Here is a 115,343-nt window from a genome sequence, read left to right on the forward strand (position 1 = left end):
CCCTTGAGGAGGCGGCCCGTCACGGGCTCGGCCATCTGACGCGGGTGTTCGGCAGCGCTCCGCTGACCGCGGCGGAGGGCGCCGCGGAGGTGGTACGGCTGCAGTCCGAGGTGGTGAAGCTCTCCCGGCTCGGCATCCCGGCGCTGGTCCACGAGGAGTGCCTGACCGGTTTCACCACCTTCGGCGCGACCGTCTATCCGGCGGCCATCGCCTGGGGTGCGACGTTCGACCCGGATCTGGTGGAGCGGATGGCCGCGGCCATCGGGCGGGACATGCGCGCGGTGGGCGTCCACCAGGGCCTGTCGCCGGTGCTGGACGTGGTGCGCGACTACCGCTGGGGCCGGGTCGAGGAGACCATGGGCGAAGATCCGTACCTCGTCGCGATGCTCGGCGCGGCCTACGTGCGCGGCCTTGAGCGCACGGGGATCATCGCCACGCTCAAGCACCTCGCCGGCTACTCCGCCTCCCGGGCGGCCCGCAACCACGGCCCGGTGTCGATGGGCCGGCGCGAGCTGATGGACATGATCCTGCCGACCTTCGAGACCGCCCTCGTCGAGGGCGGCGCGCGTTCGGTCATGAACTCGTACTCCGACCTGGACGGGGTTCCCGCCGCGGCCGACCCGTGGCTGCTGACCGACCTGCTGCGCGACGAGTGGGGGTTCACCGGGACGGTGGTGTCGGACTACTGGGCGATCCCGTTCCTCGCGACGATGCACCAGGTCGCCGCGGACACCGACGAGGCCGGGGTGCAGGCGCTGACCGCGGGCGTCGACGTCGAGCTGCCCGACACGGTCGGCTTCGGCCGGCACCTCGTCGAGCGGGTACGGCGGGGCGAGCTGCCGGAGTCCCTGGTCGACCGGGCCGCCCGGCGCCTGCTCACGCAGAAGGTGCAGCTCGGGCTGCTGGACCCGGACTGGACGCCGGAGAAGTCGGTGGCCGGGGCGGAAGCCGTGGACCTGGACTCGCCGTCCAACCGGGCACTGGCCCGTGAGCTGGCCGAGCGGTCGATCGTGCTGCTCGACGCGGGCACCGCGCTGCCGTTGCTCGGCGAGGGGCGTCCGGAGCCGCGCCGGGTGGCCGTGGTCGGCCCTTGCGCCGACGACCCGCACACGTTCATGGGCTGCTACGCCTTCCCCAACCACGTGCTGCCCCGTCATCCGGGGCTCGGGCTCGGAGTGGCCGCGCCCAGCCTGCTCGACGCGCTGCGGGCCGAGCTGCCCGACGCCGAGCTGATCCACGAGCCGGGCTGCGACGTGCGCGGCGACGACCGCTCCGGCTTCGCCGCCGCGCTCCAGGCGGCCCGCGAGTCCGACCTGTGCGTGGTCGTCGTCGGCGACCTGGCGGGGATGTTCGGGCTGGGCACGTCGGGCGAGGGCTGCGACGCCGAGGACCTGAGGCTGCCCGGCGTGCAGGAGGACCTGCTGGTCGAGCTGGCCGCCACCGGCACGCCGGTCGTGGTGGTCGTCGTCTCGGGCCGCCCGTACGCGCTGGGAGCCGTGTCCGGAACGGCCGCCGCGCTCGTCCAGGCGTTCATGCCCGGCGAGGAGGGCGGGGCGGCCATCGCCGGGGTCCTGTCCGGCAGGGTGCAGCCCAGCGGGAAGCTGCCGGTGCAGATCCCGCGCGGCCCGGGCGGGCAGCCGGGCACCTACCTGCAGCCGCCGCTGGGCTCCAACAGCCACGGCATCAGCAACCTCGACCCGACCCCGCTGTTCCCGTTCGGGCACGGTTCCTCGTACACCACCTTCGCGATCGACTCCTTGAGGATCAGCGACGCCGAGGTGCCCACCGACGGCGAGTTCACCGTGTCGGTGCGCGTGCGCAACACCGGGGGCCGGGCGGGCGAGGAGGTCGTCCAGCTCTTCCTGCACGATGTGGTCGCCCAGGTCACCCGGCCGGTGCGGCAGCTCACCGGGTTCGCCCGGGTGCGGCTGGAGCCCGGCGCGAGCGCCCTGGCGACCTTCACGGTGCCCGCCGACCGGACCTCGTTCACCGGGCGCGACCTGAGGCGCGTCGTCGAGCCGGGCGACCTCGAGGTGCTCGTGGGCACGTCGGCGTCCGCTCTGCCCTGCCAGGGCCACATACGATTGACCGGCCCGCTGCGTCACGTCGGTCCGGGCCGACGACTGGTCACCCGCGTGAATGTGGAACCGGCACCGGGCTCTTACCGAACACATCAGGGAGGAACAGATGCCGGCCAGTCCTAGACGGGCCACGCTGGCCACGGTCGCGGCCTCGGCGGGCGTGTCGGTCGCGACCGTGTCGAAGGTGCTCAACGGCCGAGGCGACGTCTCCCCGGTGACGCGCTCCCGCGTGGAGTCGTTGCTGGAGCAGCACGACTACGTCGCGCTGCCGCAGCGCCGGCGGGGCGACGCGGCCGTGCTGGACACGATCGAGGTGGAGCTCGACGACGATCTCAACGCGTACTCGACCGAGATCATCCAGGGCGCCGTACGAGCCGGGGCCGAGGTCGACGCGGCGATCGTGGTGAGCATCCGGACCGACGCCGACCGCGCCGGAGCCTGGGCGCGCGGCCTGGCCACCGCCGGACGGCGGGCCCTGGTCGCCGTCACCAGCGAGTTGACCGCCGAGCAGCTCACCGCCCTGTCCCGCGTACGGTTGCCCCTGGTCGTGATCGACCCGCTGAACCTGCCGCAGACCAGGGGGGTCACCAGCGTCGGCTCGACGAACTTCGCCGGGGGCCTGGCCGCGACGCAGCACCTGCTCGCGCTCGGGCACCGGCGCATCGCCTATCTCGGCGGCCCGGCCACGGCCGCCTGCAACCAGGCCCGGCTACACGGTTACCGCGCCGCCATGGAGGCCGCGGGCGCCGCGGTTCTCCCGGGTTACGTACGGGCGGGGCATTTCCACTACCAGGACGGGGTGACGGGCGGCGCGGTCCTGTTCGACCTGCCCGAGGCTCCCACGGCCATCTTCGCCGGCTGCGACGACATCGCGTTCGGCGTGCTGGAGGCGGCCAGGGCGCGAGGGTTGCGCGTGCCCGAGGACCTCAGCATCGTCGGCTTCGACGACACCCAGGTCGCCCGCATGGCCTCGCCCCCGCTGACCACCGTACGCCAGCCGCTGCGAGAGATGGGCGGCGTCGCCGTGCGCACGGCGCTGCGCCTGGCGGCAGGCGAGCGGGTCGACTCCCACCACGTCGAACTCGCCACCGAACTGGTGGTGCGCGGCTCCACCGCCCCCGCCCCGCCCGAGGGCTCCCCCCGGCCGCCGCTGACCCGCCACGCGGTCGGCTGACCCGCACCACGAGCACCCCCGCGGCGGCCGGCGCCACCCGGGTGCGAGGTCGTTCGGCGTGAGGCCCCCGGCCGGTCGCCCGGCCGGGGGCCCCGCGCGTCCCGGCGGGAAGCCGGTCAGCGGTCGCGGGCCGCGGTGATGGGGCGTGCCGATTGCCTCACCCGGCTTCCAGGTGAGGCAGTACCTCGGCGGCGATCAGCTCCAGGTGGTCGAGGTCGGCCATGTCGATCAGGCGCAGGTGCACCCGGGTGGCGCCGATCTCCGCGAACTCGCCGATCCGCTCGACGAGCTGCGCGGGCGAACCGATCACCGGGTCCTCCGGAGGCAGCGCGCTCGGCACGTGCAGCGGAGCGGCCCGGCGCCGGGCTTCGGCGTCGTCGCGCCCGATCGCGACGACGATGCCCGCGGAGAGCACCAGCGGGGCGCGGCCGGTGCCGGCCCGGCCCGTCCGCTCGCCGGCCTCCGCGACGCGCTCGTACGCCTCGGCCGTCTCCGCCACGCTCTTGAACGGCATGTTGAACTCGTCCGCGTAGCGGGCGGCCAGTTCGGGGGTGCGCTTCGGCCCGCGGCCGCCGACGATGATCGGCGGACCGGGCACCTGGACCGGTTTGGGCAGGGCGGGTGCGTCGACCAGCCGGTAGTGGTCGCCGTGGTAGCTGAACCGGTCTCCCGCCGGGGTCGACCAGAGCCCGCTGACGATGGCGAGCTGCTCCTCCAGCCGGTCGAAGCGCTCACCGAGCCGGGGGAACGGGATGCCGTACGAGATGTGCTCCCGCTCGTACCAGCCCGCGCCGATGCCCAGCTCGATCCGGCCGCCGCTCATCTGGTCCACCTGCGCGACGATCATCGCCAGCGGGCCGGGCAGCCGGAAGGTCGCGGAGGTGACCAGCGTGCCGAGCCGGATCCGGGAGGTGTCCCTGGCCAGGCCGGCCAGGGTCACCCAGGCGTCCGTCGGGCCGGGCTCGCCGCCGTCGGCCCCCATCGACTGGTAGTGGTCCGCGCGGAGGAATCCCTCGAACCCGCCGTCCTCGGCCAGCCGGGCCATCCGCAGTTGGTCGTCGTAGGTGGCGCCGCGATGGGGCTCGGTGAAGACACACACTCGCACGCTCATCGTCCTCTCTCTCCGGCCTCCGCCGGGGTGTCGCGCTCCATCAGCAGTTCGTGCAGGTCCGCACTGCACCGGGCGACCTGTTCCAGGTGCGCGTTACGGCCCAGGCTGCGCGGTCGCGGGATGTCGATGTCGACCACCTTGCGGATCCGGCCCGGTCGTGGACTGAGCACCACCACCCGGTCGGCCAGCAGCACCGCCTCGTCGATGGAGTGGGTGACGAAGACGATGGTGGCCGAGTTCTCCATGTGCAGGCGCTGGAGTTCCACCGACAGCTCCTCGCGGGTGAGTGCGTCGAGGGCGGAGAAGGGCTCGTCCATCAGCATCACGCGGGGATCGCCGATCAGTGATCGGCAGAGCGAGACCCGCTGCTGCATGCCGCCGGAGAGCTCATGCGGCAGGCGCTTCTCGAAGCCGCCCAGCCCGACCATGTCCAGCAGTTCCTGGGCGCGGCCGCGATGTTCGGCCCGCCGCCAGCCGAAGATCTCCACCGGCAGCAGCACGTTGTCGAGCACCGACCGCCAGGGCAGCAGCGCGGGCCGCTGGAACAGCATCGCGATGTCGCGGCGGGCCTTGGTGACCCGCTCCCCCGCGACCGTGATCTCTCCTTCGGTGACGGGCAACAAACCAGCGATAAGTCGCAGAAGGGTGGATTTACCGCACCCAGAACGGCCGACGACCGCGACGAACTCCCCCTCCGCCACATTCAGGTCGATGCCGCGCAACGCCTCCACCGCACCGGATCGCCCGGCGAAGGTACGGGAAACACCGGCTAGTCGGATCATCGGTCAGGCTTCTCCTCAGCGATGGTTACTTCGCATCTCGCGAAGATTATCTGGATTGACCGTTAAAGGGCAGATGCGGATCCATAATTCTGGTTTTCTCCTGCCTCGCACGCGACCCAGCCGCTCCACCAATGATGATTCTTACGTACGCTGTCCGCGAGGTTCCCCACCATGACCTCACCCCTGGATCACCCCGTTCGAACCCCCGCCGGCAGGTCGAGAACCCCGGCCGAAAGAAAACGGTGCCCATGAGAAGGTTCACCCGCTCCGTTGCCGTCGCGATTGCGGCCGGCCTGCTCGCCGCCGTGACCGGTTGCGGAAATTCTGGCAATTCGGGCAATTCTCCCGAAGCCGACAGTAGCGCCACCAAGGCCTTGGAGAAAGTTACCTATTTAACGTCATTTGGGAACTTTGGCCGAGACGCTTATGCCTGGGTCGCGAAAGAGAAGGGTTTCTTCGCGGAGGCCGGTTTCGAGGTGGACATCAAGCCCGGAGGCGGCACCGGCGACAACCTCTCGAAGATCGAGGCCGGCGCGGCGATGTTCACACCGCTCGACCTCACCGGTCTGCTGCTGGCCCGCGGCAACGGCGGCGCCAAGGACATCACGGTGGTGGCCGGCATCCAGCAGAACACCATGGCCGCGATCATCAGCCTTGAGGGCAACCAGATCGCCACTCCGAAGGACCTGGAGGGCAAGACGCTCGCCGACAGCCCCAGCTCGGTGGTGCGCAACCTCTTCCCCACCTACGCGAAGCTGGCCGGCGTCGACGCGTCGAAGGTCAAGTGGGTCAACGGCCAGCCGGCCAACCTGATCGGCCTGCTGGCGGGCGGGACGGTGGCCGGCATCGGCCAGTTCGTCGTGGGGAAGCCGACCGTCGAATCGGTCGCCAAGGACAAGAAGGCGGTGGTGCTGCCGTACAGCGACGTGATGGACGACCTCTACGGCAACGTGCTGGTCACCTCGGCGAAGATCGCCAAGGAGAACCCGGACACGGTCAAGCGCTTCACCGCGGCGCTGATCAAGGGACTCGTGTACAGCGTCGACAACCCCAAGGAGGCGGGCGAGCTCCTGCAGAAGAACGTCCCGGCCGCCGCGGCCGCGCCGGCCGCCGCCGAGTGCGAGCTGATGGCCGCGTTCGTCCGGCCGGACGGTTCGAGTGCCCCGGTCGGCTCGATCGACACGGAGCGGGTCGCCCGCAGCATTGAGACCCTGCAGGGCGCCGGCGCGATCCCGGCCGGTCTGACCCCGGACCAGCTCATCGACTCCAGCCTGACGCCGGCGTCCTGACCGCCGCCGTCATCGAACCGGCGCCCCCGGCGCCACCCCGGTGGACAGACCGGACGAGGAGAGTGAGAAGCGTGACATGGCCGAGGTGAGCGAGATTCGACCCCCGGTGCGCGCCGACGCGCCCCGGGCGTACCGGCTCGGCGGCGAGATGGCGACCGCGGTGATGTGGCCGGTCCTCGGGCTGCTGGTGGCGATCACCGGCTGGTGGCTCGTCACCTCGGCGTTCCGCCTCGTCCATCCCGCGGTGCTGCCCCCGCCGCAGGACGTACTGGCCGCGTTCGACGCGAGGTCGGCGGAACTGCTGAACGGGCTGGCCGCGACCACGCTGGAGACCGTGATCGGCTTCCTGCTCTCCTCGGTCGCGGGGATCCTGATCGGGATCTCGCTGGCCGGCTCGCGGGCGATCGAGCGCATGTTCTCGCCGCTGCTGGTGGCGGTCAACGCGGTGCCGAAGATCGCGCTCGGGCCGCTGCTGGTCGTCTCCCTCGGCTGGGGACAGCGGCCGATCCTGACCATGGTGTTCCTGCTCAGCTTCTTCCCGATCGTGCTCTCCACCTCGACCGGGCTGACCACCACTCCCGCCGACCTCGCCGAGCTGGCCAGATCCCTGGACGCCTCCCGCTGGCAGGCCTTCCGCAAGGTACGGCTGCCGGCCGCGCTGCCGCAGATCTTCGTCGGCCTGAAGGTCGCCATGCCGCTGGCCGCGATCGGCGCGGTGATCGGCGAGTTCCAGGCCGGCGAGGGCGGCCTGGGCTACCAGATCGTGCAGTACAGCGGGGTCGCCGACAGCGCCACCGCGTGGGCGGCGATCATCCTGGTGGGAATGATGAGCATCGTCCTCTACTTCGCCCTGGTGCTGGCGGAGCGGCTGGCGCTGCCGTGGGTACGGGCCACCACCTCAGCCCGTTGAGAGCCGCCCGAACCGGCTGAGACGCCCCGGGACCAGGACGCGGAACGGATTTTCGGACAGACCTTGTAAAGGGTTTTTACGATCCAAAAATCCGGGCCGCGTATGGCGGAGATCATGCCCTGGTGTAACAATCGTGCTGTTATCTCATCCCCCGGACTGTCACGTGATCGGCTCATCCGATCGCCACCGAAGGAGAGCCGTGCGCTGATGGAGATCCTGGAATTCACCCCGCGGCCCGAGCAGTACGCGTGGACGTTCGGCGGGACCGCCCCCACGCACCGGATCAAGCCGGGAACCGTGCTGCGGCTGTGGAGCGACGACGCGTTCGCCGGCCGGCTCCGCGACATCACCGATCTGCCCAGCGCCGCGCTGGACGCGCGCTACCTCAACCCGCAGACGGGCCCGTTCCACGTGGAGGGCGCCGAACCGGGGGACACGCTGGCGCTGCACTTCGTGGACATGACTCCCGCCCGCTCGTGGGGCGCCTCGGCGACCATCCCGTTCTTCGGAGGGCTGACCGGCACCGACCGGACGGCGACGCTGCAGGAGCCGCTGGCCGAGCGCACCTGGATCTACCAGGTGGACTCCACCCGCAACACCGTCACGTTCGAGGCGCGAAGCAGCGAGCTGAGCCTTGAGCTGCCGATGGCGCCGATGCTCGGCACGGTCGGCGTCGCACCGGCCCTGGGTGAGGTCCGGACCTCCCTCGTGCCGGACGAGTTCGGGGGGAACATGGACACTCCCGAGATGCGCCCCGGCTCGACCTGCTACCTCGGCGTGAACGTGGAGGGCGCGCTGTTCTCCCTCGGCGACGGCCACTACCGCCAGGGCGAGGGCGAATCCTGCGGCACCGCGGTGGAAGGCGCCATGAACACCACCCTGGTGGTGGAGTTGATCAAGGGCGGAGCCCCGACGTGGCCGCGCATCGAGGACGACGACCACCTGATGGTGATCGGGTCGAGCCGTCCGCTCGAGGACGCCTGGCGGGCCGGCCAGGTGGACATGGTGCTGTGGTTCAGTGAGCTGTTCGGGCTGGACAGGCTCGACAGCTACCAGTTGCTGAGCCAGACCAGCCAGGCTCCCATCGCCAACGTCGTGGACACGAACTACAGCGTGGTGACGAAGGTCGCCAAATCCCTGCTTCCGCAGACCCAGGTGTACGGCGGCATGCACCGCCACCTGCGAGAGACGGCCAGGCTCATCGCCCCGCGTTGATCCCCGCGCCGACGCTTTTCCCCGGCGACGACACCCCCCGTGTTCGCCGTACGGCCCAGGACGTGCGGCATGTGACAAGCAGCAAAAGAGGTTGAGAATCGTGGATCTTCAGCTGGCCGGGCTGCGTGCCCTGGTAACCGGTGGCACCAAGGGAATCGGCCGGGCGATCGTGGAGGTACTGGCCGAGGAGGGCGCCTCGGTGGCGTTGTGCGCCCGGACCGACTCCGACGTCGCCGCGACGGTGGAGCGGCTACGCGGGCAGGGCGCCAAGGTCACCGGCGGCGCGGTCGACGTCGCCGACGGCCCGGCCCTGAGCCGGTGGGTCGACGACAGCGCCGCCGAACTCGGCGGGCTGGACATCGTGGTGGCCAACGTGAGCGCCCTTGCCATACCCGACGTGGAGGAGAACTGGCACCGGAGCTTCGACGTGGACATGATGGGCACCGTCCGGCTGGTCAACGCCGCGCTCCCGCTGCTGGAGCGGAGTTCGGCGCCGTCCATCGTGACCGTGTCCAGCGTGTCCGGCCGGGAGATCGACTTCGCCGCCGGCCCCTACGGCACGTTCAAGGCCGCGATCGTCCACTACACCCAGGGCCTGGCCTACCATCTGGCCGGCAAGGGGATCCGGGCCAACACCGTTTCTCCCGGCAACACCCACTTCCCCGGCGGGGTGTGGGACGACATGGAGCGGAACAACCCCGAGTTGTTCGGCCAGGCCCTGGCGCTGAACCCGACGGGACGGATGGCCCGGCCCGAGGAGATCGCCCGCGCGGCGGTGTTCCTGGCCAGCCCGGCGGCCAGCTTCGTCACCGGCACGAACCTCGTCGTCGACGGCGCGCTGACCCGCGGCGTGCAGCTCTGAGGCTCACCGCGCCTCGAAGGGTGACCCGCACCGCCCGCTGACGTCCCCGTACGCGCACGACGGCCCGGTCGGCCCGGTCGGCCCGCGCCCGCCGGGGCGCCCGGACACGAACGGCTCCGCTACAAGGAGCCGCCGGCCGGTTCCCGGCCGTCGTCACGCGAGGTGGCCAAGGGGAGGCGAAGGGTGAAACGGGCGCCACCGGCGGCGGAGGATCCGACCTCGATCGTTCCGTTGTGCGCCTGGGCGACAGCGCGGGCGATGGCCAGGCCGAGGCCCGTGCCCCCGCGGTCGCGGCTGCGGGCCGCGTCCAGCCGGGTGAACCGCTCGAAGATCATTTCTCGGTGGACCTCGGCGACGCCTTCCCCGTCGTCGTCGACGACGAGCTCGGCCTGATCGCCGTTCGCCCACACCTCGACGGTTATCGACTGCCTGGCGTGCCGCTCGGCGTTGTCCAGCAGGTTGGTGATGACGCGGCCGATCTGGCCGTGGCTGACGTCGACGGGCACGTCCGAACGGACGACGAGCCGCACCCTGTCCGGATTCCCTCGCCGGGCGAGCTCCATCCGTACCAGCGCCGCCAGATCGGCTCTTTCCCTGAGCTCGGGCGCCGCGTGCCCGAGCCGGGCCAGCAGGAGCAGATCGGTGATGATCGCCTGGAGCCGATCGACGTCGGACAGCGACTGTTCGATCAGTTCGTTCAGGTCGGTCTCGCCGGGATGCAGCCGGGCCTCCTCCAGCTGGGCGCGGAGCCCCGCGATGGGGGTGCGCAGCTCGTGGGAGGCGTCGGCGGCGAACTGCCGTTGCTGCTCCATCGAGGCCTGCAGCCGGGTCAACGTGAAGTTGACGCTGTCGGCCAGCTCATGGATCTCGTCGTTGCTGGGTGGTACGGGCACCCGGTTCTCGGGGTAGGTCGCGTTGATCTCGTCGAGTTTCGCCCGGATGGTGCTCACCGGCCTGAGGGACGCGGTGACGATCCGGCTGCCGAAGTAGGTGATGATCACGGCGAGGATCAGCGCGCCTCCGCCTATCGCCGCGGCCAGCCGCGGATCGACCCACGGGGGGACCACGGGAGAGGCGCTGTAGACGATCCAGCTCTGACCCGCCCGGTGGGCCCGCTGCGCGATCACGATGTTGCATTCGCCGGCGGGAAAGACCCCGCCGCACACGACGGAGTCGGCGATGTTCGTGCCGTCGGTGGTGAACGTCGCCATGGCCGGTTTGCCCTGCAGCTCCGGGGTCGAGGCGACGACCCGGCCCTGCGAGTCGACGACCTGGAGATTTCGGCCCGGGCGCTGCGCGAGGGGGTATTCCAGCTGGCCCCGCTCCACCTCGACCGCCACGCGGCCACCGGCGGCGATGATCTCCCCGGTGAGGGACCCCGTGACGAAACGCTCGATGGCGATCATGAGCAATACGGCCACCAGCGAGCACAGCAGGGCGGCCACCGCGCCGGCGAACAGCGTGATGCGGGTTCTGATCGAGATTCGGTGTCTCGAGCTCATCCTCCCAAGCCTCCCCTTGGCCAGTGCACCACACGAACCCCAGGGCCCGGCGGAGGGGGGCAGCTGTTGATCTTAAACGGGAGCCCGTCCCCCCATCCGAACGGCGTGCCCTCCCCCGCGCCGGTACCGCACGCCGGACAGGGCGGCACCGGCGCGGCCGGGACCGGCCGTACGCCCCCTCCCGCGACCGTCCGGGTTGCACCGGGGACGGCGGGCATGAGGCCAGGATGGGAGGATGCGTGCCTCACGGCTTATTTCCCTGGTGTTGTTACTCCAATCGCGCGAGACCATGACCGCCGGCGAGCTGGCGCGCGAGCTGGAGGTGTCGGAGCGGACGATCTACCGGGATGTGCTGGAGCTTTCGGCGGCGGGGATTCCGGTGTACGCCGAGCAGGGCCGTACCGGCGGCTACCGGCTGGTCGGTGGGTACCGGACACGGCTGACCGGATTGAGCCGGGCCGAGGCGGAGGCGCTCTTCCTGTCCGGGCTGCCCGGCCCGGCGGAGGAAATGGGGCTGGCCGACGCCGTGGCCGCCGCCCGGTTGAAGGTCCTGGCCGCGCTGCCCCCCGCGCTGCGGGATGCCCCGGCACAAGCCGGCCGGCGGTTTCACCTCGACGTCCCCGGCTGGTTCGCCAACGCCGACCCACCCCCTCGGCTGGCCGAGCTGGCGGACGCCGTCTGGCAGGACCGGATCGTCGAACTCCGCTATCGCCGGGGCGAGGAGGTGACCCGGACGACGCACCCGTACGGGCTCGTGCTCAAGGGGGGCGTCTGGTACCTGGTGGGCCGGGTCGCCGACGACTACCGGATCTACCGGGTGGACCGGATCGTCGCCGTCGAACCGGCCGGGGCGTCGTTCGTCCGGGACGAGCTGTTCGACCTGCCCGGGTTCTGGGCCGACAAGGCCGCGCGGTTCGTCACGTCCATGCTGACCGAGCACGTCACCGTCCGGCTGAGCCCCGAGGGGATGCGCGCGCTGCCCTTCGCCGTCGAGCCGCCGGCGGCCCGGCAGGCCCACGCGGCGGCGGGCGAACCCGACGAGCGGGGCTGGGTGCTCACTCGCCTGCCCGTCGAGTCGCCGGCGGTGGCGTACACCGTACTGCTGCGTCTCGGCCCGGAGGTGGAGGTCGTCGGCCCTCCGGAACTACGCGCCCGGATGGCCGACGCCGCCGACCGGCTCGCCGGGCTCTACAGAACTCAGCGGTAGCCCGTCACGTCGGCGGGCTTACCCGCGTCCTGCACCTCCGTCATGTACCGCCACGCGTCGGGCCTGCTGCCGTCGACGTCGGTGAAGCCGTAGACCTGAGCGAGCCGCCCGCTGGACGACGACTGCCCGTTCCACCGCCCCACCTCGGGATCGGAGGCCAGTGCCACGACCGCCCGCCCCACGAAGGCGGGTGTCTCGGAGATGGCGAAGTGCGGTTGCCCCTCCAGCGCGTCACGCCAGTTCGCCTCCGTCACGCCGAACAACTCCAGCATGATCTCCGAACGCAGCCAGCCCGGGGTCAGCGACAGCGCCGTCGCGCCGTACGGGGCGAGCTCCTTGGCCTGGGCGAACGCCATCCGGTTCACCGACGTCTTGGCCAGGTCGTAGAAGAAGGAGACGCGGTAGTGGTCCGCGTTGTACTCGGCGGTGCCGTCGGTCACCTCGACGACCAGGCCGCCCGGCTTCCTGATCAGCAGGGGAAGGGCGTAGTGGCTGGTAATGATGTGGGTGTCGATCGCCAGCCGCAGGATGCGCATGCCCTTGTCCAGCGAGTGCTCCCACAGCCTCTCGTCCCAGCTGAACAGCAGCTCCCCGCCCCAGATGTCGTTGACCAGCACGTCGAGCCCGCCCTGCTCCCGGTCGATGCGCTCCACCAGCGCGCGGACCTGCTCGGGCACCAGATGGTCCACCCGCACCGCGATGCCCCTGCCTCCGGCGGCGGTGACCAGCTCGGCGGTCTCCTCGATCGTCTCCGCCCTGTCCATCTCCGAACGCCGCTCCCGGGTGCTGCGGCCTGTCACGTAGACCGTCGCCCCCGCCGCGCCCAGCTCCACCGCGATGCCACGGCCCGCACCACGCGTCGCCCCCGCGACCAGCGCGATCTTCCCTGTCAGTGATTGCGTCATGAGGTCGATGCTGGCGGTTATATCTGACAGAGAACGTCAGGCTTTCCAGCCCGCCGGGATTTTCATGGCGGATTCCCTGCCCCGTGGGCCGGGAGGAAGCGCTTCTCGTCGCGCGGGTCCGGCCCGGCGGGAGCCGGGATGTTCCGCGACGACCACGCGGGGCATGGTCTCCCTGAACGATGCGGGGCGTGCCGTACGGCCGAGGAACGGCGAGCCACCGGCCCCCGGATGGAGGGCCGCGTGCCGCGATCCCCGGTTTTCACAGCCGGGGAGGGTGTCGGCGCGTCCTGACGTTCGGCGGCGCCGAACCTCTCGACATCGTGGGATCGAACGAGGGAACGGCATCGCCGGTCGCCCACCGCGTAGGGAGATCGAAGATGGAAATCATCACCCATGACTCGGCCGGCTCCGTCGCCGAGACGCTGGAACGGCTCAAAGGCCTGATCACGGCCAAGGGGCTGAATCTCTTCACCGTCATCGAACACGACGTGGCCGCCGCCGCCGCCGGGCTGAGCATGCGGCCCACCAAAGTCGTGATCTTCGGGAGTCCGGCGGCGGGCACCCCGCTCATGATCGCCGTACCGCTGCTCGCCCTCGACCTGCCCCTGAAGATCCTCATCTGGCAGGACGCGTCCGGCCGGACGCGGGTCAGCCACGACGACGTCGACGCCCTCCAGAAGCGGCACGGTCTCACCGACGAGCAGGCGGCGCCGTTGCGGGGGGTCGGGATTCTCGCCGCCGCGGCCGCCGGCGCCTGACCCTCGACGGTGCGCCCGTTCCCGGCGAGGGGCGGATCCGCGCCGTCGGTGGCCCGTGCCGGCGAGAAAACCAGCGGATCGGCCCCACGACGTGGGCTCCCCCTTCGGGATCCCGTCGATCGGCTACGCCGATCGGCTGCCCTCCGAGGGGAAACTGCCGAGCAGACGCTGGGCGTAGAAGGACTCCCAGGGTTCCCCCTGCGCTTTCGCGGTGTACTCCTTGTCCAGTCCCACCAGTTCGTAGACGAGTTCGCTGCGCACCGGTGTGGTCTCCAGCAGGTACGGCAGGTTCGAAAGGTTGATCAGCCAGTCGGCGTACCAGGACGCCCAGTCGGCATCGGCTCCGTCGACGATCCGGTAGACCCGGTGATGCGTCTCGGACGCTTCGCGCAGGACGTCGCCGACCTGTTCCACACGCTTGTCCATGTGCACCCCTTCCCTTGGTGTTCCACCGCGATACACGCGACGAACGGGTGCCTTGCAGATGTCCCCCAGTGTATTGAAATCACCTGACCTGGCACTATGCCGGCCCCAGCGGCATGGTGGCGCCCCGGCGAAGGGCTCCTCCCCGGTGAGGCCGCCGCGGGCGGCTCACCGCCGGGAAACGAATTCGTGAAAAATCCTGACACTCTCTTTCGCCTTCCCCGACGACGTCGAGGGCCCGGCGTCGTCCGGGACGCTCCACCCGCCGACAGGCCGCCTGCCGTCTCTCTGGTAGAACGGAATGATCACGGGCGGGCAGGTGACGAATCCGAAAGGCGGATCAAGGCCCGTCATCGTCCGGGGTGGTCTGGTCGAGCGGGTGTGGGCGACCGCCGTCGGACATCCCCGGTCAGGACGAGAGACAGGCCCACCGGCGCGATCCCGTATCTCGCATTCGCCCACAGGACGACGAATCAGAAGGTGTCATCATGGAACAGCGTGTTCTGGGCGGCAACGGCCCGAAACTGTCAGTGGTCGGGCTCGGCTGCAACAACTTCGGCAGGCGGATCGACGCCGCGGCGTCGGCGGCGGTCGTGCACGCGGCGCTGGACGCCGGGATCACCCACTTCGACACCGCCGAGATGTACGGCGACGGCAAGTCGGAGGAGTTTCTCGGCGCCGCGCTCGGCTCGCGTCGCGACGAGGTGGTGATCGCCACCAAGTTCCTGCCCCGCCCCAAGGAGCAGCCGTACACCCCCGGGGTGCTCGCCGCCCGCATCCGCGAGGCGGCCGAGGGCAGCCTGCGCCGCCTCGGCACCGACCGTATCGACCTCTACTACCAGCACTACCCCGATGCGGAGGCGCCGACCGAGGAGGCGCTGGAGGCGCTGGACGAGCTGGTGCGGGCGGGCAAGGTCCTGCACATCGCCAGCTCGAACGTGTCCGCGGAACAGATCGAGCGCTCCGCCGTGGTGTCCGGCGACAAGGGGTGGCCGAGGTTCACCGGCACGCAGATCGAGTGGAGCCTGCTGTCCCGCGCCGTGGAGGAGTCGGTCGTGCCCGCGGCCACGGCCGCCGGCATGGGCGTGATCCCGTACTTCCCGCTCGCTTCGGGACTGCTGACCGGCAAATACCGCAGGGACGAGGCGTTCCCGCCCGGCAGCCGCCTCGCGACGTCCGGTGAGCAGTTCGCCGCCAGGTTCGCCAACGAGGCGAACTTCGCCAAGGTCGAGGCGTATGAGGCGTTCGCGGCCGAGCACGGTCACACCGTGACCGAGCTGGCGATCGGCTGGCTGCTGGCGCAGCCGTCGGTGGCGTCGGTGATCGCCGGTGCCACCAGGCCCGAGCAGATCGGAGCCAACGCCGGCTCCGTCTGGACGTTGTCCCCCGCGGAGTCGGCCGCCGTCGCCGAGTTCTGACCTCTCCGCCACGACACCGGCCGTCGCGAGTTTTCCTCGCGACGGCCGGAGGCACCCCCGGCAGCGGACTTTCCGCGGTGAACGACGCGTCACCGGGCCCGCGGGGCGCCTCGGCGAACGTTCCCGGTCAGAGCACTAATCGGGGGTGGGAAGGTCGACGACCCCGACGACGTTGGACACCGGGACGGTGGCGCCCTCGACGCCCTCTCCCAGATGACTGCGCGAGTCCAGAGAAACGTGGCGATTGTCCCCTTGGACCCAGACGCGCCCCTGGGGAACGACCACGGGACCGAAATCCTGATGCGAAGCGGGAGGCTCCTTGATGTAGGGCTCCTCCAGAGGACGCTCGTTCAGGGTTATCCGCTCCCCGTTGTCGCAGCATTTCACGGCGACCCCTGGGACTCCGATGACTCGCGCGACCCGGGCCCCCGCGCTCCACGACTCGGGCGCCTCGAAAACGATGACGTCACCCAGCTTGGGAACGTATTCGCCCCTGGCCATATCGACCGTGACACGGCTGCCCTTTTTAATCGTGGGCTCCATCACCTCACTGGGGACGTCGTACTTCTTACGCCCGGAGACTCGATCAACAATGCCACACCCCGCGAGCAGGGGCAGAATCATCACCATAGATAGAATATGCAGTCCAAAACGATTCACCACGGCATTGTCCAGGCCGAAACACGACCCGGTGGTTCGTGCCCCGTCACGATCCCGTCACGGGCGACACCGTGATCCCTCAGGCGGACCCGACCTGCGACCTCCCGTCGTGTGAGACCGCGGGCATCTCGGATCTCCGCCGGCCGAAGGATTTCGTCAAAAGCTCCTCCCCGCCGGCTTCCACGACCTCCTGGCGGCCCGTTCGGCATGCTCGGCCCGAGTTCCTCGCCCTCATGGGTCGGCCTTCCTCTTCCCGCGCTCATTTTTCACGAAATCCCGTATCGCCGTTCGTTCACGGGAATGGCTTCGAGATACCCGCGCCTGGTTTTGTCGGCGATGACAAGAAGGACGGTGAATCGTCGCGGTCGGAACGGCACCGCTCCGGGCCGGGGTCCCTTCGGATCGCGCGTCTTCCAGCCGGCGACGGGCTCCCCCGGCCTGCGGGAAACGCCACGGAAGGAGAACTCGAGATGCCGTACGAAGAGTCGAGGGAAGGTCAGGGGGCGGTGAGCGCGGTGCCCTGGGCGAGGAGGAGGAGCACGTCGACCGCGGCCACGGCGATGGCCGCCGCGAAGGGCGCCCGGGGCGAGCGGCGGCCCAGGAGCAAGCCCGCGACGGTGAACGCCCCCGCCGCCGCGAGGGCGGCCCAGCTCCCCGCGCCCGGGGGCTCGGGCGGGCCGAGGACGAGGAGCCCCGTCGCCAGAAGCAGCGGCAGGGGGATCAGGGCGCGGACCCGGGCGGTCCCGAGCCGTTGCGGCCAGCCCCGGACCCCGGTGGCGAGATCCGCGGGGATGTCGGGCAGGACGTTGGCCAGGTGCGCCCCGCAGCCGAGCAGCGCGGCCGCGAGGACGGCCCACCAGGCGGGCCACGGGTTTCCCGGCAGCCCCAGGGTCACGAAGCCCGGCAGCGAGCCGAACCCCACCGCATAGGGCAGCCACGACAGCACGGTGGCCTTCAACCGGAGGTCGTAGACCCAGGCCGCGGCGACGCCGGTGAGATGGACGGCCCCGGCCGCCGGACCGGAGGCGAGGGACAACGGCACGCAGAGCGCCAGGGCGGTGCCCGCGGCGATCCACACCGTCCGGACGCTCACCGCGCCGTCCACGACCGGCTTGCCGGTACGGCCCGCGGCGGTGTCCCGTCCGGCGTCCACCGCGTCGTTGCACCAGCCGATCGAGAGCTGACCGCTCAGCACCGCGGCGGCCACGAGGGCGCAACCGGCCGCGTCGCGCCCGCTCGCCCAGGCCAGCGCGGTCACCAGGGCGGTGACCGCCACGGTCGGCCCCGGGTGGCAGGCGCGCGTCAACCCCAGGGCGGCCCGGAGCCCGGCCCGGAGCGCTGCCCTGCGGCCCAGGCGCGGATGCCGGCTCGTCGTCACCCGATGATCGTAGGCCGCGGGCACCGGGAACGGGAGGATGCCGGGACGCCGCGAGAGACGTCCGCGTCCCTGGGGTTCCTCATATCGTTCTCCCGGTTCGCGAGGCATGCCGTACACGTAGATGGGCAAGATCTAGACGTCCGCCGTCCGCGACTCCCGGGAGCAGTCAAACAGTTGACATCCTCTCCTCCCTTCAGGGAGGGGACTCCCACGGTCACCCGTGAGCCTTCCTGCTTCACCGCCAGTCGCCCGCCAGGAGAACTCCCTTGAGGTCTTACACCGACTCCACAGGCGTTTCACCTCTCCGCCAGCCCGGCGGCGAGGATGTTCTTCGCGGCGTTCACATCCCGATCATGAACGGCACCACAGGCACACACCCAGTCACGAACGTGCAACGGCATCGACGCAGTGATCGCGCCGCACGCCGAGCACAGCTTGGAGGAGGGAAACCAGCGGTCCGCGACCACGAGCTCCCGCCCGTACCACCGGGTCTTGTACTCCAGCATGGTGCGTATCTGACGCCAGGAGGCATCGGAGATGGCGCGGGCCAGGCTGTGGTTCTTCACCATGGTGCGCACGGTGAGGTCCTCGATGGCGACCACTTGGTTCTCGCGGACGATCGAGGTGGTGAGCTTGTGCAGGTGATCGCGGCGGCGGTCGGCGATCCGGGCATACACCCGGGCCACCCGGAGCTTCGCCTTGCGCCGGTTGGCCGAGCCCTTCTGTTTGCGGGCCAGGTTACGCTGCGCCTTGGCGAGCCTGGTGCGGTCGGCCCGCTCGTGGCGGGGGTTGACGACCTTGCCGTCGGCGTCGGTCACACCCTGGATCGGCCGCGACAGGGTGAGCAGAGCCGTGATCCCCGCATCCACACCGACCATGCCCGTGCTCGCATCCAGCGGGCGGATCGCATCCTCGCACAGGATCGACACGTGCCAGCGGCCCGCCGCGTCTTTGGACACGGTGACCGTGGAGGGGTCCGCACCCTCGGGCAGCGGGCGCGACCACACGATGTCCAGCGGGCCGTCCATCTTCGCCAGGCTGAGCCGCCCGTCCTTCCAGCGGAACGCGGAGCGGGTGTATTCGGCGCTGAGCCTGGACTTCTTGCGGGACTTGAAGGAGGGGTATCCGGCCCGCTTGGCGAAGAAGTTCGTGAACGCCGTTTGCAGGTGGCGCAGCGCCTGTTGCAGCGGGACCGAGGACACCTCGGCCAGGAAGCCGAGTTCTTCGGTGCGTTTCCATTCGGTCAGCGCGGCCGAGGAATGCACGTAGGAGATTGTCCGGCCTTCTGTGGTGTAGGCGCGGGTGCGTTCTTCGAGGGCTTTGTTGTAGACCAGGCGGGCGCAACCGAAGGTCCGGGAAAGCTCTTCGGCCTGTTCGGGGGTGGGGTGGAAGCGGAACGTGAAGGCCCGCTTCACGAGCTGCGCCATGCCTCGCACAATGCCACAAGATCAGTTAAGTACGGGCTTGATTCGTGCGGCACGGTGCCGCGTTTCCTTCTCGGCCTGAAGGCCGGGGTCTCCACGCTGGAGGAATTGATGACGCGAATCGCCGCTGTGCACGGCGCTCTTCCGCCCAACCGCTACTCCCAGGCAGAGATCACCGACACGTTCGCCCAGGTGTGCCTGCCCTCGGGCGCCGGCCGGCGGCTGCTTGAACGGTTTCACACCGGAGCCCGGGTCGGCTCACGTCATCTGGTGCTGCCGCTCGACCAGTACGCCAAGCTTGAGGGCTTCGGGATGGCCAACGACGTCTTCGTCGACGCCGCCGTGTCGCTGGGCGCCGAGGCGGTGGATGGGGCGCTGGAGGCGGCCGGGCTCGCGCCGGGCGATGTGGACATGATCCTTTTCACCTCGGTGACCGGTATCGCCGCGCCCTCCGTGGACGCCAGGCTGGCCGGAGTGATCGGGCTGCGCCCCGACGTCAAGCGGGTGCCGGTGTTCGGTCTCGGCTGCGTGGCGGGGGCCGCCGGGATCTCCCGCCTCCACGACTACCTGCTCGGCTGGCCGGGCCACGTGGCCGTACTGCTCTCGGTCGAGCTCTGCTCCCTCACCCTGCAACGGGGTGACGCCTCCGTCGCCAACCTGGTCGCGAGCGCGCTGTTCGGCGACGGAGCGGCGGCCGTGGTGGCCTGCGGCGACGATCGGCCGCTCCGGGCGGACGGCCCGGGGGGCCCGGCCGTGGTGGCCACCCGCAGCCACCTGTACCCCGGTTCCGAGCGCGTGATGGGCTGGAACGTCGGCGACACCGGCTTCCAGGTGGTGCTCGACGCGAGCGTCCCCGACGTGGTGCGCACCTACCTGGCCGACGACGTGCACGGCTTCCTCGCCGATCACGGCCTGACCACCCGGGACGTGACGGCCTGGGTGTGCCATCCGGGCGGTCCCAAGGTCCTGGAGGCCGTGGCCGAGACCCTCCGGCTGCCGGACGGCGCGCTCGACCTGACCTGGCGTTCGCTGGCCGAGGTGGGGAACCTGTCCTCCTCCTCCGTGCTGCACGTTCTCCGGGATACCCTCGCCCTGCGGCCGCCGCCGCCGGGCACGCCCGGTCTGCTCATCGCGATGGGTCCGGGCTTCTGTTCCGAACTCGTACTGCTGCGCTGGTAGGAGCCCGATGTCCTGGCATCTGTCGTCCTGGTATCTCCTTCTCCTGCTGCTCGTGGGAGCGGAGCGCGTCGCCGAGCTGGTCGTCGCCCGCCGCAACGCGCGGTGGAGCATGGAACGCGGCGGGGTGCTGTCGGGCGCCGGCCACTATCCGTGGATGGTCGCCCTGCACACCGGGCTGCTGGCCGGTTGCCTGCTGGAGGCGGGCCTGGCCGACCGGCCCTTCGTCCCGGCGCTCGGCTGGCCCATGCTCGTCCTGGTGGTCGCCGCGCAGGGACTGCGCTGGTGGTGCATCACCGCCCTGGGTCCGCAGTGGAACACCCAGGTGATCGTGGTGCCCGGCCTGTCCCCGGTGACCCGCGGCCCCTACCGCCTGCGCTGGCTGCGCCACCCCAACTACGTGGCCGTGGCCGTGGAGGGCGCGGCGCTGCCGCTGGTGCACGGCGCGTGGATCACCGCGCTGGTGTTCACCGTGCTCAACGCGGCGCTGATGGTGGTGCGGATCCGCTGCGAGGAGGCCGCCCTGGCCTCGCTCGTCCCCCCGGCGCCTTCCGGGCGGGCCCGGGCGTGATCGACGTCCTCATCGCGGGGGGAGGACCGGCGGGTCTGGCCACCGCCATCCACGCGGCACAGGCCGGGATGGAGGCGGTGGTGGTCGAGCCCCGGCCCATGCCGGTGGACAAGGCGTGCGGCGAGGGGCTGATGCCCAGCGGTGCCGCCGCCCTGCGGTCGCTGGGCGTGCGGGTCGAGGGCCGGACGCTGCGCGGGATCCGCTACCTGGACGGGCGGCACGAGGCTCAGGCCGCGTTCCGCGACGGCCCCGGGCTGGGCGTGCGCCGTACCGCGCTGCACACCGCACTGTCCCTCCGGGCGGCCGAGCTGGGGATCGAGGTCGTCCGCGGCAAGGTGGGCGAGCTGCGGCAGGACCGCGACGGGGTCGAGGCTGCGGGGCTGCGGGCTCGCTGGCTGGTGGCCGCGGACGGCCTGCACTCCCCGCTCCGCGCCCGGCTGGGGCTGGAACTGCCCGACCGCCGAGCGCGCCGGTACGGCCTGCGCAGGCACTACCCCGTCGCGCCCTGGACGGACTTCGTCGAGGTCCACTGGGCGGCGGACGGCGAGGCGTACGTGACGCCGGTCGGCGACGACCTGGTCGGCGTGGCCGTGCTGAGCTCGCGTCGCCGCGGTTACCCGGAGCACCTGGCGGACTTCCCCGCACTCGTGGCCCGGTTGCAGGGACCGGCCACGACCCCGGTTCGCGGCGCGGGGCCGCTGCGCCAGCGGGTGCGCGCCCGGGTCGCCGGGCGGGTGCTGCTGGTCGGGGACGCGGCCGGATACGTCGACGCGCTCACCGGCGAGGGGGTCTCCCTGGCGCTGCTGTCCGCGCAGGCGCTGGTGGGGTGCCTGCGGGCGGGCACCCCCCAAGCGTACGAGGGTGCCTGGCTGCGGCTATCGCGGCGTCACCGGCTGCTCACCGGGGCGCTCGTGGGGACCCGCCGGTACCGGGCGGCGGCGAGGCTGATCGTCCCGGCGGCCCAGCGGATGCCCCTGCTGTTCGGCGCGGCGGTGCACGCCCTGGCCTGAGTCCTGCGGCCGGACGACCCGGAGCTCGTTTCCTAGTTCTGGTGAGGAAGGCCCCGGTCGTGTCCGCGCCGACGGCCTGTTCCGCCAGGCCGACGGTCGAGGGTCAGTAGTCGAGGCTCGGGAACCAGTCGCCCCGGCCGTGAGGGGTGAGGTCGAGGAGGTGCCAGACGGGGGCGAGGAGATCGATGCCGCGCTCGTCGAGGTCGTCGGCCACGCGAGGGTGGGCGGAGTAGAAGTGGCGGATCGCGCCGTCGCCGTCGCGGGTGAAAACGGAGACGGTGGAGTCCTGTCCGCCGTCCTGGTCCTCGCTGCCGAGGTCGTACTTGAAGGTGCTGTCGCCGCAGCTCAGCAGCCGCAGCCGGTGCCAGCCCCGGTCGCGGGCGTGCTGCCGCAGGACGGGCGGATCGGCGGCCGCGGCGATGACGAAGTCGGCGTTCTGGGCGATGTGGTGGGAGATGCCGTTGAAGCCGTCGATCCACAAGGTGCACATGGGGCACGGGTCGGTCTGCAGCTTGCCGTACATGAGGTGGTAGACGATCAGCGGGCGGTCCGGCGCGGTGAAGAGCCCGCTGAGGGCAACCTCGCGGACCGGTGTGTCGCCCGCGCCGAGGTCGGCGGGACCCTCGATGAAGACGTAGTCGTCGACGGGCGGCCCCGGTGGGAGCGCCCGCCGCTGGGCCGCGACCTTCTCGCGGTGGCGCATGAGGTCGATCTCGGCCAGGCGCAGTTCCTGGCGGGCGGCGAGGTACTCCGCCGATTCGCCGGCCGGTTTCGTCTGCCGCATGGCGTCCTCCTGGGGTAGCGATTCCCCCGGTCCCCGGTCCGATCCCCGGATCCCCCAGCTCTCCAAGTCTATGCGGGAGGGCGGGCCCCAGCCAGGCGGTGAGGCGTTGGCGGGCCGGCGCGGCACGTACGGATCGACCCGGCCGCCTCGAAGCCCACGAACGACCAGCCCACGTAGGCGGCGGCCGCGAGCATCGGCCCGGCGGCCCACAGACCGCCCTGGGCCGTGCCGATCCCGTCGAACAGGACGCTGAACGGGTTCACCCGATAGAAGATCAGCAGCACCGTGCCGAGTCCGATCGAGGCGAGCACCTCGCAGACCAGGCTCGCCGTGACGAGGATCTTCAGCGTCCGGCGTCCGACGATGTTGGCGAGGCTGCCGAGCACGAGGATCGCCAGCGCCGTGAGCACGGTCACCCATTTGCCGGGTTCGGCCACTCCCAGCGCCTCCAGCAGGAAGCCCGCCGCGCCGTACGCCAGGGTGGACAGGGCGATGGTGAGGCCCCACATGTACGCCCAGGCCGCGAACCAGCCGCTGCCGGTCCCGCTCACGTGCCGGGCCCACTGGTAGACGCTGCCCTCGTACGGCCAGCGTGAGGCGAGCTCGCCGAAGACGCAGGCGACGAGAAGCTGTCCGGCGAGCACGATCGGGAACGCCCACCAGAAGGCGGGCCCCGCGGCGACGACGCCCAGCGTGAAGATCGCATACAGCGCGACGATCGGAGAGACGTCGGCGAACGCCAGCGCCCAGGCCGAGCGCAGGGTGAAGCCTTTGTGGAGGGTCTGCCCGTCGGCCGCGGGCGCGGCGGGACGGGCGTCGGTAGGAGACGTCACGGGGGGCTGCCTCTCAGTTCGGGTTTCGGGATGGCGCGCGGCTTCAGGGCGAGGCCGCGCACGTGCCGGGCGATGTCGCCCAGGGGCGCCAGCCACACGTCCGTGCAGCCGGCGACGTGCTCGATCAGTCCTTCGAGGGCGGCGGCCCGCGCCGGGCGTCCCGAGAGGAAGGGATGGTTGGTGAGCACGAAGCAGCCGCCCTCCCGGCGGAGCGCCTCGAACTCGCCCCGCCACATCGAGACGGCCTTGGCGGGGTCCTCGATGAGCCCGCTCCCCGAGATGTCCGGCAGGTAGCAGTACTGCTCCCAGTCGTCGAGTCCCCAGTGGACGGGGATCTCGACGATCGACGTCGCGCCGCCGGCGTCGAGCTCGTACGGCACGTCGGCGTCCATCAGGCTGGAGTCGTAGAGGAAGCCGCGCTCGGCCAGCAGGCGGGGCGAGTCGTAGGTCAGCTCCCACATCGGCGCGCGGTAGCCCACCGGCCGCACTCCGGCCACCTCGGCCAGCGCCGCCAGTCCCCGGTCCAGGATCTCCGCCTCGGCGGCCTCGTCCACCTCGGCGAGCGACTCGTGCAGGTAGCCGTGGTGCGCGATCTCGTGGCCCCCGTCGGCGATCGCGCGCACGGCGCCGGGGTGGCGGTGCGCCGTGTACCCGGGGACGAAGAAGGTGGCCCGCACCCGGTGCTCGGCGAGGATCCGCAGCAGGCGGGGCAGGCCGGTCAGCGGCCCGTAGGCCTGGTGGCTCATCACGCTCAGCCGGGACGCCGCCGCCGCCGGGTTGCCGAAGAGCACCGCCGACTCGGCGTCGACGTCGAAGGTGAACGAGGCCGCCGCGCTCTTGCCGTGCGGCCAGGCGACCGGCTCGGCGGGCCGCATCGCGGGCACCTCGTGACCGGCGGGCTCGGCGGGCCGCGTCATGAGCGCTTCCCGGCCAGCAGGCTCACCAGTTCGTAGGCGACGGTGGCCGCCGCCACGGAGGTGATCTCCGCGTGGTCGTAGGCGGGGGCGACCTCCACCACGTCGGCGCCGACGATGTTCAGTCCCGCCAGTCCTCGCAGCACCGACAGCAGCTCCCGGCTGCTCATCCCGCCGCTCTCCGGCGTCCCGGTGCCCGGGGCGAAGGCGGGGTCCAGCACGTCGATGTCGATGGACAGGTACACCTGGGCGTCCCGCACCCTGTCCAGGACGCGTTCCGCGACGCCGCGCGGGCCGATGAGGTCCATCTCGGCGCAGTGCACGATCGTGAAGCCGAAGCGGGCGTCGTCGTCGAGGTCGCGGGGGTCGTACAGGGAGCCGCGGATGCCGACGTGGGCGCTCGCGTCCCGCATCAGCAGGCCCTCCTCGGCGGCCCGCCGGAACGGCGTGCCATGCGTGTACGGCTCGCCGAAGTAGGTGTCCCAGGTGTCGAGGTGGGCGTCGAAGTGGACCAGCGCGACGGGCCCGTGCGCGGCGGTGGCCGCGCGGAGCGCGGGCAGGGCGATGGTGTGGTCGCCCCCGATGATCACGGCTCGCCCGCCGTCGGCCGTCAGCTCGCGGAGCCCCGCCTCCACCTGGACCACCGCCGCCCCGATGTCGAAGGGGTTGCAGGCGATGTCGCCCGCGTCCACGACCTGCTGCGCGGCGAACGGCATCACGTCCTGCGCGGGGTTGTACGGCTTCAGCAGCCGGGAGCCCTGCCGCACCGCGGCGGGCCCGAAGCGCGCTCCTGGCCGGTAGGTGACGCCGCTGTCGAAGGGCACGTCCACCACGGCGACGTCGAAGCGCTCGACGTCCTCGCGGCGTGGCAGGCGCGCGAACGTCGCGGGCCCCGCGTAGCGGGGGATCTTCAGCGCGTCGAGCTGGCCGATGTGCGTGTGGTCGCGCCCCATACCGTTCCTTCTCTTCTCTAGGCTCTCTAGGCGCGGGCCCGGGTGGTCCCGCCGTTGACATGGATGACCTGGCCGACCAGGGAGGACATACGCGGGTCCGCGAGGTGGGCGACGGCCGCCGCGATCTCCTCCGGGGTCGCGATCCGGCCGAGCGGCACCCGCTCGGCGTACCGCCTGCGGATCTCCTCGGGGCTCACCCCAGCGGCGCGGGCGTCGACCTCCAGTTGCGGGGTGTCGACGACGCTGGGCGCGATGGCGTTGACCGCGATGCCCTCGGGGGCGAGTTCGCGGCCGAGCGTCTTGGCCAGCGAGATCAGCCCGGCCTTGGACGCCGCGTAGGCGCTCGCCCCGGGCCATCCGATGACCCCCCACTCGGAGGCGACGAACACCACGCGCCCGCCGGCCCGTTCCTCGACCGCGGCCGCCATCCGCCGTACCGCCTCGGGATCCGCCACGTCGGCGGGTACGGCGAAGCCGCCGATCTCCTCCGCGAGCAGGTCGAGCTCCGGTCCGGGCGAGCGGTCGGAGACCGCGACGAGGGCGCCGTCGGCGGCCAGGCGGCGCGCGACGGCCCGGCCGAGCCCGCCGGCGGCCCCGGTGACGAGGGCGACGCGCATCAGATCACCGCCCCGGCGTTGGGCGAGATGACCTCGCCGCAGCAGAAGGTGCCCTCTTCGATCAGGAACGCCGCGGTCACGGCGACCTCCTCCGGGGTGACGAGCCGGCCCGCGGGGAGCGAGGCGAGATAGGCCGGGTCCCGCCAGGGGGAGGCGGCTTCGAGCAGCGGGGTGTCCGTCGGCCCCGGCGCGACGGCGTTCACGCGGATGCCCGCGGGGGCGAGTTCGACGGCCAGGGACCGGACGAGGCCGATGATCGCCCCCTTGGCCGCGGCGTAGTGCGCGTCGCCGTCGCCGCCGCCGATGGCGAGCTCCGAGGTGACGGCGACGATGGCGCCCCGGCCGCGTCCGATCATGCCGGGGACGACCGCGCGGCAGACGTTGAGCAGCCCCCCGAGGTGGACGTGCAACATGCGCAGCCACTGCTCCCGTGTGATGTCGGCGACCGGGACCATGGCGTAGTGACCGGCGGCGGACACGACCGCTCCGATCGGCCCGAGTTCCCGTTCGACCCGCTGTATCGCCGCGTCCACCTGGGCGGGGTCCGCGACGTCGACGCCGATCGCGTGATCGGCCCCGGCCGCGGGCCGCAGGTCGAGGCCCGCGGTCACCCAGCCCCGGCGGGACAGCTCGGCGACGACCTCGGCCCCGATGCCGCTCGCCGCGCCGGTGACCAGCGCCACCCGTTCCCTCATCCGGCCTCCTCGACGGGGTTCTGGCGTCCATGGAAACGACGTGACGACGCGATCGACAAGGGTTTTGGGAGAGGCTTGGGGTAATGCACCGTTACGGGGCGGGCCGACCGTGCAGTTCTCCAATGCGGGGTCACGCGTCGGTCACAGGGCGCGTTTAGTCTGAAATAGTTATGTCCGTGACCAGGGAGTCTCCACCGGGTCTTTCCCGCCTGCGGCTGACCGTGGCAGAACTTCTCGCGGAGCCGCGGTTCCACCTGCGCCTGGTCGCGGGCCACACGGGGCTCGACCGTCCGATCCGCTGGGCGCATTCGACCGAGCTGCTGAATCCCGGCCCCTACCTGCGCGGTCACGAGATCGTGCTGACCGTGGGGGCGTCGCTCCGCGAGCCCGCCCTGGCCGTCGCCTTCGTGGAATCCGTGTACGCCAGCACGGCGAGCGCGATCGGATACGGGATCGGCGACGTCACGCCCGAGGTTCCCGGCGCGCTGCGGGAAACCTGTGAACGGCTGGGGCTGCCGCTGTTCGAGGTGCCCCCCGACGTGCCCTTCGTCAGCTTCACCGAGTGGCTGGCCGAGCGGCTCGCCACCGCCCACGACGTGGAGCACGACCTCGGGGAGGTCGGGCGGCTGCTGGGTCTGGTCGGCTCCGGGCTCGCCTCGGCGGAGGCCGTCCGCGGCCACGTCGAGCGGGCGGGGCTGCCTGACCGCCCGCTCGTGGTGGCCTCGCTGCCCGTGCCGGAGATCCCCACGGAGACCGGGACGCCGGCGGGGGTCGTCATGGGCGTCGCCGACGGCGTCGCCGTGCTCCTGGCGGCCGACGAGCTGCCCGCGCGCGAGCTCGCCGCCTCCTGGCCGGCGCCGTGCGGCATCGGCGGGCCCGTGCCCCTCGCGCAGCTGTCGCGCGGCCTGTCGGAGAGCCGCGCCGCGCTCGACCTGGCCAGGCGGCGCGGCGGGATCGTCCGTTCCGGGGACCTGGCCACGTTCACCGCGCTGCTCGGCGGGATCGGGCCGCGCAGGCTCGAACCCTTCATCGAGCAGATCGCCCGGCCGCTCGCCACCTACGACGCCGCCCACGGGACCCGGCTGATCGACACGCTTCAGGCGTTCCTCGAAAGCGACGGCTCGGTCGGCGCCGCCTCACGCGCCCTCTTCCTGCACGTCAACTCCCTGCGGCACCGGCTGGCCCGGATCGAGGCGGTGACCGGGCGCAACCCGCTGCGGTTCGAGGACCGGATCGCCCTCGCGGTGGCGATGTGGGCCTGGAACGCCCGGAGCTGACGCGGCCCGGAGCCGCCCCGGCCGACGGTTCAGCCCGTGCCCTGGGAGGTCGGGTGGATCTTGCCCAGCCGGGCGGCGTAGTGGCCCGTCCCCTCGAAGCGGATCCGCCACTCCCCCGCCTGATGATCCTGCACGATCCGGCTGAACCTCCCCTCGGCGTCGCTCGTGGCCGTGCCCACCGGCCTCCAGTCCGCCTGCGCCGTCTCCCGGTGCAGGATCTCGACGGGCTGGCCGGCGAACGGGACGTAGTCGGCGACCCCCCGCGGATCGACCCGCTTCAGCACGCCGCCGACCTCCACCTCCGCCCCCTTCCTGACCGCCTGGACCGCGCCGAACCTGGTCTCGCGCTTCAACCAGAACGGCGCGTACCCGGTGACCGTCGTGCCGCCGGCTCCCCTGGCCGTCGCGGTGACGGTCCAGCGCCCCGCGGGATACCAGCGGCTCAGGCTCTTGTCGGGGGCGAACCGCCAGGTCTCCCAGTCCTGTCCGGCACGCGCGGCGACCGCCCGCGTCCCGATCGCGCTCCCCCCGCCGCCGGCGAGGACGTGCGTGACCGGGGCGGCGTCCCCCGCCCCGGAGACCTGGCCGGACAGGCGAGCCGGGCGCGGTCCGGAGGCGGGGCCGGACACCGAGACGGAACCGGACGCGGAGACGGGGAGGGTCACGCCCCGGGACTCGGGAGGTGCGCCCGGCTCGACCTGGATCGTCACCCCCTCCGGGCCGATGACCCCGCGGGCGACCACCTCGACCACCAGGCGCACCGCGCCGACAGGCCCGACCACCGGGGAGGCGGGATTCAGGGTCACCGAGCGGATCGTCAGGTCGGGGGTCGTGGCGGCGGCCGGGGCCTCGACCGGCGCGGGCAGCGCCACGACCCCCGCCGCCAGGGATGCGAGGAGAACTTTCGTCGTCATGACCAGGACGCTAGGAAACACGCGGTAAGGGCGGGGTAGACGACACACACCCGATCAGGCAAAGGCCACCCGCACGCACGGCGCCGAGAGGCGGAAGGCCCCGCGGGGCGCCCGCTCCCCCGGCCGGGAGGATCGGGCGCCCCGACGCTCAGCTCTCGTACATGTCGTCGATGATCGCGGCGTACTTGGCGTGGATGACGCGGCGCTTGAGCTTCAGGCTCGGCGTGAGCTCCGAGGTCTCGGCCGTCCACTCCTCCGGCAGCAGGCGCCAGCGCTTGACCTGCTGGACGCGGGCCAGCTTCTCGTTGGCGGCGGCGATCGCCGCCTCGATCTCCTTGAGGACCTCGGGGTGCTCGGCGAACTCGGCCAGGGTGGTGAACTCGAAGCCGTGCCCCTGGGCCCAGCCGGGGGCCACCTCGCCGTCGAGGGTGAGGATCGCCACCGGGTACGGCCTGCTGTCGCCGTAGGCGAGCGCCTGTCCGATGAGGGGGTGTTCCTTGAGGTGGTTCTCGATGTTGGCCGGGGAGATGTTCTCGCCGCCGGCGGTGATGATGAGCTCCTTCTTGCGGTCGACGATGCTGACGAAGCCGTCGGCGTCGATGGAGCCCACGTCGCCGGTGCGCAGCCAGCCGTCCGCGTCCAGGAGCTCGGCGGTCGCCTCCGGCCTGCCCAGGTAGCCCCTGGTGTTGGCGGGGCTGCGGGTGATGATCTCGCCGTCCTCGGCGATGCGGATCTCGACACCCGGACCCGCCTGGCCGACCGTGCCGAGCTTGAAGCGTTCGGGGGAGTTGGCGGTGAACGCGCCGGTCGTCTCGGTCATGCCGTACACGTCGAGCACGCGCAGGCCGAGACCGGCGAAGAAGCGCTGGACCTCCCCCGGCATCGGCGCGGCGGCGGTGATCAGGAAGACGGCGTTCTCGAAGCCGACCATCGCGCGGATGATCGACAGCAGGGCGGCGTCGGCCTGCTCGTAGGCGGCCTGGACCTCGGGCGAGGGCGTCCGCCCGTACTGGCTGGCCTCGACGTGGGCGAGCCCGGCGGCCATGGCCCTGCGGACGTCCTCCTGCTGCTCCTGCGGCTGGGTGGACAGCAGCGCCTGCAGGCGGGCCATCATCTTCTCCCAGACGCGCGGGACGCCGAAGAACAGCACCGGCTTGACCTGGCCGAGAGCGGCGCCGAGCTGGGCGAGGTCGGTGCAGAAGTGCGTGTGGGAGATCTTGAACAGCGGCAGGTAGAGGCTGAGCACGCGCTCGGCGATGTGCGCGTAGGTGAGGTAGGAGATCTGGGTGCCCTTCTCGGGCAGCGACGCCATCCGGTCGGTGGCCACGACCTCGAAGAACACGTTGGTGTGGGTCAGCGGCACGCCCTTGGGATTGCCGGTGGTGCCCGAGGTGTAGAGGACGGTCAGGGTGTCGTCGGCGGCCACGGCCTGCCAGCGGGCGTCGATCCCGTCGGGGTCCCGGGCGAGCCGTTCCCTGCCCAGGGCCAGGAAGTCGTCCCAGCCGACGAACCGGTCCCCCTGCGGGGTGTCCTCCAGCACAATGATCTTCCGGAGCTCCGGGAGATCGTCGAGCACCGGCTCCCATCTGGCCAGGTCGGCCGGGCCGCCCAGCACCGCGATCTTCGCCTTGACGTCGCCGGCCACGAAGGCCACCTGTTCGGGGGCGAAGGTGGAGTAGACGGAGCACGACACCGCGCCCGCGTGCACCGCGCCGAGGTCCGCCAGCACGTGCTCGCTGCGGTTGACCATCATCAGCGCGACCGCCTCGCCCGGCTCCAGTCCCAGGGCGACGAACCCGGCGGCGATCTCCAGGACCCGCTGCCGGGCCTCGGCGTAGGTGAGGGTGCACCAGCCCCCCTCGACCGGGTCCGAGTAGGCCGGAGCATCGGGGTCGCTCTCCGCCGCCTCCTTCAGCTGCCCGCAGACGGTACGACCCGCGATCTGGAGTTCGATCGCCGCACGCTCCTCAAGGACCCCGGTCATGACGCGCCTCCTGAAAGTGCCCACTTGCACGAGTGGGATGCATCGCACCACATGACGATCACTGAGAACAAGACCCCCGCAGGGAGAAGAATCATCACCGTGCGCAGTCTTCTCGCACACCCTCCGGCATATCTCCATAGAGTTAGATGTCGATCACACAGTGACGTCGGGGGGCGGCATGACATCCGGGACGAGCGCTCACGAGAAGACCTTCTTCGGACATCCGCGCGGCCTGGCCACCCTGTTCGGCACCGAGCTGTGGGAGCGCTTCAGCTGGTACGGCCTGCGCGCCATTCTGGCCACCTTCATGGTCACCTCCCCGGCCACGGGCGGCCTCGGCCTGACGGAGGCGACCGCCCAGGCGATCGTCGGCATCTACGGCGCCCTCATCTATCTCGTCGCCCTGCCCGGCGGCTGGGTCGCCGACCGGGTCCTGGGCGCCCGCAAGGCGGTGCTGTGGGGCGGCGTCGTCATCATGTGCGGCCACATCAGCATGGCCGTCCCGGTCCGGACGGGCGCCTTCGTCGCGCTCGGCCTGTTCCTCATCATCGTCGGAACCGGGCTGCTGAAGCCGAACATCTCCACCATGGTCGGCAGGCTCTACCCGCAGAACGACGACGCGCGCAGGGACGCGGGATTCTCCATCTTCTACATGGGGATCAACATCGGCGCCTTCGTCGCCCCCATCGTCGTCGGCTGGCTCGCCTCGGGCGACCGGTGGCACCTGGGCTTCGGCGCGGCGGCGGTCGGCATGGCCCTGGGCCTGATCCAGTACGTGCGGGGCCGCCGCCACCTGCGGGGCGTGGGCGACGAGCCCGGACATCGGCTGACCCCCGCCGAGCGCAGGCACTTCGGCCTGACCGCCCTCGCCGTCGTCGTCGTGATCGCCGTGGCCCTGGCCGCCTGGACGGCCTCGGGAACCTTCAGCCTCGACGCCTTCGCGCTCGCGATGACGCTGATCATCCTGGCCGTTCCGGTGCTCTATTTCGGCTACATCCTGCTCGGCAGCCACAACCTGACCGACGACGAGCGCTCGCGGGTGAAGGCCTACATCTGGCTGTTCATCGCCGCCGCCATCTTCTGGATGATCTACGATCTGGCTCCGACCGTGCTGCTGTTCTTCGCCGAGAACAAGACCGACCTGTCGCTGTTCGGCATCCCGATCACCGCCGCGACCACGCAGGCGTTCAACCCGTTGTTCATCATGATCTTCGTGCCGGTCTTCGCCGTGCTCTGGGTCAGGCTGGGCAACCGGGTGACCGCTCCCCAGAAGTTCGCGGCCGGACTGTTCGTCAACGGCCTGAGCTTCATGCTCATGGCGCTGGCCGCCAAGCTGGCCGAGAGCGGCAGGATCTCGGTGTGGTGGCTGGTGCTGGTCTACCTCGTCCAGGTCTTCGGGGAGCTCGCGCTGAGCCCGGTCGGGCTCTCGATCACCAGCAAGCTCGCCCCCCAGGCCTTCAGGAGCCAGATGCTGGGACTGTGGTTCATGTCCTTCGCCGTGGGCGACTCCGTGGGAGGGCAGACCGGCCGGCTGAAGAACCACATGTCGGAGCCCGCGTACTTCCTCACCCTCGCGGTGATCTCCGTCGTGGCGTCCCTCGTGCTCCTCGCGTTCGCGGGCAGGCTCCACGCGATGATGCGCGAGCACCGGGAGCCGAGCGCTCCGCCGTCCCCCTGACACTCTGCAGAAAAACCCGTAAATCAGTCATGTGATGATTTATCGGTGCATCAAGTGCTTGATCTGGTCGGAATCTTTGTGTTCGCGCTCTCCGGCGCGCTCGTCGGCGTCCGCAGGAAACTGGATGTGGTGGGCATGGCCGTACTGGCGGAGATGACGGCCCTGGGCGGTGGGATCCTGCGCGACCTGATCCTGAACGTACGGCCCGCGGCCTTCTCCAGCGTCGGCTACGTGCTCGTCCCGGTCGTCGCCACCGCGATCGTCTTCTTCTGGCATCCGCACGTGCAGCGGTTGATGCCGGCGGTGGACGTGCTCGACGCGGCGGGCCTCGGCCTGTTCTGCGCGGTCGGCACGGAGAAGGCGATGAGCTACGGCCTCAGCCCGCTGCACGCGGCCCTGCTCGGAATCACCTCCGCGGTCGGCGGCGGCATCCTGCGCGACGTCCTCGCCGGGCAGGTCCCCACCCTGCTGTACGACCGCCAGCTCTACGCGGTGCCCGCCATGCTCGGCTCGGCGCTCATGGCCCTGCTCTACACCCTCGACCTGCACGGGTGGCCGGCCACGCTGGCCGCCGCCGTGCTCGCCTTCGGCTTGCGCATCGCGGCCATGAGGCTGCGGTGGCGCGCACCGCTCGCCAGGGGCGTGACGCCGGAGTAGGCGCGCACACCGCTCGCCAGGGGCATGACGCCCGAGTAGGCGCGCGCCCCGTCGCAGGCCGGGTCGGAGGGCAGGGTCAGAGGGCAGGGTCAGAGGGCAGGGGTGAGCGGCTGGGCGGGACGGGCCCCGTACGCCCCCCTGACCCTCGCCTCGGCGATGCGGTCCACCGCCTCGGCGAGGACCTGCGGCGACTGGGTGAAGGGCAGGCGGAGCCGGCCCTCCAGCGTGCCGTCCGCGCCGAACCAGGGGCCGGGGGCGAGCCGCACGCCGTGGCAGCTCGCCGCGTCGGTGAGCGCGGTGGCGGACGGGCTCTCCAGCCGCACCCAGAGCGAGCCTCCGCCCTTCGGCACGGCGAACCCCCAGTCGGGCATGCGCGCCCTCAGGGCGGCCACCAGGGCGTCCCTGGAGGCGCCGTGGGTCCTGCGGCGCTCGGCCCTGGCGTCCTCGATGTCCTCGAACAGCCTGGTCACGACCAGTTGCTCGAAGAGCGGGCTGGCGATGTCCACGGCCGCGCGGAGCACGGCCAGGCGGCGGACCATGGCGGCGGTGGTGCGGATCCAGCCGATGCGCAGCCCGCCCCACCACAGCTTGGACGCCGACCCGATGCTGATCACCCGCCCGTCGGTGTCGAACGCGGCCAGCGGCGCGGTGTCGGGCACCTCGTCGATCGCGAGCTCTCTCCAGGTCTCGTCCACCAGCAGGGTGGTGCCGTACCGCCTGGCCGCGCCGACCACGCCCGCGCGCGTGGCGTCGTCCATCAGGTGCCCGGTGGGGTTCTGGAAGTCGGGGATCAGGTAGGCGAGGCGGGCGGCCGACTGGCGCATCGCGGAGGTGAGCAGTTCGAGGTCCCAGCCGCCGTCGGGGATGCCGACCGGGATGATCCTGGCCCCGCGCAACCTGGCCAGGTCGACCGCGTGCGGGTAGGTGGGCGACTCCAGCACGATCGGGTCGCCCCGGGAGAGCAGCTCCGTGGTCACCAGGTGGATCGCCTGCTGGGCGCCCGTGGTGACCAGGATCTGCGCGGGCCGGGTGGCCAGGCCCTGCGCGGTGTAGCGGGCCGCGATCGCCTGGCGTAGCGGCGCGATCCCGAGCGGGTCGTAGCCCATGCCGAGCGTGTAGCGGGGATACTGCTCGCCCGCGAAGGCGATCGCGGAGGGCAGCGTCGAGATCGCGAGCGGGGCGGCGGCGTGCAGGGGCAGCATCCCGTCGTCCCCGGAGGTGATCCACGGGTTGTTCGCACCCATCGAGGCGGCGTCGGGCAGCACGGTCCAGCTCCCGGCGCCCTGCCGGCTCTCCAGATATCCTTGCTCGCGGAGCAGGTCGTAGGCGGCGGTCACGGTGGTACGGCTGACGCCCAGCGCGTCGGCGAGGTGCCGCTCCGCCGGGACGCGCATCCGCGGGGACAGCCGCCCGTCGAGGAGCAGCGACCGCACCGCCTGGGCCAGGACCCTGTAGTACGGCCTGGCACCGGGGGCGATCGCCACGAGACGCGCGAGCTGAGGTCCGCTCAGATGCCGATCCATGCGGACCACTATAAAGCCACTTCTCCTGATTGGCCCTTTTTCTTGGCAGCGGTGGCCTGGAGAATCAGGGCCACTATGAGTGAACTTTCCCTTCCGCTCCCCGACTCCCTCCCCAACCGGCTCCTACGCCTGTACTCGGGCCTGGCGCTCTACGGCGTCGGTGTCGGCCTGCAGATCGAGTCGCATCTCGGCGGCAGCCCCTGGGACGTGTTCCACCAGGGCCTCTCCATCCACCTGGGCCTGTCGATCGGCACCTGGATCATCCTGGTGGGCGCCCTGGTCATGCTGCTGTGGATCCCGCTGAGGCAGAGGCCGGGCGTGGGCACCATCAGCAACGTCGTCTTCCTCGGACTGTTCGCCGACGCGGCCATCTGGCTGATCCCGACCCCCGATCCCCTGGTCGCCCGCTGGGCCTACCTGCTGCTCGGCGTCACCGCCACCGGCGCGGCGACCGGCCTCTACATCGGCGCGGGCCTCGGCCCCGGCCCGCGCGACGGGCTGATGACCGGCCTCAACCGCCTCGGCCTGTCCATCCGCTCGGCCCGCACCGTCATCGAGGTCACGGTTCTGGCCGCCGGCTGGCTGCTCGGCGGCACCGTCGGCGCCGGCACCCTGGTCTTCGCCCTCGCCATCGGGTACCTGACCCAGTTCTTCATGCCGAGGATGCGCCCCAAGGGCTGACTTCCGGCCGCCGGCAGGGCTGTGAAGGCGTTAGCGTCGAGCACATGTGGATTGAGGATTACGCTCTCATCGGCGACATGCAGTCGGCCGCCCTTGTCGGGCGCAACGGCTCCATCGACTGGCTCTGCCTGCCGCGGTTCGACTCGCCGTCGTGTTTCGGGGCTCTGCTGGGCGACAAGAACAACGGGCAGTGGTGGCTCGGTCCCGCCGACGCCGAGCGGCCCAAGGCCACCCGGCGGCACTACAAGGGCGAATCCCTGATCCTCACGAGCGAGTGGGACACCCCGGGCGGCACGGTCCGCGTGACCGACTTCATGCCCACCCGGCACGACAACCCCGACCTGGTCAGGATCGTGGAGGGCGTGTCGGGAGAGGTGGAGATGGCCACCGAGATCCGCATCCGCTTCGACTACGGCCGCATCGTGCCGTGGGTGCGCCGCACCGACGGCCTGCTGCAGGCCGTCGGCGGCCCCGACTCGGTGTGGCTGCACTCCCCCGTCCCGTTGCGCGGCGGCGACTACGCCCACAAGGCGAGGTTCAAGGTCTCCGCCGGCGACCGGCTGGCGTTCATCTTCACCTGGCACCCCTCGCACGAGTCCAAGCCGGTCGAGATCGACCCGTACGACCAGCTGGCCGAGACCGAGTCGCTGTGGGCCGAATGGGTCGCGCAGTGCACCTACCAGGGGCCGTGGCGTGAGGCCGTGGTCCGCTCCCTCATCACGCTCAAGGCGCTCACCTACAAGCCCACCGGCGGCATCGTCGCCGCCCCCACGACGTCGCTGCCCGAGGACATCGGCGGGGTCCGCAACTGGGACTACCGCTTCTGCTGGCTGCGCGACGCCACCATGACGCTGGAGGCCCTCATCGGGGCCGGATACCTGGACGAGGCCCGCTCCTGGCGCGCGTGGCTGCTCCGGGCGATCGCGGGCCGCGCCCAGGACCTGCAGATCATGTACAGCGTGTCCGGGGAGCGCCGGCTGCCGGAGCTGGAGCTCGACTGGCTGCCCGGCTACGAGGGCTCCCGGCCGGTCCGCGTCGGCAACGCCGCGGTCGACCAGCTCCAGCTGGACGTCTACGGCGAGGTGATGAACTCCCTCCATCTGTCGCGCGCCTCCGGCCTGGAGCCCGACGCCCGCGCCTGGACCATCCAGCGGGAGCTGATGGACTTCGTGGAGGCGCACTGGGACGAGCCCGACGAGGGCCTGTGGGAGGTCCGCGGCCCCCGCCGCCACTTCACCCACTCCAAGGTGATGTGCTGGGTCGCCCTCGACCGGGCCATCAGGCAGGTGGAGGAGTTCGGCCGGAGCGGCCCCATCGGGCGCTGGAAGGCGCTGCGCGACCACATCCACGCCGAGGTCTGCCACAAGGGCTTCGACCTGGCGCGCGGGACCTTCACCCAGTCGTACGGCTCGCACGAGCTGGACGCGGCCCTGCTGCTGATCCCGATCGTCGGCTTCCTGCCGCCGGAGGACCCGCGCGTGATCGGCACGATCGAGGCGATCCAGCGCGAGCTGATGGCCGACGGTTTCGTGCTGCGCTACCCGGTGGCCGACGACAACGACGTGGACGGCCTGCCGGGCGGCGAGGGCGCGTTCCTCGCGTGCAGTTTCTGGCTGGCCGAGGCCCTGGCCATGATCGGCCGCAAGGAGGAGGCCGTCGCGCTGTTCGAGCGCCTGCTGTCCCTGCGCAACGACGTCGGCCTGCTCGCCGAGGAGTACGACGTCCGCTACGGCCGCATGGTCGGCAACTTCCCCCAGGCCTTCAGCCACGTCCCGCTGATCCACGCGGCCCGCGCGCTCAGCTGAGCCGGCGCCCCTCCCGGAGCTCCCCGGCGGCGAAGGCCACGGCCGCGGCGGCGGTCACGGGACCCGGATCGGCCACAGGGTCTCCGGCCTCGCCGTCAGTCGTCGGCGCTCTCTCCGTCGGGACGGGTCGCCAGGGCCGCGAGGACCCGGGCGAACTCCGGCGGCGGGGCCACCACCAACCGGGTCTGGCCGTCCTGGTTGACCAGGTCGGACCGAATCAGCCTGAGCCGCCCGTCATGCCACCAGTAGACCTGGGAGCTGAGCGCCCCGGCGCCCACGCCCAGGTCGAACTCCCGCTGGGCGAACAGCCGCAGCCGCTCGATCGCGCGGACCACGCCGATGCTCTCGACCGGGTGGACGATCAGCGTCGCGGGGTCGGGCAGCGCGACGAGCACCCCGTCGGAGGGAACGGGCAGGTAGTCGCCCAGATGACGCAGGTGGGCCGCGGCGCTGGCGGTGGGGCCGCTCAGCCGCCGGATCGCCACCCCGCCGAGGTCGCCCTCGGTGACCGAGAGCCGCTCGTCCTGGCGGACGTTCTCCAGGGCCAGGTCCAGCGCCTGGGCCGCGGTGATCGGCCAGCAGCCGGCCTCCTCGGGACGGACCGGGCGCCCGGTCTCCCCGTACTTGATGATGAGCACCTCGACCAGGTCGGCGGTGAGGTGACGGCCGACCACGTGGGCCGAGCCCAGATCCTCGTCGAGCTGGATCCGGGTTCGCAGCAGGGAGTGGACCTGACTCAGGTCGCACGCGTCGAGTGGTTCGTCGGCCGCGTCCAGCGTGTGGGACAGGTGCTCGGAGACGAGCATCGGCCAGTCCTCCCGCGAGCGCCGTCGCGCCTCGGCCCGGAGTCCGGCCAGCCGCACGACGACGGTGCGGGGCCCGGAGAGTGTCAGCGTGCCATCGTTGTCAGGCGCGAAGGAGCAGGTGTAGCCGAGGTTGTCGGCGACCAGCGCGAGCAGGGAATCGAGATCCACTTCTTCGACCGGACGCGGGGGCGTCTCGGCCCGCCGGTTACGATGCCGCCGGAACAGCCTCACTCGTGCGTCCCTTCTGCCGGATTCCTCCTATATTCGCAACCAGCCTGCCGTGGAGGAGCCGCGGATGGAGTAGGCTAAAGAGCACGATTTCGTATCAATAGCACCAAGTGCACCTAGAAACACACTGGACTGTGGTGAGCCGTGCCCTACGGGAAGCCCCGCGATCACGGGCACCCCGAGCGGCGCGAGCAGTTCCTCCAGCACGGGGTAGGGATCGCCGCAGTCGACCCAGGAGCCCAGGACGAATCCCGCGGCCCCGTCCAGTGACCCCGTCCGGAGCAGCTGGGTGAGCATCCGGTCGATCCGGTACGGCTCCTCGCCGACGTCCTCCAGCAGCACGATCCGCCCCCGCGCGACCATCGCGTACGGCGTGCCGCAGAGCGCGGCCAGCAGGCTGAGGTTGCCGCCGGTGACCGGGGCGGCGACCTCGCCCGGAACGATCACCCGGTCGCCGGTGATCGGCGACGGGTCTCCGGTCAGGGCGGCCGTGAAGTGCTCGAAGGTGCGGGGCTCGGGACCGGTGGGGTCGCCGAGCGTGGCACTGGCCGGCATCGGGCCGAACAGGGAGACGAGGCCCAGCTCGACGGCGAACGCCCGGTGCAGGGCGGTGACGTCGCTGGAACCGACCAGCGTCTTGGGCCCGGCCGCCCGCAGCGCGTCCCAGTCGAGCAGGTCCAGGATCCGGGTGGCACCGTAACCGCCCCGGGCGCAGAACACCGCGGTCACCTCGGGGTCGCACCAGGCGTCGCTCAGGTCGGCGGCCCTGACCGCGTCGGATCCGGCCAGGTAGCGGTCCCTGTCGAAGATGTGGGCGCCGGTGAGGACCTTCAGGCCCAGGCCCTCCAGGGCGCGGACTCCGCGCGCCAGCCGCTCGGGGTCGACGGGCCCGCAGGGGGCCACCACCGCCACCGTGTCGCCGGGGCGCAACGGAGGCGGGACAATGGCACCGTCTGCCGGGCCCGGGATGGACACGGGCGGTTCGTTCACTCCCCAAACGGTGCCACACTGAGCTCACATATGCGACCTGCGCCTCACATCCTGGTGGTCAACGGCATCAAAGTCCGCCAGCCGGTGTTCGTTCTCGCCGCCCCCCAATCAGGCGCGGACCTGCTGGGCCGCGCCCTGAAGCGCTCCCCCGGCTTCCACGTCACGATGGGGCGCTCGGCGGTGGCCCACGTCGTCTACGCCTTCGCCCGGCGCCCCTCCATCGCCGGCAGGGGCATGGGCGCCACCCGGGTGCTCCGCGACGCCATGGCCGAGGCGTGGCAGATCGTGCCCGGCGCGTGCCGGGAATGCTCGCAGTCCTGCCGCGAGGCGGGGGGCGTGACCGGAGCGGGGCCCTGCGTGGCCTCGAACACGGTGGCCCGGTTCGGCGACGCCAGCCCCGACCTGCTCTACAGCGCCTCGGTGCTGCTGCAGGCCTTCCCCGACGCCCGTTTCGTCCAGCTCATCAGGGACGGCCGCGACGTGGTCGCCGACATGCTGGCCGACCCCGCCTCCCTGGCGTGGTTCAAGCCGGTCATGCTGAGCGACGAGACCGAGTTCCCCAACCCGTTCCTGGGCCTCAACTCCGGCGAGCACAGCGACCGCTGGAAGGCGATGCCCACGGCGGGCAAGTGCGCGCTGCGCTGGCGCAGCGCGGTCCGGCTGTCGGCCACGCTCCACCACGAGCTGCCCCGCGAGCAACTGCTGACCCTGCGCTACGAGGACCTGGTCTCCTCCCCCGCCGACGCCGCCGAGGGACTCTCCACCTTCCTGGGAACACGCGTCTCCAAGGTCGCCCTGTACGGCCGGAGCGTGCCGAAGGCCGGCGCCTGGCGCACCCGGCTGCGCGGCGAGGACGCCGAGCTGGTGGGGAAGGTCGCCCGCGAGGAGCTCCTGCGCCTCGGATACGTCTCGGCCTCCTGACCGCGCCCGCCCCGCCGCCCCGGCGAGGACCCCGGGGTCCTCGCCGGGGCGCGAACGGAACGCGGTGCTAGGCGGCCTCGCTGAACTGGGTGCGGTAGAGCTCGGCGTAGACCGCGCCCTGGGCCAGCAGCTCCTCGTGACGGCCCCTCTCCACGATGCGGCCGTCCTGGACCACCAGGATCTGGTCGGCGTCGCGGATCGTGGACAGCCGGTGGGCGATGACCAGCGAGGTCCGCCCGGCCAGCGCGATCTTCAGTGCCTGCTGCACCGCGACCTCGGACTCGGAGTCCAGATGCGCGGTGGCCTCGTCGAGGACGACCACGCGGGGAGCCTTGAGCAGCAGCCTCGCCAGGGCCAGCCGCTGCTTCTCGCCGCCGGACAACCGGTAGCCGCGGTCGCCCACCACCGTCTCCAGGCCCTCGGGCAGCCCCCTGACCAGGTCGGCGATCTGCGCGGCGCCCAGGGCGTCCCAGATCTCCTCCTCGGTCGCGTCCGGCCTGGCGTAGCCGATGTTGGCCCCGATGGTGTCGTGGAACAGGTGGGCGTCCTGCATGACCACGCCCACGGTGTCGCGCAGGGACTCCAGGGTCGCGTCGCGCACGTCCAGGCCGTTGATCCGGACCGCGCCCTCGTTGACGTCGTAGAGGCGGGAGACCAGGCTCGTGATGGTCGTCTTGCCCGCGCCGGAGGGGCCGACCAGCGCGATCATCTCGCCGGGGCGCGCGGTGAAGCCGACGCCGCGCAGCACGTCCTGGCCGCCCCCGGCGTCGGGGCGGGCCACCGCCTCCAGCGAGGCCAGCGACACCTCGGAGGCGGCCGGGTATCCGAACCGGACGTCGTCGAACTCGATGGAGGCCGGTCCGTCGGGGATGGGCTCGGCGCCCGGCCTCTCGGCGACCATCGGCTTGAGGTCGAGCACCTCGAAGACCCGGTCGAAGCTCACCAGCGCGGTCATCACGTCCACGTGCACGTTGGACAGGCTCGTCAGCGGGCCGTACAGGCGCAGCAGGAGGGTCGTGAGCGCGACCAGGGTGCCGAACTCGAAGACGTCGCCGATGGCCAGCACGCCGCCCATGCCGTACACCAGCGCGGTGGCCAGCGCCGCGACCAGGCCGAGCGCGACCCTGAACACCGTCCCGTACATGCCGACGGTGACACCGACGTCCCGTACCCGCCCGGCTCTGCCGCCGAAGACGGCGGCCTCCTCCTCCGGCCGGCCGTACAGCTTCGCGACCATCGCGCCGGCGACGTTGAACCGCTCGGTCATCATGGAGCTCATCTCGGCGTCGAGCTCCATCTGCTCGCGGGTGAGCCCCGACATCTTCCTGCCGACCCACTTGGCCGGGAAGACGAAGACGGGCAGCATCACCAGGGCGACGACGGTGATCTGCCAGGACAGCACCAGCATGGCGCCGAGCACCAGCACCAGCATGACCACGTTGGCGACGACCGAGGACAGCGTGCTGGTCAGCGCCCGCTGGGCGCCGATCACATCGCTGTTGAGCCGGGAGACCAGGGCGCCGGTCTGCGTGCGCATGAAGAAGGCGACGGGCATGCGCTGCACGTGGTCGAAGACCTCGGTACGCAGGTTGTAGATCAGGCCCTCGCCGATCCGCGAGGAGAACCAGCGCTGGAGCAGGGTGAGCGCCGCGTCGGCGATCGCCAGGCCCGCGATGACCAGCGCGAGGGCGACGACGACCCCCGTCTTCTTCGGGATGATCCCGTCGTCGATGATCGCCTTCATCAGCAGCGGGTTGGCGACCACGATGACCGCGCCGACCACGACCAGCCCCAGGAAGGCCACGATGTGCCGTGAGAAGGGCCTGGCGTACCGGACGATGCGCCGGACGGTTCCCGGGGTGAGACGCTCCCTGGTCACCGCGCTGTCCCGCCGGAGCGAACGCATCATCTGGGGTCCGAAACCCCCGCCCATCATCGCCATGTACGGCCTCCTCTCCCGATGCGAGCACCGGGAGAGGAGATCCCATTCCCCCATCAGCTTGAGGCGAACAACGGTCCGCCTGAGTCGAACCCCGAGTCGAACTACGTGAACAACGCCCTGAGCCGCACGGCCTGCTCACGCCCCTCGGCCACGCACTGCTCCTCCAGGGTGCGCCCCGAAGCGCCCTGAAGGAGCCGCTTGGTGGCCGTCGCGGCATCCCGGTCGACCGCCAGCAGGGCAGCGGTCAGATCTTCCACGGCCTGCCCCAGCTCCCCGGGAGCGACGACCAGTTCGGCCAGGCCGATCCTGGCAGCCTCCTCCGCTCCCACGGTGCGGGCCGTGAGGCAGATCTCGATCGCCCTGGACAGGCCCACGAGGTCGACCAGCGGCTTGGTGCCGGTCAGGTCGGGAACCAGCCCGAGAGCGGGCTCCTTCATGCACAGCTTGGCGTCGTCCGCCAGGACCCTCAGGTCACAGGCGAGCGCAAGCTGGAACCCGGCACCGATCGCGTGGCCCTGAACGGCCGCGACGGAGACGATGTCGGGACGCCGCAGCCACAGGAACCCCTGCTGGGCCCGCGCTAGCCGCTGCTCGAAGGTCGCGCCGTCGAGCAGCGCCGAGGCCGCGAACGAGCCCTGGCCGGGCACTCCCTCGGGAGTGAACATCCGCAGGTCGATTCCTGCCGAGAAGGACGGCCCCTCACCTCTGATCACGACAACCCTCACCTGCTGCGGCAGGCTGTCACCGATACGAGCCAGAGCCGACCAGGTAGCGAACGTCTGTGCGTTCCGCTTCTCCGGTCGATCCAGCGTGATCGTCGCGATCTTGCCGTCCACCTCGTAGCGCAGACCGACCTCCTCGAGGGAGACCTCCTCCGCACTCCCCCCGAACGTCACTTCCGCCATCGTCCGCTCTCCCAGCCTTGATTTCGTCTCGTCCGAGCCTATCGATTCTCCAGAATGAGGTTCTACAGACCCGGACGGGACGGTTCGGCGTGGGACGAGCGGCTGCGGTCGCGCGTTCCGAGGCGGGGTCAGCGCTTGGACTTGCCCCGGGTGGCGCCCCCTCGCCCGCGCAGAGTCACACCGGACTCGCTCAGGATGCGGTGGATGAACCCGTACGACCTGCCGGTCGAAGCGGCCAGCGCGCGGATGCTCTCACCCGCGCTGTAGCGCTTCTTTAGATCGGCGGCCAGTTTTTCACGGTCGGCCCCGGTAACCCGGGTGCCCTTCTTAAGAGTCTCGGCCACGAGTACCTCCTGTAGTGCCAGACTTCCGCAGCGTTACACACGCCATGATCAGTCATTTCGGCGAGATCGGCTACCTACTCCATGGGAAAAGATCCGTACCCGCTCAAATTAAGATCAGGCAAGTGCCACAAGATCGGAAAATTCGTCGCTCCATGCGTCTTCAACTCCGTCAGGCAGCAAGATCACCCTATCGGGTCGTAGAGCCTCGACAGCACCCTCATCGTGCGTGACGAGCACAATCGCCCCAGAATAGGACCTTAGGGCAGAAAGTACCTGCTCTCGGCTCACCGGATCAAGGTTGTTCGTGGGCTCGTCGAGGAGCAGGACGTTGGCCGCCGACAGGACCAGCGTGGCCAGCGCCAGCCGCGTCTTCTCCCCGCCGGAGAGCACTTTCGCGGGTTTGTCCACGTCGTCGCCGGTGAACAGGAACGAGCCGAGGACCTTGCGAAGCTCCACGTCGGCGAGCTCCCCCCCGGCCGAGCGCATGTTCTCCAGCACGGTCCGGTCGGGGTCGATCGTCTCGTGCTCCTGCGCGTAGTAGCCCAGTTTGAGCCCGTGGCCGGGCTTGACCGCACCGGTGTCGGGTTGCTCGATACCCCCCAGAATGCGCAGCAGAGTGGTCTTCCCTGCGCCGTTCAGGCCCAGGATGACGACCCTGGTCCCCTTGTCCACGGCGGCGTCCACGTCGGTGAACACCTCCAGCGAGCCGTAGGACTTCGACAGTCCCTCCGCCATGATCGGAGTGCGTCCGCAGGGCGCGGGCTCGGGGAAGCGCAGCTTGGCGACCTTGTCGCTGCGCCGTTCCACCTCCAGCCCCGAGAGCAGGCGCTCGGCCCGGCGCTGCATGTCCTGCGCCGCCTTGGCCTTGGTGGCCTTGGCCCGCATCTTGTCGGCCTGCGACATCAGCACCGAGGCCTGCTTCTCGGCGTTGGCCCGCTCGCGCTTCCTGCGCTTCTCGTCGGTCTCCCGCTGGGCCAGATAGGTTTTCCAGCCGACGTTGTAGGTATCGATCGCCGCGCGGTTGGCGTCCAGGTGCAGAACCCGGTTTACCGTTACTTCAAGAAGCGTCACATCGTGGCTAATAATGATCAAGCCGCCCTGGTGAGATCGTAAAAAATCACGAAGCCACCCGATTGAGTCCGCATCTAGGTGGTTTGTCGGCTCGTCAAGAAGGAGAGTCTCCGCTCCGCTGAAGAGAATCCGGGCCAGTTCCACCCGCCGGCGCTGACCTCCCGACAGCGTCTCCAGCGGCTGTCCGAGCACCCGGTCGGGCAGACCGAGGCTGGAGGCGATCGAGGCGGCCTCGGACTCGGCGGCGTATCCGCCCAGGACGTGCAGCCGGTCCTCCAGGCGCCCGTAGGCCCGCACCGCGCGATCCCTCTTGCGATCGTCGTCGGAGGACATGCCGAGCTCGGCCGCGCGCAGCTCGCGCAGCACGTCGTCCAGCCCTCGCGCGGACAGGATGCGGTCGCGGGCGAGCACCTGCAGGTCGCCGGTGCGCGGGTCCTGCGGCAGGTATCCCACCTCACCGGTGATGGAGACCGTGCCCGCCGCGGGCGCGCCCTCACCCGCGAGAACCCTCGTCAGGGTGGTCTTGCCGGCGCCGTTGCGGCCGACGAGCCCGATCTTGTCACCGGGGTTCACCCGGAACGAGGCGTTCTCTATGAGCAACCGCGCCCCGGCGCGCAGTTCGATGTCAGAAGCTACGATCATGATTGGAGAACACTCCCAGACTGGAAATACACAGGCTCACTTCACTGTGGCCGAACCCGCCGCGCCCTGTGTCTCCCGGCTCTCGGCTCGGCCGTCTCGCCTCCATCCAGGCGACGGTCAATCGGGAGTGCGCATACCGATCAGTGTACGGCGCGCCACCGGCTCGCTTCCCCGATTAATCAGGGCCGATCATCCGAGCCCGGGATATCGGGGTCGGTGACCCTGATCCGGATCGCGCGAAACTGGCCCGGGGTCTCCCTGAGCACGACCAGACGCGGATCGGGGACCGTCAGGAAGGGCTCGGCCTCCAGCGCGAAGACGGGGGCGAGCCTGCGGTCGGGCCGCAGCGCGTCCACCGCGCGCCGGTCGCCGCCCAGGACCACCGCCTCCAGCTCGCTCAGGTGCGGGCCGAGAATCCGCAGCGCCACCTCGGCCGCCGCCTCGTGCGCCTCGTTCGCCTGCTTCTCCCTGCGCCGGGCGAACCGCTGCTGGGACCAGCCCCCCGCCGCGCTGCGGCCGTGGACCAGCCGCGACCCGACCTTGGAGGAGACGAGCTCGTCGCCGTGGAAGATCCCGGCCGCGTGGCCGCCGAGCCGTACCAGCAGCACGCCGACCCGGCGTTCCCTGCGCACGTGGGTGGTCAGGCGCGCCAGGGGACCGCCCCCGGAGGGGGTCAGGGGAGGAAACGGCACCTGGCACTCGGCCACGGCGCCGTCCGCGGCCTCAAGCCGGACGATCTCGGCGGAGGCCGTCACACTCGGCGGGCCGTGCCGCTCCACGAAGCCGTCGATCCAGCGGTTCAGGCGCTCGGGCCCCACCAGGACCCAGCGACCTCCACCCTTGGCCGGTCGCGATGTCATGGCACGGGACACTACCCGGTGGCTCCTCGCGACACGCGATCACCGCCCCGGCCCCCCGGACGGACGACCTCGCGAGGGCCTCCGACAATCGTCTTCAATGACCGGTTTCAACCAAAACCACAACAAACGACGAAATATCAGTGAACACAGTCGTGCGTGGCTTCTGTAGCCCCGCGACCGGGTTCATCCTCAAGAGGTGTCGAGTAGCGCGCAAGTCCTTCCTCAGGCCCCCATGGCGGCCGACCTGGGCATCACCCCGATCGTCGACCTCGACACCGGAGGCGTCATCGCCCTCCAGGCGGCGGGAAACAGCCACGGGAACATCTCCTCCGTCATCCAGACGATCCACAGCGTCACCGGGAGTGACGCGCTGCTCCCGCTCGTGCTGCCCGTGCCGTCCATCGTGGTGATCGGCGGCTCGGCCGCGCTGGCCCCGCTCCACGAGGCCCTGCGCGCGTCCAGGCGGCGGCCCGGCGAGATCATCGTCATGGTGCGGGGCGACTTCACCCAGTACGACCGGCGCGCCCTGCTCGTCGGGCTGGAGGGGCTGCGCGCCATCGGCTACCTGATCGCGGTGGGCGATCTGGGCACCGGCCACGTTCCGCTGGACCTGCTCGTCGACGCGGCCCCGTACCTGGCGGTGATCTCCCCCGAACTGATCTCCAGGACCCCTCGCGACCCGCGCCGCGCCGCGCTCGCCGAGTCGCTGGCGGCGCTCGGCCGGAGCGTGGGCGCCCACGTGCTGGCCCCGGGGGTGTCCGAGGAGGCGCAGCTCACCGCGGTGCGCGGCTGGGGGATACGGCTGGCGCAGGGCCCGCTCCTGGTCCCCGGACCGTCGGGACGGGTCCACGTGCCGATCCCCGTCATCGAGCAGGAGCCGGTACAGGCCCTGCTCGGCCCCCGCGTCCAGGAGTTCCTGCTGCCCGCGGTGACCCTCCCCTACGCCGCCACCGCCGAGGACGCGGCCGAGGCCTTCGGCAGCGAGCCGTCCATCAACAGCGTGATCCTGGTGGACGAGTACCAGCGCCCCAGGGGCAGCCTCGACCGCAGCCGCTTCCTGCTGTCGATAGCCACCCGCTTCGGTCACGCCCTGCACGGCAAGAAGCCCGCGGCGCGGCTCGCCGACACCGCCCGTACGGTCCCCAAGACCACCCCGGCCATCGCCGCCATGCAACTCGCGGGCCGCGACTCCGCACGCGTCTACGACGACCTGGTCGTCACGGACGAGGTCGGCCGCTGCATGGGGATCGTCCGGGTGTCCGACCTGATCCGCCAGGTCTCGTCCGTACAACACTGAGGCGGCTCCCGCCGCGGGGGCTGGAACGCGCCAATGCCCGTCTGGCCACGCGACGGGGAAGCGCCCTTCGTTTTGGCCGAATCGCCAAAACCCGCCCGTACCTCAATGACATACCCTAGGAGTTAGGCTTACCTAACTTACTGTAATCAGGAGTGGCCCATGGCGAACGACAGGCCCGCACGTCCCGTACGTAAGGCGACCCGCGGCGAGGTGCGGCGGGTGGAGCGGCTCACCCCGCACATGATCAGGGTGGTGCTCGGCGGCGAGGGTCTCGCGGGTTTCGACGCCGGCGAGTTCACCGACCACTATGTGAAACTCCTTTTCGCCCCCGCGGGGGTGACCTATCCGACGCCGTTCGACCTGGAGGCGATCCAGCGCGACCTGCCCCGTGACCAGTGGCCCACCACCCGGACCTACACCGTCCGCGCGTGGGATCCCGAGGCCGCCGAGCTGACGCTCGACTTCGTCTACCACGGCGACAGCGGCCTGGCCGGGCCGTGGGCGGATCGGGTCCGGCCCGGCGAGGAGATCTACTTCTTCGGTCCCGGCGGCGCCTACGCCCCCGATCCGGACGCCTCCTGGCATCTCCTCGTGGGAGACGAGAGCGCGCTGCCCGCCATCGCCACCGCGCTGGAGCGCCTGCCCTCGGGTGCGCGGGCCCGGGCTTTCATCGAGGTGGAGGGGGCGGAGGAGGAACAGCCACTGGACTCCCCCGCCGACGCGGAGATCGTCTGGCTGCACCGCGGCGGCGCGCCGTTCGGCGAGGCGCTCGTCAAGGCCGTGCACGAGCTCGACTTCCCGCCCGGCGACGTGCACGCCTTCGTCCACGGCGAGGCCGCCTTCGTCAGGGAGCTCCGGCGCCACCTGCGCACCGAGCGGGGCATCCCGCTGTCGCAGCTGTCCATCTCCGGATACTGGCGCCTCGGCCGCGACGACGAGACCTGGCGTTCCTCCAAGCGCGAGTGGAACGAGCAGATCGAGCGGGAGGAGGCCGCCGCGCTCTCCTCCTGAGCCGGAGCCGGAGCCGGATCCCGGCCGGGACCCTCCCGGGTCAGAGCCGGCCGGGACTCCGAGCTCGCCGGACGGCCTCGACGCGGTCGCGCGCACGGGTCTTCCGGACGGCCGGGGAAAGGTCGTCGCGGACCGCCCCCTCCGACAGGTGAAGGCGCCCGGCGACGTCGGTGATGCCGTCGCCTCCGGGCGTCTCCACGTCGAGCGGCACGATGTCCGGCCGGGCCCTGAGCGCCACGGTGAGCGCCTCGGGACCCGTGTCGGCCACCCACCACCTAATTGTCGGGTTCCAGGCCGAGCGGCGAGGTCAGAGCTCCCGGGCCATCGCCTGGCCCTTCACCGGGAGCACCCGGATCACGCCGTACCTCCGCGGCCGCCGGGACCGTGCCCCTGAGGGCGAAGCCGTTCTCGCCCAGCCCGCGCGAAGGCGCGGGACCACGAGGGCCCCGCGCCGGTTCGCGCTCAGCGGAAGTCAGCCGGAAAAGGTGCCGTCAGCCTATTCCGCCAAGCCCGGTGTCGAACAGATCGATGACGTTGTCCATGATCTTCTGGCTCCGGGCGCCCAGTTCCGCGGCTGCTCCTCTCCTGGTGTACTGCTCGACCGGTTCCTCCCTGAAGCCCTGCCTCTCACCCTGGCCGGAGCCGTTGGGCCGCGTGAGATTCGACGGTGGCCGCCCCTGCGGGTACATCCGGCCGTTGCCGTAGATCGTGTAGGACTGGGTCGGCTGGGCGGTGCCGTCGTTGCGGTAGACCTGGCTCGGCCGCGCCTGCGCCGGCTGCCGGTTCGCCTTGGGCGGCGCCTGCCGGTGCGTCGCCCTGTGACTGGTCGGGCGCCGCGCCGGGGTCGAGCGCGCGTCCCGGACCCCCCTGGGGAGTACGCCGGCCCGCTGGTTGCGCCGCTGGGACGCCATCGACATCCGCCTCAGGGCCGCCCCCTCACGAGCCGCCTTACGCAACTGCCTGCGGAGCGCCGGCGCGGCCCGTCGCCTCGCCGCGGCCTCCCGCGCCTTCCTGATCTTCTCGTCCGCCTTCTTCCTGGCCGCCACCAGCCGCTTCCTCTTCTCCGCGGCCTTTCGCCGCTTCGCCGCCGCCTCCAGCGCCTTCCTCCTGGCCTCCTCCTGCTTCTTCTTGAGCTCCGCCTGCGCCTTCTTCCTGGCCGCCTCCCTGGCCCGGCGGAGCGCTTTCTGCCTGATGGCGCGCTGGGCCGCCTTCTTGGCGAGGTAGCGGCTTCCGACCCGGACGCCGACGATGACCACGACCCAGACCCACTGCCCGTCGGGGTCGCTCATGCTGACGGGACTGTTGTTGGCGTAGGCGTAGGCGTTGAGCTGCTGCGGGTCCACGTCGTCGATGATCGGGTCCGCCGACAGGAAGCGGCCGTTTCTGGGGTCGTACTCGCGGGCGCCGAGGTGGACGAGCCCGGTCGTCGCGTCCTTCGTGCCGCCGACGAATCCGCGTTGCCCCGGCCACCACGACGGCGGTGAGCCCCGGTCCTCACCGAAGGGGGTCATCCTCCGTACGGCCAGCTGGCCGTTCCCGGCGTTCACCGCGGCCTGCGCGGTGCCCTGGTGGTCGCCGGCCAGGAAGTAGACCTGGTTGTCCGGCGTGCGTACCGCGATGGCCTGGTCGTTGACGGTGTAGTAGCGGGTCTGCTCGACGGCGTCCTTGGCGTAGTCGAAGCGCAGCTCCATGTCGTCGATGTAGAGCGTGGCGTCGGCCGGAGTCTTGCGGATCAGCCGGTCACCCTCCGCGTCGTACACGAACGACGTCGTCTTGCCCGCCTCCGTGACCGACTCCAGGTTGCCCTCGGAGTCCCAGACCAGGGCCTGGTCCGCGGCGGCGACCTTGCGTCTGGTGGTGTTGCCCGAGGCGTCGTACTCGAAGAGGTCCGCGCCGACGCTCTGCAGCGCGTGCGGCTGCTTGCCGCCCGGTTGCGGGTAGGTGTAGGAACGGACCGTCTCGCTCGCACCGCCCCAGGCGTGCTTGGTCTCCTTGGTCCGGTTGCCGGTGGAGTCGTAGGCGTAGCTGACCGCGTACGGGGCCACGCCGCCGATCTTGCCGGACTGCGGGGTGCCGCCGGCGCAGTCGTCGGTGGCCGTCCACGCCGAGGTCAGGCGGCGCAGATGGTCGTAGTCGAAGCACTGCGTGTCCTGGCCGCCGGCCCTGTCGGCGATCTTGGTGATGTTGCCGACGGCGTCGTAGGTGTAGTTGAGGTCGAGGTCGGTCGCGGTCGCGCCCTCCCTGTCCAGCCGCGTGCTGCTCAGCCTGCGGGTGGCCTCGTCGTGGGTGTAGGTGAGCCAGGTCTTCTTGCCTCCCGTGCCCAGCTCGTACTGCAGGGTCTCGCCCAGCTTGGAGTAGCGGGCCGCGGTCACGTACGACGACAGGCCGGTGACCTTCGTCGGCTGGTTCAGCTCGTCGTAGCTGTAGACGACCGACTCCTCCTCCAGCCCTCCGGCGGCCGGGAAGCTGACGGACTGGACCTGGTCGTCGATCGTGTAGCGGGTGTTGAGCACGTACGAGCCGGCCAGCCTGCCCTCCCGCGCGGGGATGGTGACGGTCTCGCGCAGCGGGCGATAGTCGGCGTCGATGGCGTTCATCTCGGCCTTGTACGCCTGCCCGCCCACATACCGGATGCTGGCGTTCATATGACCCTTGGCCAGGGCGTCGTACTTCCACTCGGCGAGCAGCGGGCCGGTCGCGGAGTTCTCGCGCATCTCCTTCTTACGGCCCAGCTCGTCGTAGACGTACCACAGGGTCCTGCCGCGGGCGTCGGTGGTGCTGACGATCTCGTCGGCGTCGTTGTACGTCATCGTCGTGACGCCCTTGTCGGGATCCTCGGTTCTGATCTCCCGGCCGCGCATGTCGTAGTGGTGGCGCCACACGTTGCCCGCCGAGTCGGTCACCGTGGACAGCCGTCCCGCTTGGTCGTAGGCGTACTTCGTCGACTCGTACTCGCCGGTCGGGGTCGCCCCCCTGTACTGGCGCAGCTCGATCAGGCGGTCCTCGGCGTCACCGATGCGGGTGGTCGCCGTCTCGCCGGCCGGCGGCGTCAGGTGGACCCTGTCGCCCTCCTGCCTGCTCGTGACCCGGTACTTCTCCACGCCCTTCGCCTTGAGGACCTGGGCGTTGACGTCGCCCACGCCGTCGAAGAGGGACACGACCTGCGTGGGCACGTCGGTGTCGGCCACCGCCAGGAGGTCGGTGGAGGGCGCCCCGGTGGCGAAGTAGCCGGGGTTGGCCTTGGACGGCTCGCCCTGGGAGTTGTAGAAGGTGTCGGTGATCGTCCGGCCGTCACGCAGCGCGGGATCCTGCGTCTGCTCGTCCCTGGGCGCGGGTTCCTGGGTCTGGCGCTCGCGCATCAGGCCGTCGTACAGCTCGTGGCTGCTGGTGTAGGCGCCGTCCGCGCGCAGCGTCTTCGTGGTGACGATGCTGGGGCCGTCGCCGCGCATCACGTAGGAGAACTCGGTGCTGGGCGACTGTCCGGCCGCCTTGCTGCGGGTGGGCTGCCAGACCTTGATCAGGCGGCCGAGCGCGTCGTACTCCATGTCGACGCGGCGGTTGTTCGCGTCGATCTCGACGACGGGTTCGTCCCAGGCCGGTTCGAGCAGGATGCGTTCGACGTGGCCGAGCTGGTTGACCTCCTTGATCTCGGTCGCGGGGGCGCCCGCGGCCGGGGTGTAGGTGGTGGTGGACGTGGTGCCGACGGAGTCGGTCTCGGTGAGCTCGCGGCCGTAGGCGTCGTAGGTGTAGGCGCTGTCGGTGATCGTCGTGCCGTCCCCGGAGACGAGCTGCTGGACAGCGGTCACGTCGCCCTTGCTCGGGGCCTGGCCGTACGCCTTGCCGTCGTAGTGGACCTTCTCGTCGGAGAGCACCTCACCCGCGGCCAGCGTGGACACGCCGGTGCCGCAGCTCGCGGCGACCTTCTGGATCCTGCTCGTGTAGTCGAGCATCCAGCTCGTGTCGTTGCGGGCGTAGGTGTAGCGGGTGCACCGGTCGTCGTCGGCCGTGGCCAGGTCGCCCTTCTCCTCCACCTGGGTGAGCAGGCCCTGGGCGTCGTACACGCGCTCCTCGCCGGTCCGCCGCCACTTGTCGCCGGGCAGCGCGCTGCGGGTGACCATGGACTTGGCCTCGACGATGTGCGCGGCCTTGGTGACGCCGCCCTGCGTGGACTCCGCGGTCTTCAGCGACCACGGCTGCTCGACGGTCGCCTTCAACACGGCCCCGCCGTCGCCGTCGTACAGGATCTCCTCGCGCTCCAGGCCGGAGTACTGGTCGAGGTCGTCCAGCTTGACGCCCTCGGAGTCGGTGACCTGCGCGGTGCGCTTGGAGCCGTCGGCCTGCCTGTCGCCGTGCATACCGCGGAAGTACCGGAACTCCGTGAGCGTGCGCTTGGTGTCCTGGCCGTCGCCCTCGCGCACCCGCACCCGGCCGAACCCGCGGAAGTCCGCCCACGTGCGGTGCTCGGGCTTGACGAGGATGTTGTCGGCGTAGTGCCAGGCGGCGCCGTCGAGGTACTCGTAGTCGGTGACGACGTTCGGCGAGCCCGCGACCCGGTCCACCTCGGACGTCTGCGCGACCACGTACTTGTGGAACCAGTCGACGACCTCCGCCTCGTTCGGCGGCGACCAGCGCTGCGGGAAGCAGCGCTTGGTGTTCTTGTCGGCGGCCGGGAGCTCGCCCGGCCTGCACTCGGCGGGCGCGTAGTTGACGCGCAGCTCGCCCCCGGTCTCGTTGTTCACGGCCTGCACGCGCCACTTGACCAGAGGCGCGCGGCCCTCGTTCGCGTCCACCCGGTTGGGGAGTTGCACACCGGCGAACGTGATCTTAGGAAGGGTGATCGTGCCGCCCACGTGACCGGTCTGCTGGATCGAGGCCAGCCACAGCGACGGGCTCAGGCCGTCACCCGTGGCGGGGAACTGGTGCGTCAGCGTCCAGGAGTCCACCGCGCAGTACTGCGCGCCCGCGCACTTGGCGGTGTCGGTGTTGAGGATCTGCGTGCTGACCTTGGTCAGCCTCTTGCGGCTGAAGAACGTCGGCGACAGGCGGTCGACGCACTTCACGCCGGCGTTGCAGATCTGGTCGAACGGGACGTCCGGCCAGCTGCCGGCGGTCTCCTTCTTGAGCTGGTCGACGGCGCAGGTGATCGTGCCGCTGGGCAGGCAGCGCTCGGCCACGTCGAAGACGACGCGGGCGGCGGGGGCCTTGGTGAACAGCTCGCCCTTGAGGTAACCGTAGTCGATGCGGGTCAGGTAACCGCCGCGGTCGTACACGGTGCCCAGCTCGGGCTTGCCGCGGCCGTAGTAGTTCTTCTCCTGGGCGTACCAGTACGTGGTGGCGTTGCCGTGGGTGTCCACCGCGTAGTCGAGGTTCCACCGGTAGGCCTGCTGGCACCAGGCGTTGGCCGGGGTGCCGCTGTAGCAGGGCTCGCCGCTGTTGTTGCCGAACACCGGCACGGTAAGCACCGACTTCGTCTCCGGCTTGCCGGTGACCCAGCCGGGCAGGCGGTTCAGGCCGAAGGTGTGCTGGGAGCCGTCGGCGGTGGTGACGCGCCAGTACTCGCCGTTGTTGTCGCCGTTCGTCGCCCCGGTCAGGTACTCGATCCGGGTGCCGTCGTCGCGCTTGGGCCGCCACTGCTTGGAGGTGGCGTCCTTGATCAGCTCGACGGCGGAGTCGCCGAGCGACAGGGTGACGTTCTCCCCGTCCCAGCACAGGTCGCCGGTCTTCTTGCCGTCGATCATGCAGGACTTGTAGCGGCGCTCGATGTAGCCGCTGGGGTTCAGCTCGAAGCCCTCACCGGCCCAGGACGGCTGGTTGTTGGTGGAGGCGGTGCGGCCGTCCACGCTCTGGGAGGAGTAGCCGAGCGACAGCTCCGGTTCCTCCCCGCCCAGCGCGGGGGGCGTGCGCAGGCCGTAGCCCCAGTTGAAGTCCCCCGACTGGGTGCCGATGCTCCAGTCGGCCGAGGGAGCCAGGGAGGTGGCGCCGTGGTCGCCGGTCGAGCCCGACGCGGCGGCGGTCACGGCGTACAGGCCGATCGTCGCGACCTCGGCGGTCAGCGTGCCCGTCTTCGTGTCGTTCTCGCTCTTGACGGGCCGGGGCTGGGCGCAGTCGGCCGCCTTGGCGTCGAGCGCGCACTCTTCCAGCTCGACGACCTGGAGCCGGGCTCCGTAGTCGCCGCCGTAGGCGTGGCGGAAACCGGAGTAGTCGATCGCCAGCCGGGTCTTCGCGGCCGATTTGGCCGCGGCGACGCCCTGGCCAGGGGAGACGCGCATCGTCAGACCGAGCCGGCCGGTCGAGGCGCTGTCGAGGAGTTCGACCTTCACCGGGTCGGCTGCGGCATCGGCGGCCTTGGCGGCCTTGGAGGACGTCTTCTCCGGAGGGGCGAGCTTCACCGGGAAGCCGGCCGCCAGGGTCCTGGCCGCGGTGCCGCCCAGCTCGGCCGTCCGGGGTGCGGGCCAGGTGACCGCCGGTGGCGCCTTCCACGCCTGTTTCTGCACCGGATCGGTCATCGGCGGCAGGACCGGGACCCTCACCCCCTTGACCGGCGTCTCCTTCTGCACCGACGGGGCGGTGCGGGGCTCGGCCTGGGCGGGCATGGCGTACGCCAGGGGCATGACGAGGACGATCGAGAAGACGGTCGCCAGCCGGCGGGGCCAGGGAGACTCGGGCCTGGGCGTCTGGAAACGATTCCAGGAGGGGTCCGGAACGTCAAGTTCGGGACGTTCGTGGCGTTGCTGTAAACGATTCCAGCGGGATTCGGGCAGGTCCAACTCATCCGGCAGATCCATGAACTCTCCCAGTCGGGGGGTGCTGGTCAGAGGGGACTTACTGGGTGGCCAGGGGTTACTGGGCGGCCAGCTGAGCGATCTGCTCGGCCTTCAGCACGCCGTCATAGACACGGATGTCATCCACGGTCCCCGGCCAGTAACCGGTGAAGACACCCGCGGTCTTGCTCCGGCCCACCTGCAGCGGGCCGGTGGCGTTCCACGTGCTCGTATGGTTGGTGACGGTGGTGGTGGACAGCTGGCCGTTGACGTACACGCGGAGCTGGCCGGCCAGCGGGTCGTACACGCCCGCCACGTGTGTCCACTCCAGCGGGGCGGGAATGGCGTCGGAGCGGGTGCGGACGAGGGCGGCGGTGTCGGTGTCGGCGGCGGCCATGCCGAGGGCCCACCGCCCCTTTTCCTTGTCGTAGCCGAGCTGGAAGCCGGCGGCGCGGCTGCCCGTCTGGGCCACGGCGGCGGTGTCGCCGGTGGGCAGGTAGTCGAGCTGGGTCCAGGCGGAGACGGTGAAGCCCGACCTGGTGTTGACGGCCGGCACGGCGGTCTGGGCGTGACCACCGGCCCCGTCGAGCGCGAGCGCGCCGTCCAGCCAGCCCGAGGTCCACGAGGCGCCGCCGGCCAGCGTCGCCGCCGTCGCCCTGCCCGAGGAGTCGGCGGCGGACACTCCGGACTCCTCGTCCAGCCGCCAGTGCCCGACCAGCGTGGCCGCGCTGTTCACCAGGTCGGCGACCTCGTCGGCGAACATGGCCCGCCCGTAGGCACGAACCTCGTCGATGTCGCCGGGGAAGAACTCCGTGGCGGCCCCGTTGACCTTTCCTCGTCCGATCGTGAGGGGGCCGGTGGCGTTCCACGGCTGGGTGGTGAAGGCGACCGACGACTCCAGCTTGCCGTTGACGTACAGCGAGAGCTGACGGGCCGCCGCGTCGTAGACGCCGGCCAGGTGGGTCCACTCGTTCAGCCTCGGCGCGGCGGAGGAGAGCGCGCGCACGGTCGTCGCGGCGTCGGCGTCGGAGCCGGTGCGGGTCAGCGCCCAGCGGTCGTCGGCCTTGGAGTACTGCAGGGCGAAGGCCCCGGTCCTGCCGCCCTCCTGGGTGACGGCGGTGGCGGTGGCGCCCGTACCCGTCAGGCGGGCCCAGGCGGTGACGGTGAAGTTGTCTCCCGTGTCGACGACCGGGCCCGAGGTCTGCGCGTAGGCGTTCGCCAGGCGCAGGCCCGAGCCGGTCTTGCCGCTCGTCCACGTGGCCCCGTACAGGGTGGCGGGGAGGGTTCCGGCGGCGTCGGCGCCTGCCGTGCCCTGGCCCTCGTCCAGCGGCCAGTGGCCCCTGGGGGCGCTCCCGGCGTTGACGTTGAAGACGTAGGTGCGGATCGGGCCGAGCTGGCCCGCCCGGTCCTTGCTGCGTACGGACAGTACGTTGGGGCCGTCGTGGCGCGGGGTGAGCCGGATCGTGGCCGTGCCGTCCGCGCCGGGGACGACCTCCGTCTTGGGCGAGATGTCGAGCCCGTAGACGTACGCGGCGACGTCGGAGATCCCGTTGGGGTCAAACGTGAACGAGCCGGCCAGGCCGACCCCGTCACTCCAGCCGTTCTCGGCGAACTCGGGGGAGGTCACGACCGGTTCGCTGCCGGGGGCCGTGGCGTCCACGGTGGCCTCGCACCAGGGGCTCCAGGCGCTGTTGGCCTTGCCGTCCTCGGCGCGGACGCGCCAGCGGATCAGCGCGCCGTCGGAATACAGGCTCTGCGGGATCGTCGCGGAGAAGGCCGTGCCGGTCGAGCCCAGCGCGGTGAGGTACTCGCCCGTCTTGGTCCCGGCCTCGTTGTACCACTCGAACCGGCCCCTGACCGAGTTGTCGACGTCCTTCAGCTTGGCCCACAGCTTGGGGGTGGCGGCGCTGATGATCGGCCGGCCGGTGCCCGAGACGCAGGGGCCGCCCGGGTCCGACCACGCGTCGGCGGCCACCGGGTCCGCGGGCAGCGAGTTGTACTCGATGACCAGGCTCGGGTTGTTCTTGAACTTCTTCCAGGCGTACACGTCGGTCTCGCTCGTGGCCCGGAGGCCGATGGTGACGTTGGGCCACTTCTTGGCGGCGGCCTCCACGACCTGCGAGGTGACGTCGAACTCGACGCCGCCGGGCAGGCAGGACGGGCCCCAGCCCTTGGCCACGTTCACCGTGGAGAGCAGCCTGACCCACGTGGGCTGCTTGTTCCAGGTGGTGCTCTTGCTGATGCCGTTGGTCGCCCAGGCCTCGACCTTGCGGGCGCTGCACGAGTACGACCACGTCTCGTACGTGCGCAGCGTCGCCTTGACGATCTGCTTGCCGTGGATGGTCGCGCCGGTGTTCATCTGGAAGAACGAGCGGTTCTTCTGCGACTCGACGTGGCCCACCCTGGCGACGTCGCTGGAGTTGAGGTAGTTGGAGTTGGGCCAGTTGCTCCAGACGGCGGTCCACGCGCCCCGGGCGGCCGAGAAGTACGGGTCCAGATAGATGGGGAACCGGGTCTTCGGGTCCGTCATCAGCTTCCGGTCCGGCCGCAGGCGCAGCTTGCCGCCGGTCAGCTCCACACCCATCCGGGCCTGCCGGGCCTCGGGCGCGCGGCCTTCCTTGACCGCCTGCGGGCTCGTGGCCCCCTCGGAGTCCCACATCATCGGGGTCGGCGCGACGAAGATCGTGCCGCCGTTGTCGTCGACCGCCTCCAGATTGCCCGCCTGGTCCGATTTCAGCGACAGGCCGCTGGTCGAGAGCGGGAACGTCAGCTCGGCCAGGGCGCCGCCGGCGGCGGCGGCCCGCGACTTGACCACCAGGACGTGGGAGAAGCCGTCCACGTCCGCGGTGACCTTGAGGTCCACCCCCGGCATGACCTCGGGGTAGGTGGCGGTGTCGCCGTTCAGCACCGGCTTCGGCAGCGTGCCCGGCCAGCCCAGCTCCATCACCTTGCCACCGCGCGACATGCGGGCCAGCGGAGCGCCGCCGTTGCCGCTGCCGCCGCCGCCGGAGAAGGCCAGGCCGACCGCCGTGGCGGCGGGCGCCACCGTGCCGTCGGGCCGCTCGCGGAGCGTGGTGTCCACGGGCACCCAGCCGTCCGCCTGACGCACCCGCACCGGGCGGACGTTCTGCTCCAGCACGTAGGTGCCGTCCGGCTTGACGAAGACCTGCCTGGTCTCGCTGCGCAGCGCCTCCACCTCGGCGGGCCGCCCGGTCCGGCGGGCACGGACGAGTGCGGGGTCCTCGGCTCGGCCCGCCGTCGCGGTCGGCGATACGACGGCCGGGGCCGGGCTCTGTGCGGGCGCCGCCGGAGCCGGGCCCGGTGTGGGCGTCACCAGGACCGCGCCCACCAGGGAGACCGCAACAACCCCACGAAGTGCCAGCATTCGTCACGCCCTGTCATGCTGGGCTCCGCGCGGGTGCGACGTCCCGGCGGCTCCACGATCTTCGATTGACGCTGGAATTGTCACCCGGGCAAAGGCATGCGTCTAGATCTTGTGGAGAATTTCTCCACAATTCATTTTTTTCTGTAAAAAATCACCTAAAGCGGGACATTGAACCTCGGCCGGGAGCGGTGACGCACCCGGATCGACCTGCTTGACGATCTCGCCCGGCGAGGCGTGGCGAATTCGTCCGGTGCGAGACGCGGCGAATTCGTCCGATGCGACGCACGGCAAATCCGTCCGATGCGACGCACGGCAAATCCGTCCGGTGCAATGTGTGGCGAATCCGTCCAGCGTGAGGCGCGGCGAATTCGTCCGGTGCGACGCGCGGCGGATGAGAAGCCGGCTCGGCCGCGACGGGAGAGGCCCGGGGCGCCGCTCAGATGCGGCACGCGAAGATGGCGGTGACCAGGATGGCCTTGGCGCCGATCTCCCAGAGCTGGTCCATCACCTGCTGGTGTCCCTTGCGCGGCACCATGGCGCGGACCGCGACCCAGCCCTCCCGGTGCAGCGGGGAGACCGTGGGACCCTCCATGCCGGGGGTGAGGGCGATGGCCTCCTCGATCCGCTCGGCCCGGATGTCGTAGTCCATCATCACGTAGTCACGGGCCATCAGCACGCCCTGGAGGCGGCGCACGAGCTGCTGGAGGCCATGGGTCTCCACGCCGCCGATCCGCTTGATCAGCACGCCCTCGGAGTGGGCGATCGGCTCGCCGAACACCTCGAGGCCGATGTTGCGCAGCGTGGTGCCGGTCTCCACGACATCGGCCACGGCGTCGGCCACGCCCAGTCGGATGGCGGTCTCGACCGCACCGTCCAGCTTGATCACCCGAGCCTCGACGTCCTGCTCGGCGAGATACGCCTCCAGCAGGCCCGCGTAGGAGGTCGCGATGCGCTTGCCCTTGAGGTCGGCGACGGAGACGAACTCGCCGGGGTTGGCGGCGAAGCGGAAGGTGGACCTGCCGAAGCCGAGCGGGAAGAGCTCCTCGACCTGCGCCCCGGAGTCGTGGAGCATGTCACGGCCGGTGATCCCGGCGTCCAGGGTGCCCTCGCCGACATAGACGGCGATGTCCTTGGGACGCAGGAAGAACAGCTCGCAGGAGTTCTCGGGGTCGACGACCACGAGCTCCTTGGTGTCCTTGCGCGCGCGGTATCCGGCTTCCTTCAGTATCGTCTGGGCGGCCTCGGTGAGGGCGCCCTTGTTCGGGACGGCAAGACGCAGCATGGCGGGTTCCTTACGTATGGAGTGGTCTACGAGGCCGTGAGCCGGGCGCACCGGTTCACAGATGCTTGTAGACCTCGTCCAGCCCGATCCCCTTAGCGATCATGAGAACCTGCACGTGGTAGAGGAGCTGGGAGATCTCCTCCGCGGCCCGGTCGTTCGACTCGTGCTCGGCCGCCATCCAGCTCTCGGCGGCCTCCTCCACGACCTTCTTGCCGATGGCATGGACACCCGCGTCCAGCGCCGCCACGGTGCCCGAGCCCTCGGGCCGGGTGCGCGCCTTGTCTGCCAGCTCGGTGTACAGCTCTTCGAAGGTCTTCATGGTCTCTCTCGCCATCGTCGGATGTGCTCGTCAAGCGTATCCGCCCATCGGCCTTCGCGTGCGGTCGTCCACACCGTGGGACACGAAACGGTCACACGAAAAATCACTCGGTCCGATCTCCGCCCCGGAGTGGGCATCGGGAAGATCCACCGCTTTGGGCACGGGCTTCTGCGAGTCAACGCGGATTTGACTGGAATGTGTCAGGAAGCGATGACCCCTTGATGGCGGATCTCACCTTAAAGCTCATCTGAGCTGGGTGAACGAAAGAATACCTCTTTACATGCCCATGACTATGACTGTACGTTGTCGAGGAATCACTCTGTGTTTCCAAGTAACGGAGGTGAGGCATGCCGGACAGCGGCACCGAACAGAAACCCGCCCCGACGGCGGCGTTCGGGAGCGAGGTATCCACGGGTGCGGCCGCCACGGCCGCCGCGGGCGGTACGGGCGAGACGAACGAACGGCCGACCACGGCCGGTCGGACGACCACCGAAGCCGGGGCCAGGGCCGAGGCCGGGGCCGGGGTCACCGGCCACGAACCGCCCAGGAGCGATCAGGATCTCGACACCAGCCCACTCAGCCTGCGGTTCGGGGAGGAGTAGACCATGAGGCTGCACTTCCGCAACCGCTACACCCACACGCTGTGGGTCGCGACCATGTCCTACGACCCCGGCGGCTGCGGCGGTCACGGCGACTGGCGCTGCCGAGGCTGGTGGGGCATCAATCCGGGTGGAGAGGCATACGTGCTCGACACCGGCAACCGGTACGCCGCGTTCTACGCCGAAGCCAGTAACGGAGTCATCTGGACCGGGAGCTACGGCCCGATACCCGTCACCCAGGCCGCCTTCGACCACTGCCTCGACGCCCCCGGGCAGAGACGCGTCGGCGCACACCTGGTCGACCTGAACAACTACGCCAACTACTACGTGAACCTCGTCGCCTGACGAGGAGTCCCCCGCGGCACTCGCGCCGCCACAGCCCTGGCGATCCTTGGTTGCCGGCGACCAGGGGTCGTCAGTCTCGATCCTCGGACATGAGCCCGGGGTCGTCAGACCGGCTTACGGGCCTCGATGAGAAATCGCGTCGTATGGACGACGAAAGGACCCTCGGCCTGGATCCGGTCGTGAAGGGTCCTGAGTTCGAGGCGATACCGGTCGACGGTGAACCCGGGGACGATCCAGATCACCTTCCGCAGGAAATAGATCACAGCGCCGACGTCGTGGAACACGGCGCGCAAAGACTCCAGCCGAAGGTCGATCACCTCGAGACCGGCGGCCTTCGCCTCCGCCCTGGCACGTTCGGGGTCTCGGCCCGAGCCGGGCGGCTGCGGCCCCAGAAAGAACTCCGTCAGCTCTCCGACGCTCGCCGGGCCGACCTGCTGGGAGAAATACGCTCCCCCCGGCTGCAGCACCCGGGCGATCTCCTTCCACCAGGTGGTCACCGGGTGGCGGCTGATCACCAGATCGAAGACGCCGTCGCCGAACGGAAGCCTCGGCTCGTCGTCGTCGGCGACGACCACGACCCCGCGCGGGCGCAGCCGGGCGGTGGCGAGCGCGATGTTCGGTGGCCACGACTCCGTGGCGACCGTCAAGGCGGGAAGCCGCGGAAGACCGGCGAGCAGTTCCCCGCCCCCGGTCTGGATGTCGAGCGCCGCGAGGGCGTGCGCCATCCGCTCACCGACGAGCCGTGAGTAACCCCACGACGGACGCTCCTCCGTCGCCCGGCCGTCCAGCCAGGAGAAATCCCAGCCTTCGACCGATACGGACTCGGCCTCGGCGACCAGTTCCTCGAACGTTCGCGTTTCCATGATCAGAGGCTGGCAGTCTCCTCGCCTGCCGTCCAACGATTTTCTCCTCGCGCCCGGCCGCCCTCGGGGACGAGCCCGGCCTCCGGGCCCCGCGATCGGCCCGTGGGAGAGGAGCGTTCACCCGTGGCCGAATCCCGAGCACCGGTCCGGGACGGGGAGCCCTCACCTGCGACCGGCCCCCGGACCTCGAACCCGTCGTTTTCTCCTGGGAGGCGCCTCCCAGGAGAAAACGACGAGGGGCCGGCGCGGCAGTCGCCGCGCCGGCCCCTCAGGGTCGCTTCAGGAAATGATCAGTGACCGTAGTGTCCGCCGCGCGGGGCGCCGCCGCGGTTGTCCGGACGGCCCTCGGCACGGAACTCGCCGCCGCGGCCTCCGCCACTCGGCCGGTCGGCGCGGAACGGCTGACGGTCGCCCGCCGGACGCTCCGAACGGTAGCCACCGCCGGTGGGACGGTCGGAGCGGTAGCCGCCACCGCTCGGCCGGTCGGCGCGGAACGGCTGACGGTCGCCCGCCGGACGGTCCGAACGGTAGCCGCCGCCGGTGGGACGGTCGCCCGCCGGACGGTCGGAGCGGTAGCCGCCACCGGCGGGACGGTCGGAGCGGTAGCCCTCGCCACCCCCGCGGTTGTCGTCGGCGGAACGCTCACGAGGCTGGTAGCCCTCGCCACCACCGTGACCGGGACGGTCACGGAACCGGCGCGGGCCACGGCCGCCACCGCCGCCGAAGCCCTCGCGGCGCTGACGCTGCTTGGTCGCCGGAGCCGAGGGCTCCCAGACCGGGATCGGCTCGCCGCTGGGACGGCGCGCACCGGCGGTCTCCTCCAGGCGCGGGTGGCCCGGGGTCGCCTTGAGGCGGAACGGCTTGATGCCGGCGCGACGGGTCATCGCATCGGTGGAGCGACGCTCGTTGGGAAGCACCAGCGTCATGACGGTGCCCTTCTCACCCGCCCGAGCGGTACGGCCACCACGGTGCAGGTAGCTCTTGTGGTCCTGCGGCGGGTCGACGTGCAGCACGAGGCTGATGTTGTCGACGTGGATGCCGCGGGCCGCGACGTCGGTGCAGACCAGAACGTTGATCGCACCTTCCTTGAACTCGGCCAGGATGCGGGTGCGCTGGTTCTGGCGCTTGCCGCCGTGCAGGCCGCCGGCCTTGATGCCGACCTGGGCGAGCTGCTTGCAGAGGCGGTCGACGCCGTGCTGGGTGCGCACGAAAATGATCGTCCGGCCCTCGCGGTTGGCGATCTCGGCGGTCACCGGGAACTTGTCGTCGCGGTGCACCTCGAGCAGGTGGTGCTCCATGGTGTCCACCGACGACGTCGCCGGGGACATCGAGTGGGTCACCGGGTTGGTGAGGAAGCGCCGGACGAGCTTGTCGACGTCACCGTCGAGGGTGGCCGAGAACAGCAGGCGCTGGCTGTCGGACGGGGTCTGCTGGAGGATCGCGCTGACGACCGGGAAGAATCCGAGGTCGCACATGTGGTCGGCCTCGTCCAGGACGGTCACCCGGACCTCGTCCAGCGTGCACTCGCCCTGCTGGATCAGGTCGGTGAGGCGGCCCGGCGTGGCCACGACGACCTCGACGCCACGACGCAGGGCCTCGATCTGGCGGCCCATGGACATGCCGCCGACGACGGTCTTCATCCGCAGGGACAGACCGCGGCCGAGGGGCTCGAGCGCGTCGGTGACCTGCATGGCCAGCTCGCGGGTCGGCACCAGGATGATGGCCAGCGGGTGCCCCGGGCGGGCCTTGGAGCCGGAGATGCGGGTCATCATGGGCAGGCCGAAGGCCAGCGTCTTGCCGGAACCGGTCTGGCCGCGGCCGAGGACGTCGCTTCCAGCGAGGATGTCGGGGATCGTGGCCCGCTGGATGGGGAAGGGACTGTCGATGCCCTGGCGGGAAAGCCCGGTCACCAGAGGCTTCGGCAGGCCGAGGAGCGTGAACTCCGACGGACCGGCGGGGATCTCGGAGATCTCGGTGATTTCGGGCAGGGCAGCGTCAAGCATGGTCACGAAGACTCGTGCCTTTCGATAGAAGTACGGGGCACGTCACTTCTGCGAAAGGACGAGCCTGGAACGTGTGGCCTGAGGCCACACTTGATCAACACCCACTTGGGGGCGGTAGTGCGGTGCAAGTCGAGGCGCACCGCACGGGGCGGGTCTAGCTTACCCGCACGCAGTCAAACCACGATCAAGCATACCCGGCGTTCGCAGTGCCAGGTTCGGTCGGGGCGTCCACGATGAGGTGGACGCTTGTCCGTCGAGTGGAGTCAACACTCCGTGCCGGGCTTTTCTTCCCGGCAGGGGGAATCCTCTCACATAATTCGCTACGGCTCGCACCCGAGAGCGCGAGCCGTAGCGGGAAGTGCGACTCAGACGTTGAATCCGAGCATGCGGAGCTGCTCGCGACCCTCATCGGTGATCTTGTCCGGGCCCCACGGCGGAAGCCAGACCCAGTTGATCTTCACATCGGAGACCATGCCGTCCAGGGCCGTGTGCGCCTGGTCCTCGATGACGTCGGTCAGCGGGCAGGCCGCGCTGGTCAGCGTCATGTCGATGGTGGCGATCGGCGGGGTTCCGGGCTCGGCGGCGTCGAGGTTGACCCCGTAGATCAGACCCAGGTCGACCACGTTGATGCCCAGCTCGGGGTCCACGACGTCCTTGAGGGCCTCCATGATCTCGTCAAGGGAGGTGTCCCCGTCATACGCCGTCGTCGGCGTCTCAACAGCCTTGCTCATTTCGAACTCCTAACGACCGCGTCCTTGTAGGCCATCCACGCCAGTAGTGCGCACTTCACCCGGGCGGGGAACTTGGCGACCCCGGCGAACGCCACGGCGTCCCCGAGCACGTCCTCGTCCGCCTCCACCTTGCCCCTGCCCTGCATGAGCCGGGTGAACTCATCCACCACGGTGAACGTCTCGTCCACGGTCGAGCCGGTGGCCAGCTCGTGCAGGACGGAGGCGGCGGCCTGGCTGATCGAACAGCCCTGGCCGTCGTAGGAGACGTCCTCGACCTTGCCGCCGTCGCCCAGTTTCACACGCATGGTGATCTCGTCGCCGCACGTCGGGTTCACGTGGTGAACCTCGGCGTCGTACGGGTCTCTGAGACCTCGCCCCTGGGGATGCTTGTAATGTTCCAGGATCAACTCCTGGTACATGGACTCGGCGATCATATGGTCATGCTCACCTTCTCGTTCGCTGCACCGTATGCCCGTGCGTCGCCGGTCACCCGGGCGGGCCCGGCCGGCTTGTTGTCCGCTCGCCGGCTCGACTGCTCCGGCATGACTAGGCGAACACCTTCCGCACGTGATGGAGGCCGCGGACCAGGGCGTCGATCTCGGCCGGAGTGTTGTACAGGTAAAGGGACGCCCGCGTGGTGGCGGGAATCCCGAACCTCAGGTGGAGCGGACGAGCGCAGTGATGCCCCACCCGCACGGCCACGCCGAAGTTGTCATCCAGGATCTGCCCGACGTCGTGCGGGTGAATCCCCTCAAGAGTGAATGAAACAGTCGCGCCACGCTGTTCGAGATCCTGTGGGCCGATCACCTTCAGGCCGGGGATCTCCCCCAGCGCGCCGAGCGTGTAAGCGGTGAGCTCACGCTCGTGATGGGCGACGGCGTCCATCCCGATCTCGGACAGGTAGTCCACCGCGGCACCGAGGCCGATGGCCTCGACGATCGGCGGGGTGCCCGCCTCGAACTTGTGCGGCGCGGGCGCGTAGGTCGAGTGGTCCATCCAGACCGCCTCGATCATCTCGCCGCCGCCCAGGAACGGGGGCATGGCCTCCAATAGCTCACCGCGGCCCCACAGCACGCCGACCCCCGAGGGGCCGACGACCTTGTGCCCGGTGAAGGCCAGGAAGTCGACGCCCAGCGCGGCCACGTCCACCTGCTGGTGGGGCACCGACTGCGAGGCGTCGAGCATCATCAGCGCGCCGACCTCGCGGACCCTGGCGAGCACCTGGGCGACCGGGTTGACCGTGCCGAGCACGTTCGACTGGTGCACGATCGACACGATCTTCGTGCGCTCGTTGACCAGGTCTTCCAGGTTCGACAGGTCCAGGCGGCCCTCGTCGGTGACGGAGAACCATCTCAGCGTCACACCGGTGCGCTGCGCGAGCATCTGCCACGGCACGATGTTGGAGTGGTGCTCCATCTCGGAGATGACGATCTCGTCGCCGGGGGCGAGCCGGAAACGGGGGTCCTCGGTGATGGGGTTGCCGAAGGCGTAGGCCACCAGGTTGAGCGCCTCGGAGGCGTTCTTGGTGAAGATGACCTCGTCGCGGCTCGGCGCGCCGATGAAGGCGGCGATCTTGTCGCGGGCGGTCTCGTACGCCTCGGTGGACTCGGCGCCCAGCACGTGCATGGCACGGCCGACGTTGCTGTAGTGCATGGCCAGGTGGTCGCGCATGACCTCGATCACCTGGGTGGGCTTCTGTGCGGAGTTTCCCGAGTCAAGGTAGACCAGCGGCCTGCCGCCGGGCAGCTCGCGGGAGAGGACAGGGAAGTCCTTCCTGATCCTCTCCACGTCAAAGCCTGTGCTCATTACGCAGATGCCTTCGTGTAGGCCTCGTAACCCTCGGCCTCGAGCTTGTCGGCGAGCTCCGGTCCGCCCTGCTCCACGATGCGTCCCGCGGCGAAGACGTGGACGAAGTCCGGCTTCACGTAGCGCAGGATGCGGGTGTAGTGGGTGATGAGCAGCACGCCGGTCTCGCCGGAGGAGCGGAAGCGGTTGATGCCTTCGGAAACCACGCGCAGCGCGTCGACGTCCAGGCCGGAGTCGGTCTCGTCGAGGACCGCGATCTTCGGCTTGAGCAGTTCGAGCTGGAGGATCTCGTGGCGCTTCTTCTCGCCGCCGGAGAACCCCTCGTTCAGGTTGCGCTGGGCGAAGGCGGCGTCGATGGACAGGGCGTCCATGCCGGTCTTCAGGTCCTTGGCGAACTGGCGGAGCTTGGGAGCCTCGCCGCGCACGGAGGTGACCGCGGTGCGCAGGAAGTTGGAGACGCTGACGCCGGGGACCTCCACCGGGTACTGCATGGCGAGGAACAGGCCCGCGCGGGCGCGCTCGTCGACCGTCATCTCCAGCAGGTCGGCACCGTCCAGCAGGACCTGACCACCGGTGATGGTGTATTTCGGGTGACCGGCGATCGCGTAGGCGAGCGTGGACTTACCCGAGCCGTTGGGGCCCATGATGGCGTGGGTCTCGCCGGCCTTCACGGTCAGGTTGACACCGCGCAGGATTTCCTTGTCTCCGACGGCGACGTGCAGGTCACGGATCTCAAGGGTGGACCCCGAGGGGACTCGGCTCACATCAGACACTGTTATGACTCCTTCGAAAGCGAGACGAGGACGTCATCGCCGTCGATCTTCACTCGGTATACGGGAACGGGCTTGATGGCGGGCGGGCCGGTGGGCTTGCCCGAGCGGAGGTCGAAACACGAGCCGTGCAGCCAGCACTCCAGGCTGTCCTCGTAGACCTCGCCCTCGCTGAGCTTCACCTCGGCGTGGGAGCACACGTCGTGCAGGGCGAAGACCTCCTCGCCCCGGCGGACCAGGGCGACAGGGGTCTCCCCCACCTCCAGGCCGATCACGCCTTCGTCGGGGATGTCGGCCAGCTTGCAGACCTTCTCGAACGTCACTTTTCGAGCTCCGCCTCAACCTTGGCGAGCACCCGCTCACGGAGTTCGGGAAGCTCGATCTTCTCCAGGAGCTGCGCGAAGAAGCCCCGGATGACCAGGCGGCGCGCGTCCTCGAACGCGATGCCGCGGGCCTGGAGATAAAAGATGTGCTCGTCGTCCAGGCGTCCGGAGGCGCTGGCGTGACCGGCTCCGGCGACCTCACCGGTGAGGATCTCCAGGTTCGGCACCGAGTCGGCGCGGGCGCCGTCGGTGAGCAGCAGGTTGCGGTTGAGCTCGTAGGTGTCGGTGCCCTCGGCCTCGACCCGGATGATCACGTCGCCGATCCACACCGCGTGGGCGTCCTGCCCCTGCAGCGCGCCCTTGTAGGCGACGTTGCTCTTGCAGTTCGGCTGGGAGTGGTCCACCAGCAGGCGGTGCTCCAGGTGCTGCCCGGCGTCCACGTAGTAGAGGCCGGTCAGCTCGGCGTCGCCGCCGGGACCGGTGTAGGAGACCGACGGCGAGAGCCGTACCAGGTCGCCGCCGAGGGTCACCACGAAGCTGCGGAAGGTCGCGTCCTTGGCGAGCTGGGCGTGGTGGTGGGAGACGTGCACGGCGTCGTCGGCCCAGTCCTGCAGGCTGACGACCTTGAGCGTGGCGCCCTCGCCCACGACGAACTCGACGTTGTCGGCGTAGACCGCGCTGCCCTGGTGGTCCAGGACGACCACGGCCTCGGCCATCGGCTCGAGCTTGACGATCGTGTGGCCGTAGGCGTGGCCCTCGCCGGATCCGGTGAAGGTGATCACGGTCGGCTTGGAGGCGACGACCTCGCGCCCCACCGCGATCACGGTGGCCTTCTCGAAGGAGGTGTAGGCCTGGGCGCTGACCCGGTCGGCGGGCACGTACGCCTTGCCGATCCGCTGGTCGTCGCGGCCCACGGTCTCCACCGTGACCTCGGGGGCGGCGTCCACGTGGACGGCCACGCTCCCGGAGGTCGCGGCACCGCTGTGCAGACCCTTGAGGCGGGAGAGCGGGGTGAACCGCCACTCCTCTTCGCGCCCGGTCGGGACCGCGAAGTCCTCCACGTCGTACGAGGATTTCTCGTGGAGTGTCGACAAAGGCTTGGTTTCGAGACCCATCAGCCGACGGCCCCTTCCATCTGCAGCTCGATCAGGCGGTTCAGCTCAAGGGCGTACTCCATCGGGAGCTCACGCGCGATCGGCTCGACGAAGCCGCGCACGATCATCGCCATCGCCTCGTCCTCGCCCAGACCGCGGCTCATCAGGTAGAAGAGCTGGTCGTCGGAGACCTTGGAGACCGTGGCCTCGTGCCCCATGGAGACGTCGTCCTCACGCACGTCCACGTAGGGATAGGTGTCGGAGCGGCTGATCTGGTCGACCAGCAGCGCGTCGCACTTGACGGTGCTGGCGCTGCCGTGCGCGCCCTCCTCGATCTGGACCAGACCGCGGTAGGAGGCGCGGCCGCCGCCGCGGGCCACGGACTTGGAGATGACGCTGGAGCTGGTGTGCGGCGCGAGGTGCACCATCTTGGAGCCGGCGTCCTGGTGCTGGCCCTCGCCCGCGAAGGCGACGCTCAGCGTCTCACCCTTGGCGTACTCGCCCATGAGGTAGATGGCCGGGTACTTCATGGTGACCTTGGAGCCGATGTTGCCGTCGACCCACTCCATGGTCGCGTGCTCGTAGGCCACGGCGCGCTTGGTGACCAGGTTGTAGACGTTGTTCGACCAGTTCTGGATGGTCGTGTAACGGCAGCGGGCGCCCTTCTTCACGATGATCTCCACGACGGCGCTGTGCAGCGAGTCGGAGGAGTAGATCGGCGCGGTACAGCCCTCGACGTAGTGGACGTAGGAGTTCTCGTCCACGATGATCAGGGTCCGCTCGAACTGGCCCATGTTCTCGGTGTTGATCCGGAAGTAGGCCTGGAGCGGGATCTCCACGGTGACGTTCGGCGGCACGTAGATGAAGCTGCCGCCGCTCCACGTGGCCGTGTTCAGCGCGGCGAACTTGTTGTCGCCGACCGGGATCACGGTGCCGAAGTACTCCTTGAAGAGCTCCTCGTGCTCCTTGAGGGCGGTGTCGGTGTCGACGAAGATGACACCCTTGTCCTCGAGGTCCTTCTGGATCTGGTGGTAGACGACCTCGGACTCGTACTGGGCGGCGACGCCGGCGACCAGGCGCTGCTTCTCCGCCTCCGGGATGCCGAGCTTGTCATAGGTGTTCTTGATGTCGTCGGGCAGCTCTTCCCAGGAAGCGGCCTGCTTCTCGGTGGAGCGCACAAAGTATTTGATGTTGTCGAAATCAATGCCGCTGAGGTCGGAACCCCAGTTGGGCATGGGCTTCTTGCCGAACAGGCGAAGGCCCTTCAGCCGAAGGTCCAGCATCCACTCCGGCTCGTTCTTGAGGGCGGAGATGTTGCGGACGACCTCCTCGGACAAACCACGACGGGCTGTGGAACCAGCGGCGTCCGAGTCGGCCCAGCCGAACTTATAATTCCCGAGGCCTTCCAGCTCCGGGCGGTCGGTGATAGTCACCTTCCGGTCTCCTTACTCAAATTATCGATCGTTTCGTGGATTGCCGACGACTGCGCCGGCCCGGATGCCCTCGAGCTCGTCTCGCGCTCTTCCGCACTGTGCTCGGTCGTTCTGCGGGGGCTCACGTGAGTGGTGCACACACCGTCGCCGTGGGCGATGGTCGCGAGCCGCTGCACGGTGGTGCCGAGGATCTGCGCGAACGCCTCCGTCTCGGCCTCACAGAGCTGCGGGAACTCCGCGGCCACATGCGCCACCGGGCAGTGGTGCTGGCACAGCTGCTCGCCGCCGAGACTGGCCTTGCTCGCCGAGGCGGCGTAGCCGTCGGCCGACAGGGCCTCGGCCAGCACGCGCACCCGCTGGTCGACGGGCACCTCGCTCATCTGCGGTCCCAAGCGCTCGACGAGGGCGGACACCTGTGACCGCGCGAACTCGGCCACCGCCTCCTCGCCCACGCGCTCGGCGAGGAAACGCAACGCGCTTCCCGCGAGCCCGTCGTAGGCGTGTTCGAAGGCGCTCCGCCCGGCGTCCGTTATGGCGAACAGCTTCGCCGGCCGCCCGCGTCCGCGCTGGCCACGGGGCCTCGCCGTGCGAACCTCGGTCAGGCCGTCGACGAGCAGCGCGTCCAGGTGGCGGCGGACGGCCGCGGGGGTGAGCCCGAGCCGTTCGCCGAGGGCGGCGGCGGTGATGGGTCCGTGTTCCAGGATGAGCCGGGCGACACGCGCGCGCGTGCTTCGCTCGGCGGACACGCCGGAGAGCCGCACGACGGCGGTCTCCTCGGTGCCTGACATCTCGGTCACGTATTTCACAACATCAGTGTGCCTTAATTACTTCCCGGGTGACAACCGATACCGAGAGCACCGGAGAATGCCGTTTGTCACGCAGGTAAGCCTTACCTAAACTGCGGAAACGCTCCTCGGGGTCCTCCCCAGGCCGACGAAGGCGACGGTGGCCGCGAGCGTGAATCCGGCCAGGACGAGGGCCATCGGCAGCGCCGAGACCCCGTCGCCGATTCCCACCAGCGGCGCCGCGACCGCGCCGATCGCGAACTGCAGCACGCCGGTCAGCGCCGAGGCGCTCCCGGCGATCTGCTGGGGCTGGCCCGCCAGCGCGAGCGCGCCGCTGCCCGGCAGGACGAAGCCCGCGCCGCACATCATCACGAACAGCGCGGTGATCAGCACCCACAGGGGCAGGTCGAGCAGGGCCGTGGCGAGCAGCGCCGCGGCTCCGACCGCGTTGAGGAACAACCCGATGAGGATCAGCCGCGCGGGGGTCATGCTGCGGCCGGCGAGACGGCCGCCGATCTGCGCGGTGACGGTCAGGCCGAAGGAGTTCAGCGCGAACACCAGGGAGAAGGTCTGCGGCGAGGCGCCGTACACCTCCTGGAGCACGAACGGCGAGCCGGAGATGTAGGCGAACAGGCCGCCGAAGCCCAGTCCGCCGGCCAGCGCGCTGGCCATGAAGGACCGGTTCCGGAGCAGATGACCGAAGGTGACGAGGGTGTGCTTGAGCCCGCCGCCCTCACGCCGGTCGGGCGGGAGCGTCTCCCGCACCCAGAACAGCGCGGCGGCCAGCAGCAGGAGTCCCGCGACGCTGAGCGTGACGAAGACGCCGCGCCAGGAGGTGTGGTTGAGCAGTTGCGCGCCCGCGACCGGGGCCAGGATCGGCGCCAGGCCGCTGACGAGCATGAGGGTGGCGAAGATGCGGGCGATGGCCGCGCCCTCGTAGAGGTCGCGGACGACCGCGCGGACGATGACCAGCGCGGCGCCGCCCGCGATGCCCTGGAGCAGGCGGAGCCCGATCAGCCCGTACACCGAGGGCGAGAACGCGCACAGCAGGGAGGCGACGGCGTAGGCCGTGATGCCGAGCACCAGCGGCGTCCGCCGTCCGCGCACGTCGCTGAGCGGGCCCGCGATGATCTGCCCGACGGAGATGCCGATGAGACACGCGGTCAGGGTGAGCTGCACCTGGGCCTGCCCGGTGGCCATCTCCCCGGCGATGGCGGGCAGCGCGGGCAGGTACATGTCGATCGAGAGGGGACCGATCGCCGACAGCGCTCCCAGAATGAGCAGCAGCCCCTTGCGCCGTGTGATGGGCGCGACCTCCGGCTCGATGGCAGCCGCAGTCATACTCTGTCCCCTTTTTGCTCGCAGGCCACGATGGGCCCACGAGGGCCAGAGCGTCTCAACCACAGCTAGACGAGTAAGTCCGATGTCTGGGGCCGGTGACCGGGCATGAAGAGAGGGCGTTCAAGATCATGTTGTGACGCAAGACCTGAACACCCTCTTGACCGCACTATATGTGAAGATCGACGACAAGATCGGAGGAAGCCGATCGATGGGCAGGCCGCCGCTGCTCAGCGACTCCGAGCTCGTCTGCCTGGCGGTGGCCCAGGCGCTGCTCGGTCACCACTCCGAGGCCCGCTGGCTGCGCTTCGCCCGCACGCACCTGTCCGGCATGTTCCCGTACCTGCCGCAGCAGTCGGGCTACAACAAACGCCTGCGCGCGGCATTGCCCCTGGTCAAGCAGATGATCCGGGAGCTGGCCACCGACAGCGACTTTTGGTTCGACAACCACTGGATCGTTGACTCCACACCGGTGCCGTGCGGGATGTCGCGCCCAACCGTGCAGCGCTCGAACCTGGCCGGCTGGGCCGGCTATGGCTACTGCGCCTCACACTCCCGGTTCTTCTGGGGCCTGCGGCTGTATCTGGTGTGCACCCCGACCGGCATGCCGATCTTATGGGCGCTGGCCAACCCGAAGATCGGCGAGCGGGAGGTGCTGGCCGCGATGCTCGAGGTCGATGCCGGCCTGATCGCCGAACGCGAGGGCATTCTGCTCATCTGCGACAAGGGTTTCGCCTCCAAGCCTTTTGAGAAGGAACTCGCCGCCCACGGCATCGACCTGCTGCGTCCCTCCCGCAAGCGGGAGAAACAGCGGCACGGCGAGCCAATGCTCAAGAAGGTCCGCCAGCTCATCGAGTCGGTCAACGACACTCTCAAAGGCCAACTCGACCTGGAACAACACGGCGGACGGACCTTCGAGGGCGTCGCCGTCCGCGTCGCCCAGCGCATCCTGGCGATGGCCGCGGCAATCTGGCACAACAACAAGACCGGAGCCCCGGTCACCCGCTCGCTGATCGCCTACGACCACTGATCACATCGGACTTACTCGTCTAGGTCATCCGAATTCCTTAGAGTCGTAAATTTCCGTAAAAATATGCAGACGTGATGCTTTGTGGGCGTCCGGGCGAGGAGTGAAGGCAGCCGCCGCCCGGCGTCCAAACGGCGGGCCGGCCGGACCGGTGAACGGCCCGGACCGTACGCGTTCCCGTGCCGGGACCGCGTACGGCAGCCGGTTTCCGCGGGATTCGCCCCGCGCCCTCCGCCGGGAGGGAGCCGGACGGGACGGGCTCCGGATCGGTGGTCCGGCAACGTGACCGGCGGGAGCAGTCCCTAAACTCGTGGCCATGGAGTCCCCAGCCGTCGAGATCATCGATCTGGTCAAGAGATACGGCAGAACGACCGCGATCGACGGCCTGTCCTTCAGCGCCGCCCGCGGCGCCGTCACCGCGATCCTCGGTCCCAACGGCGCGGGCAAGACCACGACCGTCGAGATCTGCGAGGGGTTCCGGCGAGCCGACGGCGGCGCCGTGAACGTGCTCGGGCTCGACCCCTCCCGGGCCGAGCTCAGGGCGAGGGTCGGGGTGATGCTCCAGGCCGGAGGCGTACCCCCGGCGATGCGCTGCGGGGAGTGGTTGCGCCTGATGAGCCGTTTTCACGCCGATCCCCTGGACCCGGCGGCGCTGCTGGACCGCCTGGGGCTGACCGAGCACGTCCGCACGCCGTACCGGAGACTGTCGGGCGGCCAGCAGCAGCGCGTGTCGCTGGCCGCGGCCGTCATCGGCCGCCCCGAGCTGGTCTTCCTCGACGAGCCGACCGCGGGCCTGGACCCGCAGGCCAGGCACGCCTGCTGGGAGCTGGTGGACGACCTGCGCGGCGCCGGGGTCTCGGTGGTGCTCACCACCCACCACATGGACGAGGCGGAGAAGCTCTCCGACCAGATCGTGATCATCGATCACGGCAGGGTCGTGGCCGAGGGCACGCCCACCTCGCTGACCGGCGCCGAGCGGCAGCTGCGTTTCCGCGCCCGGCCGGGGCTCTCCCTGGACGAGCTGCTCGCCGCGCTGCCGGGCGGCAGCGCGGCCAAGGAGTCGCCGTCGGGGCACTACATCATCGAGGGCCAGGTCGGGCCCGAGCTCCTGGCGACCGTGACCACCTGGTGCGCCGCGGAGGGCGTCACCGCGGACGACCTGAGCATCGAGCGCCGCACCCTGGAAGACGTCTTCCTCGAACTGACCGGCCGTGAGCTCCGATGACGCCCTCCCCGTGCTCCCCTCGCCTCTCCTTCCCATCTCACCGACGAGCACGGCCCGCCCCCCGGCGCATGCGGCCCGCGCCAGACCGCAGGAGAGCACGATGACGACCCTGGACCTCACCCCCGCCCCGGGCGCCGCGCCGCTGAGCCGGATGGTGGCGGCGCAGGCGGGCGCGGAGATCCGCTCCATGCTCCGCAACGGCGAGCAGCTCCTGCTCACCATGATCATTCCGGTGCTGCTGCTCGTCGGCTTCTCGGCCGCCCCGCTGGTGGACGTCGGCGGCGGCTCCCGGGTGGGCTTCACCACCCCCGGCGTGCTCGCGCTGGCCGTGATGTCCACCGCCTTCACCGGGCAGGCCATCGCGACCGGTTTCGAACGCCGGTACGGCGTGCTGAAACGGCTGGGCGCGACGCCGCTGTCGCGTACCGGGCTCATGCTGGCCAAGACGCTCGCGGTGATCGCCGTGGAGGTCGTCCAGGTGGTGATCCTCAGCGGGGTGGCGATCGCCCTGGGCTGGCGCCCGGAGGGTTCGCCCTTGGCCGCGCTCCTGCTGATCCTGCTGGGCACCGCCGCGTTCAGCGGGCTCGGCCTGCTGATGGCGGGCACCCTGCGCGCCGAGGCCACGCTCGCCGGGGCCAACCTCGTCTACCTGGTGCTGCTCGGCTGCGGCGGGGTCATCTTCCCGCTGTCGAAGTTCCCTGAGTCGGTGCAGCCGGTGCTGGAGGCGCTGCCGATCTCCGCGCTGACCGGCGGGCTCCGCTCGGTCCTGACCGACGGCACCGGGCTGCCGCCGGCCTCGGCGGCCATCCTCGCGGTCTGGGCCGTGGTCTCCCTGTTCATCACGGCGCGCACCTTCCGCTGGGAATGACCCGCGAGGCATCTCGCATCGCGGACGTGCCTCCTAAAGGGACGTCCGTCGTTAGTAAGGTCTGAACCACCGTATTGCACCTGGCACCAAGGAGTCCCGTGACCGCTCAAGCCCCGGACGGGCCCGCAGAGCCGTACGAACCGGGGCTGCCCAGGTCCGGAGCGCTGCTGCGCGCCGCGGCCGACGCGATCCCGCCGTCCGGGCTCGTGCTGCTGGCCATCCTGTCCGTGCAGGTGGGCGCGGGATTCGCCAAGGACCTGTTCTCCCAGCTCCCGCCGAGCGCGGTGGTGTTCCTGCGGATCGCGATGGGCGCGCTGATCATGGGGGTGGTCGCCCGGCCGCGGCTGAGAGGGCTGACCCGGGCGGACCTCGGGGCGGGTGTGGCGTTCGGCGTGACGCTGGGCGTGATGAACCTGTCGTTCTACGAGGCCCTGGCGCGGCTGCCCATGGGCATCGCCGTGGCGATCGAGTTCCTCGGCCCGCTCGGCGTGGCGGTGGCCGCCTCGCGCCGCCGCATGGACCTGCTCTGGGTCGTGCTGGCCGGGTCGGGCGTGGTGCTGCTGGCCCCGTGGGGGACGGCGACCTCCCGGATCAGCTGGGCCGGGATCGGGTTCGCGCTGGTCGCGGCGGTCTGCTGGGCGGGCTACATCCTGCTGTCGGCCTCGGTGGGCCGGCGTTTCCCCGGCACGACCGGTCTCTCCTTCGCCATGATCGTGTCGTTCCTGCTGATCGCCCCGGTGGGGATCACCACGGGCGGGGCCGATCTGCTCCAGCCGGAGTTGCTGCTGATCGGGCTCGGGGTGGGCCTGCTGTCCTCGGTCATCCCCTACTCCATCGAGCTGGAGGCGCTGCGCAGGATGCCCAAGCGGGTGTTCGGCATCCTGATGAGCCTGGAGCCCGCGGTGGCCGCGATCGTCGGCCTGCTCGTGCTGGGCGAGGTGCTCGACGTGCGCGAGTGGGCCGCCATCTGCTGCGTGGTCGTCGCCAGCGTCGGCGCGACCCGCGGCAGCCGCTGACCGCGCCGTCGCGGGGACTACTGCGGGGGCTGGGCCCAGATGCCCCGGACGTGCTGGATGTGGTCGCGCATCAGGTGCTCGGCGGCGCTCGCGTCGCCGGCGGCGAGCAGTTCCAGCAGGTCGAGGTGCTCGCGGGCGGATTCGGGGAGACGGCCCCGCTGGTGGAGGGCGGACAGGCCGTACAGGCGGGCCCGCTTGCGCAGGTCGCGCACCACCTCCACGAGATGGGCGTTGCCCGCCAGCGCCAGGAGTTCCACGTGGAAGCGGAGATCGGCGTCCACGTAGGCGAGCAGGTCGCCGCGCTCCGCCGCGTCGACGATCTCCTGAGCCACCGGGCGGAGCAGGTCGAAGCTCTCCGCGCGGGTTGCGTCGGCCAGCCTGGCCACCGTGGGTACCTCGATGAGCCTGCGGATCTCGGTGAGCTCGTCCAGATCGCGGTCGGACATCTCGGTGACCCGGAAGCCCTTGTTGCGCACCGCCTCGACCAGGCCCTCCTTGGCCAGGTCGAGCATCGCCTCGCGCACCGGAGTCGCCGAGACCCCGAACTGGGCGGCCAGCACCGGCGCCGAGTAGACCGTGCCCGGCCTCATCTCACCGGTGATCAGTGCTGCCCGCAGCGCGTGAGCCACCTGCTCCCGCAGGCTCTGCCGCTCGCTCACGACCGGCAGGTCGAGCCGGTCTTCCGCCGAAGAAGCCATGCCGGCGCCTCTCATATCCCTCACGTCCACGCCTCGTAGGCGGCGACCGCCACCACCAGGTCCTCCCAGGCCATGCCAACGCTTTTGAACACCCGGGGACCCGGCCCCGGGTGCACGGCACCGGTGACCAACTCCCGGAGGTTACCCGCGAGATGACCAGTGGTGATCGTACCGCTCCGCAACGGGACGATCAGGTCCCCCGCCTCGGCCAGGGCGGCGCCGCGGGCTTCGACGAAGACGGTGGCACGGGCGACGAGATCGTCGTCGATCTCCCGGGCGTCCGGCTCGTGGGAGCCGATCGCCACCACGGTCGCGTCGTCGCGAGCGAGCCTACCCGCGAACAGCGGCACTCTGGCGCTCGTGCAGCAGGCGATGAGCTCGGCCGCCTCGGGACCGGCCTCCGTGTCCGCCCGGAGCCCCTCGGCCTCGCAGCGCGCGGCGAACGCCTCCGCCTTCACCGGGTCCCTGGCGATCACGATCACCCGCTCCACCGGCCGGACCGCGCGGAAGGACTCGACGTGTCCCCACGCCTGCGGGCCCGTGCCGAACACCGCCATCGTCGCGGCGCCGGGCCCGGCCAGGTGCCGTACGGCGAGCGCGGAGACGGCGGGGGTGCGCAGCGTGGTGAGCGCGATGCCGTCCATCGCGGCCAGGGGGGTGAGGGTCTCCCCGTCCATGAGCAGGTAGGTGCCCTGGATCCGGGGCAGCCCGCGCGAGGGGTTGGCCGGCGCGACCCCGGCGATCTTGATGCCCGCGTGGGCGCCCCACGTGGCGGGCATCAGCAGCAGTTGCCCCGCGGGGACCTCCACGACGGGCCGCCGCGGGGTCTCCTCCGGGTCGAGCCCGCCGAGCAGGGCGTCCTGTAGCACCCGCACGGCCAGCGCCGGCGGCACCAGCTCGCGCAGGGTCTCGCCGTCCAGGTACGGCAGGCCGCTCATCGGAGGGTGAACCCCGTGCCCACCGGGTCGCGAGGATCGAGCGCGAACCGGTGCTCTCCCGTGCGGTAGGCCATGCCCTCCACCTCGGCGACGATCCCGCCGTCGGTCACCTCGGCCACCCGGGCGAGGAAGGAGGTGCCCACGATGCTCTCGTGGACGAGCGTGCCGGTGAAGCCGTCGTCGTGCAGCAGCGCCAGCCGGGCGGCGGTGCCCGACCCGCAGGGCGAGCGGTCCACCTCCCCGTCGGCGAAGACCGTCACGTTGCGCTGGTGGCCGGGGCCCAGCTCGTCGTGGAAGATGACGCCGTAGATCCCGGAGAGCCGGTCGTCGCCGGCGTGCCTGGCGGCGGGGTGGCCGGCCAGGGCGGCCTTGACCGCCCGGCCGAGCGCGATCAGCTCGGTGAGGTGCTCGGGGACCACGCTCAGCCCGAACGCCGCGGCCGGAACCGAGGCGTAGAGGGCGCCGCCGTAGGAGACGTCGACGGCGAGTCCCGCGAGGCGGCCGGCCTCCGCCCCCGCCGCGGCCCCGGCGGGCGGCGAGCCGAGCTCGACGCCTCGCGCGACCACGTAGGAGGGGACGTTCCGGAAGGTGACGGCCTCGACCCGGCCCGCCACGCAGCGGACCCTGGCCGTCACCCTGCCGGAGGGGACGTCGACGACCACGTCGGTCTCCCCGTCCGGATCGGCCTTGACCAGCCCGCTGTCCACGGCGTAGACGCCGAGTGCGATGGTGCCGTGGCCGCAGGCGGTGGAGTAGCCGTCCTTGTGCCAGAACAGCACGCCGAGATGGGCGCCGGGGTCGTCCGGGGGGACGAGGAAGCAGCCGTACATGTCGGCGTGCCCGCGCGGCTCGTGGCAGAGCAGCCGCCGCACGGCGTCGATCTCCGGAGCCGCCGCCGCCTCGCGGCGCTCCAGCACCGTGTCACCGGGGATGCCGGGCACCCCGGCGACGACGATCCGGAACGGCTCCCCGGCCGTGTGGTAGTCGATCGCCTCGATCATCTGGGTCCTTCCGGCTGGAGGCCTCGGGCTTCGGTGGCGTGTTTCGGCAGCGGGGAGGCTGTCACGGGCTTCCGTTCCGCCGCACTCCGCCGAGGTAGGCCTCGACCACCCGGGCGTCCTCGCGGAGCTCGGCGGCGGGACCGTCGAGCACGCACTCGCCGTTCTCGATGACGTAACCCCGGTGAGCGATCTTGAGCGCGGCGGTGGCGTTCTGCTCGACGAGGAGGACCGAGGTGCCGTCGGCGTTGATCCCCGCGATCAGCTCCATGACGGAGGCGACCACCAGCGGGGCCAGGCCCATGGAGGGCTCGTCGAGCAGCAGCAGCCTGGGCCCGGTGATCAGCGCCCGGCCGATGGCCAGCATCTGCTGCTCACCGCCGGAGAGCGTGCCGCCGTGCTGGCCACGCCGCTCGGCCAGGCGGGGCAGCAGCCCGTAGACGCGTTCGATCCGCCTGCGGATCTCGGCCTGGTCGCGGACCAGGTAGCCGCCGAGCTGCAGGTTCTCGTGCACGGTGAGCGTGCTGAAGATCTTCCGGCCCTCGGGGACGTGCACCAGGCCGCGTTCGGTGATCTTGTGCGGCTTCTCCCTGGTGACGTCCTTCCCGTCAAAGACGATCTTTCCGGCGCTGGGCCGTACCAGGCCGGAGGCCGCCGCCAGCGTGGTGGTCTTGCCCGCGCCGTTGTTGCCCAGAAGGGCGACGATCTCTCCCTCCGCGACGGTGAGGGACAGGCCGCGCAGGGCGTGCACGCCGTCGTAGTGGACGTCGAGTCCTTGGATGTCAAGCATGGGCGTCGCTCCCGAGGTAGGCCTCGATGACGGCCGGGTTCCTGCGGACGTCCTCGGGGCGGCCGTCGGCGATCTCCTTGCCGAAGTTCAGCACGACCACGCGTTCGGAGACCTCCATGACCAGGCCCATGTCGTGCTCGATGAGCACGATGGCCACGCCCAGCCCCTGGATGCGCCGGATCAGCTCGAGCATCTCCTCCTTCTCGCCGTGGTTGAGCCCGGCCGCGGGCTCGTCGAGAAGCAGCAGGTCGGGACGGCGGGCGAGCGCCCTGGCGATCTCCGTACGGCGTTGCTCGCCGTAGGGCAGGTTGCGGGCGGCGCCGTAGCGGTCGCCGCGCAGGCCGACGAAGTCCAGCCAGTGGTGGGCCTGCTCGGTGCACTCCTTCTCGGAGCGGCGGTAGCGGGGGGTGTGCAGCAGGGCGTCGAAGACGCTCTGCCGCAGCCACAGGTGCGATCCGGCGCGCACGTTGTCCAGGACCGACAGCTCGCCGAACAGGCGCAGGTTCTGGAAGGTCCGCGCGACGCCGAGGCTCGCGACGGCCGACGGCCTCAGGCCGGGAAGGTCCTTGCCCCGCAGGGTGATCCGGCCCGAGGTCGGGCGGTAGAACCCGGTGACGCAGTTGAAGGCCGAGGTCTTGCCCGCGCCGTTGGGCCCGATGACGGAGACGATCTCCGCCTCGTCCACCGAGAACGAGAGCCCGTCGATGGCCACCAGCCCGCCGAAGGACAGGCGCAGGTCCTCCACGCTCAGCAGGCTCACGAGACCTCCTTGGAACGGGCGGGCCAGAGCCCCTGCGGTCGCAGGAGCATGACGATGATGAGAAGGATGCCGAACAACAGGAAACGGTAGTCGGCGAGGCCCCGGAGGATCTCCGGCAGGATGCTGATCACGACGGCGCCGATGACGACGCCGGGCATCGAGCCCATGCCGCCGAGGACGACGGCCATCAGGACCAGCGCGGACTGCAGGAAGGTGAAACTTCCCGGGGAGATCGCCGACAGCTGCGAGGCGAACAGGACCCCGGCCAGACCGCCCCAGACGGCCCCGGCGATGTAGGCGGCGAGCTTGACGCGGTAGGTGTGCACGCCCATGGCCTCGGCGGCGTCCTCGTCCTCGCGGACGAAGCGCCAGGCCCTGCCGAGCCGGGAGCGGCCCAGGCGGGCCGCGCCGAGGACCGCCAGCGAGACGACGACCACGGTGACGTAGTAGAAGATCACCGGGCTCCCCACCAGGTGCGGGATGCCGTAGATGCCGGAGGGGCCGCCGGTGACGTCCAGGTTGTTGGCGGTGATCCGGATGATCTCACCGAAGCCCAGGGTCACGATGGCGAGGTAGTCGCTGCGGAGCCGGAGGGTGGGCGCGCCGATGACGATCCCCGCGATGACCGTGACCACGATGACGGCGGGAACGGTGACCAGCAGCGGCAGGTCGAAGCGGGTGGAGAGCACGCCGCTGGTGTACGCGCCGACCGCGAAGAAGGCCACGTAGCCGAGATCGAGCAGGCCGCAGTAGCCGACCACGATGTTCAGCCCGGCGGCGAGCATCACGAAGATGGCCGCGCTGGTCATGACCGACAGCGCGTACGGCGTGGCGTTGACGAAGGGGGCGAGGAGCGCGATCAGCAGACCGGCGACCCCGGCCCACTTGTTCTGCATCATCCGCGACACGCGCGTCGGGGGCTTGTCCGTGCCGAGGCGCCGGACCTTGGTCGTACTCATACGCGTTCCGTGACGCGCTCGCCGAGCAGGCCCGTGGGCCGCACGGTCAAGAACAGGATCAGCACCCCGAAGGCGAACACGTCGCGCCACTCGCCGCCCAGCCAGTACGTGCCGAACGACTCCAGCAGCCCGAGCAGCAGCCCGCCGAGCATCGTGCCGGGGATGTTGCCGATCCCGCCGATGACCGCGGCGGTGAAGGCCTTGAGCCCGATCAGGAAGCCCATCATAAAGTCGATCTTCCCGTAGTAGGCCCCGGCCATCACCCCCGCGGCCCCGGCCAGGGCCGAGCCGACGAAGAAGGTCCGGGAGATCACCGAGTTCACGTTGATGCCCATCAGCGCGCTGGTGCGCGGGTCCAGCGCGATGGCCCGCATCGCCCGGCCCTCCCGGGTCCGGGTGACCAGCAGGTTGAGAGCGATCATGAGGACGACGGCCACGCCCATGAGGACGAGCTGCTGGAGGGTCAGCCGGGCGCCGAGGAACTCCATCGAGGTGCCGCCGAGCCGGACCGGGTAGACCTGCGGGTCGGCGCCGGCCACGGCGCGCATGCCGTACTCCAGGGCGAAGGACGCGCCGACGGCGGTGATCAGCAGGGAGAGCCGGGGGGCGCGGCGCAGCGGCCGGTAGGCGATCCGCTCCAGCGCCACCCCGGCCAGGCCGGTGACCACCATGGTCGCCAGGAGCACCACGAGCAGCAGCGGCAGGGCCATGGACGGGGAGACGCCGCCGACCGCTCCGAGGATGGCGAAACCGACGAAGGCGCCGAGCATGTACAGGTCGCCGTGGGCGAAGTTGAGCAGCTTGATGATCCCGTAGACCATGCTGTAGCCGAGGGCCACCAGGGCGTAGAACGAGCCGACGAACAGGCCGTTCCAGATGAGCTGGGTCACGCGGTGACCTCCTTCACCGGCCGGGCCGGGGCGCCGGTGAGGGGGTCGTGCCCGCGGGCGCCCTCACCGTCCGCCCGTGCGGCCGGGACGTACTTGATCATTTGAGGGCGTCCTGCAGGATGAACTTGTCGCCCTTGACGACGAGGATCTGGAAGCCGCCGCTGGCCAGGGTGTGCTCGGGGGTGAACTTCAGGGGCCCGGAGAACATCGAGAACCCGTCGATCGCCTCGAGCGCGGAGACGACCTTGGCGCCGTCGGTGCCGCCCGCCTTGGTGATCGCCTCGGCGGCCAGCCGCACCGCGTCGTAGGCCTGGTTGGAGTAGGGGCCCGGCTCGGCGTTGTACTTCTTCTTGTAGGCCTCGATCCAGCCCTCCGCGCCCTCAAGCGTGTCGGGGGTCTGGGTCATCGTGGCGTAGACGCCCTCGGCGGCCTCGGCGCCGGCGATCTCCATCAGCTTGGGAGAGACCGAACCGTCCCCGACCATGATCGAGCCCTTGTAGCCGGCCTGGCGGAGCTGGCGTGCGATCAGGCCGCCCTCCTGGAAGTAGCCGGTCCAGTAGACGAAGTCGGGTTTCTTGTCGAGCACGTTGGTGATGTTGGCGCTGTAGTCGCTCTCCTTGGGCGTGACCGCCTCGGTGATCACGGCGTCGGCACCGCCGGGCGGGTCGAGCAGGGCCTGGGTGCGGACCGCGATGTCCTTGGAGTAGCTGGTGTTGTCGTGCATCAGCGCGACGCTCTTGGCGCCCTGCTTGGTGATCCACTTCTCCGCGGTCGTGGCCTGCTGGGAGCCCGTGCCGTTGATCAGGAAGACGTTCTTGAGCTTCTGGTCGACCAGTTCCTGGGAGTTGGCGGCCGGAATGATCATCGGGATGTTCGCCTTGGCGAAGATCGGCAGGGTCGGCAACGTCGCGCCCGAGCAGTAACCGCCCACGGAGACGTTCACCCCCTCGGTGACCAGCTTGTTCGCTCCGGCGGCCGCGGACTGGGCGTCGCAGGCGTCGTCGGCGGTCTTCAGCTGCAGCTGGCGGCCGAGCACCCCGCCCTTGGCGTTGATCTCGTCGACCGCGAGCTGCGCCGCGTTGCTCATGTAGGGACCGATGGCCGCCTCGCTGCCAGACTGCGGGATGAGCATGCCGAGGACGATCGGACCGTCCTGCTTCGCGGCCTGGTCGCCGCTGTCGCCGCCGCCGAGCAGGCCCTGGCCACATCCGGTGACCAGGAGACCGAGAGCGGCCAGGGAGGCGAAGGACTTCAAGGGGATGGCACGCATGTGCGGCTCCTCACATCGAATGATGTGTGACATTGCACTCGGCGTGGCCGGTTGCGTCAAGGGCCGAAACACGACCGTTAACGTTCATACACTGTTTCGCCGCATCTGGGAGGAATCTCACAGTAAATCCCCTCCCGTAACCGCGGCTTTCGTCCTGGCCGTCACCGCCGCCGACCGCCCGCTGACCGGTCACCGCCTGCGAACCACCCGCGAACCGGTCACGGCCGCCAACCGCCCGCTGACCGGTTCGCGGCCGCCAACCGTCCGTGAACCGGTCACGGCCGTGAACCGTCCGGCTCAGGCCGGGAGTCCCCGGCCTTCCCGATCGAAGAGGATGTCAGAGCAGGAAGCCCTCGGGGAAGGGGTCACGAGGGTCGAGGAAGTACTGGGCGGTACCGGTGACCCAGGCCCGCCCGGTGATGGTCGGAACCACCGCGGGCAGACCGGCGACCTCCGTCTCCTCGACGAGCCGCCCGATGAACCGGGTGCCGATGAACGACTCGTTCACGAAGTCGGTGTCCAGCGCGAGCTCGCCCCGGGCGTGGAGCTGGGCCATCCTGGCGCTGGTGCCGGTGCCGCACGGCGAGCGATCGAACCAGCCGGGATGGATGGCCATCGCGTGCCGAGAGTGCCGGGCGTCAGAACCCGGCGCCGTGAACTGCACGTGGTGGCAGCCCCGGAACCCGTCGTCCAGCGGGTGGACGGGCTCGTCCTGCTCGTTGATCGCCTGCATGATCGCCAGACCCGCGTCGAGGATCTGCTGCTTGTGCGAACGCTCGAACGGCAGGCCCACCGACTCCATGGGCAGGATCGCGTAGTAGTTGCCGCCGTAGGCCAGGTCGTAGGTGACCTCGCCGATGCCGGGCACCTTGACCGTGCGGTCCAGACCGGCGTTGAAGGAGGGCACGTTGGTGATGGTCACGGCCGTGGCCGCGCCGTCCTCGACCTGGACCTCGGCGACGACCAGGCCCGCGGGGGTGTCCAGCCGGATGGTGGTGACCGGCTCGACGACCTCCACCATCCCGGTCTCCACCAGGACGGTGGCGACCCCGATGGTGCCGTGGCCGCACATGGGCAGGCAGCCGGAGACCTCGATGTAGAGCACGCCGTAGTCGGCGTCGGGCCGCGTGGGCGGCTGCAGGATGGCCCCGCTCATCGCCGAGTGACCGCGCGGCTCGTACATGAGCAGGGTCCGGATGTGATCCATTTCGGCCAGGAAGTGCTTCCGGCGCTCGGCCATGGTCGAGCCCGGGATGACTCCCACCCCCCCGGTGATCACACGGGTGGGCATGCCCTCGGTGTGGGAGTCCACCGCATGAAAGACCCTTTTCGTCCTCATCAATTCTCCTCGCGGGGGGATGGTCGCCTTACAAGGCTATGGATGCTTCGACCGCCTAGCGCAGGCCCTCGGCCAGGACCTTCTCGGTGGCGGCGCGGACGACGGCCTCCTGCTCGGCGACGAGCGGCAGCCGCGGCGGACGGCACGGGCCGCCCTTGCGCCCGGCCAGGTCCATGGAGAGTTTGATCGCCTGCACGAACTCGGGCTTGGAGTCCCAGCGCAGCAGCGGGTGCAGGTCGCGGTAGAGCGGGAGCGCGGTGTCCAGGTCCCCGGCCGCCGCCGCCCGGTACAGGGCCACGGTGGACGCCGGCAGCGCGTTGGGGAAACCGGCCACCCAGCCGACCGCGCCGGCCAGCGTCAGCTCCAGCAGCACGTCGTCGGCGCCGACCAGCACCTCCAGGCCGGGGGCGAGCTCGGCGATCTCGTAGCTCCGGCGGACGTCGCCGCTGAACTCCTTGACCGCCACGATCAGGCCCTCTCCGTGGAGCCGCGCGAGCAGCTCAGGGGTGAGGTCCACCTTGGTGTCGAAGGGGTTGTTGTAGGCCACCACCGGCAGGCCCGCCTTGGCCACCTCGCGGTAGTGCTCCACCACGATCCGGTCGTCGGCCCGGTAGGCGTTCGGCGGGAGCAGCATCACCGCCCGGCATCCGGCGTCACGGGCCTGCTCCGCCCAGCGGCGGGCCTCCAGCGCGCCGTAGGCGGCGACCCCCGGCATGACCCGGTCCCCGCCGACGGCCGCGACCGCGGTCTCCACGACCGCGGCCCGCTCCTCGGGGGTCAGCGTCTGGTATTCGCCCAGCGATCCGTTCGGCACCACGCCGTCGCATCCGGAGGCGATCAGCCACCGGCAGTGCTCGGCGTAGCCGTCCAGGTCGGCCGAGAGGTCCTCGCCGAGGGGCAGCGCGGTGGCCACCATCACGCCGTGCCAGGGCTTCAGGCGGGTCGTCATCGCAGTAATCCTTCCAGTGGGGTCGAGTCAGCCCGAAGGGGGTCGGGTCGACGCGGCGAGGTCGCCGAGCCTGATGGGCTGGGCGATCGGGCGCCGGGGCGCCGCGGGGTCCTCACCGGCGAGACATGCGACCGCGTAGCCGCATATCCGGCCCTGACACCAGCCCATACCGGGGCGTGCCAGCAGTTTGACGGAGCGCGCGTCGGTGGCGCCCAGTTCCTGCGCCTCGCGCACGGCCGACAGGGGCACCTCCTCGCAGCGGCAGATCAGGGTGTCGTCGCGGAGCCACCCCATCCAGCCGGGCCGCACCGGATAGGCGCTCTGCAGCGCCCGCGCGAAGGCGGCGAGCCTGTCCCTGCGCCGGGACAGAGCCGGATCGGGCGGCACCCGGCGGCCCAGGTCCGCGGCGGCGGTCCGGCCGGCGAGGCGTCCCTCGACCTCGGCGAGCACGGCTCCGCCGACGCCGGTGGACTCCCCCGCCGCGTACACGCCGGGCACGCTGGTGCGCAGGCCCGCGTCCACCGCGACGACCGGGCTGCCGTCGGCGTCGCCGCGGGTCGCGCAGCCGAGCTGGACCGGCAGGTCGAGCTGGGGGACGAAACCGTAGCCGTAGGCGAGGGTGTCGCATTCGACGGTTCGCGTCGAGATCGGCCGCCAGCCGGAGTCCAGCCTGGCGACGGTGACGTGGGTCAGCGCGACGTCGCCGTGCGCGGCGATCACCGCCTGGCGGCCGTGATAGGGAACCCCGTGGCGAGCCAGCCGCGCGCCGTACCCGAGGGCCTCTCCCGCCTTGCCCGCGGCGAGCAGAGGGTGTGCGGCGAGCCCGAACCGGCCGTTGGCCTCGTGGACGCCGAGCACCTTCGCGCCCGCGTCGGCCAGCCCCGCCGCGACCGGGAGCAGGAACGGTCCCGTCCCGGAGACCACGACCCTGCGGCCGGCGACCACGAGGTCGCCCTTGAGCAGTGCCTGCGCGCCGCCCGCGGTGAGCACGCCCGGCAGGTCCCAGCCGGGGAACGGCACCGGCCGGTCGTGCGCCCCTGTGGCGATCAGCAGCCTGCGCGCGGTGATCGTGCGGGGCCGTTCCTCGCGGTCGCCCTCCAGGCACCGTACGGTCACCGTCTCATCGGCACGTTCCACCGCCCAGACCCGGTGGCGGAGCAGCACGTCGGCCCGCCCGCGGAGCGTGTCCCACTGCCGCACGAACCTGGCGAGGCCGTGGTGGAGCGCGCCGGGGTCCTCGGCGTGGAAGCCCTCCGGCGGGTGCCGGAAGTACTGGCCGCCGGGCCTGGCCGCGGCGTCGAGCAGCACGACGCTCAGCCCGGCGAGGGAGGCGGTGAGCGCACCGGCCACCCCTGCGGGGCCCGCGCCGACGACGGCGAGGTCGTAGATCGGCTTCATCGGCCGCTCACCGCTCCCCGTCCGCGTCGGAGGCGGACCCGTCGGGGACGGGCGCGTCGGCCCGCGGGCGGTCGCCCGCGTTGTGGCCGGTGGTCACCAGGTCTCCCGGGCGTGCCTCGGTCAGGCAGGCACGCAGGGAGGGAGCGCCGTTCACCGTGACCAGGCAGTCGAAGCAGACGCCTATCCCGCAGAACAACCCGCGGGGGCGTCCGCCGAACCGGGTGACGCGCCAGGAGCGGATGCCCGCGCCGTGCATGGCGGCGCCGACGGTCTGGCCGGGGACCACGGGGACGGGGACGCCGTCCACGCTGATCTCGAACTCCGGCTCGGGCCGCGCCCTCACCAGGCGGTACGGCTGCCTCATCGGCACTCCTCCTTCGTGAAACGGTCCGGGCGGAAGGGGCCGAGGTCCAGGTCGACATGGACGTCGGCCAGTGCCTGGGCGATGAGGTGACCGGTGGCCGGGGCCAGGCCGATGCCCGCGCCCTCGTGCCCGCAGGCGTGATAGAGGCCGGGCGCCCGGGGGTCCTCGCCGATCACGGGAAGGTGGTCGGGGCAGTAGGGCCGGAAGCCGCAGTAGGCCCGGATCGCCCTGCGCTCGGCGAGCGCGGGGAACAACGCGACGGCCTGGGCCGCGAGGCGTTCCAGCACCGGGACGGAGATCGTACGGTCGAAGCCGACCCGCTCGCGGCTGGCGCCGATGAGCACGGGCCCCGCCGAGGTGCCCTCCACGACGGCGGACGTCTCCAGACCCTCCGCGTCACTGGCCACGGCGGTGACGTAGGCGGCGGTGTAGACCTTGTGCCTGATCAGCGGCTTCTCCAGCGGCTCCGTGACCAGGATGAAGCCGCGCCGGGGCAGGACGGGGACGTGCACTCCGGCCAGCGCGGCGATCTCTCCGCCCCAGGTCCCGGCGGCGTTGACGACGGCTCCGGCGAGGATGTCGCCGTGGTCGGTCCTGACGCCGGTGACCCGGTCGCCGTCACGGACGAAGCCGGTGACGGTGACGCCGGTGCGCAGCATCAGGGCGCTGTCACCGAATCTCTCCGCGCCCCGCCGGATCAGCCTGGCCGCCGCCAGCATGGGCTGGACCTGGGCGTCCTGAGGATAGAACACGCCTCCGGCGAGGCCTTTTGTCAGGTGGGGCTCGTAGTCGCCGAGCTCGCCGGGGGCGACCACGGTGTGCTCAAGGCGTTGCCCGGCCGCCAGCGAGGTGAGCGCGCCGAGCACCTCATCGGTCTCGGCGACCACCAGCCCGCCCTTGGCCTCGAACTCGAACCCGTCACCCGGTCCGGAGGCCGCCAGGTCGCGCCAGAGACGGTTGGAGAGCAGGGCGAGGTCGAGCTCGGGGCCCGGCTCCTTGTCGGAGACCAGCACGTTGCCCTCGCCCGCGCCGGTCGTGCCGCCCGCCACGGGCCCCCGGTCGACGACCACCACGTCCAGCCCCGCACGGGCCGCGTAATAGGCGCAGGCGGCCCCGACCATCCCGGCGCCGATCACCACGACGTCCGGCATCGCTCACCTCACTCCGCACCTCGACTCGGCAGTACTATGTCACATACCTTTAAAGGGATCAATGGGAACTTCGCTCACATTCTCCAGCTCAGCCGACCCGTACCCGGACGACCCGGGAGGCACGCCGTACGCACCGGGGCGAGCCGTACGCCTGACGCGCACGGGGTTCGGAGCCGGGCGCGCACGGGGTCCGAGGCGGGACCGACCACCTCGCCGCCTAACATGTGAGCCGTGAAGCAGCTCCTTGACCAGACCAGCGGCAACGCCGTGAAACTGTGGCAGACCGTGTGGTCCCCCACCCACGTCACCATGCGTCGATGGGCTCTGGCGGCGGTGGTCGTCAACGCGGGCATCACGGTGAGCGGCGCGGCCGTGCGGGTCACCAGCTCGGGGCTGGGCTGCCCGACCTGGCCCAGGTGCACCCCGGACAGCTTCGTCCCGGTCGCCCACAACGAGACCGCGCCGATCAACATGGCCATCGAGTTCGGCAACCGGATGCTGACCTTCCTGGTCCTGGCCGTCGCCCTGGCCTGCCTGGTCATCGCGATGAGGCTCCTTCCCCGCCGCCGCGACCTGGTCCGGCTGGCCTGGATCCAGCCCGTCGGCGTGGCCGCGCAGGCGCTCTGGGGCGGCCTGGTCGTGCGGAGCCTGCTCAACCCGGTCACCGTGAGCGTGCACTTCCTGATCTCCTCAGGCCTGATCGCCGCCGCCTACGCGCTGTACGCCCGCTCTCGCGAGGGCGACGCCCCACCGCGACGTCTGGTCCACCGCGACATCCGCACGCTCGGCTTCGCGCTCACCGCCACGGTGTTCGCCCTGCTCATCGCGGGCGTGGTGGTGACCGGCACCGGGCCGCACTCCGGCGACCAGCTGGCCTCCCGGTTCCAGTTCGACATCGAGAGCGTGGTGAGGGTCCACACCGACCTCGTCTACGTCGTGCTCGGCCTCACCTTCGCGCTGCTGTTCGCGACCCACGTCACCGACGCGCCGGGCCACGTGCGGCGGGCGGCGCTGACGCTGCTGATCGTCGAGCTGGCCCAGGGAGGCGTCGGATACGTCCAGTACTTCCTGGGAGTGCCCGCGGCCCTGGTCGACCTGCACGTGCTCGGTTCGACGCTGGTGTGGATCTGCACGTTGCGGGTGGTGTTCGCGATGCGGTCGCGGGACCCGCTGAACGCGACGGCCGCGGACCTGGACGAACTCGACACCGTCCGCACCTGATCCGGGCTGCTCGACACCGCCCGCACCCGACCGTGACAATGACCGCATGCCGGTGTCACGCGGGATCCTCCGACTCTCCTACCAGGGCGCGGTGCTGCTGAGTGTGCTGGCGATCGCACCGCTGACCTGGATGTGGCTGGCCGGTTCCGGGCATCGGGTGGTCGCCGGCTCCTCCCCTGTCTTCCCCGGGCCCCGCGAGACGAGCCTGGAGGCCGCGCTCCGGCCGGAGTGAGCGCCGTACGGCCCGCGAGCGGGAACCCTACGGGCCGGGCCGGTATCCCGGTGAGGCCTCGCCGCCGGGGGGCACGGGCTGCGGCACGGGGAACTGCGCGCGGGCCCCCGCCATGCACTCCAGCAGCGCCTGCTGCTCCTCGTCGAACGTGCTCTCGTCGATCACGCCGCGCCTGGCGCGCTCGTGGAGCAGGCCGAGTTCGGTGGCCGCGAGCTGGTAGTCGTTCATCGCCCGCAGCCCTCCCCTGCCGCCGTGTGTCCTGGCCCACTGCCGGGCCTGGCGGCGGCCGGGCAGGGAGGAGAGCATGTTGACGTCGTACTGGGCGACCAGCCCGGTCGGCCGGTAGGCGGGCAGGTAGCTCTGGATCAGGCCGACGATGCGCTTGCGGTCGCGGAAGATGATCCAGATCATGACGAACAGCACGATCATCAGCAGCAGGTAGGCGACGACCAGGCCGCCCAGGCCGACATAGGACGCGAAGCCGTTCCAGATCCCGTGGAGCGCCATCGCGCCGATCCACCCCGCGGCGATCACGAAGATCCGCATCGACCCCTGGCGCTGCGCCGCGTAGGCCACCGCGACGCCGATCATGGAGGTGAACAGCGGATGCGCGAACGGCGACAGGATCCCCCGCAGCACGACGGTCACCGCCAGGCCCTGCGCGCCCAGGTCGTCGAGGGCGGCCACGTAGTAGCTGACGTTCTCGCTCATGGCGAAGCCGAGGCCGACCATGCTGGCGTAGATGATGCCGTCGGTGGGCCCGTCGAGCTCCGCCCGCTTGAACCTGAGCAGGCCCAGCAGGACCAGCCCCTTCATCGTCTCCTCGACCACCGGGGCGCCGAACGTCGCGGCGAGGTTGCGCGCGTAGTCGTAACCGAGCCGGACGGTGTTCTCGATGTAGAACAGGTTGAAGGAGTTGATGACCCCGGCGACGAGAACCGCCACGCCCGCGCCCCAGGCGAACGCGAAGATCAGATTGCTCCGCGGTTCGGGCTCCATGCGGTCGAGGGCGAGCACGGCGGCCAGCAGGACGGGAACCGGCGCCAGGGCCAGACCGAGCGCGATGAAGAAGTAGACCGGGTCACCGTTCAGCACGTCGAAGGAGAACGACACCAGCCCGCACAACCCGGTGAGGACAAGCCCTGCGATCAGCGCGACGGACGGTCGCTCCCTGAGCACCCACCGGGGATCACGGCTTGCCATGCGGCAACCGTAACCGATCAATCACGACCTGTCCCCTCCACCCCCGCGCATGACCTGGGGTCAACCATAGAAGACACACGCGACGGCAACGAACCGGAAAATGAAGAACCCCCGTGAACGATCACGGGGGCGATGGCCCGACCGGAGCGTCTGAGCCGGCTCAGACGAGCATCGAGTCGATGGCGACGGCCAGGAAGAGCAGCGCCAGGTAGGCGTTGGACCAGTGGAAGAAGCGCATCGGGCGCAGGTCGACGCCGGTCTTGCCCGCGTTGACCCGGCCGAGCAGACGGTGGACCTCCCACAGGCAGGCCCCGCCGAGGACGACGGCCACGGCCGGATAGAGCAGCGTGGTCCCGGCCACCGGCCACAGCAGCAGCGAGCAGAGCACCGTGGCCCAGGTGTAGACGATGCTCTCCAGCACCACGCGGCGCTCGGTGGCGACCACCGGGAGCATGGGGATCTTCGCCGCGGCGTAGTCCTCCTTGTAGCGCATGGCGAGGGTCCAGGTGTGCGGCGGCGTCCAGAAGAACACCACGCCGAAGAGGACCACCGGGGCCCAGCTGAGGCTGCCGGTGACGCCCGCCCAGCCGATCAGCACCGGCATGCAGCCGGCGAGACCGCCCCACACGACGTTCTGGGAGGTCCTCCGCTTGAGGATCATCGAGTAGACGAGCACGTAGAAGAGGTTCGCGGCCAGCGAGAGACCCGCGGCGAGCCAGTTCACCGTCAACCCGAGCCCGAGGGTCGACAGCACGCCGAGGATGAGCCCGAAGATCAGCGCGTTGGTCGGCGGGACCAGGTCGCGAGCGAGGGGGCGACGCCGGGTGCGGCGCATCGTGGCGTCGATGTCGCGGTCGATGTAACAGTTCAGGGCGTTCGCGCTGCCGGCCGAAAGGGTGCCGAACACCAGGGTGTTGACGGCGATCCACAACGGTGGCAGGCCTCGCGCGGCCAGGAACATCACCGGCAGCGTCGTGATCAGCAGCAACTCGATGATCCGCGGTTTGGTGAGGGCCACGTACGCCTTCACCGTGTCGCCGAACGAGTGCGGCGCGGCATCGGATGCCTCGGCCGCCCCGGGAGGGGTCATCGATTGCTTGTCGGTCAGCACCATCTAAGGCGCTTCCAGCACGTGCGGGGTCAACGCATAACCTCTGATTAGAGCGGATCCGTGAATGCGGGCACCAGCCAGCTTTGAGAACTCACTGTAGTTGTTGGGGGGGCCGGTCCCGGCATGGGGTGCTGAAGCCGTACGACGGGCACCCCTCACGGGGCCCGTGCCCGTACTTCTCACGGCTCCCGCGGACTCGCCCCGACCTGGCCTGCGCAGCAGTAAGCGAGGCCGAACCGTTAGGGTCCGGTGTGGGCGGGAAATACCAAACCGGCGCCGCCACTTACACGACAAGATCCGGAGAATGAGCACTTGAGCAGCGAACTCGTGCCAGCCCTTGAATGGAGCGACCTGGACCGTCAGGCCGTCGACGTCGTACGGGCCCTGGCGATGGACGCGGTAGAGAAGGCGGGTTCGGGGCACCCCGGCACCGCGATGAGCCTGGCACCCGCCGCCTACCTGCTGTTCCAGCAGGCCATGCGGCACGACCCCTCTGATCCCACCTGGGTGGGCAGGGATCGGTTCGTCCTCTCCGCCGGGCACACCAGCCTGACCCTTTACATCCAGCTCTTCCTGTCGGGTTACGGCCTCAGCCTGGACGACCTCAAGGCACTGCGCCAGTGGAACAGCCTGACCCCGGGTCACCCCGAGCACGGGCACACCATCGGTGTCGAGACCACCACCGGCCCGCTCGGCCAGGGCCTGGGCAACGCGGTGGGCATGGCCATGGCGGCCCGCCGCGAGCGCGGCCTGTTCGACCCGGACGCCGAGCCGGGCACGAGCCCCTTCGATCACATGATCTGGTGCATCGCCTCCGAGGGTGACATCGAGGAGGGCATCAGCCACGAGGTCAGCGCCATCGCCGCCCACCAGAAGCTGGGCAACCTGGTCGTCGTCTTCGACAGCAACCACATCTCCATCGAGGACGACACCCAGATCGCGCTGAGCGAGGACATCGTCAAGCGTTACGACGCCTACGGCTGGCACACCCAGACCGTCGACTGGACGCAGACCGGTGACTACGTCGAGGACGTCGAGGCGCTGCACCAGGCCCTGGAGGCCGCCCGCGCGGAGACCGACAGGCCGTCGTTCATCCGCCTGCGCACCATCATCGCCTGGCCCGCGCCGAACAAGCAGAACACCGGCAAGGCCCACGGCTCGGCCCTGGGCGCCGACGAGATCGCCGCCACCAAGACGGTCATGGGGCAGGACCCGGCCAAGAGCTTCGACGTCCCGGCCGAGGTGCTCGATCACGTCCGTGAGGTCGTCGAGCGGGGCCGCACGGCCCACGCCGAGTGGGAGAAGGGCTTCCAGAACTGGCGCGAGGCCAACCCCGAGCGTTTCGCCCTGTTCGAGCGCGTCTCCGGGCGAGAGCTCCCCCAGGGCTGGGCCGAGGCGCTGCCCACCTTCGAGCCCGGCGCCTCCGTCGCCACCCGCAAGGCCTCCAGCGAGGTGCTCAACAGCCTCGCGCCGGTGCTGCCCGAGCTGTGGGGCGGCTCGGCCGACCTGGCCGAGTCCAACAACACCACGATGAAGGGCGAGCCGTCCTTCATCCCCGAGGAGTTCCAGACCAAGGAGTTCCCCGGCAACCGCTACGGCCGCACGCTGCACTTCGGCATCCGCGAGCACGGCATGGGGGCGATCCTCAACGGCATCGCGCTGCACGGCGGCACCCGCCCCTACGGTGGCACGTTCCTCGTCTTCAGCGACTACATGCGCCCCGCCGTACGGCTCGCGGCGCTGATGAGGCTGCCGGTCACCTACGTGTGGACGCACGACTCCATCGGCCTGGGCGAGGACGGCCCGACCCACCAGCCCGTCGAGCACCTGTGGTCGCTGCGCGCCATCCCCGGCCTCGACGTGGTCCGTCCCGCCGACGCCAACGAGACGGCCGCCGCGTGGCGGACCGTGCTGGAGCACAACGACCGGCCGGCCGCGCTGGCCCTGACCCGGCAGAACCTGCCCGTCTACGAGGGCACCGCGGACGCCGCGAAGGTCGCCAAGGGCGGTTACGTCCTGCAGGACGCCTCCAACGGCCAGCCGTCGGTGATCCTGATCGGCACCGGCTCCGAGGTCGAGCTGGCCGTCCAGGCCCGCGAACTCCTGGAGGCCGAGGGCATCCCGGCCCGGGTCGTGTCGATGCCGTGCGTCGAGTGGTTCCAGGCCCAGGACTCCGCCTACCGGCAGACGGTGCTGCCCCCCGCGGTCCGCGCGCGTGTCGCCGTGGAGGCGGGAATCGCACTGGGCTGGCGGGAGTTCGTGGGAGATGAGGGGGAAGTAGTCAGCTTGGAGCACTTCGGTGCTTCGGCTCCCTACAAGACCCTTTACGAGCAGTTCGGTCTCACCGCCGAGCGAGTCGCTGCCGCCGCCAAGGCCAGCCTCGCGAAGACCGGGGCCGACAAGGGCGAGACGACGGGAAACTGATCATGACTGAGATCCTGAAGAGACTTTCCGAGCAGGGCGTCTCCATCTGGCTGGACGACATCAGCCGCGAGCGCCTGCGTACCGGCAACCTGGAGGCGCTGATCCGCGAGAAGTCGATCGTCGGCGTCACCTCCAATCCGACGATCTTCGCTTCGGCGCTGAGCAAGGGCGACGCCTACGACACCCAGCTTCACGACCTGAAGGTGCGTGGAGTGGACCTCGAGGAGTCGGTGCGTGCCATCACCACCTACGACATCCGCTGGGCCGCCGACGTGCTGAAGCCCGTCTACGACGCCACCCGCGGCGTGGACGGCCGGGTCTCGATCGAGGTCGACCCCCGGCTGGCCAGGGAGACCGACAAGACGATCGCCGAGGCCCGCGCGCTGTGGTGGATGGTCGACCGGCCCAACCTGTTCATCAAGATCCCGGCCACGGTCGAGGGCCTGCCCGCGATCGCCCAGGCGATCTCCGAGGGCATCAGCGTCAACGTCACGCTGATCTTCTCCCTCGAGCGCTACCGCGCCGTGATGGAGGCGTGGCTGACCGGCCTGGAGCGGGCGAAGGCGAACGGCCTGGACCTGTCGGGCATCGAGTCGGTGGCCTCGTTCTTCGTCAGCCGGGTGGACGGCGAGATCGACAAGCGCCTGGACAAGATCGGGACTCCCGAGGCCCTGGCGCTCAGGGGCAAGGCCGCGGTCGCCAACGCCCGCCTGGCCTTCGCCGCCTTCGAGGACGTCATGAACTCCGCGCGCTGGCAGGCCCTGGCCGCCGCCGGCGCCCGCCCGCAGCGCCCGCTGTGGGCCTCCACCGGGACCAAGAACCCCGAGTACCCCGACACCCTCTACGTCGACGAGCTGGTCGCGCCCGGCACGGTCAACACGATGCCGGAGAAGACCCTCAACGCCGTGGCCGATCATGGCAGGATCAGCGGAGACACCGTCCGCCCCTTCTACGAGCAGGCCTGGAACACCATGGCCGCGCTCAAGGAGATCGGCATCGACTACGACGACGTCGTGAGGTTCCTGGAAGAGGACGGCGTGGCCAAGTTCGAGACGTCCTGGACCGAGCTCCTGTCCACAATCGCCGCCGAGCTGAAGAAGGCATGAAAGACATGTCAGTGTCCGTAACGTTCGACGACGAGAATCTGGCCGACCTGGCCTCGGAGGCGGTGGGCCGGCTCGTCGCCGAAGGGGTCCCCGCGGCCCTGGCGAACGGTGACCCCACGCTGTGGGGTTCGGAGGCCGAGCCCGAGGCGGCGGTCCGCCTCGGCTGGCTCACCCTCCCGCTGACGAGCCGGGAGCTGCTTCCCGAGATCGAGAAGCTGGTCGAGCGGGCCCGCGCGGAGAACCTGAACCACGTGGTCCTCGCGGGCATGGGCGGCTCCTCGCTCGCCCCCGAGGTCATCACGGCGAGCGCCGACGTACCGCTGACCGTGCTCGACACCACCGACCCCGGTCAGGTGGCCCGCGCGCTCGAAGATCGGCTGGAGAACACGATCCTGGTGGTCGCCAGCAAGAGCGGCGGCACGGCCGAGACCGACAGCCACCGGCGCATCTACGAGAAGGCCTTCCGGGACGCGGGGATCGACCCGGCCGACCGGATCGTCGTGGTCACCGACCCCGGCTCCCCGCTGGAGCAGAGCGCCATCGAGGCGGGCTACACGGTCATCCTGGCCGATCCCACCGTGGGCGGTCGCTACAGCGCCCTGTCGGCGTTCGGCCTGGTGCCCAGCGCCCTGGCGGGGGCCGACGTCAAGGAGCTGCTCGACGACGCGGCCGCCGTGCAGCCGCTGCTGTCGCAGACCGAGGGCAACCCCGGCCTGGACCTCGGCGCCGCCCTCGGCGCCGCAGCGGCCGAGGGACGCGACAAGCTCGTGATCGAGGACGACCTCTCGGAGATCAACGGCCTGCCCGACTGGATCGAGCAGCTCGTCGCCGAGTCCACCGGCAAGTCCGGCAAGGGCCTCCTGCCCGTCGTCGGCGCCGACCCGACCGGCGCAGGCGACGAGCTGGTCGTCGGGATCGACACCGACGGCGCGGTGACCGTCACCGGCCCGCTGGGCGCGCAGTTCCTCGTCTGGGAGTACGCCACGGCCATCGCCGGCCGCGTGCTCGGCATCGACCCGTTCAACCAGCCGAACGTGGCCGAGTCCAAGCAGAACACCGGCGAGCTGCTGGAGGAGGCCGAGCTGCCGGTCGGCACGCCGATCCTGGTCGACGGCCCGGTCGAGGTGTACGGCGAGCTGCCGGGGGCGGAGGCTCCCCAGGACCTGTCCGACGTGCTCACCCGGCTGCTGGAGACGATCCCCGAGGACGGCTATCTCACGATCATGGCCTACCTCGACCGGGAGGCGGCGTTCGACGCCCCCTACCCCGAGGGCGCCTCGTTCGAGGAGATGACCGACGCGTGGAGCGGGGCCGACCCGGTCACGCTGCGCGGGCGGCTGGCGGCGCGGACCGAGCGCCCGATCACCTTCGGGTGGGGCCCCCGGTTCCTGCACTCCACCGGCCAGTACCACAAGGGTGGCCCGCAGAACGGAGTGTTCCTGCAGATCACCGGGGCCGTCAAGGACGACCTCGACGTTCCCGGCAAGCCGTACACCCTGGGCCGCCTGCAGCTCGCCCAGGCCCTGGGCGACCAGGGCGCCCTGGCCAAGCGCGGGCGTCCCACCGTACGGCTGCACCTGACCGATCGCGTGGCCGGGGTCGAGCGGCTGCTCGCCGCCGCCCGGCAGGCCTGAACGGGCCGCTGGAGGTCTGAATGAACAAGGAAAACTCCGGGGTGAAAGCCGAAGAGCCCATAACCTCGGCAGCGAAGGAAGACTCCGAGGTGAATGCCGGCGGGCCCGTGACCACGGCCGCGGCGGCCTCGGTCACCTCCACCACCGAGGCGGTGGCGGAGGCCAACCCGCTGCGCGACCCGCGCGACAAGCGCATTCCCCGTGTGGCGGGGCCGTCCGTGCTGGTGCTGTTCGGCGTGACCGGCGACCTGGCGCGTAAGAAGCTGCTGCCGGCGATCTACGACCTGGCCAACCGGGGGCTGCTGCCCCCGGGGTTCTCCCTGGTGGGCTTCGCCCGCCGCGACTGGAAGGACCAGGACTTCGCGGAGCTCACCCACGCGGCGGTCAAGGAGCACGCGCGGACGCCGTTCCGCGAGGAGGTCTGGAAGCAGCTCTCGGAGGGCATCTTCTTCTGCCCGGGCGAGTTCACCGACGACGGCGCGTTCGACGCGCTGGCCATGATGCTCAAGGAGATCGACGAGACCCGGGGCACCGGCGGCAACTACGGCTTCTACCTGTCGGTGCCGCCGAAGTTCTTCCCTCTCGTGGTCCAGCAGCTCAAGCGGACCGGCCTCGCGGACGCCCCTCCCGGGAGCTGGCGCCGCGTGGTGATCGAGAAGCCCTTCGGGCACGACCTGAAGAGCGCCCAGGAGCTGAACGCGATCACCAGCGCGGTCTTCCCGGAGAGTTCGGTGTTCCGCATCGACCACTACCTGGGCAAGGAGACCGTCCAGAACATTCTGGCGCTGCGGTTCGCCAACAACCTGTTCGAGCCGATCTGGAACCGGGGTTACGTCGACCACGTTCAGATCACGATGGCCGAGGACATCGGCATCGGCGGCCGGGCGGGTTACTTCGACGGCATCGGCGCGGCCCGTGACGTGATCCAGAACCACCTGCTGCAGCTGCTGGCCCTGGTCGGTATGGAGGACCCGACGTCGTTCGGCGCCGACTCCCTGCGCAGGGAGAAGGAGAAGGTCCTCAAGGCGGTCCGGCTGCCGGCGGACCTGTCGCTGTCCACCGCCCGGGGCCGTTACGGGCCGGGCTGGCAGGGCGGCGAACCGGTCATCGGCTACACGCAGGAGGAGGGCATCCAGCCCGACTCGATCACCGAGACCTACGCCGCCGTCAAGCTGGAGATCGCCAACCGCCGCTGGGCCGGGGTGCCGTTCTACCTGCGCACCGGCAAGCGGCTCGGCCGCCGGGTGACCGAGGTCGCCGTGGTGTTCCAGCGCGCGCCCCACCTTCCGTTCAGCAAGGACGACACCGAGATATTGGGGCAGAACGCCCTGGTCATCCGGGTGCAGCCGGACGAGGGCATCACGGTGCGGTTCGGCTCCAAGGTGCCCGGCACCGCGATGGAGGTCAGGGACGTCTCGATGGACTTCGCCTACGGCGAGTCGTTCATGGAGTCCTCCCCCGAGGCCTACGAGCGGCTGCTGCTGGACGTGCTGATCGGCGACCCGCCGCTCTTCCCGCACCAGCGCGAGGTCGAGCTGTCGTGGCAGATCCTCGACCCGATCGAGGAGTTCTGGGCCTCCCAGGGCGCGCCGGAGGAATACCCGGCGGGCACGTGGGGTCCCAAGTCTGCCGACGAACTGATGGCCCGCGACGGCCGCGTCTGGAGGAGGCTCTAAATGACGAGTTTCATGCTCAGCGGCACGAACGCGTCGAAGATCTCCTCCCAGCTCACCGCGCTGCGGCACCAGATGGGCACCCCGGCGGTCGGCATGGTGCTGACCCTGGTGGTGATCTGCGACGAGAGCGAGCAGTACGACGCGGTACGGGCCGCGACCGAGGCGGCCAGGGAGCACCCCTCCCGGATACTGGTCGTCATCTCCCGCGACCCGAAGGAGTCGAACCGGCTCGACGCCGAACTGCGGTTCGGCGAGTCCACGCCCGGCGAGGTGATCCTGCTCCGCCTGTACGGCGAGCTCACCAAGCACGCCGAATCGGTGGTCAGCCCGCTGCTGCTCACCGACACCCCGGTGGTGGCCTGGTGGCCGGGCGACTGCCCCGACATCCCGGCCAAGGATCCGATCGGCATGCTCGCCCAGCGGCGCATCGTCGACGCGCGGGCGGCGGCCGACTCGGTCGCGGCGATCGCCGGCCGGGCTCGCGGTTACGTGCCCGGTGACACCGACCTGGCCTGGACCCGGCTGACGACGTGGCGGAGCCTGCTGGCCGCCGCGTTCGACCAGCCGGTGGGCAAGGTCAAGAAGGGCACCGTGGAGGCTGTGACCGGTCACGCCAGCGCCCTGCTGCTGGCGGCCTGGCTCGGCGAGCGTCTCGGCGCCCCGGTGAAGGTCGTCGAATCGGCGGGCCCGGGACTGACCGCGGTGAAACTGGCCACGGCCGACGGCGACATCGTCATCGCCCGCGGCGACGGCCGCATGGCCATGCTGTCCCGCCCGGGCCAGCCTGACCGCCGGGTCGCCCTGACCCGGCGCCCGAAGTCGGAACTGCTCGCCGAGGAGCTCCGGCGACTGGATCCCGACGAGATCTACGAGGCCGCGATCCGGCGACTCGCCCGGAACCACAAGTCCTGACCTGTGAGCGCCCCGCGGCCTGCCGCGGGGCGCTCGTCCTTTGAACTCGTCCTTCGAAAGAGACCCACCGTGAGTGTTCCCACTGTGATCATCCATCGTGACGCCGACGTGCTCGCCAAGGCGGTCGCCGCCCGGGTGATCACCCGCATGGTCGACGACCAGTCGGCGAAGGGGTCGGCCTCACTGGTGCTGACCGGCGGCACCATCGGCCTCGCCACCCTGGCCGAGATCGCCGCCTCCCCGGCCCGCGACGCCGTCGACTGGCGCAACCTGGACATCTGGTGGGGCGACGAGCGCTTCCTGCCCGGCGGCGACTCCGAGCGCAACGAGACCGGGGCCCGCAAGGCCCTCCTCGACCACGTCGACGTGGATCCGGCCCGGGTTCACGTGATGCGCGGCCCCGACTCGGGCATGAGCGCGGAGGAGTCGGCCGAGGCGTACGCCGAGGAGCTCCGCAGGGCCTCGCGCCCCGAGGACCACGGCCCCGCGCCGTCCTTCGACGTCCTGATGCTGGGCATGGGCCCGGACGGCCACGTGGCCTCGCTGTTTCCCGGCATGCCCGCGCTGTACGACACGCGCCCGGCGATGGCGGTGCACGGATCGCCGAAGCCGCCGCCCACCCGGATCTCGCTGTCGCTGCCGGTCATCCAGGCCGCGCGCGAGGTCTGGGTGATCGCCGCCGGTGAGGAGAAGGCCTCCGCCGTACGACTGGCCCTGTCGGAGTCGGGATCCATGCAGGTTCCGGCGGCCGGTGCCCGCGGGCGCCAGCGCACCCTTTTCCTGCTGGACAGGGCCGCCGCCTCCAAGATCCCCGCTTCCCTGGGCCGCATCTCCTCCCCCTGATTCGAACACGGGAAATCCTCGCAAATGACACCTCGTTTGCGGGGATTTTTCATATACCGCCGCTCCACATCCGAGCCCCTGCCGCACGGCCCCGAAGGGGTACGTCGTCGACGCGATCGATGGTCGTGCGGCTGACTTCTACGCCTTCCACGGGTTCCTCCCGGTCAAGGACAACCCCCGGCCGGCTGGTGATGAAGACGTCCACGGCGCGGGCCGCGCTCACCGCTCCCTGACCGTCGGCCGTGCGCGGCGGTTCACGGTGTCACCGGGGCGGTGGGCAGGCCGTCGATCTCGGCGAGGATCTCCTTCTTGCCGGTCTGGTCGAGGGAGGACGCGTTGACGGCGTTGCGGGCCAGCCCGGCGAGGGCCTCCCGGTCCAGGCCGAAGACCTCGGCGGCGACCCGGTACTCACCGCTGAGGGTGGTGGCGAACATGGGCGGGTCGTCGCTGTTGAGGGTGACGAACAGTCCTTCGGCCAGCATGCGGGGCAGCGGGTGGTCCTCGATGCGGCCCACTTGGCCGGTGCACACGTTGGAGGTGGGGCAGACCTCCAGGGGGATCCGGGTCTCGCGCAGGTGCGCGACGAGACGGGGGTCGTCCAGGCAGGCGATGCCGTGGCCGATCCGCTCGGCGCCCAGGTGGTCGAGAACCTCCCAGATCGTCTCGGGGCCGCTCATCTCCCCCGCGTGCGGCAGGCTGCGCAGCCCGGCGGCGGTGGCGGCGCGGAAGGCGTCCCTGAAGGCGTCGCGATACTGCGGGCGCTCCTGCTCGATTCCCGCCAGCCCGAAACCTACCAATGCCCGGGGAGGTTCCTGCAGGGCATGGTTCAGGGTGATCCGGGCCGCCTCGACGCCGTACTCGCCGGGGATGTCGAAGATGTAGGCCACCTGGACGCCGTGCTCGTCGCGGGAGCGCCGGGCCGCCGAATCCAGCGCCTCGGTGACCTCTCGCATCGGCATGCCCATGATGTGGTGCGCGTACGGCGTGACGGTCAGCTCGACGTAGCGCGCGTTCTGCCGGGCCAGGTCCCGGGTCAGTCCGGTCACCAGGGTCGCGACGTCCTCGGGGTCGCGGACCAGGGCGTTGACCGCCTGGTAGACCTCGGCGAAGTGCGGGAAGTCGCGGAACCCGTAGAAGGCGCGCAGTTCCTCCTCGGTGGTGGGCACCCGGCTGCCGGGGTGACGGCGGGAGAGCTCCAGCACGGTGGGGACCGAGGCGGAGCCGATCAGGTGAACGTGGAGCTCGACCTTGGGGAGCGCGTCGATGAACGCGTTGATCGTCATGCGGCCGACCCTACGCACGCTCCGCCGATCTCAAAAGACATTTGCCGTCAATCTAACAAGAAAATGTAAGCTTGCTCTCGCAAGGGTCCGAGAACGGCTGAAACGATCACGAGATGCCGGTTTTCGATCGGTGCGCCGCTCCACCGATTCACCGATCCGCCGGTCGAGCACACGGCACCTCGCTCCCGGCCTCGGCTCTCGGCCCTCGCCCCGGCCGAGCCCGCGACGTCACGGAGACCGCGCCGGGCCTCCTCTCTTTTGAGGACCCCGGAAGTCGCCAGGAAAACGTGCGTCCGGCCACGGTTTCAACGGGATTCCGTGGCGTATATCCCCTCGCTCACCGAGCCCTCTGACGCATAGTGGGATACAAGAGCAACTCGACACCTCTCCCGGAGGCCCTCGTGTTCGAGCGCTTCACCGACCGTGCCCGCCGCGTCGTGGTCCTGGCCCAGGAAGAGGCCCGGCAGCTCAGCCACGACCACATCGGCACCGAGCACATCCTGCTCGGGCTGATCGGTGAGGAGGGCGGCGTCGCCGGCCAGACCCTGCGGAACTTCGGCATCGGCGGCGAGCAGATACGAAACGACGTAGAAGAGATCATCGGCAGGGGCGAGGAGAGCCCCGGCGGCCACATCCCCTTCACCCCTCGGGCCAAGAAAGTGCTGGAGCTGTCCTTGCGGGAGGCGCTCAACCTGCATCACGGCTACATCGGCACCGAGCACATCCTGCTCGGGCTGATCCGTGAGGGCGAGGGGATCGCGGCGCAGGTGCTCGTCAACCGGGGTGCGCGACTGGAGGCCGTACGCGCCCAGGTGATCGCGCTGACCGGACGGCGCAGGGACCGCCCCCTGAAGGCCGAGGAGGGCTTCGGGGGCATCGGGTCGCCGCTCACCACCAGGCTGGAGCGGATCCAGGAGAGCCTCGATCGGATCGAGCGCCGCCTGGACGCCCTGGAGCAGCCGCGAGACCCCTGAGCCGCGGTCTCTCCGGTTCGCGAGCCCCGAACGATCGCGAACCGGAGAGACGACCAGGTGATGGCTTACGGGGCCGCCGTCGCCATCACGCCCACGGCCAGCCTGGCCTCCACCACGCCGGGGTCCTCGGTGTAGCCCAGGGTCGCGCCGAGCGAGACCAGGAGCCTGCGCATGCGCGCGTTGTCGGAGAGCAGGGTGGCCCTGACCTCGGCGAACCCCAGGTCGCGGGCCTCGCGGACGAGCATCCTGGCCAGCACGGTTCCCAGCCCCCTGCCCTGCCAGCGGTCCTCGACCAGGAAGGCCATCTCGGCGATCCCGGGATCCGGGGTGAACATCAGGTTGGCCAGCGCGATCACCTGCCCGTCGTGCCCGGCGACGAGCGAGTAGCCGCGGCTGCGGTCGCAGAACCGGTCGAAGGCCCTGGGCGGCAGCAAGGGCATCGAGGTGAAGTAGCGGAACCTGCGAGCCTCGGGTGAGCAGCGGTCGTGCAGGTCGCGGACGGCTTCGCGGTAGACCTGGGTGAGCGGCCGGATCTGGACCTCGACGCCGTCGGACAGCTTGATGTCGCGACCGGTCCCGGCCTGGTGGACGGGGGGCTGCGCCAGCCGTACGAAGGAGGCGGCGCGGGCGGCCTCGGTCAGGGTGAAGGGCAACTCGGCCCTGCGCACCCGGATCGCCCGGCGCGCGGCCACGGGAACGGTCAGCAGCGTCGGGTCCGGAAGATCGCTCATCTCTGAACCGTAGACCCAGCGGGAGTCGTCGGCGCGCAGCAACTCTCCGAGCAGTTCGGGCAGCCTCCAGGGCGCCGCCCGCAGCCGGGAGGCGAGCAGGAGCACGCGGGTGGGCTCGTCGGTCAGCTCGTGGGCGGTGGCGGTGACGACCTGGACCCGCCGTCCGCCGGCCGCCTCCAGTGCCTCACGCACCGCCTCGGCACCGGCGGGGATGTCCGTGACGAACTCGTCCACCGTGCCGTCGGCGTCGGTCTGCACACTCAGACCCAGGATGTTGCCGCCCTTGGCCGCGAGTGCGGCGGTCAGCGAGGCCAGGCGTCCCGGCCGCTCATCGACAGTCGTACGAATCCGTAGAAACCCCATCAAAACACTCCCTCTGTTGTGCACAGCTTCGCCCAGCCCTGTTACGGGACTGCTACACAGGAGTGAGCCCGTCGTTACGTCTGCAAAGATCCCTTATGGGCCGTTCCACGGCGGTTTTACAACGGTTTCCGTTGGAAGATGAACTCTAATTAACGGATATAGAAGGATATGAATCCATGAGCACGCGTGTTCCCCTGGCTGGGGACTTTGTCAACGGAGACGTCTCCTTCTGGTACCGCTCCCTCGGCGTTCCCGTGCCGGCGAACCCCCTGGAGGGCGACCGCGAGGCCGACGTGGTCATCGTCGGCGCCGGTTACACCGGCCTGTGGACCGCCTACTACCTGAAGAAGGCCAGCCCGGGACTGCGGATCGTCGTGCTGGAGAAGGAGTTCGCCGGGTACGGCGCGTCCGGGCGCAACGGCGGCTGGCTGGTCGGCGAGCTCGCGGGCACCCCCGAGCGCTACGCGAAGACCCACGGTGTGGACGCGGCCAGGAGGCTCCAGCGGATGATGTTCGAGTCCGTCGACGAGGTCATCGCCGTCGCCGCGAACGAGGGCATCGACGCCGACGTCGTCAAGGGCGGCGTCACCACGGTCGCCACCAACGCCGCCCAGGACCGGCGGCTGCGCGAGCTGCTCGCCCATGAGCGCCACTGGGGCTGGACCGAGGAGGACGTCCGGCTGCTCGACCCGGCCGAGCGGGAGAGCCGCCTGCGGGTGAAGGGCGCGGTCAGCGCGATCTGGAGCCCGCACTGCGCCCGGATCCAGCCCGCCAAACTGGCCGTCGGCCTGGCGCGGACCGTACGGAACCTGGGGGTGGAGATCTTCGAGCGCACCCCGGTCACCAAGATCGTCCCCCGGGAGGCCCGCACGCCGTACGGCACGGTCCGCGCCGAGTACGTCATCCGCGCCACCGAGGGCTTCACCGCCGAGCTGAAGCAGTACCACCGCGCGTGGCTGCCGATGAACAGCTCGATGATCGTCACCGAACCGCTGGGCGACCTGTGGGACGCGATCGGCTGGGAGGGCAACGAACTGCTCGGCGACATGGCGCACTACTACATGTACGCCCAGCGCACCGCCGACGGCAGGATCGCGTTCGGCGGACGCGGCAAGCCCTACCTGTACGGCTCGCGCGTGGACGACCGCGGCCGCACCCACCGGTGGACGATCGAGGCGCTCTGGGATCTGCTGACCGGGATGTTCCCCGCGGTGAAGGACTCCACGGTGGCGCACACCTGGTCGGGGGTGCTCGGCGTGCCGCGCGACTGGTGCGCCACCGTGCACGTGGACCACTCCACCGGCATCGGCTGGGCGGGCGGCTACACCGGCCACGGGGTCACCACGACCAACCTCGCCGGCCGCACCCTGCGCGACCTGATCCTGCGCGAGGACACCGAGCCGGCGTCCATGCCCTGGGTGGGCCGCAAGGTGCGAGGCTGGGAAGTGGAGCCGCTTCGCTGGATCGGCGTGCACGCCATGTACGACCTGTACCGCCGGGCCGACGCCCGGGAGAACGCCGGACTCGGCCGCACCTCCGTGCTGGCACGCATCGCGGATTCCATCACCGGACGCTGAGGAGAGACATGACCTGCTTGTACGAAGGCCGCGAGTTCGCGGGGCCGCTGGGCGACGACGGCCGTGGCCCGCGAGCGACTTTCCTCCCGGCGGTGATCCGGTGAGCGACCTCCTCTTCCGAGGCGGCAGGGTGTTCCTCGCCGCCGACGCCTTCGCCGAGGCGGTGCTGGTCAGGGACGGCCGGATCAGCGCCGTGGGCGGGGAGGCCGACCTCGCACGGCTGGCGGCCCCCGGCCACGAGACCGTGGACCTCGGCGGCGGCCTGCTGACCCCCGGTTTCACCGACGCCCACATCCACCCGGTTCAGGCGGGGCTGGAACGGGCCAAGTGCGACCTGGCCGAGGTGTACGGCCTGCCGGAGTACCTGGAGCGGATCGCCGCCTACGCCGGATCCCATCCCGGCCACGCGTGGATCGACGGCGGCGGCTGGGACATGGCGGCCTTCCCCGGCGGCCTCCCCCACCGCTCGCAGATCGACTTCCTCGATCGGCCCGTCTACCTGATCCAGCGCGACCACCACGCCGCCTGGGTGAACACCCGGGCGCTGGAGATCGCCGGGATCACCCGCGACACCCCCGACCCCGCCGACGGCAGGATCGAACGCGACGCCGACGGCACGCCGAGCGGGGTACTGCACGAGGGCGCGATGGACCTGGTGGGCCTGCTCACCCCGCGTCCCACCGCCCAGGACCGGACCGACGCGCTGCTGGAGGCCCAGCGGTACCTGTTCTCCCAGGGCGTCACCGGCTGGCAGGACGCCATCGTCGGCTCCTACGCCGGCTCCGTCGACCACCTGTCCACCTACGTCTCGGCCGCGGCCTCGGGGCTGCTGAAGGCCCGGGTCGTGGGCGCGCTCTGGTGGGACCGCACGCGCGGAGCCGAGCAGATCCCCGAGCTCCTGAAGCGCCGTGAGTCGGCCGAGGGCCTGGAGCGTTTCCAGGCCACGTCGGTGAAGATCATGCAGGACGGCATCACCGAGAACTTCACCGCCGCGGTGATCGAGCCCTACTGCCGCTGCGGCGGGACCGGCCTGTCCTACATCGATCCCGTGGAGCTGAACAAGCACGTCGCCGAGCTGGACCGGCACGGCTTCCAGGTGCACTTCCACGCGATCGGCGAGCGGGCCGTCCGCGAGGCGCTGGACAGCCTGGAGGGCAGCGACCCGGCCAACCGGCACCACATCGCGCACCTGCAGATCATCGAGCCCTCCGACGTGCCGCGCTTCAACCGGCTCGGCGTCACCGCCAACCTGCAGCCGCTCTGGGCCACCCACCACGCCCAGATGGACGAGCTGACCATCCCGTTCCTGGGCGACGAGCGGTCCTCCTGGCAGTATCCGTTCGCCGACCTGCTGCACGCCGGCACCCGTTTCTGCGCGGGCAGCGACTGGCCGGTCTCCAGCGCGGACCCGATCCAGGGCATGCACGTGGCCGTGAACCGCACCGAGCCGGGCGGCTCGGTGCACGCGGGCTACCCGACGGCGCAGATCCCGTTCCTGCCCGGCCAGAAGCTGGACCTGGCCACCGCGCTGACGGCGTACACCGCGGGGTCGGCCTGGATCAACCGCGACGACGACGCGGGAACCGTCATCCCCGGCAACCGCGCCGACCTGGTCGTCCTGGACCGCGACCCGTTCGCCGAGCCCCAGGCCGACATCTGGCGGACGAAGGTCGCCATGACCTTCGTCGGCGGCCAGGAGGTCTACCACCGCTGAACGAGCGGGGCCCGTCTCACGACGGGCCCGCTCTCGCCGTACGCCGCCGGGCGCCGCTCATCGGCCGGCGGCGTACGGCCTGCTCCGCACCGGCCACGCCCTGCTCACCGACCTGTAGTGTCTCGTCCGTGAGACCCGGACCGTCGCGGTGGCCTCCCCCGCGATTCCTCCGGCCCGCCTCGGGACATCGGGTGTCTCCGTCCGCGCCGATCACCTGATGACCGAGGGAGCACGCCGTGAACGATCTGCCCATCTGTGTCACCTGCGGGGTCCAGTACGCCGGCCCGCGGGAGAACTGCCCGATCTGCGATGACGAACGCCAGTACGTCGGCTGGGAGGGCCAGCGGTGGACCTCCCTCGACGAGCTGCGCCGTACCGGGCACAGGACAAAAATCGCCGAGGAGGGCGCCGGGGTGGTCGGGGTCGGCACCGACCCCGCCACGGCCATCGGGCAGCGCGCGCTGCTGGTCCGCACGCCCGCGGGCAACGTGCTGTGGGACATGGTCACCCATCTCGACGACGACGTGATCAGGCAGGTCACGGAGCTCGGCGGGATCGACGCCATCGCGATCAGCCATCCGCACTTCTACGGCTCGATGGTCGAGTGGGCGCACGTCTTCGACGCACCGGTCTACATCCACGCGGCCGACCGCCCGTGGGTGGCCCGCCCCGACGAGTCCGTCGTGTTCTGGGAGGGCGACACCCACGAGATCCGCGAGGGGCTGACACTGATCAACGCGGGCGTGCACTTCGACGGCGGCCAGGTGATGCACTGGCGCGACGGCGAGGAGGGCCGGGGCGCCCTGTTCTCCGGCGACATCCTCCAGGTGGTGGCGGACCGCCGCTGGGTCGGCTTCATGTACAGCTACCCGAACCTCATCCCCGAACGTCCCCGCACGGTCCGCCGGGCCCTGTCGCTGCTGGAGCCCTACCCCTTCGAACGCGTCTACGGCGGCTGGTGGAACCGGGTCGTGCACACCGGCGGCGCCGAGGCCGTCCGCCGCTCCGCCGACCGCTACCTGGCCTTCGCCCTGGACGACTCCCGGCAAGAACGCCCCCCGGCGCCGCCTCAGAAGTAGTTCGGGGTGAGGTCGGTCGTCGGCCACGAGGTCACCGCGCCGGCCGCCTGACCGAGGAGCGGGTCGATCACATCGAAGTCGAGCGACCCCTCCTCCTCGCGGCGGTTGAACACGGCGCAGTAGGAGACGCCGCTGCTCAGCCGGGCCAGGAAGGAGAACGTGCCGGGCATCGACCCGTTGTGCCAGGTGTTGATGCCGCTGCCCGCGGTCCGGACCCACCAGCCGCCGCCGTACCAGGACCCGTTGCCGTTGACCCCGGTCTCGGGCTTGGCGAACACCTTGGCGATCGAGGCCGCGTTCAGCACCGGGCCCGCGGCGTCGAAGACCTCGGCGAACTTCAGCAGGTCGACCGCCGAGGCCGTCCAGCCGCCGTTGGCGTCCTGGTTGGGCATGTTGAAACCGCCGTAGGGGTACGGCACGACGGTGCCCGACCCGTCCATCACGGATTTATTGGTGTACTTCGAGACGTAGCCGACCTCGCTGGGGAAACGCTCCGTCTTGAGACTGCGGCCGAGCCGCATCCTGCTGATCCCGACCGGGGCGAGGAGCTTCTGCTTGACGTACGACTCGTAGCTCTGGCCGGAGACCTTCTCGATGATCCGGCCGAGCAGCATGTAGCCGTAGTTGCTGTAGACCATCTTGGAGCCGGGGGTGAAGTCGAGGGGACGGGCCGTGGAGTAACGCATGATGTCCGCGTGATCGATCGGCAGTGGCACGTCGAGCGCCGCGGAGATCGTGTGGTCCATCCAGAGCCGGTCCGGTGAGACGCTCGTGTCCCAGCCGCCCAGGTGCTGCATCAGGCGGAGCACGGTCACCTGCTGCAGCCGGGGATCGGCCGCCGCGGACAGGCCCAGCAGCGTGGTGACCGGGGCGGACAGGCTGAGCTTGCCGTCCTGGACCAAGCGCATGATCGCGGCCGACGTGATGTGCTTGCTCAGGCTCGCGATGCGGAACAGCGAGGTCGGCTGCACGTGCGACATGATCGACGGGCCGCTCGTACTGGTGCTGGACAGGTAGAGACCGTAGCCACGCGCCAGCAGGAGCTTGCCCTTCCGCGCGACCGCGAGCTGCGCGCAGCTGATCTCGCGCTCCGTGATGTATTTCTGCATCATGGTGTCGAAGCCCTTCAGCGCCACGGGAACCGTCCCGCTGACCAGGGCTGTCGCGGCAGCTCGCGCGGGCCCCGCACCCAGGACGAGGGCGGGGACGGCCCCGGCTCCCGCCTGAAGAAGACGACGGCGCGTAAGTCCGGTCTTGTCTGCTGTCACTGCCGACCCCCAAGTCACATATGTGGCACGAAGCCCCACATATTACGGACATACCTTTCTTATCGCATGGTCCCGCTTGAAACCGGACCGGCTCCGGCCTCCGCGGGCACCGGTCGGCCGGGTGGCCACACGGACGGACTCGCGATCGGGGCCGGAGCGCTCATCCTCGATGTCCGCCGGACGAGGCCGGGCCGGCGGCCGGGATCACCCCAGATCCGCGGCGGGGGTCAGGGGCGCGGCCGGCGTCGTCACAGGCTGGGCCACGGGCTGGGCCGCGGCCTCCGCGTCGGACACCGAGCGCGTCGTGACGGTCCGGGAGACGACGGCGACGGCGACGACGCACAGGACGGCGGATGTGCAGAACACGGCGGGCAGCCCGGCGGCCGCGCCGAGGAACCCTCCGGCCGCCGAGCCCAGGGGCATGGCCCCCATGCCGATCAACCTGTTGGTCGCGTTGACGCGGCCGAGCAGCTCATCCGGGACGAGCCGCTGCCTCAGCGAGACCACGAGGACGTTGGAGACGGCGCTGGTCAGGCCGAGGACCACCGCGGCGACGCCGATGGCGGCGACGGTGGGAAGGAGGACGGGCACGAGCAGGAAAACGCCGTTGACCAGGTTGGCGGCGATCAGCACCCGCACCTGACCGGCATGCCGCGCCAGGCGTTCGGCCAGCAGGGAACCCGTCACCGCCCCGAGGGCCAGCATCGCCGCGAGAACCCCGTAGCCGCTGGGCGAGAGCCCCACCCGCGACTCCTCACCGACGACCCACAGGATGAAGACCGCGAAGTAGGCCGCGTTCGCGAAGTTGAGCACGCCCGCGAAGACGGAGAGCGCACGCAGGACCCGGTGGTTCCACAGATAGCGCAGGCCGTCGGCGATGTCGGAGCGCAGGGGACGCGTGGACGGGTTCTCGACGCGGAAACGCCCGCGCATGCCGAGCAGGGCGAGCCCCGACACCGCGTAGAGCAGGGCGGGCGCCCCCACCGTGACGGCGGCGCCGAATCCGATGAGGAGGCCGGCCAGCGGTGCCCCGAGGAAGTTGTTGCCGATCGTCTGCACCGCGATGAGCTTGCCGTTGGCGCCGGAGAGTTCCTCACGCGGCACCGCCATCGGCAGCACGGACTGCGCCGAGGTGTCGGCGAAGACCTCGGCGATGCCGATCAGGAACGCTCCGGCCAGCAGCACCGGCAGGCTCAGCACTCCCAGCCACGCGGCCAGGGCCACCGCGGCCAGCACACCCGCACGCGTCCAGTTGGCCGTGACCATGATCCGCCGCCGGTCGTGCCGGTCGGCGAGCGCGCCCGCGTGCAGCGTCAACAGCAGCCACGGCAGCGATGCCGCCGCGCTGACCAGCGAGATCAGCAGCGGCGAGCGCGTCAGGGTCACCGCGATGAGTGACACGCCGACGACCGCGACGCCGTCTGCGACGTTGGACAGGCCCGAGGCCGTCCACAACCAGCGGAAAGATCGTCCCATCGCCATGCCTCCGGTATCGTGTAAAGGAAAGTATGCAAACGTTCCTTTGCAAAGATACGGATGCACATGACGAATGACAAGTCCAACGACCTCGGCGCCTCGGCGCTCAAGGGGCTCGCCCACCCCGTACGGCTCCGCCTGCTGGAGCTGCTCGACCACCACGGCCCCGCGACGGCGACCCAGCTCGCCGCCCAGACCGGCGAGAACACCGGCTCGACGAGCTACCACCTGCGCATACTCGCCCGGCACGGACTCATCGAGGACGTTCCGGAGCGCGGCAAGGGCAAGGAGCGCTGGTGGCGCAGCCGCGCTTACGGCTTCGACGGTGACCGGTTCCGCCGCGACCCGAAGACCGCTGACGCCGCCGAGTTCCTGCTCTCGGACATGATTCGCCAGCGAGGTACCGAGCTCACCCGCTGGATGGAGGAGTCACGGACCACCTCCCGGCCGTGGATCGAGGCCGGGGCCCACAATCACACGGCGCTGCGCCTCACCCGGGAGGAACTCGCCGACCTGACGCGGGAGGTCTTACAGGTCCTGGACGCGCATCATCGGAAGGTCAGGGGACGGGACGAGGAGACACCGGACACCGCCCGTGTCATCGTCCACTTCGACGCCTTCCCCGTCGGCCTCGGGGAGCAGGACTCACCCGAATGACGTACGGCCCCGCCTCGCGTGAGGAAGGCCGCCGTCTCGCATGAGGAAGACGGCGGCCGTACCCCTCCGGGAGGTCTCACCGCGGACACGATCGCGCCCGGACACTTCCGCGGGCGTCCGCCTCCGGCCCGAGAACCGGAGCACCGGCCGCCCGCGTCGCGGCGGCCGTGCCGGTCGTCAGTAGACGTACGGCCAGCCGCCGGAGTCCCAGCCGAGCAGGTTGATGCCGAGCCGGGCGGAGCCGTTGTCGGCGTAGTAGTGATAGACGAGAACGTCGCCGTCGGAATCGGACAGCACGGCGTTGTGCCCGGGACCGTGAACACCGCCGTGGCCCGCGAGGATCTCCGTTCCCCCACCCGATGTCATCCGGGTCCCGTTGCGGTCGGCGAACGGACCCGTGATCGACGTCGAACGGCCGACCATGGTGCGGTAGGTGCTCTGGGCGCCCCTGCAGCACAGGTCGAAGGAGACGAACAGGTAGTGGTAACCGCCGTGCCGGTAGATGAACGGCGCCTCGACCGCGCCGGAGGCGGTGGTCCGCTGCGCCAGGGCGCGGACGGCGGTGTCGGAGGTCGACCTCCTGCCCGTCGCGGGGTCGAGCCGGATCATCTTGATGCCGGACCAGAAGGAGCCGAAGGACAGCCACCACCCGTTCTGGGCGTCGACGACGAGGTTGGGGTCGATGGCGTTGTAGCCGCTGCCGGAGGTGGTCTCGATGATCATCCCCTGGTTCGTCCAGGACCCCGAGGCCCCGGTCGTGCTGGTGGCCAGGAAGATCGCCGAGTGGGACGACCCGAAGCTGGAGGCCGAGTAGTACAGGTAGTACCGGCCGTTGCGGTAGGAGATGTCGGGCGCCCACAGGTTGCGGCTCCCGCCGGTGTAGGCGGTGGTCCAGGGCGCCCCGTTCGGCCAGACGACCCCGGCGTTGCGGAAGGCCGTCCGATCGGTGGACGTCTTGATGCCGAGACCGTCGGCGGTGTGGACCAGGAGATAGCGGCCGTCGGGGGTCTTCACCATCGAGGGGTCGTGGACCAGGACGTCCCCGGTGACCCGTCCGGGTCCCGGATACTCCGCGAGCGAGGCGCCGGCGGCGGAACTCCGGGCGGTGGCCGCTCCGCCGGAGCCCCCTGCCGCGAACGCGGACTCCGCGCCGCCGGACCCCTGAGTGACGGTCGCCGCCGGAGGGCCGGGGGCGGCCGTCGCGGATCGCGGGATTCCCAGCGTCGCGACGGCGAGCACGCACGCCACGATCAGTCCTCGGCTGGGGCGTTTCATGTCATCACATCCCGATCTCGACAGGGTGGAGATGTCCCCTCCTGCGGCCGGGTGGGGGGTGGACCGGCCGCAGGGCTCAGCGGGCGCCGTGATGACGGAAGCGGCGGTCAGACCAGGATCCGCGAGCACCACCGGCTTGCCATGTTTTGTAACATCGACTAACAATGTTTCTTAACATGGAGTTGCGTTGCATGTAACGAACTGACTGCACGCTATGGAAAGCGCTTACTTGCGTCAACCCTCTCCGGGCGATCTCCCCGGACAGGTGCCTGTCGCCGCGCTCCGGCCTGCGATACCCGCCGTACACCCGAGCCTCCGACCGTGAAACTTTCACCCGGCGCGGCGGACACTCCGATCAGGGCCGTGACCGCCAGGCCACTCCACGCCTGCGCGTGCTTCCGGGTGGCGGGGTCGGGCAGCGTCACAGGCTCCCCACGGCGGACGTCGAGATCGAGATCCGGCCGGGTCCGCAGCGGGGAGGGCGCCCGGCCCTTCCCGATCTCCGTGAATCAGACAGGAGGCGACGGCCGGTCGCCCGCCGCCTCCTACCGGGGGCTGAGCAGGTCTTCCATGCCGATCCTGCGGTAGAACTCGGCGCGGATCCGGTCGCCGACGGCGTTGACCACCTCGGCGCCGTCGTCGGCCGGGTCGACGTGAACGCGAAACGGCCGCCTGCCGTGCGGCAGGTCCACGATCCGCACGATCGCCTCGGCCACCTCCGCGACGTCGGCGTCAGGTGGGGCGAGCGCCGCCAGACGCCGCCCCACCTGGTCGAGCAGTCCCGCGTAGTGCTCTTCGTAGGCATCGGCCGTCTTCTTGTCCGCCGGGTGCCCGGCGTGCAGGAAGTGGTTGGTCCCCGAGGTGAACGAGCCGGGCACGACGATCGAGGTCTCGATGCCGAAGCGGGCCAGCTCCGCGGCATAGCCGACCGCGAGTGAGTCCATCGCGGCCTTGGCCGCGAAGTAGGGCCCGAGGTAGGGCGGGGTTCCGCCCCTGGCGCTGGAGCTGGAGTTCCACACCAGCAGGCCCTGCCCCCTGCCACGCAGGTGCGGCAGGGCCGCCCTGTTGACCCGCTGGGTGCCCAGTACGTTGACGTCGTAGACGTGGGCGATCTCCTCGGGGGTGAAGGCCTCCGTGGGACCGAGCACCATGTGCCCGGCGTTGTGCACGATCACGTCGACGCGTCCGTGCTCGGCGATGATCGCGGCCACCGCGGCGTCCGCCGACTCCTGGGACAGGACGTCCAGCTCGATCGTGCGCAGGTCGACGCCGTGCTCGGCGGCGTAGGCGGCCGCCTCGGCGACGTGGGACGCGCCACGGCCCTCGGTCTGGCGCATGCTCGCGTAGACGGTGTGCCCGGCATCGGCCAGGGCCCGCGCCGTGAGCGCGCCGAACCCGCTGGACGCGCCGGTGATAAGGATGACCTTGTTCATGCCCGGCCCCTCAGATGATTCCGCCGTTGACCAGCAGCACCTGTCCGTTGACCCAGCGGGCCGGACCCGCGAGGAAGGCCACGACCTCGGCGATGTCCGCGGGCTGCCCCAGCCGCTCCAGCGGCGGCTGGGCCGCCAGCCTGGCGATGGCCTCCTCGGTGTTGGCCCCCAGGAAGAGGTCGGTGGCGGTGGGCCCGGGTGCGACGGTGTTGACCGTGATGTCCCTGCCGCGCAGCTCGCGGGCCAGGATGAGGGTCATTCCCTCGACGGCACTTTTGGATGCGTTGTAGGCGCTGTAGCCGGGGTGGGCCAGTTTTGTGACCGAGGTCGAGAAGGTGATCAGGGCGCCTCCCCGGCGCAGGCGGCGGGCGGCCTGCTGGGCCACGACGAAGGCGCCGCGCATGTTGACCCGCATCACACGGTCCAGCACGTTCAGGTCGAGATCGACGAGCGGGGTGCCCGGAGTCATGACACCGGCCGCGTTGA

At 70.6% G+C, this 115,343-nt stretch carries 99 protein-coding genes and 2 pseudogenes (2 of these 101 running past the window's edge); 39 read left to right on the forward strand and 62 right to left on the reverse strand.

The features are described 5' to 3' along the window. Both J2853_RS18435 and J2853_RS18440 read left to right on the forward strand, forming a co-directional pair. Nucleotides 1–2,204 carry the 3' portion of a glycoside hydrolase family 3 N-terminal domain-containing protein gene (locus J2853_RS18435; protein ID WP_307559557.1) on the forward strand. It extends 253 nt beyond the left edge of the window, so only the last 2,204 of its 2,457 coding nucleotides appear in the window; its start codon lies beyond the left edge, outside the window; its stop codon occupies nt 2,202–2,204. Next, entirely contained in the window at nt 2,188–3,255 is a 1,068-nt protein-coding gene (locus J2853_RS18440; RefSeq protein ID WP_307559559.1) for a LacI family DNA-binding transcriptional regulator, read from the forward strand. The genes J2853_RS18435 and J2853_RS18440 overlap by 17 nt, the downstream gene beginning before the upstream one ends. 157 nt (nt 3,256–3,412) lie before the next feature. Here the strand turns inward: J2853_RS18440 and J2853_RS18445 are convergent, their stop codons facing one another. Beyond that, the gene (locus tag J2853_RS18445) at nt 3,413–4,360 is read right to left on the reverse strand and encodes an LLM class F420-dependent oxidoreductase (RefSeq protein WP_307568724.1); all 948 of its coding nucleotides are present in this window, start codon (nt 4,358–4,360) and stop codon (nt 3,413–3,415) included. A gap of 2 nt (nt 4,361–4,362) precedes the next feature. Next, nucleotides 4,363–5,148, reverse strand: a complete 786-nt coding sequence (locus J2853_RS18450; RefSeq protein ID WP_307559561.1) for an ABC transporter ATP-binding protein — start codon at nt 5,146–5,148, stop codon at nt 4,363–4,365. A 248-nt stretch (nt 5,149–5,396) separates the two neighbouring features. On the opposite strand from J2853_RS18450, the gene J2853_RS18455 reads away from it, so the two are divergent. The 4 genes from J2853_RS18455 to J2853_RS18470 all read left to right on the forward strand — a co-directional run bounded on the left by J2853_RS18455 (nt 5,397) and on the right by J2853_RS18470 (nt 9,424). Continuing rightward, nucleotides 5,397–6,437 (forward strand): ABC transporter substrate-binding protein, encoded by a 1,041-nt coding sequence (locus tag J2853_RS18455; RefSeq protein WP_307559563.1) that lies wholly within the window; start codon nt 5,397–5,399, stop codon nt 6,435–6,437. An 85-nt stretch (nt 6,438–6,522) separates the two neighbouring features. Further along, entirely contained in the window at nt 6,523–7,347 is an 825-nt protein-coding gene (locus J2853_RS18460; protein ID WP_307559565.1) for an ABC transporter permease, read from the forward strand. A 207-nt stretch (nt 7,348–7,554) separates the two neighbouring features. After that, the gene (locus J2853_RS18465) at nt 7,555–8,562 is read left to right on the forward strand and encodes an acetamidase/formamidase family protein (protein WP_307559567.1); all 1,008 of its coding nucleotides are present in this window, start codon (nt 7,555–7,557) and stop codon (nt 8,560–8,562) included. 100 nt (nt 8,563–8,662) lie between these two features. After that, on the forward strand, nt 8,663–9,424 hold the full coding sequence (locus J2853_RS18470; RefSeq protein WP_307559569.1) for an SDR family NAD(P)-dependent oxidoreductase: 762 nt from the start codon (nt 8,663–8,665) through the stop codon (nt 9,422–9,424). 119 nt (nt 9,425–9,543) lie between these two features. Here J2853_RS18470 and J2853_RS18475 read toward each other — a convergent pair whose 3' ends face one another. Beyond that, on the reverse strand, nt 9,544–10,926 hold the full coding sequence (locus tag J2853_RS18475) for a sensor histidine kinase (protein ID WP_307559571.1): 1,383 nt from the start codon (nt 10,924–10,926) through the stop codon (nt 9,544–9,546). Nucleotides 10,927–11,161: 235 nt separating this feature from the next. Between J2853_RS18475 and J2853_RS18480 the strand changes: the two genes are divergently transcribed. After that, nucleotides 11,162–12,133, forward strand: coding sequence for a helix-turn-helix transcriptional regulator (locus J2853_RS18480; RefSeq protein WP_307559573.1), 972 nt, complete (start codon nt 11,162–11,164; stop codon nt 12,131–12,133). Here J2853_RS18480 and J2853_RS18485 read toward each other — a convergent pair. Further along, on the reverse strand, nt 12,124–13,038 hold the full coding sequence (locus tag J2853_RS18485; protein WP_307559575.1) for an SDR family oxidoreductase: 915 nt from the start codon (nt 13,036–13,038) through the stop codon (nt 12,124–12,126). The two genes, J2853_RS18480 and J2853_RS18485, sit on opposite strands and share 10 nt — an antisense overlap. 377 nt (nt 13,039–13,415) lie before the next feature. Between J2853_RS18485 and J2853_RS18490 the strand changes: the two genes are divergently transcribed. After that, complete coding sequence (locus tag J2853_RS18490) at nt 13,416–13,796, forward strand: DUF302 domain-containing protein (protein WP_307559576.1); 381 nt, start codon at nt 13,416–13,418, stop codon at nt 13,794–13,796. Nucleotides 13,797–13,919: 123 nt separating this feature from the next. Here J2853_RS18490 and J2853_RS18495 read toward each other — a convergent pair whose 3' ends face one another. Next, complete coding sequence (locus J2853_RS18495; protein WP_307559578.1) at nt 13,920–14,222, reverse strand: hypothetical protein; 303 nt, start codon at nt 14,220–14,222, stop codon at nt 13,920–13,922. A gap of 485 nt (nt 14,223–14,707) precedes the next feature. On the opposite strand from J2853_RS18495, the gene J2853_RS18500 reads away from it, so the two are divergent. Continuing rightward, a complete protein-coding gene (locus J2853_RS18500) occupies nt 14,708–15,637 on the forward strand; it encodes an aldo/keto reductase (RefSeq protein ID WP_307559580.1) in 930 nt (309 codons plus the stop codon). 135 nt (nt 15,638–15,772) lie between these two features. Here the strand turns inward: J2853_RS18500 and lepB are convergent, their stop codons facing one another. The 3 genes and pseudogenes from lepB to J2853_RS18515 all read right to left on the reverse strand — a co-directional run. Further along, nucleotides 15,773–16,267: a signal peptidase I gene (gene lepB / locus J2853_RS18505; protein ID WP_307559582.1), complete on the reverse strand. Its 495-nt coding sequence runs from the start codon at nt 16,265–16,267 to the stop codon at nt 15,773–15,775. A gap of 526 nt (nt 16,268–16,793) precedes the next feature. Beyond that, nucleotides 16,794–17,675: a UbiA family prenyltransferase gene (locus J2853_RS18510; protein ID WP_307559584.1), complete on the reverse strand. Its 882-nt coding sequence runs from the start codon at nt 17,673–17,675 to the stop codon at nt 16,794–16,796. A gap of 212 nt (nt 17,676–17,887) precedes the next feature. Next, nucleotides 17,888–19,102 (reverse strand): annotated as a pseudogene (locus tag J2853_RS18515) (RNA-guided endonuclease InsQ/TnpB family protein); the annotation flags it as partial. 54 nt (nt 19,103–19,156) lie between these two features. On the opposite strand from J2853_RS18515, the gene J2853_RS18520 reads away from it, so the two are divergent. From J2853_RS18520 to J2853_RS18530, 3 genes are read left to right on the forward strand one after another with little or no spacing between them, the layout of a single operon-like run. Then, nucleotides 19,157–20,278, forward strand: coding sequence for a type III polyketide synthase (locus tag J2853_RS18520; RefSeq protein WP_307559586.1), 1,122 nt, complete (start codon nt 19,157–19,159; stop codon nt 20,276–20,278). Between the two features lie 7 nt (nt 20,279–20,285). Then, nucleotides 20,286–20,846, forward strand: a complete 561-nt coding sequence (locus J2853_RS18525; RefSeq protein WP_307559588.1) for an isoprenylcysteine carboxyl methyltransferase family protein — start codon at nt 20,286–20,288, stop codon at nt 20,844–20,846. Continuing rightward, nucleotides 20,843–21,856, forward strand: a complete 1,014-nt coding sequence (locus J2853_RS18530; RefSeq protein ID WP_307559590.1) for an NAD(P)/FAD-dependent oxidoreductase — start codon at nt 20,843–20,845, stop codon at nt 21,854–21,856. Before J2853_RS18525 ends, J2853_RS18530 begins: the two co-directional genes overlap by 4 nt. Nucleotides 21,857–21,959: 103 nt before the next feature. Here the strand turns inward: J2853_RS18530 and J2853_RS18535 are convergent, their stop codons facing one another. The 6 genes from J2853_RS18535 to J2853_RS18560 form a co-directional block, all read right to left on the reverse strand. Next, nucleotides 21,960–22,640 carry a DUF899 family protein gene (locus tag J2853_RS18535; protein WP_307559592.1) on the reverse strand — a complete coding sequence of 227 codons (681 nt, stop codon included), beginning with the start codon at nt 22,638–22,640 and terminating at the stop codon, nt 21,960–21,962. Nucleotides 22,641–22,708: 68 nt separating this feature from the next. Then, nucleotides 22,709–23,473 carry an amino acid permease gene (locus J2853_RS18540; RefSeq protein WP_307559594.1) on the reverse strand — a complete coding sequence of 255 codons (765 nt, stop codon included), beginning with the start codon at nt 23,471–23,473 and terminating at the stop codon, nt 22,709–22,711. Continuing rightward, complete coding sequence (locus J2853_RS18545; protein WP_307559596.1) at nt 23,470–24,390, reverse strand: polysaccharide deacetylase family protein; 921 nt, start codon at nt 24,388–24,390, stop codon at nt 23,470–23,472. Before J2853_RS18545 ends, J2853_RS18540 begins: the two co-directional genes overlap by 4 nt. Continuing rightward, nucleotides 24,387–25,340 carry an agmatinase gene (speB, locus tag J2853_RS18550; RefSeq protein WP_307559597.1) on the reverse strand — a complete coding sequence of 318 codons (954 nt, stop codon included), beginning with the start codon at nt 25,338–25,340 and terminating at the stop codon, nt 24,387–24,389. Before speB ends, J2853_RS18545 begins: the two co-directional genes overlap by 4 nt. Nucleotides 25,341–25,366: 26 nt before the next feature. Beyond that, a complete protein-coding gene (locus J2853_RS18555; protein ID WP_307559599.1) occupies nt 25,367–25,957 on the reverse strand; it encodes an SDR family NAD(P)-dependent oxidoreductase in 591 nt (196 codons plus the stop codon). Then, the gene (locus tag J2853_RS18560) at nt 25,957–26,652 is read right to left on the reverse strand and encodes an SDR family NAD(P)-dependent oxidoreductase (RefSeq protein ID WP_307559601.1); all 696 of its coding nucleotides are present in this window, start codon (nt 26,650–26,652) and stop codon (nt 25,957–25,959) included. The genes J2853_RS18555 and J2853_RS18560 overlap by 1 nt, the downstream gene beginning before the upstream one ends. A gap of 176 nt (nt 26,653–26,828) precedes the next feature. On the opposite strand from J2853_RS18560, the gene J2853_RS18565 reads away from it, so the two are divergent. After that, nucleotides 26,829–27,929 carry a PucR family transcriptional regulator gene (locus J2853_RS18565; RefSeq protein WP_307559603.1) on the forward strand — a complete coding sequence of 367 codons (1,101 nt, stop codon included), beginning with the start codon at nt 26,829–26,831 and terminating at the stop codon, nt 27,927–27,929. A gap of 29 nt (nt 27,930–27,958) precedes the next feature. Here J2853_RS18565 and J2853_RS18570 read toward each other — a convergent pair whose 3' ends face one another. Beyond that, entirely contained in the window at nt 27,959–28,843 is an 885-nt protein-coding gene (locus J2853_RS18570) for a hypothetical protein (RefSeq protein WP_307559605.1), read from the reverse strand. 148 nt (nt 28,844–28,991) lie between these two features. Continuing rightward, the gene (locus tag J2853_RS18575) at nt 28,992–30,827 is read right to left on the reverse strand and encodes an AMP-dependent synthetase/ligase (protein WP_307559607.1); all 1,836 of its coding nucleotides are present in this window, start codon (nt 30,825–30,827) and stop codon (nt 28,992–28,994) included. Between the two features lie 178 nt (nt 30,828–31,005). On the opposite strand from J2853_RS18575, the gene J2853_RS18580 reads away from it, so the two are divergent. Together J2853_RS18580 and J2853_RS18585 are read left to right on the forward strand one after the other, a co-directional pair. After that, nucleotides 31,006–32,505 carry a peptide MFS transporter gene (locus J2853_RS18580; protein WP_307559608.1) on the forward strand — a complete coding sequence of 500 codons (1,500 nt, stop codon included), beginning with the start codon at nt 31,006–31,008 and terminating at the stop codon, nt 32,503–32,505. Nucleotides 32,506–32,550: 45 nt separating this feature from the next. After that, on the forward strand, nt 32,551–33,162 hold the full coding sequence (locus tag J2853_RS18585) for a trimeric intracellular cation channel family protein (protein ID WP_307559610.1): 612 nt from the start codon (nt 32,551–32,553) through the stop codon (nt 33,160–33,162). Nucleotides 33,163–33,251: 89 nt separating this feature from the next. Here the strand turns inward: J2853_RS18585 and yczR are convergent, their stop codons facing one another. Beyond that, entirely contained in the window at nt 33,252–34,685 is a 1,434-nt protein-coding gene (gene yczR, locus J2853_RS18590; protein ID WP_307559611.1) for a MocR-like transcription factor YczR, read from the reverse strand. A 75-nt stretch (nt 34,686–34,760) separates the two neighbouring features. Here yczR and yczE point away from each other — a divergent pair, with 75 nt between their 5' ends. Together yczE and J2853_RS18600 are read left to right on the forward strand one after the other, a co-directional pair. Continuing rightward, complete coding sequence (gene yczE, locus J2853_RS18595; RefSeq protein WP_307559613.1) at nt 34,761–35,366, forward strand: membrane protein YczE; 606 nt, start codon at nt 34,761–34,763, stop codon at nt 35,364–35,366. A gap of 44 nt (nt 35,367–35,410) precedes the next feature. Then, the gene (locus J2853_RS18600; protein WP_307559615.1) at nt 35,411–37,171 is read left to right on the forward strand and encodes a glycoside hydrolase family 15 protein; all 1,761 of its coding nucleotides are present in this window, start codon (nt 35,411–35,413) and stop codon (nt 37,169–37,171) included. A 95-nt stretch (nt 37,172–37,266) separates the two neighbouring features. Here the strand turns inward: J2853_RS18600 and J2853_RS18605 are convergent, their stop codons facing one another. Both J2853_RS18605 and J2853_RS18610 read right to left on the reverse strand, forming a co-directional pair. Then, nucleotides 37,267–38,145 (reverse strand): hypothetical protein, encoded by an 879-nt coding sequence (locus J2853_RS18605; protein ID WP_307559617.1) that lies wholly within the window; start codon nt 38,143–38,145, stop codon nt 37,267–37,269. A 90-nt stretch (nt 38,146–38,235) separates the two neighbouring features. Next, nucleotides 38,236–39,195, reverse strand: a complete 960-nt coding sequence (locus tag J2853_RS18610) for a S66 peptidase family protein (protein ID WP_307559618.1) — start codon at nt 39,193–39,195, stop codon at nt 38,236–38,238. Between the two features lie 30 nt (nt 39,196–39,225). On the opposite strand from J2853_RS18610, the gene J2853_RS18615 reads away from it, so the two are divergent. Then, the gene (locus J2853_RS18615) at nt 39,226–40,116 is read left to right on the forward strand and encodes a sulfotransferase family protein (RefSeq protein WP_307559620.1); all 891 of its coding nucleotides are present in this window, start codon (nt 39,226–39,228) and stop codon (nt 40,114–40,116) included. A 67-nt stretch (nt 40,117–40,183) separates the two neighbouring features. Here J2853_RS18615 and J2853_RS18620 read toward each other — a convergent pair whose 3' ends face one another. From J2853_RS18620 to J2853_RS18640, 5 genes are all read right to left on the reverse strand, one after another. Then, nucleotides 40,184–42,058, reverse strand: coding sequence for an ABC transporter ATP-binding protein (locus tag J2853_RS18620; protein WP_307559621.1), 1,875 nt, complete (start codon nt 42,056–42,058; stop codon nt 40,184–40,186). Nucleotides 42,059–42,159: 101 nt separating this feature from the next. Continuing rightward, nucleotides 42,160–42,963, reverse strand: coding sequence for an enoyl-CoA hydratase/isomerase family protein (locus tag J2853_RS18625; RefSeq protein WP_307559623.1), 804 nt, complete (start codon nt 42,961–42,963; stop codon nt 42,160–42,162). A gap of 128 nt (nt 42,964–43,091) precedes the next feature. Then, a complete protein-coding gene (locus tag J2853_RS18630; protein WP_030507271.1) occupies nt 43,092–43,307 on the reverse strand; it encodes a helix-turn-helix domain-containing protein in 216 nt (71 codons plus the stop codon). 114 nt (nt 43,308–43,421) lie between these two features. Beyond that, a complete protein-coding gene (locus J2853_RS18635; RefSeq protein ID WP_307559634.1) occupies nt 43,422–45,020 on the reverse strand; it encodes an ABC-F family ATP-binding cassette domain-containing protein in 1,599 nt (532 codons plus the stop codon). A gap of 179 nt (nt 45,021–45,199) precedes the next feature. Beyond that, complete coding sequence (locus tag J2853_RS18640) at nt 45,200–45,880, reverse strand: acVLRF1 family peptidyl-tRNA hydrolase (protein WP_307559636.1); 681 nt, start codon at nt 45,878–45,880, stop codon at nt 45,200–45,202. Nucleotides 45,881–46,076: 196 nt separating this feature from the next. Here J2853_RS18640 and J2853_RS18645 point away from each other — a divergent pair, with 196 nt between their 5' ends. Together J2853_RS18645 and J2853_RS18650 are read left to right on the forward strand one after the other, a co-directional pair. Further along, nucleotides 46,077–47,177, forward strand: a complete 1,101-nt coding sequence (locus J2853_RS18645; protein WP_307559638.1) for an EAL domain-containing protein — start codon at nt 46,077–46,079, stop codon at nt 47,175–47,177. Nucleotides 47,178–47,336: 159 nt separating this feature from the next. Further along, complete coding sequence (locus J2853_RS18650; protein WP_307559640.1) at nt 47,337–48,188, forward strand: siderophore-interacting protein; 852 nt, start codon at nt 47,337–47,339, stop codon at nt 48,186–48,188. A gap of 40 nt (nt 48,189–48,228) precedes the next feature. Here the strand turns inward: J2853_RS18650 and J2853_RS18655 are convergent, their stop codons facing one another. The 5 genes from J2853_RS18655 to J2853_RS18675 all read right to left on the reverse strand — a co-directional run bounded on the left by J2853_RS18655 (nt 48,229) and on the right by J2853_RS18675 (nt 59,935). Next, nucleotides 48,229–48,456 carry a response regulator transcription factor gene (locus J2853_RS18655; protein WP_307559642.1) on the reverse strand — a complete coding sequence of 76 codons (228 nt, stop codon included), beginning with the start codon at nt 48,454–48,456 and terminating at the stop codon, nt 48,229–48,231. A 223-nt stretch (nt 48,457–48,679) separates the two neighbouring features. Beyond that, the gene (locus J2853_RS18660) at nt 48,680–54,973 is read right to left on the reverse strand and encodes an RHS repeat domain-containing protein (protein ID WP_307559644.1); all 6,294 of its coding nucleotides are present in this window, start codon (nt 54,971–54,973) and stop codon (nt 48,680–48,682) included. Nucleotides 54,974–55,028: 55 nt separating this feature from the next. Beyond that, nucleotides 55,029–58,334, reverse strand: coding sequence for a LamG-like jellyroll fold domain-containing protein (locus tag J2853_RS18665; protein ID WP_307559647.1), 3,306 nt, complete (start codon nt 58,332–58,334; stop codon nt 55,029–55,031). A 436-nt stretch (nt 58,335–58,770) separates the two neighbouring features. Then, nucleotides 58,771–59,616: an ATP phosphoribosyltransferase gene (gene hisG, locus J2853_RS18670; protein ID WP_307559648.1), complete on the reverse strand. Its 846-nt coding sequence runs from the start codon at nt 59,614–59,616 to the stop codon at nt 58,771–58,773. A gap of 55 nt (nt 59,617–59,671) precedes the next feature. After that, nucleotides 59,672–59,935, reverse strand: coding sequence for a phosphoribosyl-ATP diphosphatase (locus tag J2853_RS18675; protein ID WP_370879289.1), 264 nt, complete (start codon nt 59,933–59,935; stop codon nt 59,672–59,674). 347 nt (nt 59,936–60,282) lie between these two features. On the opposite strand from J2853_RS18675, the gene J2853_RS18680 reads away from it, so the two are divergent. Further along, nucleotides 60,283–60,537, forward strand: coding sequence for a hypothetical protein (locus tag J2853_RS18680; protein ID WP_307559652.1), 255 nt, complete (start codon nt 60,283–60,285; stop codon nt 60,535–60,537). A gap of 3 nt (nt 60,538–60,540) precedes the next feature. Further along, a complete protein-coding gene (locus J2853_RS18685) occupies nt 60,541–60,879 on the forward strand; it encodes a DUF1036 domain-containing protein (RefSeq protein WP_307559653.1) in 339 nt (112 codons plus the stop codon). A 104-nt stretch (nt 60,880–60,983) separates the two neighbouring features. Here the strand turns inward: J2853_RS18685 and J2853_RS18690 are convergent, their stop codons facing one another. The 11 genes from J2853_RS18690 to J2853_RS18740 form a co-directional block, all read right to left on the reverse strand. Continuing rightward, on the reverse strand, nt 60,984–61,742 hold the full coding sequence (locus tag J2853_RS18690; RefSeq protein ID WP_307559655.1) for a class I SAM-dependent methyltransferase: 759 nt from the start codon (nt 61,740–61,742) through the stop codon (nt 60,984–60,986). Between the two features lie 290 nt (nt 61,743–62,032). Next, nucleotides 62,033–63,745, reverse strand: coding sequence for a DEAD/DEAH box helicase (locus J2853_RS18695; protein WP_307568725.1), 1,713 nt, complete (start codon nt 63,743–63,745; stop codon nt 62,033–62,035). A gap of 365 nt (nt 63,746–64,110) precedes the next feature. Next, nucleotides 64,111–64,476, reverse strand: a complete 366-nt coding sequence (locus J2853_RS18700; RefSeq protein WP_307559657.1) for a metal-sulfur cluster assembly factor — start codon at nt 64,474–64,476, stop codon at nt 64,111–64,113. Beyond that, nucleotides 64,473–64,910, reverse strand: coding sequence for a Fe-S cluster assembly sulfur transfer protein SufU (gene sufU / locus J2853_RS18705; protein WP_307559659.1), 438 nt, complete (start codon nt 64,908–64,910; stop codon nt 64,473–64,475). The genes J2853_RS18700 and sufU overlap by 4 nt, the downstream gene beginning before the upstream one ends. A 112-nt stretch (nt 64,911–65,022) precedes the next feature. Next, nucleotides 65,023–66,282: a cysteine desulfurase gene (locus tag J2853_RS18710; protein WP_307559661.1), complete on the reverse strand. Its 1,260-nt coding sequence runs from the start codon at nt 66,280–66,282 to the stop codon at nt 65,023–65,025. Further along, nucleotides 66,282–67,055 carry a Fe-S cluster assembly ATPase SufC gene (gene sufC / locus J2853_RS18715; protein ID WP_307559663.1) on the reverse strand — a complete coding sequence of 258 codons (774 nt, stop codon included), beginning with the start codon at nt 67,053–67,055 and terminating at the stop codon, nt 66,282–66,284. Before sufC ends, J2853_RS18710 begins: the two co-directional genes overlap by 1 nt. Nucleotides 67,056–67,057: 2 nt before the next feature. Continuing rightward, a complete protein-coding gene (locus J2853_RS18720; protein WP_307559665.1) occupies nt 67,058–67,375 on the reverse strand; it encodes a Rieske (2Fe-2S) protein in 318 nt (105 codons plus the stop codon). Beyond that, nucleotides 67,372–68,490, reverse strand: coding sequence for a Fe-S cluster assembly protein SufD (sufD, locus tag J2853_RS18725; protein WP_307559667.1), 1,119 nt, complete (start codon nt 68,488–68,490; stop codon nt 67,372–67,374). Before sufD ends, J2853_RS18720 begins: the two co-directional genes overlap by 4 nt. After that, nucleotides 68,490–69,902, reverse strand: coding sequence for a Fe-S cluster assembly protein SufB (sufB, locus tag J2853_RS18730; protein ID WP_307559669.1), 1,413 nt, complete (start codon nt 69,900–69,902; stop codon nt 68,490–68,492). The genes sufD and sufB overlap by 1 nt, the downstream gene beginning before the upstream one ends. Then, nucleotides 69,899–70,690, reverse strand: coding sequence for a helix-turn-helix transcriptional regulator (locus J2853_RS18735; protein ID WP_307568726.1), 792 nt, complete (start codon nt 70,688–70,690; stop codon nt 69,899–69,901). Before J2853_RS18735 ends, sufB begins: the two co-directional genes overlap by 4 nt. Before the next feature lie 105 nt (nt 70,691–70,795). Further along, entirely contained in the window at nt 70,796–72,028 is a 1,233-nt protein-coding gene (locus tag J2853_RS18740) for a multidrug effflux MFS transporter (protein WP_307559672.1), read from the reverse strand. A 133-nt stretch (nt 72,029–72,161) separates the two neighbouring features. Between J2853_RS18740 and J2853_RS18745 the strand changes: the two genes are divergently transcribed. From J2853_RS18745 to J2853_RS18760, 4 genes are all read left to right on the forward strand, one after another. After that, nucleotides 72,162–73,055: an IS982 family transposase gene (locus J2853_RS18745; protein ID WP_307555729.1), complete on the forward strand. Its 894-nt coding sequence runs from the start codon at nt 72,162–72,164 to the stop codon at nt 73,053–73,055. 313 nt (nt 73,056–73,368) lie between these two features. Next, complete coding sequence (locus J2853_RS18750) at nt 73,369–74,277, forward strand: ABC transporter ATP-binding protein (protein WP_307559674.1); 909 nt, start codon at nt 73,369–73,371, stop codon at nt 74,275–74,277. Nucleotides 74,278–74,377: 100 nt separating this feature from the next. Then, the gene (locus J2853_RS18755; RefSeq protein WP_307559676.1) at nt 74,378–75,145 is read left to right on the forward strand and encodes an ABC transporter permease; all 768 of its coding nucleotides are present in this window, start codon (nt 74,378–74,380) and stop codon (nt 75,143–75,145) included. Nucleotides 75,146–75,243: 98 nt separating this feature from the next. Next, nucleotides 75,244–76,161, forward strand: a complete 918-nt coding sequence (locus J2853_RS18760; protein WP_307559678.1) for an EamA family transporter — start codon at nt 75,244–75,246, stop codon at nt 76,159–76,161. 17 nt (nt 76,162–76,178) lie between these two features. Here J2853_RS18760 and J2853_RS18765 read toward each other — a convergent pair whose 3' ends face one another. The 13 genes from J2853_RS18765 to J2853_RS18825 form a co-directional block, all read right to left on the reverse strand. Continuing rightward, complete coding sequence (locus J2853_RS18765; protein WP_307559680.1) at nt 76,179–76,859, reverse strand: GntR family transcriptional regulator; 681 nt, start codon at nt 76,857–76,859, stop codon at nt 76,179–76,181. Between the two features lie 20 nt (nt 76,860–76,879). Next, complete coding sequence (locus J2853_RS18770) at nt 76,880–77,797, reverse strand: ornithine cyclodeaminase family protein (protein WP_307559682.1); 918 nt, start codon at nt 77,795–77,797, stop codon at nt 76,880–76,882. Further along, nucleotides 77,794–78,798, reverse strand: a complete 1,005-nt coding sequence (locus tag J2853_RS18775) for a proline racemase family protein (protein ID WP_307559684.1) — start codon at nt 78,796–78,798, stop codon at nt 77,794–77,796. The genes J2853_RS18770 and J2853_RS18775 overlap by 4 nt, the downstream gene beginning before the upstream one ends. A 61-nt stretch (nt 78,799–78,859) precedes the next feature. After that, nucleotides 78,860–79,585 carry an ABC transporter ATP-binding protein gene (locus J2853_RS18780; protein WP_307559685.1) on the reverse strand — a complete coding sequence of 242 codons (726 nt, stop codon included), beginning with the start codon at nt 79,583–79,585 and terminating at the stop codon, nt 78,860–78,862. Then, nucleotides 79,578–80,345, reverse strand: a complete 768-nt coding sequence (locus J2853_RS18785) for an ABC transporter ATP-binding protein (protein WP_307559687.1) — start codon at nt 80,343–80,345, stop codon at nt 79,578–79,580. The genes J2853_RS18780 and J2853_RS18785 overlap by 8 nt, the downstream gene beginning before the upstream one ends. Beyond that, nucleotides 80,342–81,304: a branched-chain amino acid ABC transporter permease gene (locus J2853_RS18790; RefSeq protein WP_307559689.1), complete on the reverse strand. Its 963-nt coding sequence runs from the start codon at nt 81,302–81,304 to the stop codon at nt 80,342–80,344. Before J2853_RS18790 ends, J2853_RS18785 begins: the two co-directional genes overlap by 4 nt. Beyond that, nucleotides 81,301–82,194, reverse strand: a complete 894-nt coding sequence (locus J2853_RS18795) for a branched-chain amino acid ABC transporter permease (RefSeq protein WP_307559690.1) — start codon at nt 82,192–82,194, stop codon at nt 81,301–81,303. Before J2853_RS18795 ends, J2853_RS18790 begins: the two co-directional genes overlap by 4 nt. A gap of 97 nt (nt 82,195–82,291) precedes the next feature. Beyond that, nucleotides 82,292–83,464: a branched-chain amino acid ABC transporter substrate-binding protein gene (locus J2853_RS18800; RefSeq protein WP_307559692.1), complete on the reverse strand. Its 1,173-nt coding sequence runs from the start codon at nt 83,462–83,464 to the stop codon at nt 82,292–82,294. Nucleotides 83,465–83,801: 337 nt separating this feature from the next. Further along, nucleotides 83,802–84,803, reverse strand: a complete 1,002-nt coding sequence (locus tag J2853_RS18805) for a proline racemase family protein (protein WP_307559694.1) — start codon at nt 84,801–84,803, stop codon at nt 83,802–83,804. Nucleotides 84,804–84,858: 55 nt separating this feature from the next. Then, complete coding sequence (locus J2853_RS18810) at nt 84,859–85,752, reverse strand: dihydrodipicolinate synthase family protein (RefSeq protein WP_307559696.1); 894 nt, start codon at nt 85,750–85,752, stop codon at nt 84,859–84,861. A 27-nt stretch (nt 85,753–85,779) separates the two neighbouring features. Continuing rightward, on the reverse strand, nt 85,780–87,150 hold the full coding sequence (locus J2853_RS18815; RefSeq protein WP_307559699.1) for an FAD/NAD(P)-dependent oxidoreductase: 1,371 nt from the start codon (nt 87,148–87,150) through the stop codon (nt 85,780–85,782). 7 nt (nt 87,151–87,157) lie between these two features. Continuing rightward, nucleotides 87,158–87,514 (reverse strand): (2Fe-2S)-binding protein, encoded by a 357-nt coding sequence (locus J2853_RS18820; RefSeq protein ID WP_307559700.1) that lies wholly within the window; start codon nt 87,512–87,514, stop codon nt 87,158–87,160. After that, a complete protein-coding gene (locus J2853_RS18825; RefSeq protein WP_307559702.1) occupies nt 87,511–88,665 on the reverse strand; it encodes an NAD(P)/FAD-dependent oxidoreductase in 1,155 nt (384 codons plus the stop codon). Before J2853_RS18825 ends, J2853_RS18820 begins: the two co-directional genes overlap by 4 nt. 231 nt (nt 88,666–88,896) lie before the next feature. Between J2853_RS18825 and J2853_RS18830 the strand changes: the two genes are divergently transcribed. Further along, complete coding sequence (locus J2853_RS18830) at nt 88,897–89,886, forward strand: COX15/CtaA family protein (RefSeq protein ID WP_307559704.1); 990 nt, start codon at nt 88,897–88,899, stop codon at nt 89,884–89,886. 46 nt (nt 89,887–89,932) lie between these two features. After that, entirely contained in the window at nt 89,933–90,118 is a 186-nt protein-coding gene (locus J2853_RS18835) for a hypothetical protein (RefSeq protein WP_307559706.1), read from the forward strand. Nucleotides 90,119–90,145: 27 nt separating this feature from the next. Here the strand turns inward: J2853_RS18835 and J2853_RS18840 are convergent, their stop codons facing one another. Together J2853_RS18840 and J2853_RS18845 are read right to left on the reverse strand one after the other, a co-directional pair. Then, entirely contained in the window at nt 90,146–91,321 is a 1,176-nt protein-coding gene (locus J2853_RS18840; RefSeq protein ID WP_307559708.1) for a PrsW family intramembrane metalloprotease, read from the reverse strand. 160 nt (nt 91,322–91,481) lie between these two features. Next, a complete protein-coding gene (locus J2853_RS18845) occupies nt 91,482–92,435 on the reverse strand; it encodes a heme o synthase (RefSeq protein ID WP_370879290.1) in 954 nt (317 codons plus the stop codon). 387 nt (nt 92,436–92,822) lie between these two features. Between J2853_RS18845 and tkt the strand changes: the two genes are divergently transcribed. The 6 genes from tkt to pgl all read left to right on the forward strand — a co-directional run bounded on the left by tkt (nt 92,823) and on the right by pgl (nt 101,027). After that, entirely contained in the window at nt 92,823–94,856 is a 2,034-nt protein-coding gene (tkt, locus tag J2853_RS18850; RefSeq protein ID WP_307568728.1) for a transketolase, read from the forward strand. 2 nt (nt 94,857–94,858) lie between these two features. After that, entirely contained in the window at nt 94,859–95,962 is a 1,104-nt protein-coding gene (gene tal, locus J2853_RS18855; protein ID WP_307559710.1) for a transaldolase, read from the forward strand. Nucleotides 95,963–95,967: 5 nt separating this feature from the next. Next, nucleotides 95,968–97,596, forward strand: coding sequence for a phosphoglucose isomerase-related protein (locus J2853_RS18860; RefSeq protein WP_307559712.1), 1,629 nt, complete (start codon nt 95,968–95,970; stop codon nt 97,594–97,596). Between the two features lie 20 nt (nt 97,597–97,616). Then, on the forward strand, nt 97,617–99,272 hold the full coding sequence (gene zwf, locus J2853_RS18865; protein WP_307559714.1) for a glucose-6-phosphate dehydrogenase: 1,656 nt from the start codon (nt 97,617–97,619) through the stop codon (nt 99,270–99,272). Continuing rightward, nucleotides 99,273–100,184, forward strand: coding sequence for a glucose-6-phosphate dehydrogenase assembly protein OpcA (locus tag J2853_RS18870; protein WP_307559715.1), 912 nt, complete (start codon nt 99,273–99,275; stop codon nt 100,182–100,184). A 69-nt stretch (nt 100,185–100,253) separates the two neighbouring features. Next, nucleotides 100,254–101,027, forward strand: coding sequence for a 6-phosphogluconolactonase (pgl, locus tag J2853_RS18875; RefSeq protein ID WP_307559718.1), 774 nt, complete (start codon nt 100,254–100,256; stop codon nt 101,025–101,027). Between the two features lie 254 nt (nt 101,028–101,281). Here the strand turns inward: pgl and add are convergent, their stop codons facing one another. Continuing rightward, entirely contained in the window at nt 101,282–102,310 is a 1,029-nt protein-coding gene (gene add, locus J2853_RS18880) for an adenosine deaminase (RefSeq protein WP_307559720.1), read from the reverse strand. Nucleotides 102,311–102,711: 401 nt separating this feature from the next. On the opposite strand from add, the pseudogene J2853_RS18885 reads away from it, so the two are divergent. After that, a pseudogene (locus J2853_RS18885) lies at nt 102,712–103,281 on the forward strand (Clp protease N-terminal domain-containing protein); the annotation flags it as partial. A 68-nt stretch (nt 103,282–103,349) separates the two neighbouring features. On the opposite strand, the gene J2853_RS18890 reads toward J2853_RS18885, so the two are convergent. Then, the gene (locus J2853_RS18890; protein WP_307559722.1) at nt 103,350–104,378 is read right to left on the reverse strand and encodes a GNAT family N-acetyltransferase; all 1,029 of its coding nucleotides are present in this window, start codon (nt 104,376–104,378) and stop codon (nt 103,350–103,352) included. Nucleotides 104,379–104,554: 176 nt separating this feature from the next. Between J2853_RS18890 and J2853_RS18895 the strand changes: the two genes are divergently transcribed. From J2853_RS18895 to J2853_RS18905, 3 genes are all read left to right on the forward strand, one after another. Beyond that, nucleotides 104,555–105,955, forward strand: coding sequence for an NAD(P)/FAD-dependent oxidoreductase (locus J2853_RS18895; protein ID WP_307559724.1), 1,401 nt, complete (start codon nt 104,555–104,557; stop codon nt 105,953–105,955). Between the two features lie 100 nt (nt 105,956–106,055). After that, complete coding sequence (locus J2853_RS18900; protein ID WP_307559726.1) at nt 106,056–107,669, forward strand: amidohydrolase; 1,614 nt, start codon at nt 106,056–106,058, stop codon at nt 107,667–107,669. A 236-nt stretch (nt 107,670–107,905) separates the two neighbouring features. Then, nucleotides 107,906–108,748, forward strand: coding sequence for an MBL fold metallo-hydrolase (locus tag J2853_RS18905; RefSeq protein WP_307559728.1), 843 nt, complete (start codon nt 107,906–107,908; stop codon nt 108,746–108,748). Here J2853_RS18905 and J2853_RS18910 read toward each other — a convergent pair. Next, nucleotides 108,739–110,016 (reverse strand): serine hydrolase domain-containing protein, encoded by a 1,278-nt coding sequence (locus J2853_RS18910; RefSeq protein ID WP_307559730.1) that lies wholly within the window; start codon nt 110,014–110,016, stop codon nt 108,739–108,741. The genes J2853_RS18905 and J2853_RS18910 overlap by 10 nt on opposite strands. Before the next feature lie 204 nt (nt 110,017–110,220). Then, the gene (locus J2853_RS18915; RefSeq protein WP_307559732.1) at nt 110,221–111,492 is read right to left on the reverse strand and encodes an MFS transporter; all 1,272 of its coding nucleotides are present in this window, start codon (nt 111,490–111,492) and stop codon (nt 110,221–110,223) included. A 66-nt stretch (nt 111,493–111,558) separates the two neighbouring features. Between J2853_RS18915 and J2853_RS18920 the strand changes: the two genes are divergently transcribed. Beyond that, nucleotides 111,559–112,149, forward strand: a complete 591-nt coding sequence (locus J2853_RS18920; protein WP_307559734.1) for an ArsR/SmtB family transcription factor — start codon at nt 111,559–111,561, stop codon at nt 112,147–112,149. Nucleotides 112,150–112,326: 177 nt separating this feature from the next. Here J2853_RS18920 and J2853_RS18925 read toward each other — a convergent pair whose 3' ends face one another. From J2853_RS18925 to J2853_RS18935, 3 genes are all read right to left on the reverse strand, one after another. Continuing rightward, nucleotides 112,327–113,424 (reverse strand): arabinan endo-1,5-alpha-L-arabinosidase, encoded by a 1,098-nt coding sequence (locus J2853_RS18925; RefSeq protein ID WP_307559736.1) that lies wholly within the window; start codon nt 113,422–113,424, stop codon nt 112,327–112,329. 545 nt (nt 113,425–113,969) lie between these two features. Beyond that, nucleotides 113,970–114,857 (reverse strand): SDR family oxidoreductase, encoded by an 888-nt coding sequence (locus J2853_RS18930; protein ID WP_307559738.1) that lies wholly within the window; start codon nt 114,855–114,857, stop codon nt 113,970–113,972. 10 nt (nt 114,858–114,867) lie between these two features. Further along, on the reverse strand, nt 114,868–115,343 hold the 3' portion of the coding sequence (locus J2853_RS18935; RefSeq protein ID WP_307559740.1) for an SDR family oxidoreductase. The gene runs 265 nt beyond the window's last position; 476 of the gene's 741 nt are visible here — the last part of the coding sequence; its start codon lies off the right edge, out of view — the gene reads right to left on this strand; the stop codon is at nt 114,868–114,870.

This window comes from Streptosporangium lutulentum, from assembly GCF_030811455.1.
GTDB classification, from domain to species: Bacteria; Actinomycetota; Actinomycetes; order Streptosporangiales; family Streptosporangiaceae; genus Streptosporangium; species Streptosporangium lutulentum.

Coding starts and splice junctions, on each gene's coding strand:
- J2853_RS18490 (WP_307559576.1), top strand. CDS start 13,416: ATGGAAATCATCACCCATGACTCGGCCGGCTCCGTCGCCGAGACGCTG.
- lepB (WP_307559582.1), bottom strand. CDS start 16,267: ATGGTGATGATTCTGCCCCTGCTCGCGGGGTGTGGCATTGTTGATCGA.
- J2853_RS18500 (WP_307559580.1), top strand. CDS start 14,708: ATGGAACAGCGTGTTCTGGGCGGCAACGGCCCGAAACTGTCAGTGGTC.
- J2853_RS18895 (WP_307559724.1), top strand. CDS start 104,555: ATGAGCACGCGTGTTCCCCTGGCTGGGGACTTTGTCAACGGAGACGTC.
- J2853_RS18700 (WP_307559657.1), bottom strand. CDS start 64,476: ATGAGCAAGGCTGTTGAGACGCCGACGACGGCGTATGACGGGGACACC.
- J2853_RS18765 (WP_307559680.1), bottom strand. CDS start 76,859: ATGGCTTCTTCGGCGGAAGACCGGCTCGACCTGCCGGTCGTGAGCGAG.
- J2853_RS18455 (WP_307559563.1), top strand. CDS start 5,397: ATGAGAAGGTTCACCCGCTCCGTTGCCGTCGCGATTGCGGCCGGCCTG.
- J2853_RS18480 (WP_307559573.1), top strand. CDS start 11,162: ATGCGTGCCTCACGGCTTATTTCCCTGGTGTTGTTACTCCAATCGCGC.
- J2853_RS18740 (WP_307559672.1), bottom strand. CDS start 72,028: ATGACTGCGGCTGCCATCGAGCCGGAGGTCGCGCCCATCACACGGCGC.
- speB (WP_307559597.1), bottom strand. CDS start 25,340: ATGGGGCGCGACCACACGCACATCGGCCAGCTCGACGCGCTGAAGATC.
- J2853_RS18650 (WP_307559640.1), top strand. CDS start 47,337: ATGGCGAACGACAGGCCCGCACGTCCCGTACGTAAGGCGACCCGCGGC.
- tkt (WP_307568728.1), top strand. CDS start 92,823: ATGGACGCGGTAGAGAAGGCGGGTTCGGGGCACCCCGGCACCGCGATG.
- J2853_RS18690 (WP_307559655.1), bottom strand. CDS start 61,742: ATGGAAACGCGAACGTTCGAGGAACTGGTCGCCGAGGCCGAGTCCGTA.
- J2853_RS18545 (WP_307559596.1), bottom strand. CDS start 24,390: ATGACGCGGCCCGCCGAGCCCGCCGGTCACGAGGTGCCCGCGATGCGG.
- J2853_RS18800 (WP_307559692.1), bottom strand. CDS start 83,464: ATGCGTGCCATCCCCTTGAAGTCCTTCGCCTCCCTGGCCGCTCTCGGT.
- sufU (WP_307559659.1), bottom strand. CDS start 64,910: ATGATCGCCGAGTCCATGTACCAGGAGTTGATCCTGGAACATTACAAG.
- J2853_RS18710 (WP_307559661.1), bottom strand. CDS start 66,282: ATGAGCACAGGCTTTGACGTGGAGAGGATCAGGAAGGACTTCCCTGTC.
- J2853_RS18810 (WP_307559696.1), bottom strand. CDS start 85,752: ATGACGACCCGCCTGAAGCCCTGGCACGGCGTGATGGTGGCCACCGCG.
- J2853_RS18575 (WP_307559607.1), bottom strand. CDS start 30,827: ATGACCGGGGTCCTTGAGGAGCGTGCGGCGATCGAACTCCAGATCGCG.
- J2853_RS18835 (WP_307559706.1), top strand. CDS start 89,933: ATGCCGGTGTCACGCGGGATCCTCCGACTCTCCTACCAGGGCGCGGTG.
- J2853_RS18780 (WP_307559685.1), bottom strand. CDS start 79,585: ATGCTTGACATCCAAGGACTCGACGTCCACTACGACGGCGTGCACGCC.
- J2853_RS18555 (WP_307559599.1), bottom strand. CDS start 25,957: ATGCGCGTCGCCCTCGTCACCGGGGCCGCCGGCGGGCTCGGCCGGGCC.
- J2853_RS18860 (WP_307559712.1), top strand. CDS start 95,968: ATGTCAGTGTCCGTAACGTTCGACGACGAGAATCTGGCCGACCTGGCC.
- J2853_RS18635 (WP_307559634.1), bottom strand. CDS start 45,020: ATGATCGTAGCTTCTGACATCGAACTGCGCGCCGGGGCGCGGTTGCTC.
- J2853_RS18660 (WP_307559644.1), bottom strand. CDS start 54,973: ATGGATCTGCCGGATGAGTTGGACCTGCCCGAATCCCGCTGGAATCGT.
- zwf (WP_307559714.1), top strand. CDS start 97,617: ATGAACAAGGAAAACTCCGGGGTGAAAGCCGAAGAGCCCATAACCTCG.
- J2853_RS18755 (WP_307559676.1), top strand. CDS start 74,378: ATGACGACCCTGGACCTCACCCCCGCCCCGGGCGCCGCGCCGCTGAGC.
- J2853_RS18665 (WP_307559647.1), bottom strand. CDS start 58,334: ATGCTGGCACTTCGTGGGGTTGTTGCGGTCTCCCTGGTGGGCGCGGTC.
- J2853_RS18695 (WP_307568725.1), bottom strand. CDS start 63,745: ATGCTTGACGCTGCCCTGCCCGAAATCACCGAGATCTCCGAGATCCCC.
- J2853_RS18680 (WP_307559652.1), top strand. CDS start 60,283: ATGCCGGACAGCGGCACCGAACAGAAACCCGCCCCGACGGCGGCGTTC.
- J2853_RS18915 (WP_307559732.1), bottom strand. CDS start 111,492: ATGGGACGATCTTTCCGCTGGTTGTGGACGGCCTCGGGCCTGTCCAAC.
- tal (WP_307559710.1), top strand. CDS start 94,859: ATGACTGAGATCCTGAAGAGACTTTCCGAGCAGGGCGTCTCCATCTGG.
- J2853_RS18620 (WP_307559621.1), bottom strand. CDS start 42,058: ATGGCGATGATGGGCGGGGGTTTCGGACCCCAGATGATGCGTTCGCTC.
- J2853_RS18735 (WP_307568726.1), bottom strand. CDS start 70,690: ATGTCAGGCACCGAGGAGACCGCCGTCGTGCGGCTCTCCGGCGTGTCC.
- J2853_RS18495 (WP_307559578.1), bottom strand. CDS start 14,222: ATGGACAAGCGTGTGGAACAGGTCGGCGACGTCCTGCGCGAAGCGTCC.
- J2853_RS18845 (WP_370879290.1), bottom strand. CDS start 92,435: ATGGTGCTGACCGACAAGCAATCGATGACCCCTCCCGGGGCGGCCGAG.
- sufD (WP_307559667.1), bottom strand. CDS start 68,490: ATGGGTCTCGAAACCAAGCCTTTGTCGACACTCCACGAGAAATCCTCG.
- J2853_RS18535 (WP_307559592.1), bottom strand. CDS start 22,640: ATGCGGCAGACGAAACCGGCCGGCGAATCGGCGGAGTACCTCGCCGCC.
- J2853_RS18570 (WP_307559605.1), bottom strand. CDS start 28,843: ATGACGACGAAAGTTCTCCTCGCATCCCTGGCGGCGGGGGTCGTGGCG.
- J2853_RS18775 (WP_307559684.1), bottom strand. CDS start 78,798: ATGATCGAGGCGATCGACTACCACACGGCCGGGGAGCCGTTCCGGATC.
- J2853_RS18805 (WP_307559694.1), bottom strand. CDS start 84,803: ATGAGGACGAAAAGGGTCTTTCATGCGGTGGACTCCCACACCGAGGGC.
- J2853_RS18580 (WP_307559608.1), top strand. CDS start 31,006: ATGACATCCGGGACGAGCGCTCACGAGAAGACCTTCTTCGGACATCCG.
- J2853_RS18840 (WP_307559708.1), bottom strand. CDS start 91,321: ATGGCAAGCCGTGATCCCCGGTGGGTGCTCAGGGAGCGACCGTCCGTC.
- J2853_RS18815 (WP_307559699.1), bottom strand. CDS start 87,150: ATGAAGCCGATCTACGACCTCGCCGTCGTCGGCGCGGGCCCCGCAGGG.
- J2853_RS18485 (WP_307559575.1), bottom strand. CDS start 13,038: ATGACGCAATCACTGACAGGGAAGATCGCGCTGGTCGCGGGGGCGACG.
- J2853_RS18790 (WP_307559689.1), bottom strand. CDS start 81,304: ATGAGTACGACCAAGGTCCGGCGCCTCGGCACGGACAAGCCCCCGACG.
- J2853_RS18685 (WP_307559653.1), top strand. CDS start 60,541: ATGAGGCTGCACTTCCGCAACCGCTACACCCACACGCTGTGGGTCGCG.
- J2853_RS18825 (WP_307559702.1), bottom strand. CDS start 88,665: ATGCCGGACGTCGTGGTGATCGGCGCCGGGATGGTCGGGGCCGCCTGC.
- yczR (WP_307559611.1), bottom strand. CDS start 34,685: ATGGATCGGCATCTGAGCGGACCTCAGCTCGCGCGTCTCGTGGCGATC.
- J2853_RS18450 (WP_307559561.1), bottom strand. CDS start 5,148: ATGATCCGACTAGCCGGTGTTTCCCGTACCTTCGCCGGGCGATCCGGT.
- J2853_RS18625 (WP_307559623.1), bottom strand. CDS start 42,963: ATGGCGGAAGTGACGTTCGGGGGGAGTGCGGAGGAGGTCTCCCTCGAG.
- J2853_RS18615 (WP_307559620.1), top strand. CDS start 39,226: ATGCGACCTGCGCCTCACATCCTGGTGGTCAACGGCATCAAAGTCCGC.
- hisG (WP_307559648.1), bottom strand. CDS start 59,616: ATGCTGCGTCTTGCCGTCCCGAACAAGGGCGCCCTCACCGAGGCCGCC.
- J2853_RS18870 (WP_307559715.1), top strand. CDS start 99,273: ATGACGAGTTTCATGCTCAGCGGCACGAACGCGTCGAAGATCTCCTCC.
- J2853_RS18475 (WP_307559571.1), bottom strand. CDS start 10,926: ATGAGCTCGAGACACCGAATCTCGATCAGAACCCGCATCACGCTGTTC.
- J2853_RS18750 (WP_307559674.1), top strand. CDS start 73,369: ATGGAGTCCCCAGCCGTCGAGATCATCGATCTGGTCAAGAGATACGGC.
- J2853_RS18675 (WP_370879289.1), bottom strand. CDS start 59,935: ATGAAGACCTTCGAAGAGCTGTACACCGAGCTGGCAGACAAGGCGCGC.
- yczE (WP_307559613.1), top strand. CDS start 34,761: ATGAGTGAACTTTCCCTTCCGCTCCCCGACTCCCTCCCCAACCGGCTC.
- J2853_RS18440 (WP_307559559.1), top strand. CDS start 2,188: ATGCCGGCCAGTCCTAGACGGGCCACGCTGGCCACGGTCGCGGCCTCG.
- add (WP_307559720.1), bottom strand. CDS start 102,310: ATGACGATCAACGCGTTCATCGACGCGCTCCCCAAGGTCGAGCTCCAC.
- J2853_RS18525 (WP_307559588.1), top strand. CDS start 20,286: ATGTCCTGGCATCTGTCGTCCTGGTATCTCCTTCTCCTGCTGCTCGTG.
- J2853_RS18820 (WP_307559700.1), bottom strand. CDS start 87,514: ATGAGGCAGCCGTACCGCCTGGTGAGGGCGCGGCCCGAGCCGGAGTTC.
- J2853_RS18890 (WP_307559722.1), bottom strand. CDS start 104,378: ATGGGGTTTCTACGGATTCGTACGACTGTCGATGAGCGGCCGGGACGC.
- J2853_RS18600 (WP_307559615.1), top strand. CDS start 35,411: ATGTGGATTGAGGATTACGCTCTCATCGGCGACATGCAGTCGGCCGCC.
- J2853_RS18920 (WP_307559734.1), top strand. CDS start 111,559: ATGACGAATGACAAGTCCAACGACCTCGGCGCCTCGGCGCTCAAGGGG.
- J2853_RS18770 (WP_307559682.1), bottom strand. CDS start 77,797: ATGAGCGGCCTGCCGTACCTGGACGGCGAGACCCTGCGCGAGCTGGTG.
- J2853_RS18640 (WP_307559636.1), bottom strand. CDS start 45,880: ATGACATCGCGACCGGCCAAGGGTGGAGGTCGCTGGGTCCTGGTGGGG.
- J2853_RS18465 (WP_307559567.1), top strand. CDS start 7,555: ATGGAGATCCTGGAATTCACCCCGCGGCCCGAGCAGTACGCGTGGACG.
- J2853_RS18925 (WP_307559736.1), bottom strand. CDS start 113,424: ATGAAACGCCCCAGCCGAGGACTGATCGTGGCGTGCGTGCTCGCCGTC.
- J2853_RS18560 (WP_307559601.1), bottom strand. CDS start 26,652: ATGAGGGAACGGGTGGCGCTGGTCACCGGCGCGGCGAGCGGCATCGGG.
- J2853_RS18930 (WP_307559738.1), bottom strand. CDS start 114,857: ATGAACAAGGTCATCCTTATCACCGGCGCGTCCAGCGGGTTCGGCGCG.